This is a genomic window from Nonomuraea spiralis (assembly GCF_014648435.1).
Lineage (GTDB): Bacteria > Actinomycetota > Actinomycetes > Streptosporangiales > Streptosporangiaceae > Nonomuraea > Nonomuraea spiralis.
On the sequence record NZ_BMRC01000001.1, the window covers coordinates 626,648 to 740,525 of the forward strand.

At 72.9% G+C, this 113,878-nt stretch carries 99 protein-coding genes and 3 pseudogenes (2 of these 102 cut by a window edge); 55 read left to right on the top strand and 47 right to left on the bottom strand.

The annotated features are described in order from the left end of the window. Positions 1-73, bottom strand: the 5' end (the start) of a protein-coding gene (locus IEZ27_RS02950) for a glycosyltransferase (RefSeq protein ID WP_189645735.1). The gene continues 1,142 nt to the left of window position 1, outside the view; 73 of the gene's 1,215 nt are visible here — the first part of the coding sequence; the start codon lies at positions 71-73; the stop codon falls past the left edge of the window. Positions 74-170: 97 nt separating this feature from the next. Here IEZ27_RS02950 and IEZ27_RS02955 point away from each other — a divergent pair, with 97 nt between their 5' ends. The 3 genes from IEZ27_RS02955 to IEZ27_RS02965 all read left to right on the top strand — a co-directional run bounded on the left by IEZ27_RS02955 (position 171) and on the right by IEZ27_RS02965 (position 2,439). Beyond that, complete coding sequence (locus IEZ27_RS02955; protein ID WP_189645736.1) at positions 171-761, top strand: TetR family transcriptional regulator C-terminal domain-containing protein; 591 nt, start codon at positions 171-173, stop codon at positions 759-761. 198 nt (positions 762-959) lie between these two features. Continuing rightward, positions 960-1,970, top strand: a complete 1,011-nt coding sequence (locus tag IEZ27_RS02960) for an aldo/keto reductase (protein WP_189645737.1) — start codon at positions 960-962, stop codon at positions 1,968-1,970. A 49-nt stretch (positions 1,971-2,019) separates the two neighbouring features. Continuing rightward, positions 2,020-2,439 carry an SRPBCC family protein gene (locus IEZ27_RS02965; RefSeq protein ID WP_189645738.1) on the top strand — a complete coding sequence of 140 codons (420 nt, stop codon included), beginning with the start codon at positions 2,020-2,022 and terminating at the stop codon, positions 2,437-2,439. A gap of 210 nt (positions 2,440-2,649) precedes the next feature. On the opposite strand, the gene IEZ27_RS02970 is transcribed toward IEZ27_RS02965, so the two are convergent. Further along, the gene (locus IEZ27_RS02970; RefSeq protein WP_189645739.1) at positions 2,650-3,963 is read right to left on the bottom strand and encodes a S28 family serine protease; all 1,314 of its coding nucleotides are present in this window, start codon (positions 3,961-3,963) and stop codon (positions 2,650-2,652) included. A 172-nt stretch (positions 3,964-4,135) separates the two neighbouring features. Beyond that, entirely contained in the window at positions 4,136-5,743 is a 1,608-nt protein-coding gene (locus IEZ27_RS02975; RefSeq protein WP_229823149.1) for a sensor histidine kinase, read from the bottom strand. A 171-nt stretch (positions 5,744-5,914) separates the two neighbouring features. Here IEZ27_RS02975 and IEZ27_RS02980 point away from each other — a divergent pair, with 171 nt between their 5' ends. Beyond that, positions 5,915-6,652 carry a hypothetical protein gene (locus IEZ27_RS02980; RefSeq protein WP_189645740.1) on the top strand — a complete coding sequence of 246 codons (738 nt, stop codon included), beginning with the start codon at positions 5,915-5,917 and terminating at the stop codon, positions 6,650-6,652. 153 nt (positions 6,653-6,805) lie between these two features. Here IEZ27_RS02980 and IEZ27_RS02985 read toward each other — a convergent pair whose 3' ends face one another. The 4 genes from IEZ27_RS02985 to IEZ27_RS03000 all read right to left on the bottom strand — a co-directional run bounded on the left by IEZ27_RS02985 (position 6,806) and on the right by IEZ27_RS03000 (position 13,524). Continuing rightward, positions 6,806-7,168, bottom strand: coding sequence for a hypothetical protein (locus IEZ27_RS02985; RefSeq protein ID WP_189645741.1), 363 nt, complete (start codon positions 7,166-7,168; stop codon positions 6,806-6,808). A gap of 99 nt (positions 7,169-7,267) precedes the next feature. Beyond that, on the bottom strand, positions 7,268-9,346 hold the full coding sequence (gene ligA / locus IEZ27_RS02990; protein WP_189645742.1) for an NAD-dependent DNA ligase LigA: 2,079 nt from the start codon (positions 9,344-9,346) through the stop codon (positions 7,268-7,270). A 126-nt stretch (positions 9,347-9,472) separates the two neighbouring features. Further along, positions 9,473-12,616 (bottom strand): BTAD domain-containing putative transcriptional regulator, encoded by a 3,144-nt coding sequence (locus IEZ27_RS02995; protein ID WP_189645743.1) that lies wholly within the window; start codon positions 12,614-12,616, stop codon positions 9,473-9,475. Between the two features lie 95 nt (positions 12,617-12,711). Beyond that, positions 12,712-13,524: an SDR family NAD(P)-dependent oxidoreductase gene (locus tag IEZ27_RS03000; RefSeq protein WP_189645744.1), complete on the bottom strand. Its 813-nt coding sequence runs from the start codon at positions 13,522-13,524 to the stop codon at positions 12,712-12,714. A gap of 120 nt (positions 13,525-13,644) precedes the next feature. On the opposite strand from IEZ27_RS03000, the gene IEZ27_RS03005 reads away from it, so the two are divergent. Further along, positions 13,645-14,259, top strand: a complete 615-nt coding sequence (locus tag IEZ27_RS03005; protein WP_189645745.1) for a TetR/AcrR family transcriptional regulator — start codon at positions 13,645-13,647, stop codon at positions 14,257-14,259. A 13-nt stretch (positions 14,260-14,272) separates the two neighbouring features. Here IEZ27_RS03005 and IEZ27_RS03010 read toward each other — a convergent pair whose 3' ends face one another. The 8 genes from IEZ27_RS03010 to IEZ27_RS03045 form a co-directional block, all read right to left on the bottom strand. After that, the gene (locus tag IEZ27_RS03010; protein WP_189645746.1) at positions 14,273-15,292 is read right to left on the bottom strand and encodes a carboxymuconolactone decarboxylase family protein; all 1,020 of its coding nucleotides are present in this window, start codon (positions 15,290-15,292) and stop codon (positions 14,273-14,275) included. A 149-nt stretch (positions 15,293-15,441) separates the two neighbouring features. Continuing rightward, positions 15,442-16,365, bottom strand: coding sequence for a BadF/BadG/BcrA/BcrD ATPase family protein (locus tag IEZ27_RS03015; protein WP_189645747.1), 924 nt, complete (start codon positions 16,363-16,365; stop codon positions 15,442-15,444). After that, positions 16,365-17,390: a hypothetical protein gene (locus IEZ27_RS03020; protein ID WP_189645748.1), complete on the bottom strand. Its 1,026-nt coding sequence runs from the start codon at positions 17,388-17,390 to the stop codon at positions 16,365-16,367. Before IEZ27_RS03020 ends, IEZ27_RS03015 begins: the two co-directional genes overlap by 1 nt. Beyond that, positions 17,387-18,133: a sugar isomerase domain-containing protein gene (locus IEZ27_RS03025; protein WP_125646670.1), complete on the bottom strand. Its 747-nt coding sequence runs from the start codon at positions 18,131-18,133 to the stop codon at positions 17,387-17,389. The genes IEZ27_RS03020 and IEZ27_RS03025 overlap by 4 nt, the downstream gene beginning before the upstream one ends. A gap of 10 nt (positions 18,134-18,143) precedes the next feature. Next, on the bottom strand, positions 18,144-18,947 hold the full coding sequence (locus tag IEZ27_RS03030; protein WP_229823153.1) for a carbohydrate ABC transporter permease: 804 nt from the start codon (positions 18,945-18,947) through the stop codon (positions 18,144-18,146). After that, positions 18,944-19,828 carry a carbohydrate ABC transporter permease gene (locus tag IEZ27_RS03035; protein ID WP_125646673.1) on the bottom strand — a complete coding sequence of 295 codons (885 nt, stop codon included), beginning with the start codon at positions 19,826-19,828 and terminating at the stop codon, positions 18,944-18,946. The genes IEZ27_RS03030 and IEZ27_RS03035 overlap by 4 nt, the downstream gene beginning before the upstream one ends. Then, positions 19,819-21,054: an extracellular solute-binding protein gene (locus IEZ27_RS03040; protein WP_189645749.1), complete on the bottom strand. Its 1,236-nt coding sequence runs from the start codon at positions 21,052-21,054 to the stop codon at positions 19,819-19,821. Before IEZ27_RS03040 ends, IEZ27_RS03035 begins: the two co-directional genes overlap by 10 nt. Before the next feature lie 8 nt (positions 21,055-21,062). Further along, positions 21,063-21,926: a MurR/RpiR family transcriptional regulator gene (locus IEZ27_RS03045; RefSeq protein WP_189645750.1), complete on the bottom strand. Its 864-nt coding sequence runs from the start codon at positions 21,924-21,926 to the stop codon at positions 21,063-21,065. 112 nt (positions 21,927-22,038) lie between these two features. On the opposite strand from IEZ27_RS03045, the gene IEZ27_RS03050 reads away from it, so the two are divergent. From IEZ27_RS03050 to IEZ27_RS03065, 4 genes are all read left to right on the top strand, one after another. Further along, complete coding sequence (locus tag IEZ27_RS03050) at positions 22,039-23,679, top strand: bifunctional metallophosphatase/5'-nucleotidase (protein WP_189645751.1); 1,641 nt, start codon at positions 22,039-22,041, stop codon at positions 23,677-23,679. A gap of 117 nt (positions 23,680-23,796) precedes the next feature. After that, positions 23,797-24,990, top strand: a complete 1,194-nt coding sequence (locus IEZ27_RS03055; RefSeq protein WP_189645752.1) for an RCC1 domain-containing protein — start codon at positions 23,797-23,799, stop codon at positions 24,988-24,990. Positions 24,991-25,052: 62 nt separating this feature from the next. Further along, positions 25,053-26,078 carry a sensor histidine kinase gene (locus IEZ27_RS03060; protein ID WP_194521929.1) on the top strand — a complete coding sequence of 342 codons (1,026 nt, stop codon included), beginning with the start codon at positions 25,053-25,055 and terminating at the stop codon, positions 26,076-26,078. A 34-nt stretch (positions 26,079-26,112) separates the two neighbouring features. Next, a complete protein-coding gene (locus IEZ27_RS03065) occupies positions 26,113-26,718 on the top strand; it encodes a response regulator transcription factor (RefSeq protein ID WP_189645754.1) in 606 nt (201 codons plus the stop codon). Positions 26,719-26,753: 35 nt separating this feature from the next. On the opposite strand, the gene IEZ27_RS03070 is transcribed toward IEZ27_RS03065, so the two are convergent. Continuing rightward, on the bottom strand, positions 26,754-27,857 hold the full coding sequence (locus tag IEZ27_RS03070; RefSeq protein ID WP_189645755.1) for an FAD-dependent monooxygenase: 1,104 nt from the start codon (positions 27,855-27,857) through the stop codon (positions 26,754-26,756). A 99-nt stretch (positions 27,858-27,956) separates the two neighbouring features. Here IEZ27_RS03070 and IEZ27_RS03075 point away from each other — a divergent pair, with 99 nt between their 5' ends. Further along, positions 27,957-28,544 carry a TetR/AcrR family transcriptional regulator gene (locus IEZ27_RS03075; protein ID WP_189645756.1) on the top strand — a complete coding sequence of 196 codons (588 nt, stop codon included), beginning with the start codon at positions 27,957-27,959 and terminating at the stop codon, positions 28,542-28,544. 18 nt (positions 28,545-28,562) lie between these two features. Here the strand turns inward: IEZ27_RS03075 and IEZ27_RS03080 are convergent. Next, a pseudogene (locus IEZ27_RS03080) lies at positions 28,563-28,982 on the bottom strand (serine hydrolase); the annotation flags it as partial. 382 nt (positions 28,983-29,364) lie between these two features. On the opposite strand from IEZ27_RS03080, the gene IEZ27_RS03085 reads away from it, so the two are divergent. The 5 genes from IEZ27_RS03085 to IEZ27_RS03105 all read left to right on the top strand — a co-directional run bounded on the left by IEZ27_RS03085 (position 29,365) and on the right by IEZ27_RS03105 (position 33,786). Next, the gene (locus IEZ27_RS03085) at positions 29,365-30,522 is read left to right on the top strand and encodes a Cmx/CmrA family chloramphenicol efflux MFS transporter (RefSeq protein ID WP_189645758.1); all 1,158 of its coding nucleotides are present in this window, start codon (positions 29,365-29,367) and stop codon (positions 30,520-30,522) included. Between the two features lie 150 nt (positions 30,523-30,672). Continuing rightward, complete coding sequence (locus IEZ27_RS03090; protein WP_189645759.1) at positions 30,673-31,086, top strand: TOBE domain-containing protein; 414 nt, start codon at positions 30,673-30,675, stop codon at positions 31,084-31,086. Between the two features lie 10 nt (positions 31,087-31,096). Then, positions 31,097-31,894 (top strand): molybdate ABC transporter substrate-binding protein, encoded by a 798-nt coding sequence (modA, locus tag IEZ27_RS03095; protein ID WP_229823155.1) that lies wholly within the window; start codon positions 31,097-31,099, stop codon positions 31,892-31,894. A gap of 6 nt (positions 31,895-31,900) precedes the next feature. Next, on the top strand, positions 31,901-32,758 hold the full coding sequence (locus IEZ27_RS03100) for an ABC transporter permease (RefSeq protein ID WP_379478542.1): 858 nt from the start codon (positions 31,901-31,903) through the stop codon (positions 32,756-32,758). After that, positions 32,755-33,786, top strand: a complete 1,032-nt coding sequence (locus IEZ27_RS03105; protein WP_189645761.1) for an ABC transporter ATP-binding protein — start codon at positions 32,755-32,757, stop codon at positions 33,784-33,786. Before IEZ27_RS03100 ends, IEZ27_RS03105 begins: the two co-directional genes overlap by 4 nt. Before the next feature lie 16 nt (positions 33,787-33,802). On the opposite strand, the gene IEZ27_RS03110 is transcribed toward IEZ27_RS03105, so the two are convergent. From IEZ27_RS03110 to IEZ27_RS03120, 3 genes are all read right to left on the bottom strand, one after another. Then, positions 33,803-34,267, bottom strand: coding sequence for a molybdopterin-binding protein (locus IEZ27_RS03110; protein WP_125646718.1), 465 nt, complete (start codon positions 34,265-34,267; stop codon positions 33,803-33,805). Positions 34,268-34,398: 131 nt separating this feature from the next. Beyond that, positions 34,399-34,698 carry an STAS domain-containing protein gene (locus IEZ27_RS03115; protein ID WP_189645762.1) on the bottom strand — a complete coding sequence of 100 codons (300 nt, stop codon included), beginning with the start codon at positions 34,696-34,698 and terminating at the stop codon, positions 34,399-34,401. Next, positions 34,695-38,861 carry a SpoIIE family protein phosphatase gene (locus tag IEZ27_RS03120; protein ID WP_189645763.1) on the bottom strand — a complete coding sequence of 1,389 codons (4,167 nt, stop codon included), beginning with the start codon at positions 38,859-38,861 and terminating at the stop codon, positions 34,695-34,697. The genes IEZ27_RS03115 and IEZ27_RS03120 overlap by 4 nt, the downstream gene beginning before the upstream one ends. A 215-nt stretch (positions 38,862-39,076) precedes the next feature. Here IEZ27_RS03120 and IEZ27_RS03125 point away from each other — a divergent pair, with 215 nt between their 5' ends. From IEZ27_RS03125 to IEZ27_RS54870, 3 genes are all read left to right on the top strand, one after another. Then, positions 39,077-39,235 carry a hypothetical protein gene (locus IEZ27_RS03125; protein ID WP_189645764.1) on the top strand — a complete coding sequence of 53 codons (159 nt, stop codon included), beginning with the start codon at positions 39,077-39,079 and terminating at the stop codon, positions 39,233-39,235. A gap of 122 nt (positions 39,236-39,357) precedes the next feature. Further along, positions 39,358-39,792: a hypothetical protein gene (locus IEZ27_RS03130; RefSeq protein WP_189645765.1), complete on the top strand. Its 435-nt coding sequence runs from the start codon at positions 39,358-39,360 to the stop codon at positions 39,790-39,792. Beyond that, positions 39,789-42,854: a tetratricopeptide repeat protein gene (locus IEZ27_RS54870; RefSeq protein ID WP_189645766.1), complete on the top strand. Its 3,066-nt coding sequence runs from the start codon at positions 39,789-39,791 to the stop codon at positions 42,852-42,854. Before IEZ27_RS03130 ends, IEZ27_RS54870 begins: the two co-directional genes overlap by 4 nt. Positions 42,855-42,870: 16 nt before the next feature. Here the strand turns inward: IEZ27_RS54870 and IEZ27_RS03140 are convergent, their stop codons facing one another. From IEZ27_RS03140 to IEZ27_RS03150, 3 genes are read right to left on the bottom strand one after another with little or no spacing between them, the layout of a single operon-like run. Next, positions 42,871-43,641: an IclR family transcriptional regulator gene (locus IEZ27_RS03140; protein ID WP_189645767.1), complete on the bottom strand. Its 771-nt coding sequence runs from the start codon at positions 43,639-43,641 to the stop codon at positions 42,871-42,873. Next, complete coding sequence (locus IEZ27_RS03145; protein ID WP_189645768.1) at positions 43,638-44,495, bottom strand: sugar phosphate isomerase/epimerase family protein; 858 nt, start codon at positions 44,493-44,495, stop codon at positions 43,638-43,640. Before IEZ27_RS03145 ends, IEZ27_RS03140 begins: the two co-directional genes overlap by 4 nt. Beyond that, positions 44,492-45,532: an alcohol dehydrogenase catalytic domain-containing protein gene (locus tag IEZ27_RS03150; protein WP_189645769.1), complete on the bottom strand. Its 1,041-nt coding sequence runs from the start codon at positions 45,530-45,532 to the stop codon at positions 44,492-44,494. Before IEZ27_RS03150 ends, IEZ27_RS03145 begins: the two co-directional genes overlap by 4 nt. Positions 45,533-45,924: 392 nt before the next feature. Between IEZ27_RS03150 and IEZ27_RS03155 the strand changes: the two genes are divergently transcribed. The 6 genes from IEZ27_RS03155 to IEZ27_RS03180 all read left to right on the top strand — a co-directional run bounded on the left by IEZ27_RS03155 (position 45,925) and on the right by IEZ27_RS03180 (position 52,199). Beyond that, positions 45,925-47,298 (top strand): ABC transporter substrate-binding protein, encoded by a 1,374-nt coding sequence (locus IEZ27_RS03155; RefSeq protein ID WP_189645770.1) that lies wholly within the window; start codon positions 45,925-45,927, stop codon positions 47,296-47,298. A 102-nt stretch (positions 47,299-47,400) separates the two neighbouring features. Beyond that, positions 47,401-48,321: a BKACE family enzyme gene (locus IEZ27_RS03160; RefSeq protein WP_189645771.1), complete on the top strand. Its 921-nt coding sequence runs from the start codon at positions 47,401-47,403 to the stop codon at positions 48,319-48,321. Between the two features lie 86 nt (positions 48,322-48,407). Next, positions 48,408-49,340 carry a carbohydrate ABC transporter permease gene (locus IEZ27_RS03165; RefSeq protein ID WP_125646750.1) on the top strand — a complete coding sequence of 311 codons (933 nt, stop codon included), beginning with the start codon at positions 48,408-48,410 and terminating at the stop codon, positions 49,338-49,340. A gap of 4 nt (positions 49,341-49,344) precedes the next feature. Continuing rightward, positions 49,345-50,175: a carbohydrate ABC transporter permease gene (locus IEZ27_RS03170; protein WP_185845236.1), complete on the top strand. Its 831-nt coding sequence runs from the start codon at positions 49,345-49,347 to the stop codon at positions 50,173-50,175. Positions 50,176-50,235: 60 nt separating this feature from the next. Beyond that, the gene (locus IEZ27_RS03175) at positions 50,236-51,282 is read left to right on the top strand and encodes a Gfo/Idh/MocA family protein (protein ID WP_189645772.1); all 1,047 of its coding nucleotides are present in this window, start codon (positions 50,236-50,238) and stop codon (positions 51,280-51,282) included. A 59-nt stretch (positions 51,283-51,341) separates the two neighbouring features. Then, entirely contained in the window at positions 51,342-52,199 is an 858-nt protein-coding gene (locus IEZ27_RS03180) for a fumarylacetoacetate hydrolase family protein (protein ID WP_189645773.1), read from the top strand. A gap of 12 nt (positions 52,200-52,211) precedes the next feature. Here the strand turns inward: IEZ27_RS03180 and IEZ27_RS03185 are convergent, their stop codons facing one another. Further along, the gene (locus IEZ27_RS03185; protein WP_189645774.1) at positions 52,212-53,162 is read right to left on the bottom strand and encodes a helix-turn-helix transcriptional regulator; all 951 of its coding nucleotides are present in this window, start codon (positions 53,160-53,162) and stop codon (positions 52,212-52,214) included. 52 nt (positions 53,163-53,214) lie between these two features. On the opposite strand from IEZ27_RS03185, the gene IEZ27_RS03190 reads away from it, so the two are divergent. Then, complete coding sequence (locus IEZ27_RS03190; protein WP_189645775.1) at positions 53,215-54,360, top strand: epoxide hydrolase family protein; 1,146 nt, start codon at positions 53,215-53,217, stop codon at positions 54,358-54,360. Positions 54,361-54,548: 188 nt separating this feature from the next. Here the strand turns inward: IEZ27_RS03190 and IEZ27_RS03195 are convergent, their stop codons facing one another. After that, positions 54,549-54,998: a GNAT family N-acetyltransferase gene (locus IEZ27_RS03195; protein ID WP_229823157.1), complete on the bottom strand. Its 450-nt coding sequence runs from the start codon at positions 54,996-54,998 to the stop codon at positions 54,549-54,551. Positions 54,999-55,140: 142 nt separating this feature from the next. On the opposite strand from IEZ27_RS03195, the gene IEZ27_RS03200 reads away from it, so the two are divergent. Further along, a complete protein-coding gene (locus tag IEZ27_RS03200) occupies positions 55,141-55,629 on the top strand; it encodes a MarR family winged helix-turn-helix transcriptional regulator (protein WP_189645777.1) in 489 nt (162 codons plus the stop codon). Between the two features lie 147 nt (positions 55,630-55,776). Here the strand turns inward: IEZ27_RS03200 and IEZ27_RS03205 are convergent, their stop codons facing one another. Next, positions 55,777-56,964 carry a coiled-coil domain-containing protein gene (locus tag IEZ27_RS03205; protein WP_229823158.1) on the bottom strand — a complete coding sequence of 396 codons (1,188 nt, stop codon included), beginning with the start codon at positions 56,962-56,964 and terminating at the stop codon, positions 55,777-55,779. Positions 56,965-57,108: 144 nt separating this feature from the next. On the opposite strand from IEZ27_RS03205, the gene IEZ27_RS03210 reads away from it, so the two are divergent. Next, entirely contained in the window at positions 57,109-57,852 is a 744-nt protein-coding gene (locus IEZ27_RS03210) for an SDR family NAD(P)-dependent oxidoreductase (protein WP_189645779.1), read from the top strand. Positions 57,853-58,092: 240 nt separating this feature from the next. Beyond that, positions 58,093-58,998 carry an RNA polymerase sigma-70 factor gene (locus IEZ27_RS03215; protein WP_229823160.1) on the top strand — a complete coding sequence of 302 codons (906 nt, stop codon included), beginning with the start codon at positions 58,093-58,095 and terminating at the stop codon, positions 58,996-58,998. Between the two features lie 54 nt (positions 58,999-59,052). Here IEZ27_RS03215 and IEZ27_RS03220 read toward each other — a convergent pair whose 3' ends face one another. Further along, positions 59,053-60,030, bottom strand: coding sequence for a helix-turn-helix transcriptional regulator (locus IEZ27_RS03220; protein WP_189645781.1), 978 nt, complete (start codon positions 60,028-60,030; stop codon positions 59,053-59,055). Positions 60,031-60,164: 134 nt separating this feature from the next. On the opposite strand from IEZ27_RS03220, the gene IEZ27_RS03225 reads away from it, so the two are divergent. Together IEZ27_RS03225 and IEZ27_RS03230 are read left to right on the top strand one after the other, a co-directional pair. Beyond that, positions 60,165-60,479 carry a VOC family protein gene (locus tag IEZ27_RS03225; protein ID WP_189645782.1) on the top strand — a complete coding sequence of 105 codons (315 nt, stop codon included), beginning with the start codon at positions 60,165-60,167 and terminating at the stop codon, positions 60,477-60,479. Between the two features lie 56 nt (positions 60,480-60,535). Further along, positions 60,536-61,627, top strand: coding sequence for a winged helix DNA-binding domain-containing protein (locus IEZ27_RS03230; protein ID WP_189645783.1), 1,092 nt, complete (start codon positions 60,536-60,538; stop codon positions 61,625-61,627). 22 nt (positions 61,628-61,649) lie between these two features. Here the strand turns inward: IEZ27_RS03230 and IEZ27_RS03235 are convergent, their stop codons facing one another. Beyond that, positions 61,650-62,156, bottom strand: a complete 507-nt coding sequence (locus IEZ27_RS03235; protein WP_189645784.1) for a hypothetical protein — start codon at positions 62,154-62,156, stop codon at positions 61,650-61,652. Positions 62,157-62,234: 78 nt separating this feature from the next. On the opposite strand from IEZ27_RS03235, the gene IEZ27_RS03240 reads away from it, so the two are divergent. Together IEZ27_RS03240 and IEZ27_RS03245 are read left to right on the top strand one after the other, a co-directional pair. Further along, a complete protein-coding gene (locus IEZ27_RS03240; protein WP_189645785.1) occupies positions 62,235-62,819 on the top strand; it encodes a GNAT family N-acetyltransferase in 585 nt (194 codons plus the stop codon). 117 nt (positions 62,820-62,936) lie between these two features. Further along, positions 62,937-64,709, top strand: a complete 1,773-nt coding sequence (locus IEZ27_RS03245) for a SpoIIE family protein phosphatase (RefSeq protein ID WP_189645786.1) — start codon at positions 62,937-62,939, stop codon at positions 64,707-64,709. Here the strand turns inward: IEZ27_RS03245 and IEZ27_RS03250 are convergent. Further along, the gene (locus IEZ27_RS03250; RefSeq protein ID WP_189645787.1) at positions 64,676-68,206 is read right to left on the bottom strand and encodes a WD40 repeat domain-containing serine/threonine protein kinase; all 3,531 of its coding nucleotides are present in this window, start codon (positions 68,204-68,206) and stop codon (positions 64,676-64,678) included. The genes IEZ27_RS03245 and IEZ27_RS03250 overlap by 34 nt on opposite strands. A gap of 6 nt (positions 68,207-68,212) precedes the next feature. After that, on the bottom strand, positions 68,213-68,941 hold the full coding sequence (locus IEZ27_RS03255) for a MerR family transcriptional regulator (protein ID WP_189645788.1): 729 nt from the start codon (positions 68,939-68,941) through the stop codon (positions 68,213-68,215). Between the two features lie 77 nt (positions 68,942-69,018). On the opposite strand from IEZ27_RS03255, the gene IEZ27_RS03260 reads away from it, so the two are divergent. Beyond that, positions 69,019-70,203 carry an erythromycin esterase family protein gene (locus IEZ27_RS03260; protein ID WP_189645789.1) on the top strand — a complete coding sequence of 395 codons (1,185 nt, stop codon included), beginning with the start codon at positions 69,019-69,021 and terminating at the stop codon, positions 70,201-70,203. 2 nt (positions 70,204-70,205) lie between these two features. Here the strand turns inward: IEZ27_RS03260 and IEZ27_RS03265 are convergent, their stop codons facing one another. Then, complete coding sequence (locus IEZ27_RS03265) at positions 70,206-71,285, bottom strand: ABC transporter substrate-binding protein (protein ID WP_189645790.1); 1,080 nt, start codon at positions 71,283-71,285, stop codon at positions 70,206-70,208. Beyond that, on the bottom strand, positions 71,282-71,815 hold the full coding sequence (locus tag IEZ27_RS03270) for a SigE family RNA polymerase sigma factor (protein WP_189645791.1): 534 nt from the start codon (positions 71,813-71,815) through the stop codon (positions 71,282-71,284). The genes IEZ27_RS03265 and IEZ27_RS03270 overlap by 4 nt, the downstream gene beginning before the upstream one ends. A gap of 364 nt (positions 71,816-72,179) precedes the next feature. On the opposite strand from IEZ27_RS03270, the gene IEZ27_RS03275 reads away from it, so the two are divergent. From IEZ27_RS03275 to IEZ27_RS03285, 3 genes are all read left to right on the top strand, one after another. Beyond that, the gene (locus IEZ27_RS03275; RefSeq protein WP_189645792.1) at positions 72,180-73,544 is read left to right on the top strand and encodes a hypothetical protein; all 1,365 of its coding nucleotides are present in this window, start codon (positions 72,180-72,182) and stop codon (positions 73,542-73,544) included. After that, positions 73,541-73,903, top strand: a complete 363-nt coding sequence (locus IEZ27_RS03280; protein WP_189645793.1) for a hypothetical protein — start codon at positions 73,541-73,543, stop codon at positions 73,901-73,903. The genes IEZ27_RS03275 and IEZ27_RS03280 overlap by 4 nt, the downstream gene beginning before the upstream one ends. A 115-nt stretch (positions 73,904-74,018) precedes the next feature. After that, the gene (locus IEZ27_RS03285) at positions 74,019-75,299 is read left to right on the top strand and encodes a hypothetical protein (RefSeq protein ID WP_189645794.1); all 1,281 of its coding nucleotides are present in this window, start codon (positions 74,019-74,021) and stop codon (positions 75,297-75,299) included. On the opposite strand, the gene IEZ27_RS03290 is transcribed toward IEZ27_RS03285, so the two are convergent. After that, positions 75,280-76,677 (bottom strand): cytochrome b, encoded by a 1,398-nt coding sequence (locus IEZ27_RS03290; RefSeq protein WP_189645795.1) that lies wholly within the window; start codon positions 76,675-76,677, stop codon positions 75,280-75,282. The genes IEZ27_RS03285 and IEZ27_RS03290 overlap by 20 nt on opposite strands. A gap of 109 nt (positions 76,678-76,786) precedes the next feature. Beyond that, a complete protein-coding gene (locus IEZ27_RS03295; protein ID WP_189645796.1) occupies positions 76,787-77,518 on the bottom strand; it encodes an alpha/beta fold hydrolase in 732 nt (243 codons plus the stop codon). Between the two features lie 81 nt (positions 77,519-77,599). On the opposite strand from IEZ27_RS03295, the gene IEZ27_RS03300 reads away from it, so the two are divergent. After that, positions 77,600-78,574, top strand: coding sequence for a helix-turn-helix transcriptional regulator (locus IEZ27_RS03300; RefSeq protein ID WP_189645797.1), 975 nt, complete (start codon positions 77,600-77,602; stop codon positions 78,572-78,574). 74 nt (positions 78,575-78,648) lie between these two features. On the opposite strand, the gene IEZ27_RS03305 is transcribed toward IEZ27_RS03300, so the two are convergent. The 3 genes from IEZ27_RS03305 to IEZ27_RS03315 are packed head-to-tail and all read right to left on the bottom strand — an operon-like array spanning position 78,649 to position 81,619. After that, positions 78,649-79,458: a carbohydrate ABC transporter permease gene (locus tag IEZ27_RS03305; protein ID WP_189645798.1), complete on the bottom strand. Its 810-nt coding sequence runs from the start codon at positions 79,456-79,458 to the stop codon at positions 78,649-78,651. After that, positions 79,455-80,306 carry a carbohydrate ABC transporter permease gene (locus tag IEZ27_RS03310; protein WP_221762679.1) on the bottom strand — a complete coding sequence of 284 codons (852 nt, stop codon included), beginning with the start codon at positions 80,304-80,306 and terminating at the stop codon, positions 79,455-79,457. Before IEZ27_RS03310 ends, IEZ27_RS03305 begins: the two co-directional genes overlap by 4 nt. Then, positions 80,303-81,619, bottom strand: a complete 1,317-nt coding sequence (locus IEZ27_RS03315) for an ABC transporter substrate-binding protein (RefSeq protein ID WP_229823162.1) — start codon at positions 81,617-81,619, stop codon at positions 80,303-80,305. The genes IEZ27_RS03310 and IEZ27_RS03315 overlap by 4 nt, the downstream gene beginning before the upstream one ends. Before the next feature lie 200 nt (positions 81,620-81,819). Here IEZ27_RS03315 and IEZ27_RS53600 point away from each other — a divergent pair. Then, a pseudogene (locus IEZ27_RS53600) lies at positions 81,820-82,143 on the top strand (SDR family NAD(P)-dependent oxidoreductase); the annotation flags it as partial. A 272-nt stretch (positions 82,144-82,415) separates the two neighbouring features. Here the strand turns inward: IEZ27_RS53600 and IEZ27_RS03325 are convergent. Beyond that, positions 82,416-83,459, bottom strand: a complete 1,044-nt coding sequence (locus IEZ27_RS03325; RefSeq protein ID WP_189645800.1) for a saccharopine dehydrogenase family protein — start codon at positions 83,457-83,459, stop codon at positions 82,416-82,418. A gap of 98 nt (positions 83,460-83,557) precedes the next feature. On the opposite strand from IEZ27_RS03325, the gene IEZ27_RS03330 reads away from it, so the two are divergent. The 5 genes and pseudogenes from IEZ27_RS03330 (at position 83,558) to IEZ27_RS03350 (ending at position 91,030) form a co-directional block, all read left to right on the top strand. After that, positions 83,558-84,505 carry a helix-turn-helix domain-containing protein gene (locus IEZ27_RS03330; protein WP_229823163.1) on the top strand — a complete coding sequence of 316 codons (948 nt, stop codon included), beginning with the start codon at positions 83,558-83,560 and terminating at the stop codon, positions 84,503-84,505. Between the two features lie 52 nt (positions 84,506-84,557). Beyond that, positions 84,558-85,091 carry a PadR family transcriptional regulator gene (locus IEZ27_RS03335; protein WP_189645802.1) on the top strand — a complete coding sequence of 178 codons (534 nt, stop codon included), beginning with the start codon at positions 84,558-84,560 and terminating at the stop codon, positions 85,089-85,091. Further along, a pseudogene (locus IEZ27_RS03340) lies at positions 85,088-85,814 on the top strand (ABC transporter ATP-binding protein). Before IEZ27_RS03335 ends, IEZ27_RS03340 begins: the two are co-directional and overlap by 4 nt. Positions 85,815-85,819: 5 nt before the next feature. Continuing rightward, positions 85,820-87,610 (top strand): FtsX-like permease family protein, encoded by a 1,791-nt coding sequence (locus tag IEZ27_RS03345; RefSeq protein ID WP_189645803.1) that lies wholly within the window; start codon positions 85,820-85,822, stop codon positions 87,608-87,610. 21 nt (positions 87,611-87,631) lie between these two features. Further along, on the top strand, positions 87,632-91,030 hold the full coding sequence (locus IEZ27_RS03350) for an AfsR/SARP family transcriptional regulator (protein ID WP_189645804.1): 3,399 nt from the start codon (positions 87,632-87,634) through the stop codon (positions 91,028-91,030). Here the strand turns inward: IEZ27_RS03350 and IEZ27_RS03355 are convergent. From IEZ27_RS03355 to IEZ27_RS03365, 3 genes are all read right to left on the bottom strand, one after another. Further along, positions 91,023-92,285 carry a serine hydrolase domain-containing protein gene (locus IEZ27_RS03355; RefSeq protein ID WP_189645805.1) on the bottom strand — a complete coding sequence of 421 codons (1,263 nt, stop codon included), beginning with the start codon at positions 92,283-92,285 and terminating at the stop codon, positions 91,023-91,025. The genes IEZ27_RS03350 and IEZ27_RS03355 overlap by 8 nt on opposite strands. Positions 92,286-92,366: 81 nt before the next feature. Next, positions 92,367-93,791 carry an MDR family MFS transporter gene (locus IEZ27_RS03360; RefSeq protein ID WP_189645806.1) on the bottom strand — a complete coding sequence of 475 codons (1,425 nt, stop codon included), beginning with the start codon at positions 93,789-93,791 and terminating at the stop codon, positions 92,367-92,369. Between the two features lie 5 nt (positions 93,792-93,796). Next, a complete protein-coding gene (locus IEZ27_RS03365; RefSeq protein WP_189645807.1) occupies positions 93,797-94,741 on the bottom strand; it encodes an NAD(P)/FAD-dependent oxidoreductase in 945 nt (314 codons plus the stop codon). A 74-nt stretch (positions 94,742-94,815) separates the two neighbouring features. On the opposite strand from IEZ27_RS03365, the gene IEZ27_RS03370 reads away from it, so the two are divergent. The 4 genes from IEZ27_RS03370 (at position 94,816) to IEZ27_RS03385 (ending at position 97,049) form a co-directional block, all read left to right on the top strand. Next, a complete protein-coding gene (locus IEZ27_RS03370) occupies positions 94,816-95,220 on the top strand; it encodes a MerR family transcriptional regulator (RefSeq protein WP_189645808.1) in 405 nt (134 codons plus the stop codon). Between the two features lie 81 nt (positions 95,221-95,301). Further along, positions 95,302-95,646, top strand: a complete 345-nt coding sequence (locus IEZ27_RS03375) for a VOC family protein (RefSeq protein ID WP_189645809.1) — start codon at positions 95,302-95,304, stop codon at positions 95,644-95,646. A 38-nt stretch (positions 95,647-95,684) separates the two neighbouring features. After that, positions 95,685-96,563, top strand: coding sequence for a helix-turn-helix domain-containing protein (locus tag IEZ27_RS03380; protein ID WP_189645810.1), 879 nt, complete (start codon positions 95,685-95,687; stop codon positions 96,561-96,563). 60 nt (positions 96,564-96,623) lie between these two features. Next, positions 96,624-97,049, top strand: a complete 426-nt coding sequence (locus tag IEZ27_RS03385) for an SRPBCC family protein (RefSeq protein ID WP_189645811.1) — start codon at positions 96,624-96,626, stop codon at positions 97,047-97,049. A gap of 22 nt (positions 97,050-97,071) precedes the next feature. Here the strand turns inward: IEZ27_RS03385 and IEZ27_RS03390 are convergent, their stop codons facing one another. Continuing rightward, on the bottom strand, positions 97,072-97,296 hold the full coding sequence (locus IEZ27_RS03390; protein ID WP_189645812.1) for a hypothetical protein: 225 nt from the start codon (positions 97,294-97,296) through the stop codon (positions 97,072-97,074). A 95-nt stretch (positions 97,297-97,391) separates the two neighbouring features. Here IEZ27_RS03390 and IEZ27_RS03395 point away from each other — a divergent pair, with 95 nt between their 5' ends. Next, a complete protein-coding gene (locus tag IEZ27_RS03395) occupies positions 97,392-97,547 on the top strand; it encodes a hypothetical protein (RefSeq protein ID WP_229823164.1) in 156 nt (51 codons plus the stop codon). An 18-nt stretch (positions 97,548-97,565) separates the two neighbouring features. Here the strand turns inward: IEZ27_RS03395 and IEZ27_RS03400 are convergent, their stop codons facing one another. After that, positions 97,566-98,177, bottom strand: a complete 612-nt coding sequence (locus tag IEZ27_RS03400; RefSeq protein WP_189645813.1) for a TetR family transcriptional regulator — start codon at positions 98,175-98,177, stop codon at positions 97,566-97,568. Between the two features lie 55 nt (positions 98,178-98,232). Here IEZ27_RS03400 and IEZ27_RS03405 point away from each other — a divergent pair, with 55 nt between their 5' ends. Further along, positions 98,233-98,574 carry a cupin domain-containing protein gene (locus IEZ27_RS03405; RefSeq protein WP_189645814.1) on the top strand — a complete coding sequence of 114 codons (342 nt, stop codon included), beginning with the start codon at positions 98,233-98,235 and terminating at the stop codon, positions 98,572-98,574. A 27-nt stretch (positions 98,575-98,601) separates the two neighbouring features. Here the strand turns inward: IEZ27_RS03405 and IEZ27_RS03410 are convergent, their stop codons facing one another. Beyond that, positions 98,602-102,021 (bottom strand): hypothetical protein, encoded by a 3,420-nt coding sequence (locus IEZ27_RS03410; protein WP_189645815.1) that lies wholly within the window; start codon positions 102,019-102,021, stop codon positions 98,602-98,604. A 104-nt stretch (positions 102,022-102,125) separates the two neighbouring features. Continuing rightward, on the bottom strand, positions 102,126-102,542 hold the full coding sequence (locus IEZ27_RS03415) for a VOC family protein (protein WP_229823166.1): 417 nt from the start codon (positions 102,540-102,542) through the stop codon (positions 102,126-102,128). 51 nt (positions 102,543-102,593) lie between these two features. Between IEZ27_RS03415 and IEZ27_RS03420 the strand changes: the two genes are divergently transcribed. Continuing rightward, positions 102,594-103,223, top strand: a complete 630-nt coding sequence (locus IEZ27_RS03420) for a TetR/AcrR family transcriptional regulator (RefSeq protein WP_189645816.1) — start codon at positions 102,594-102,596, stop codon at positions 103,221-103,223. Between the two features lie 265 nt (positions 103,224-103,488). On the opposite strand, the gene IEZ27_RS03425 is transcribed toward IEZ27_RS03420, so the two are convergent. Next, complete coding sequence (locus tag IEZ27_RS03425; RefSeq protein ID WP_189645817.1) at positions 103,489-104,334, bottom strand: helix-turn-helix transcriptional regulator; 846 nt, start codon at positions 104,332-104,334, stop codon at positions 103,489-103,491. A 104-nt stretch (positions 104,335-104,438) separates the two neighbouring features. On the opposite strand from IEZ27_RS03425, the gene IEZ27_RS03430 reads away from it, so the two are divergent. The 5 genes from IEZ27_RS03430 to IEZ27_RS03450 all read left to right on the top strand — a co-directional run bounded on the left by IEZ27_RS03430 (position 104,439) and on the right by IEZ27_RS03450 (position 113,053). Next, entirely contained in the window at positions 104,439-105,905 is a 1,467-nt protein-coding gene (locus tag IEZ27_RS03430; protein WP_189645818.1) for an MFS transporter, read from the top strand. Positions 105,906-106,014: 109 nt separating this feature from the next. Next, positions 106,015-108,267, top strand: a complete 2,253-nt coding sequence (locus IEZ27_RS03435) for a helix-turn-helix domain-containing protein (RefSeq protein ID WP_189645819.1) — start codon at positions 106,015-106,017, stop codon at positions 108,265-108,267. A gap of 199 nt (positions 108,268-108,466) precedes the next feature. Then, on the top strand, positions 108,467-111,238 hold the full coding sequence (locus tag IEZ27_RS03440) for a helix-turn-helix transcriptional regulator (protein ID WP_189645820.1): 2,772 nt from the start codon (positions 108,467-108,469) through the stop codon (positions 111,236-111,238). 58 nt (positions 111,239-111,296) lie between these two features. Further along, positions 111,297-111,866 carry a Chromate resistance protein ChrB gene (locus IEZ27_RS03445; RefSeq protein WP_189645958.1) on the top strand — a complete coding sequence of 190 codons (570 nt, stop codon included), beginning with the start codon at positions 111,297-111,299 and terminating at the stop codon, positions 111,864-111,866. After that, a complete protein-coding gene (locus IEZ27_RS03450; protein ID WP_189645821.1) occupies positions 111,863-113,053 on the top strand; it encodes an MFS transporter in 1,191 nt (396 codons plus the stop codon). The genes IEZ27_RS03445 and IEZ27_RS03450 overlap by 4 nt, the downstream gene beginning before the upstream one ends. Here the strand turns inward: IEZ27_RS03450 and IEZ27_RS03455 are convergent. Further along, positions 113,001-113,878, bottom strand: the 3' portion of a protein-coding gene (locus IEZ27_RS03455; protein ID WP_189645822.1) for an MFS transporter. Its footprint extends 472 nt past the window's final position; the window shows 878 of its 1,350 coding nt (coding positions 473-1,350); its start codon lies off the right edge, out of view; its stop codon occupies positions 113,001-113,003. The two genes, IEZ27_RS03450 and IEZ27_RS03455, sit on opposite strands and share 53 nt — an antisense overlap.

Sequence of the window (113,878 nt, forward strand, 5' to 3'; positions counted from 1 at the left end):
GTAACCGCGCCCCCAGCCCCGTGTACGGCGCCACGTCCCCGCGTGTGCCGACTCCGATGATCAGAACCCGCATTCGGATCTCCCCCTGTCATCGATTTTTGTCATACAGTCGCATGGTAAACGCAGGCGGCAGTTTTTACCATGCACTCGCATGAGAAAGCGGCGGGGGAATGCCGAAGATCGTCGATCACGAGGCCCGGCGGCGGCACATCGCCGAGGCCGTGCACCGCGTCATCCACGACAAGGGCATGGAGAGCGTCAGCCTGAGGGAGGTCGCGGCCGCGGCCGGGATGTCCATGGGGGCGGTGCAGTACTACGTCACGACGAAGGACCAGATGCTGCTGCTGGCGCTGGAACGCATCGGGATCTGGATCGGGGAACGGATCGCGGCCGTGGCCGCGCGGCAGTCCACACCGCTCGACGTGCTGAGGGCGACCGTGCTGGAGTTGTTGCCGCTGGACGAGGAGCGCTGCTACCTGAACCGCATCGGGCAGGCGTTCCAGGCGAGTTCGGTGGTGTGCGAGAACCAGGCGGTCGCGATGCGGACGGGGTACCCGCACCTGCTGTCCTTCCTCGCCGAGCAGATCAGGGCCGCCCAGGCCGCCGGGCAACTCGCCGCCCACCTGGACGCCGGGAAGGAGGCGAGCATCCTGTACGCCTTCGCGCAGGGCATCGTGAACGCCACCCTGGTCGGCCACTACACACCCGAGGACGTCACGGCACTGCTCGACCACCACCTGGCGCGCCTCCGCCCGGCGTGACGGCCCCGCTGACGCGGGCCGAAGCAGGGTAAAGAAGGCCGTTCGACCGGCGGGAACACTCTTTGCCCCCTCGACGTGCGACCTCCCGTGTGCGGGGGATTTGATCCCCGACGGTTCCCGCGGGACCTGCCCGGACAGGAACCCGTCCACTCGCGCAGGACCCTGGCACAGCGTCGGCACAGTGAAGGAAGAAACGACATGTCGCTCACCGCGATCCTTCCCGGCCGGCTCGGGTTCGGCACGGCTCCCCTCGGCAACATGTTCCGCGCGATCCCCGAGGAAGAGGTCCAGGCCACCTTGGAGGCCGCCTGGGACCAGGGCATCCGCTACTACGACACCGCCCCCTTCTACGGCGCCGGCCTGGCCGAGGCCCGGCTCGGCACGCTGCTGTCCGCCAAGCCCCGCGACTCCTACGTCCTGTCGACCAAGGTGGGCCGGGTCATCCTCGACGAGGTGGAGAGCGGCGACCGCGAGCTCGGGGAGAAGGGCGGGCTGTTCGAGCACGGCCGTCCGAACCGCATGCTCGACGAGTGGACCGCCGAGGCCACCGAACGCTCGATCAACGACAGCCTCAAGCGCCTGGGCGTCGACCGGCTGGACATCGTCTGGGTGCACGACATCGCCCAGGACTTCCACGGCGACCTGTGGCTGCAGAAGTTCGAGGAGGCGCGTACCGGTGCCTTCCGGGTGCTGGCCCGGCTGCGCGACGAAGGCGTGATCAAGGCTTGGGGGCTGGGTGTCAACCGCACCGAGCCGATCGAGCTGACCCTGGCCCTGGACGAACCCCGGCCGGACGGCTTCCTGCTCGCCGGCCGCTACACGCTCCTCGATCACGAGCACGCCCTCCAACGGCTGCTGCCCATCGCCCAGGAGCAGAACGTCAGCATGGTCGTCGGCGGCCCGTACAGTTCCGGCGTCCTGGCCGGTGGCAGCCATTTCGAGTACCAGCAGGCTCCGCCGGAGATCGTCGAGCGCGTCGAGAAGATCAAGGCCCTCGCCGATCGGTACGGCATCAGCATCAAGGCGGCCGCCCTGCAGTTCTCCCTCGCCCACCCGGTAGCAGCCGCCGCCATCCCCGGCGCCACCCGTCCCAGCCGGATCGCCGAGGACGTCGCCGCCCTGAACGAGACCATCCCCGCCGAATTCTGGACGGAACTGCGCGCCCTCGGCCTGGTCAGCCCCGCCGCCCCTCTCCCCGGCGGCGCCTGACCCCGTACGCCCATGCCGTCACGACCATCGACCACCAGGAGAAACGACCATGGCATCGACCTCGGTCAGCCGCGTCCTGCCCGCCTCTCCACAGCGGGTCTGGGAGCTCATCGGCGGGTTCCACGCCCTGCCCGACTGGCTCCCCTACATCCCCGAGAGCACCATGCTCGAAGGCGGCCGCGTCCGCCGGCTGGCGAACCCGGACGGCGAGGTGATCATCGAACGCATGATGGACTTCAGCGAGACGGAACGCCACTACACCTACGCGATCATCGAGGCGCCCTTCCCCGTCACCGGCTACCTCTCCACCCTGCGCGTCCACCCGGTCCCCGGCCGCGAGGACGCCGCCGAGGTGCAGTGGTCCGGATCCTTCACCCCAACGGGAGTGAGCGAGAGCGAGGCGGTCGACCTGTTCAACACCATCTACCGCGACGGCCTCGAAGCCCTTCACCACACGCTGGCGGGCTGACCAGGGGCAACCCACCCAGCATGCGTCACGGGTCCGTGCACGACCTCCTGCGGCAACCAGGAGGCCGAGGTGGCGCCGGGCGGCCCGGACGCGACCGCGGGCGTCGCGGCCTGGTCGATGGACCCGGCCGCCGCGGACCGCCTGTGGGACTACGCACGCGCAACGGCCCACTGAGCCTCTGATTTCAAGCCCCGGCCGCCACGGAACCCGCTACCGCGCCCAGCGCCGCAGGTCGGCGATGGCGCGTTCCTTCTGCCGCGACGGCAGCCTGCCGATCACCTCGCCGAGGAAGACGTGCTTGACGCCGGGCGCGGTGTAGACGGCCGAGTCGCGGCTGCCGGGCCCGAGCCGGTACGGCTCCGCGGTCATCGGGTCGTTCCCGCCGTTGACGAACATCAGCCTGGTGCCCCGGGTGCGTACCCACCGGTCGACGTCCCGCAGCACGCTCTGGTCCAGCGTCATGGGGATGTCGCGCGGCACGTACGAGCGGGGTCCGTAGTCGTCCGCGTAGCGCAGGAGCGGCCGCAGGTGCGGGTACGACGGCGTCGGCCAGCCCATCTCGGTGCCCGCCTGGTAGAACACGGACACGAACGGCGCGAGTGCCTGGTCGGTGAAGAACGGAAAGCCCAGAACCCGGTCGAAACTGGAGAAGAGCACCTCGTCGGAGGCGTCCGGTGAGGGCAGGCTGCCGCAGTCCGCCTCGTCGTTGTAGCTCCAGAACCCGGTCTCGTAGTCCATCACGGAGTACTCGAAGGCGCGGTCGATGCCGCCGACGACGTCGAACGTCCACCCATGGGCGGCCGCGGCGGCCTCCAGCAGCCGCAACATCGCCGGGCGCCGTTCGAGGATCTCCCTGGCCAGGCTCCTGACGCGGGCCCGGCACGCGGGATCGTCGCCCACCGTCGCCAGGAACCGGTCGTACGCGCTGTCGTCCTCGTCGTCGATGTCGTTGGGCGCCACGTAGGCGACGGTGCCGGCCACGTCGTCCGGGTAGTAACGCCGGTGGATCACGGAAGCCTGGCCGCCCTTGCTGCCGCCGGTGCCGATCCACTTACGGTCGTAGATCGACTTCAGTGCCGTCACGATCCGGTGCTGGTCGCTCGCCCCCTGCCAGAACGTGTCCTTCGTCCAGTCGGCCGGCACGGGCCTTGAGCCGGGGTAATAGCGGTACTCCATGGAGATCTGGTTCGCGCCGAGAATCTTCGTCGGCTCGGTCTCGAACATGGTCTCCGGCACGTTGTGCCCGGTGAGGTGGAAGACCATGGGCCGGTCGAGTGAGCGGTGCTGCAACATGACGCGCTGCTCGAACCAGGCCCCTTCCGGATGGCGGTGATCGACCGGCTGGCGGTAACGCAGCCAGAACCATCGCACGCCGTCCTCGGTGGACGGCCGTTCCTGCACGCTCATCCCCGGTACGGCGCGAAGCAGCGCCAGGATGTCGGCGGACCGGGCCAGGGCGGCCGGAGCCGGCCCGGTCAGCACCATGGTGAGGGTGATCGCCAGGGTCACGGCTCGGCGCATCATGCGTGACGTACCTGGATGAGGGCCAACCTTGGTCATGTCGGCGTCCTTTCACGGAGGAAGTCCGGCATTCACCGTAAGAACCGCCGACGAGATCACGAATGCGTGACCATCCACGCTTTATGCGCCGGCGTCTCACCGGCTCATGTCAGCGCTTCGGCCCCGACCACCTCGATCACGCCGCCTGCCTGGTGGGCAGCAGAACGGTCAGCAGCCAGCCGCCGTCACCGTCGGGACCGGCGCTCAGCGTGCCGCCGAGCGCGTGGGCGCGTTCGCGCATGCCCCGCAGCCCCTGCCCGGAGGAGGGCAGGCCGAGCACGGCGGCGGGCGGGCGGCCGTTGTGCACCTCGATGGCCAGTCCGTCGGGGGACGAGGTGAGACGTACCCGCACGTCGGTGCCCGGGCCCGCGTGTTTGAGCACGTTGGTGAGACCTTCCTGGACGATCCTGGCGGCCGTGGCGCGGGCGACGAGAGGGGCCTGCTCCACCTCGGGGCCGACGTCGAGCTCGACGATCAGCCCCGCCGCGCTCATACGCTCTGCCGACTGGCGCATCACGGCGGCCGGGTCGGTCAGCAGACCGGGCTGCTTGCCGGGGTCGCGCAGCAGGTCGAGCAGGCCGCGCAGGTCTTCGAGCACCTGGTGGCCGGTGTCGCGGATGTCGGTCAGCACCTGGGTGGAGGGGCCGTCGGGGTCGGCGTAGCGGGCGGCGCCGGCCCGCAGGACCATGGCGCCTACGTGGTGGGCGACGATGTCGTGCATCTCGCGGGCGATGCTCTCGCGCTCGGCCAGCTGGTCGGCGCGTACTTGGGCCAGGGCGAGCCGGCGCGACTCCCGCAGGCGCAGCCGTTCCGCCTCGCCGGCGGCCTGCCGGGCTTGCAGGTAGCGGCCGATCGCCACGGGAGCCACGACCAGCGTCATCAGCACCAGGACGCGCGTCGGCTGGACCGCCGCGGCCGGCCCGACGATGCCCATCGCGGCGGTGAAGACGGCGATGACGAGAACGGTGACCAGATAGACGACGAACGTCCAGAACCAGGAAGCCACGCGCATCGCGAACACGCCGACGGAGATGAGGACGAGCATGACACAGGTGCTCGTCGCGGCCTCGAAGTACTGGCCGGCCAGCAACATGAGGACGACCTGCAACACGAACACCAGCCCCGGCAGGCGCCGCGCGACGCCGAGTGACAGGCCCGCGAGCACTGCCAGCGACCCGATGGCCCAGACGGGCCCACCGGCGGCGGGCCAGTCCGTCCAGGTGTCCAGGACGGTCAGGGTGAGCCCGCCACCGGCCATCAGCACGTCGAGGGTGACGTCGCGCTCGGGGAGTCGTCCGGCCGGGCCGCGCAGGTAACCACCGATGAGAACGGGCAGCACGACGGCTCCGACGCAGTACAACCAGGCGTTGACGGTGAAGGGGTGGCCGGGATCGGCGAGGTTGACACCGGTGACCACCGCGCTGAGCACGGCCGTACCGAGCACGACGAGTGCACGCGCCCGGTGGGCGACGACCCCGAGGGCCGCGATGAGCAGCATCTGCACGGTGTTGACCGTGAACGCGCCGATCTGATCGGTGAGTATGAGCAGCCCCGACAGGTAACCGACCACCGGCACCGGCCACCGCCGTACGAACCCCATGGGAACCCCGGCGAGCACGGAGAACGCGGCACAGATCACCACAGGCGCGGAGGGGGTCCCCCAGGTGTGCCAGGTGGTCAGGACGTCGAAGCCGATGGCGGCCAAGATCAGCAGAGCATCCAGAACCGGACCGCGCCATCGCATGCGCCAACGCTATCCAGGCCCTCTCGAAGATCGATCCTCCCCAAGGAGGAACCCCTCTCCTCCTAATGGCCACCGAAGCGGATGCCGTGCCGACCAACCGGCCGGCTGGTCACCCCGTCGGACGGTCAAGCACTCCTTGACCATCCGTGCTCGTCAGGTGATTCTTGACGGATGATCGACAAGGGCACTGCCTGCTCCAGGGCCGCGCTGGCCCGGCTGGCCGTCACCTCCGAGGCAGCCGATGCCGCCAGGGGCTACCGCGCGCTGGCCGCCGACGGGGACCACAGCGACCACCAGCCCGGCGATCTGGTCGCCGCCGCCCATCGGCTGTTCGAGCAGGCCCGCGACATCCTGCGGGACGCCGTCGTCTGCGAGCGGCTGGCCGGCACCTCCTGGCAGACGATCGGCGAGGCGCACGGCGAGATCAGCAAGCAGGCCGCGCACGAACGTCACGGACCGGCCGACGCGGACTTCAGGCGCCGGGCCCTGCTGGCCTGGCTGATCCCTGACCGTGCCCACGCCTACCTCGGCCCCCTGGCCGACCCGGCGCAGGTCCTGGCCCTGCTGAGCCTACGGCTGCAGCCGCCCCAGACGGGCCTGCGACTGGCGGCGCACGAGTCCCAGCCCGTCCCTCCGGGCTATCCGGCCATGACCACCACCGAGCAGGCCGGGCTCATCGCCGAGGCCGCCGACCTGCTCACGAGAACCGGTCCCCGCAGGGGCGCCGAACTGACACCCGCCGAACAGCGCGACGCCGAGCTCGGTCTGGCCCGGCGCAGGGTGGAGATGTACGAGGTCCTGCACGCCGAACACCCCGACGACACCGACACGGCGGACATGCTTACCGGCGCCCGCACCCGCCTGGCCACCCTGGAGGACGCCGACCGCGCCACCCACCACAAACCATGACCGCAGAAGGACGAGCCTGCGCAATCCGTAACCCAGCGGCCGGAGGTCACCGAGCCCCACGCCGCCGCCCCTACCCCCGCCTCCGCAGAAGGTAGAGACCGCCGCCGAGGCGTCCGTCTTGCGGGCGTTCAGCACCCGTCCGCATGGCTCGATCTACATATCAGGTTTAATCATGACTCCGTCTGTCCGTATTCTTGGCAGAAGAGCGGCTATTTCTTCGGATTCGAGAATGTCTCGTATGACGTCGACCATCGACTCGACCCCCGCATCTCGTACGACGATCAGGTCGGGGGCGCACCAATACCTGCCTGCCAGGCTTTCGCCAGACTTTTCATGGCGGCTCAGGAGGCGGCCAACTTCTCCGTACGTCATCATGAGCGCGCTGTACCTCGCTCCGGACGGCAGCGTGATGATGGCGTCACCGACTTCCAGCAGCGACGGATCAGAATCGCCATCCAAGAGAATGTCTATCGTGAAGCCTGCTTCGGTTCGCGAGAAATAGGAACTGTCATCCATGGATTATCCTGTCGGCGGAGGCGTGACGGCAGCTCAGGTAAATTCAGAAAGCGGCCACGTGGTTATCCCGTGACCGCTCTCTATGATCGGAAATTCCGCCTACAAGTACGCGGTGATCTGGGCGGCGAAGTCGTCGCAGGTGAGGATGGGGACGCCGAGTGCCTCGGCCTTGGCTCGTTTGGAGCCTGCGCTTTCGCCCGTCACCAGGAAACTGGTCTTGGCCGAAACGCTGGAGGACGCCCGGCCGCCCGCTCGCTCGATGAGTTCGTTCATCTCGTTGCGGGTCAGGGCTTCGAGCTTTCCGGTCATCGAGCCGGAGACGACGATGGACAGGCCGGCGAGCGGTAGCAGGGTTTCGGTGGGGGCGGTGGCGGCTTCGTCGTCCGGGGCGCTGGGGGTGAAGCCGGGCTCGGTCATGTTGACCCCGGCCAGGACGAGCTTGTCGATGAGCGGGCCGACCTCGATCAGCTCGGCCACCACGACCGGCGCCTTCTCCGGGCCGATGCCCTCGACCGCCTGGATCGCCTCGGCGTCGGCCGCGCGGATGGCCTCCATCGTGCCGAAGTGGCGGGCGATGCGGCGACTCATCGACCGGCCGGTGCCGCGTACGCCGAGCGCGGCGAACACCCGGCTCAGCGGCCTGCCCTTGACCTGCTCGAACGCCGCCAGAAGATTGTCGGTGCTGGTCTCGCCCATGCGCTCCAGGCCGAGCAACTGCTCGCGGGTCAGGAAGAACAGGTCGGCGAAGTCGGCGATCAGGCCGCCGTCGAGCATCTGCTTGATGCGGTTCTCGGCCAGGCCCTCGATGTCGAGCTGGTCGCGGCCGGCGGCGTAGACGATGGAGGCGATCGCCTGGCAGTCGCGGCCGCGCACGCACCGCCACCGCTCCTGCGAGCGGTCGATGGCGTCGCCGCAGATCGGGCAGACCTGCGGGATCGGGATCGGTCGTTCCTCACCGGTGCGCAGGTGGACCACCGGGGACTCCACACGCGGGATCACGTCGCCCGCCTTGTAGACGACCACGCTGTCGCCCAGCATCAGGCCGCGCCGGGTGATGTCGGCGACGTTGTGGAGGGTGGCGTAGGTGACGACGCTGCCGTCGAGCTCGACCGGCTCCAGCACGGCGCGCGGGGCGATGACCCCGGTGCGGCCGGTGTTCCACTCGACGCCGATCAGCTTGGTGATCTTCTCGGTCGCGGGCAGCTTGTAGGCGATCGCCCAGCGCGGCGCGCGCGAGCTGAATCCGGCCTCGGCCTGGTCGGAGGCCAGGTCACATTTGATCACGATGCCGTCGATGCCGAACGGCAGCTCGGCGCGGGCCGCGGCGATCTCGCCGACGCGTTCCTGCACCCGCTCCAGCGTGTCGGTGACGATGCCGGCGACCGCGGTGACGGCGGTGGTCTGCACACCCTGCCCGGCCACCCATTCCATGACCTGGCTGTGCGGCAGCTCGCGCAGGCGCGTCGCGAGGTCGGAATCGTCGCCGGGGGCGGGCAGCGCGCCGTAGCCGAAGAACGTCAGCTCGCACACGTAGGGCCGGTCCTGGGCGCGCAGCGTGCCGGCGGCGGCGCTGCGCGGGTTGGCGAACGTGGTGCCGTCGTGCGCCGAACGCTTGGCGCACGCCTCCTCGAACTGCGACGTCGTCATCATGACCTCGCCGCGCAGCTCGACGGTGACCGGCTCGGCCAGCCGCTCGGGCAGGCCGACGATGGTGCCGACGGCATGGGAGACGTCCTCACCCGCCGTGCCGTCGCCGCGGGTGACGAGCTGGGCCAGCCGGCCGCCGCGGTAGCGGGCGGAGATGGCCAGGCCGTCGAGCTTGGGCTCGACGCTCCACGCGGTGACCGGGCGGCCGAGCCTGCGCTCGACCGAGGCGGCCCAGTCGGCGAGCTGCTCGGCGCCGAACACGTTGTCGAGGCTGAGCATCGGCACGGTGTGCGGCACGTCGCCCACGACCGCGCCGCCCGCCACCTTGCCCGTCGGCGAGGTCGGCAGCACCTGCTCGGGATGGGCCTCCTCGTACGCCTGGATGCCGCGAACGAGCCGGTCGTAGGCGTCGTCGTCGAGGGTGGAGGTGCCGTCGGCGTAGTAGGCGGCGGCGGAGTCCACGGCCAGTTGCACGGCCTCGGCGTAGGCCGTCTCGTCGGCGAGGGCGGTGTAGGGAGGGGCGTCGCTCATAGTCACATCATGCCGGGCGGCACCGACAGTTTCGGCCCTTGACCAGGGCTCGGGACCGTCGCCGCGGAGTCGCCGGAGGTGACGCTCCGCCATCCCCCCGGCCCGCCGCGGCGGGCCGGGGGGCGGTTACGAGGTGAGGGTGATCTCGGCCAGCTCGCGGAAGTCCCGGCGCTGCCCGTCGAGAGTCGCCTCGGCGTACCGGGTCTCGCCGAGGCGGTCGCGTGTCTCCGCGCGGATGCGCTCGGCGTCCGGCTGCGAACGGTCGGACGTGCCGCGTACGCCGTCGCTCGCCGCGACCAGCCGGGCGGCCTGCTCGTACTCGCCCTGGCGCAACGCGAGGTCGGCGACGCCGATCAGCACGTCGGCGATCATCGGCGGGAACATGTGCTCCATGGCCGCGTCCAACGCCTCGGCCCGGTAGGTACGGGACAAAGCGAGGTCGTCGGTGAGGTAACCCTTCAGGTCCATGACCCTGGCTTGGACGGAACCGGCCCGCTCCAGGTGGTCCATCTTCGCCCGCACCGTGGCCAGGTGCTCGTACGCCTGGGCCGGCTCACCGCGCCAGCGCGCGAGGTGGGCCTGCGCGAAGGCCAGCTCGGCGAGCGAGTCGGGCCAGACGATCCCGTCGGCGTGCCGCTGCGCCTCCGCCATGGCCGAGGCGCAGGACCGTTCGTCGCCGAGCACCCAGTAGAGCTGCGCCTGCCGCGCGCGGACGCCGACCACGTCCTCGGTCGCGCCCACCTCGGTGAGCACGACGGCCGCCTCCTCGTAGTGGTCGCAGGCGCGGGCGAACTCGCCGCGCATGGCGAGCCGGTCGGCCAGGAAGGTCAGCGCCAGGGAGATGCCCATCCGGTCGCCCAGCACGCGGAATTCGGCCAGGGCGGTCTCGCTGTCGGCGTCGACGCCGGTCTCGTCGGCGCTGAGCGTCAGCCGGAACCGGCCGCGGGTGAGCCTGGCCTGCGCGCGCACCCACGGGTCGCCGCTGGTGATCAGCGGCTCGACCGTGGGCAGGAACGCCGTCGGGCCCGCCAGCGTACGCTCCAGCAGCCCGGCGAAGCCGAGCAGGGGGTGGCGGGACCCGCTGCGCTCGGTCAGCCGATGGGCCTCCTGGATCCACTCCCGTGCCTGGTACTGGTCGCCGCCGACCCCCGACGTCACGAACATGGCCACCATCAGGCACGCCAGCGCTCGTACCTCGTCGGGCACCTCACCCTGGAGCGAGGCGGCCGCGATGCTCAGCTCCGCGCCCTCGGCGCGGTGGCCGCTGAGGAACCAGTAGTAGCCGGCGCCTCCGACCAGCCGCATCGCCTCGTGGGCCCGTCCTTCGGCGATCGCCCAGCGCACGGCCGAGATGACGTTGTCGTGCTCGGCGTCGAGCACGACAAGCCACTCGAGCTGCTCGGCCCGGCGCAGGTGCGGGTCGGCTGTCTCGGCCAGCTCGGTGAAGTACGCGAGATGCGCCCGCCGTGCCGCCTCGGCGTCCCCGGCCTCGTCGAGGCGGTGGGCGGCGTACTCCCTGATGGTGTTGAGCATGCGGTAGCGCGGCGTGCCCTCGCCGTCGGCGAGCAGCAGCGACTTCTCGGTCAACGCGGTCAGCACGTCGAAGACCTGCTCCCCGGCGGACGCCTCGTCGCCGCACACCCGTTCGGCCGCGTCGAGGCTCGCCCCGCCGGAGAACACCGACATCCGGCGCAACACGCCGCGTTCGGCCTCGCTCAGCAGGTCCCAGCTCCAGTCGACGACCGCGCGCAGCGTCTTGTGCCGGGCGAGGGCCGTACGGCTGCCGCTGGTCAGCAGCCGGAAGCGGTCGTCGAGCCGGCGCGCGAGCTGGTCGACGGACATCGTGCGCAGCCGGGCCGCGGCCAGTTCGATCGCCAGCGGGATCCCGTCGAGCGCCCGGCAGATGCGCGCCATAGCCGCCAGCGTGTGGGCGTCGGCGCCGATGTCCTTGCGCACCAGGTCGGCGCGGTCGCGCAGCAGCCGTACGGCGGGCGACGCCCCGACCTCGGCGGGGGTGGCGCCCGGCGCGGGCAGCGCGAGCGGCTCGACCTGCCAGAGAACCTCGCCGGTGATGCCGAGCGGTTCGCGGCTGGTGGCCAGGATGCGCAGGCCGCGGCATTCCCCCAGAAGCCGGTCGGCGAAGGCGGCGGCGGCCTCGATCACGTGCTCGCAGTTGTCGAGGATCAGCAGGATCGAGCGCTCGCGGACCGCGGCGACGAGCCGGTCCATCGGGTCGCCGCCGCGCCCGCTCCCGAGCAGCGCCTGGTCGCGCAGGCCGATCGTGGTGAGGGCGGCCTGGGCCAGCTCGCCGCCGGCTCCGACCGCGGCCAGCTCGATCAGCCACGCGCCGTCCGGCAGTTCGGCCAGCATCGTACGGGCGGTCTCGGCGGCCAGCCTCGTCTTGCCGGAGCCGCCCGCCCCCGTCAGGGTGACCAGCCGGTGCCTGGCGGCCAGGGCGGCGACCGCGGCGACGTCGTCGTGCTCGCCGACGAAGGTCGTCAGCTCGGCACGCAGGTTGGTCCTGCGGGTGTCGGCCCGCTCCCCCAGCTCGCCGCGCAGCAGGGCGGTGTGCAGCGCCGACAGCTCGGCCGACGGATCGGCGCCCAGCTCGTCGGCGAGCCGTTCGCGGGTGCGCTGGTAGACGGTCAGCGCCTCGTTGCCGCGTCCGGCCTCGGCCAGCGCCCGCATCAGCGCCGCCACGAGCCCCTCCCGCAGCGGGTACGTGGCCACCAGCCCGGTCAGCTCGCTGACCAGCTCCGCGCCGCGCCCGAGTCGGAGGTCGGCGTCGATGCGGTCGCCGAGGGCGGCGAGGTGGAGGTCGTCGAGGCGGGCGACCACGGCGTCGAACGTGTCGCTGTCCTGCAACGCGATGTCGGCCATGGGCGTGCCGCGCCACAGGGCCAGGGCCGAGTGCAGCAGGTCGGCCCTGGCGGCGGGCTCGGCGGCGCGGGCCTGGCCGACCAGGTGCTCGAACCGGCACACGTCGACGGCGTCGGACGGCACGGCCAGCCGGTATCCGCCGGAGTCGGCCTCGATCACGCCCTCGGGCAGCACCCTGCGCAGCCTGGACACCAGCGCCTGGAGGGCGTTGACCTCGTCGGCGGGCGGGCGCTGCCCCCAGATCCAGTCGACCAGCCTCGCACGCGTGACGATCCGGCCCGGTTCGAGGGCGAGGGCGGCCAGCAACGCGCGCAGCCGAACGCCGGGAACCTCGACCATGGCCCCTTGGGGGTTTCGGACCTCGAACGGCCCGAGCAATCCGACTCGCACACGGCAATTGTGCCGGAACTGCGGCGAAGCCCCGTCCATCTCCGCCGTCCGCCTGACGTCGCCGCAGGTCGGAAGGGGGGTCGGCGGGCGGGGGCTCAGCCCGCCGCCTTGCGGCTGAGGTGCTCCCATGCCTCGTACTCGGCGCGGCGGGCCTCGTCCATCTGCTTGACCAGGTCGTAGGACAGGCCGCCGACGATCAGCCGGCGCGGCGGGTCGGGCAGGTCGACCAGCTCCATAACGACGGGCGCGGCGTCGCTCGGCGGCGGTCCGGCGTCCTCGCCCCACATCGCGGCCAGCTCGGCCCGCAACCCGTCGTAGATCGGGTCGGGCTCGGTGGTCGTGGTGCCCAGCGTGAACAGGCCGGTGTCGTAGCCGCCCATCTGCAGGTTGGTGACCTTGATCCCGAACGGCTCGGCCTCCATGGCCAGCGCCTGGGTGATCGAGTCGAGCGCGGACTTGCCCGCCGCGTACAGGCCGACCGAGGCGACGCCGCCGCCCGCGCCCATCGAGGTGACCTGGAGGATGTGTCCCGACCCCTGGGCGCGCAGGTAGGGCAGCACGGCCTGGGTGACCCAGAGCGCGCCGAACAGGTTGACGTCGAAGTGGGCCCTGACCTGCTCCTCCGTGGCCTCCTCCAGCATGCCGAACAGCAGGCCGCCGGCGTTGTTGACCACGACGTCGAGCCGTCCGTACGCGGCCGCGGCCTTGTCCACGGCCTCCCGGACGGCGGCGCGGTCGGCGACGTCGAGTGGGAGCCGTACGAGGGCGCCCGGGTGCCGGGTCTCCAGCTCGGCCAGCGGCTCGACGTTCCGGGCGGCGGCGACGACGCGGTCGCCCCTGTCCAGGGCCGCCTCCGTGAACGCCCTGCCCAGACCCCGGGACGCACCCGTGATGAACCAAACGCGCATGCGTTCTCGCCTCCTCAGCCAGCCAAGACGAGACGGTTCGTCTCGCCGTGTGCCTACAGTGTGCCGGCACACCCGGTCGACTTGTCAAGACGAACCGTCTCGTCTCGCTTGTGGTGTATCATGGCCGGCGTGAACAAGCCCGATCCCGCGCGCCGCAGCGAGCGTTCCCGGCAGGCGATCCTCCAGGCGGCCAGGGAACTGGTCTCCGAGGTGGGATACGCCAAGGTGTCCATCGAGGCGATCGCCGCGCGGGCGGGCGTCGGCAAGCAGACGATCTACCGGTGGTGGCGTTCCAAGGGGGCCGTGGTCTTCGACTCCTTCCTCGCGCTGAGCGAGGGCGGCGACGCGAGCGACGGGGACGGCGGGAGCGTGGTGCTGCCCGACACGGGCGACATCGAGGCCGATCTGAAGACCGTCATGCGGGCCACCGTGGCGGAGTTCGCCGACCCGGGCTTCGAGGCGCCGATCAGGGCGCTCAACCTGGAGATCGTCAACGATCCCGAGCTGGCCGCCCAATACCGCGACAAGCTGGCGGCCCCGGTCGACGAGGCCAAGAAGGCCCGCCTGCGCAGCGCCCAGCGTGCCGGGCAGATCGCCGCCGACGCCGACCTCGACCTGGCGCTCGAACTGCTCTACGCCCCCCTCTACCAGCGCTGGCTGCTGCGCTCCGGCCCGCTCACCCCGCAGTACGCCGACGCGCTGGTCGACCTCGCGCTCAAGGCGCTGCGCCCCTGAGACCCGGCGGGGGTCAACGCCTGCCCGGAGCCGTACGGGTGAGGTCGGCCTCGATGTGAGTCACGGCGGTCATCGCGCCGTGGGCCAGCAGGTAGACGGTGCAGTGGTCGCTCAGCCGGCGGTCGGTGGCCCGCCAGTCCGCGACCTGCTCGTCGGTGACGGCCTCGGGGGCCAGGCCCGCCAGGATCGCCACCCGCGCCCCCGCCCGTTCCACCCCCGGCAGCGCCGCGAGCGGCTCCTCCAGCGGCCCGGTCTCCGGCAGGCGGCGGCCCCGGTGCTCGGCGATCACCCGGGACACCGTCTCGGCGGCGGCGGGCGTCAGCAGCCCCGCGCCCTGGGCCGCCGTGGCGGCCAGCGCCGCGTACGCCCGCCCGATAGGCGACCCGTCCGCCCACGCGGGCGGCTCCTGCGCGGGCAGCCCGTCCAGCAGCGGCAGCGTGGTTCCGGGGCGCAGGTCCTGACCCGGCTCCCGCAGGACGGGAGCCCCCTCGAACGGCGGCAGGTCGGCCGGGTCCAGCGTGCCCGGCGTCAGCCCCGCGGGCAGCATGGCGGCCGCCACCCGGTCGATGAAGTGCGTGAACAGCAGCGTGCCCAGGAACTCCGCGGCCCGCGCCCCGGCGAACGGCGCCTCCAGCGGCTCGCGCGCCGCCAGCCCGGTGGAGGCGGCCCACTCCAGCAGCGCCGCGCGGTCCGGGTCCGCCGGAGGCTCCCCGCGTCCGGCGGCCTCGGCCAGCTCGGCCTCCCCCAGCAGGCGCAGCACGGCCAGGAACGCCTCGACGTCGTAGTCCAGGCCGTTGGCCCGCGCCGCGCCCAGCGCCACCAGCGTCTTGTCCACCGCGGGCGCCTCGCCGGCCAGCTGGGACTCGCGCATGAGCGACCAGCCCGCCGCCATCAGCTCGGGCGCGGGCGACATCATCGCCACCGCCGGGCCGATGCTGCTGAACTCGGCGTCCACCTGGGCGTACACCTGCGCCAGCAGGCCCTTGGCGCGCTCCTGGGGGATCGGGGTGACATGACGGATGAGCGATGACATGACGCTTCCTTCCGGGCGGGGTTCGGCGGAGTCACGATCATCGCCGTACGGGCCGCGGCCGGTCGTCGTCCCGGAGGAGACACCTGGGACTACTCCCCCGGCAGCACGGTCGCGCCCGCGTACGACCGGAGGCGGAAGGCCAGGTCGCGTCAGCTTCCGTGGAGGGCCGTGAAGCGGTCGTGGGCGGCCCGGTCGCCCAGCCGGTCGAGGGCGGCCAGCCAGCACGCCCCGGCCGCGCCGTCGCGGGCGGTCGTCACCTCCCGCCCGCCCAGCCGGGCCAGGACCGCCGTGCGCACCGGGCCGTCCGCCGTCAGGACGCCGCCCGCCAGCACGAGCGGCCCCTCGCCGGACAGCCGGGCCGCCGTCGCGGTCAGCCGCCGCGCCGCCTCGGCGACGATGCCGGCCGCGTCCCCGTCCCCGGCCGCCGCCGCCCGCGTGACCAGCGGCGCGGCGGCGGCCAGCAGCATGCGGTCGGCCTGCGCCAGCCGTACGATGCCGTCGGCCCGCCGCCGGGGCTCGCCCGTCACGCCGAAGTGCCCGCTGACCAGCTCCACCAGCGGCCCGTACGGCAGGCCGGCGTCCAGGGCGCGGACGGCCGCGCGCACCCCGGCCCGGCCGATCCAGAACCCGCCGCCCTCGTCGCCGAGCAGCCAGCCGAGCCCGTCGGCGACCGCCGTGACCGCGCGGCCGGAGAACCGGGCCGCCGCCGCGCCCGTCCCGGCGAGCAGCAGCGTGCCGGTGGGCGCGGCGGTCCCGGCCGCGTACGAGACCTCCACGTCCCCGGCCGTGCGCGGCGGCTCGGCGATGCCGCACTCGGCCCACACCCGTGCCAGGACCTGGGCGAAGTCGTCGTCCCCGCCCGCGACCCCGGCCACGGAGGCGGCCACCAGGCGCGGGTCCAGGCCGTCGAGCGCGCGGCGCAGGGCCTGCCCGATCGCCGCGGCGGCGGCCGTGGCGCCGTGCGCGGCCGGGTTGCCCGGACCGGCGGTGCCGTGGCCCAGCCTGGTGCCGTCCGCGGCGTGGACGGCGGCGCGGGTGGTGGTGCCGCCGGCGTCCACACCGGCGAACAACATCACCGGACGAGCCGCGCCGCGCCGGGCGCGAGCGTGAGGACCGGGCCGCACGCCTGGTAGGAGCCGGACGCCGGGTCGAAGGACTCGGTGATCCCGTCGATCGTGACCTCGACCGGCCGGTCGAAGCGGGCGTTGCAGACGAACCGCTGCCGCTCGCCGTAGTGGCCGACCAGGACGTCGCCCGTGTGCTCGACCGACGTCCACTCCGTCAGCTCGGCCGCCACCGGGCGCAGCCAGCCGAGGTTGAGGTCGCGCACGATGCCGTAGCGCTCGGTCGGGACGCCGTCGCCGTCGATGAGCGCCGGGTGGAAGCCCTCGCCGCGCGCCGGGTCGGGCGTCCAGTAGGTGAAGTACTGGATGCCGGTGTACCCGTAGGCCAGGGCGGTGTTGACCTGCCAGGCCAGCTCGGCGGCCGACGGCTCGCGGTGGCCGTCGTAGGCCAGCGTCTGGACGTGCATCCAGGCGGGCAGCCCGGCCCGGCGGGCGTGCTCGCGGACGGTGGCCAGGTCGCCGAAGTAGCCCTCGTCGAAGCCGTCCGCCAGGAACGGGTAGCGGTCGAAGGAGAGCACGTCGGGGCGGACCAGCCGGGCGAACTCCCCCACGTACGCGTCGTAGGGCCCGGTGGCGTGGCTCGGCAGCAGGTTGCTGTAGGCGAACGCGCCCGCCGCGCGTACGGCGGCGACCCCCTCCGCCACCCGCGCGAACTGCCCGGCCTCCGGCTCGTCCATGAGGCTGACGCCCCGGAAGGAGCGGAAGGTTCGGTAGTCGTCGACGACCTGGGCGAGCAGCGGCGCGGGGTCCACGTCCAGGTCGCGCATGAGTACGTCCACGCGCGGGTCCGAGGCGACCAGCACGCCCAGCCCGGCCTCCTCGGCCAGGGCCAGTGTGTGCCGCAGGATGACGCGGTCGGCGAGGTAGTTGCCGGTGATGACCAGGTCGATCCCGGCCTCGGCGATCTGCCGGTAGCGGGCGCCCGTCGTCTCGTGGGGAGGGGGCGGCCAGAAGACGGCGATGGTCAGGTTCACAGTGCACCGGTCCTGATCCGGCCGGCGTAGCGGGCCACGAGGGCGTCGTTGTGCGCGTCGGCGCCGGGGATGTTGGCCGACAGGTAGACCGGCGGGACCGCGCCGTCCGACCGGAGCTCGCCGATCGCCTCGGCCACCATGAGCTGGACGATCAGCGCCGAGGTGATCGAGGAGATGCCGCAGACGGGGCCGTGCTCGGTCGGCAGGACGGCGTCGCCGTACGGGGCCAGGTTGTCGATCACGATGTCGGCCAGCTCGAACAGCCGCTCCCCCGACGGATGCCGCGAGGTGATGGCGGTCGAATGGGCCAGGGACGTGATCGCGATGAGCGGCAGGCCGCGCTCCTTGACCAGCCGGGCCATCTCCACGGTCGAGCCGTTGCCGCCCGAGTTGGAGGCGATCAGGAACGCGTCGGACGGCTCCACCGTGTGCAACGCCAGCACCTGGTGCGCGGTGAGCGGGTCACGCTCGGCCAGCGGGTCGAAGGCGCCGGGATCGGCCGAGCCCAGCACCACCGGGTCGCGCAGGGTGAGCCGGTTGGTCGGGATGAGCCCGCCCGCCCGGCCCGCGACCTCCAGCGCCACGGCCTCGGAATGTCCCGTGCCGTAGGCGTGCAGGACGCCGCCGGCGCGCACGGTGGCGGCGATCAGCGTGCCCGCGCGTCTGATGAGGGGCAACTGTTCGCCCGCCAACAGGTCCAATCGGGCGCGTGCCTCGTCGGCGAAAGCCATCACAAGATCCATAAAAGTGTCCTCAACGGTTCATGCCGGCGGTCAGCCCGGCGACGATCTGGCGCGTGGCCAGGACGAACAGCACGACCAGGGGGATCGTCGTCATCACCAGGCCGGCGAAGAGCGTGCCCCAGTCGTTCTGGAACTGGCCGAAGAAGTGGGTGAGGCCGACCGGCAGGGTCAGCTTGCTCTCGTCCCGCATCAGGACCAGGGGGTAGAAGAAGTCATTCCAGATCGGCACGAACTGGAAGACCACCACGGTGGCCAGCGCCGGCCGTACCAGCGGGAGCATCACGTGCCAGAAGGTCGCGAACGGCCCCGCGCCGTCCAGGGCGGCGGCCTCGTCCAGCTCGTGCGGGAGCTGGCGGAAGAACGCGGTCAGCACGAACACGTTGAACGGCACCGACCCGGCCGCGTAGACCAGGATCAGCCCGGTCAGCGAGTCGACCAGCCCCATGCTCTCCAGCAGGTAGAACAGCGGCAGCACGCCGAGATGGGCGGGCAACGTCATGCCGGAGATGAAGTAGGCGCCGAACAGCCCGCGCCCCTTGAACTCCCGGCGCCCCAGCGGGTACGCCGCCAGCAAGGACACGACGGCCCCCAGCAACACCGAGCAGACCACGACGATCGCCGAGTTGACCACGTACGTGGAGAAGGACGCCTCCGTCCACGCCTTGACGTAGTTGCCGAACCCGGTGGGCCAGCCGATCGGCCGGTCGAAGATCTCGCTGGTCGGCCGGAGCGAGCTGAGCAGCATGACGAGCAGCGGGGCCATGGAGAAGGCGGCGTAGCCCCAGAGCAGGATCCTGATGCCGAGGGCCCTCACGCCTTCCTCCTGAGGACCCGCTCCAGCAGCAGCGTCGAGCCGAAGATGAAGGTGAACATGAAGACCGCCAGCGCCGACGAGGTGCCCAGCGCGTTGACGTCGCCCGAGGCGAAGGCCGTCCGGTAGAACAGCAGGCCGAGCACGTCCGTGGCGCCGGCCGGGCTGCCGTTGGAGCCGCCGAGCGCGTACACCAGGGCGAAGGTGCCCATGCTGCCGATGAAGCTGAGGATGGTGATCGTGGCCATCGCCGGCTTGAGCAGCGGCAGCGTGATGCGCCAGAACACCTGTCCGGGGCCGGCGCCGTCGGTCCTGGCGGCCTCGGCGTACTCCTGGGGGATGCCGCCGAGGGCGGCGCTGAACAACAACATCGGGAAGCCCACCCACTGCCAGGAGGTGATCAGGATGACGGTCGGCAGCGCGGTGTCCGGGTCGCCCAGCCACGGCATCGCCAGGCCGAGCGGCTTGAGCAACATGTTGACCGGGCCGAAGGAGGGGCTGAGCAGCAGGGTCCACAGGTAGCCGATGACCAGGGGGTTGACCAGGTACGGCAGCGCGAACATGGTCTGCAGCGCCCGCTTGCCGCGCCGCGCCCGCGACAGCGCCAGCGCGAAGAGCAGGCCCAGCGTGTTCTGCACCAGCATGGAGCCGGCGAACAACAGGAAGTTGTGCCCGAGCGCCGGCAGGAGGTGGTCGAGGAATGCCTCCGACAGCAGGCCGGCGTAGTTGTCCAGCCCGGCGGGGCCGTCACGCAGGGTGCCCTTCCAGGAGAAGAAGCTGTAGCTCAGGCCGGTGAACAGCGGGTAGACCACGAAGATCGAGTACAGGAGGAAGGCGGGGATCAGGAACAGGTACGACGATCCCCGCCGCGAACCTAGAGCCATCCGGACACACTCTTGTCGAGCTGTTCGGCCGCCTGCCTGGGAGTGACGCGGCCCAGCAACATCTCCTGCAGCGCCTTGGAGAACACGGCGGCGGAGGAGGGGTTGCCGTAGGCGAACTCGTTCATGAAGTAGGTCGCGCCGTGCTGGCCGAAGGTGGTGGACACCTCACTGAGCAGCGGGTCCTTGGGGGTGACGCCGGGCACGGCGGAGAAGGTGCGCAGGGTGTCGGTGAAGAGCTGGCCGTACTCCTTGGAGGCCAGCCAGGCGGCGAACTTCAGGGCCTCGGCCTTGTGCTTGGTCTTGACGTTGACGCCGTACGAGCCGTCGGTGAAGCCGGGCATGAGCCCCGGTCCCTCGGGCGTGGGCGGGGTGAAGACGCCCAGCTCGACGCCCTTGGCGTTCTCGCCGAAGAAGTTCAGCTCCCACAGGCCGCCGGGGAACATGGCCGCCTTGCCGGAGGAGAACAGGATCTGCGCGTCGGTGTAGGAGACGCCGGCCATGTCCTCCGGGAAGTACGGCTTGAGCTTGTTGAGCCGGTCGATGCCCTCGACGAAGCGCGGGTCGGCGAACTTCTTCCTCTTGGCCTTCACATCGGCGAGGAACTCGTTGCCGCCCCAGGTGGCGGTGCCGAAGATGCTGGCCACGATCGGCAACATCCAGTCGTCCTTGCCGCCGAACGCGAACGGCACGATCCCCTTGGCCTTCAGCTTCTCGGCGGAGGAGATCATCTCGTCGTAGGTCTTCGGCGGGGTGATGCCGTTGTCCGCGAAGATCTTCTTGTTGTAGATCACCTGGAGGGTCTGCTGGGCGAACGGTACGCCGTACACCTTGCCGTCCTTGTCGCCCTTGGCGTAGCTCAGGACGTTCGGGTCGTAGGCGGCCAGGCCGGGCACGTCCTTGGTGTCGAGCGGGAGCAGCCGGCCGGCCTCGACCAGGGGTTGCAGGTTGGCGCCCGCGCGCAGCCAGGCCAGGTCGGGCCCCTGGTCGCCGGCCAGGCCGGTGGACAGGATCGTGTCGTACTCGGTCGCGGTGGTGAAGGCGCGGGCATCGACGTCGATCCCGGGGTGGGACTTCTCGTACTCGGCGAACATCTTGTCGTAGTTCGCGTCGGGACCCCATCCCCAGACGGAGAGGGTGATCTTGCCTTCCTCGGTACGGGGGGTGGCCGAGGGGGCACAGGCGGTGACCGCCATCGCCAAGGCGACAGCGGCGGCGGCAAGGCGCATGGGGGCTCCTAGCGTGGGGGCAGGCGGTGCTTGGCGACCGCCTCGGTGGCGGCGGTCAGCAATTGGTTGCTGGTCTCGAGGGTGCGCTGGACGACGCCGATGTAGAGGCAGTCCAGGACGAGCATCTGGGTGTGGCGGGCGGCCACCCCGCCGGCCCGGAAGGGGGTGTCCTGCGCGGCCGTGGTCAGGACGATGTCGGCGGCCTCGGCCAGCGGGCTGCGCGGGAAGTTGGTGACGGCGATGGTGGTGGCGCCGCGTTCCTTGGCGATGGTCATCGGTTCGACCACCTCGGCCGTGGTGCCCGTGTGGGAGATGCCGAGTGCCACGTCCTGGTGGTCGCGCGCGTTGGCGCTGCAGACGGCGCTGTGCACGTCGGTCCACAGCGCGCCGGGCCGGCCGATGGCGTGCAGCCGCAGGTGCAGGTCCATGGCCACACCGGCGCTGCCCGCCACCGCGAAGAAGTCGATGAACCGGGCGCCCACGAGGGCGGCTGCGGCCCGGTCCACCGAGTCGAGGTCGAGCTGGGCCGCGGTCTCCTCCATCGCGCGCATGTCGCTGGCCAGGAGGCTGCGCAGCACCAGGCTCGTGGGGTCGTCCGGGGAGAAGGCGATCAGGCCAGGCTCGCGCGGGGTGGCGTCGTTGCGTCCGAGCTCGGCCGCCAGCGCCAGCCTGAGTTCGGGGTAACCGGCCAGGCCCAGCTCGCGGCAGAAGCGCGTGACGGTGGTGAGCGAGGTGCCGCACCGCTCCGCCAGTTCGCTGATGGTCGAGGCGGCCACGGCGGCGGGCTCGGCGAAGATCACCTCGGCGATGCGCCGGTGGGTGGCCGTGAGGGTGGGCTCGACTCCTCGGATTCTGGCCAGGATCGGTGACATGGGAGGAACAATCTCGCTTTCCCGATGTGATGTCAATAGTTCACATTGAACGCCCAATGTTAGAAAATTTCCCCCTTGTGCGGAGTGTTGGGAGTATGTCACTTTCGACGCCATGCGGAACCTCCTCATGGCGCTGGTGCTCGGGAGCACCAGCCTGCTGCCCACCCAGGCCGACTCGGTGGACCTTCAGTTACTGGCCTTCAACGACTTCCACTCCGGCTTCCCGACCAGCTTCGCCATGACGCCGTCCGGGCCCGTCGAGGCGGGCGGCGCCGAGTACCTGGCCGCCCACATGGACCGGCTCCAGCGCGACAACCCCGACGGCACGCTGCGGCTCGCCGCCGGCGACAACTTCTCCTCCAGCACGATGAACGCCACCGCCCTGCACGACGAACCGGGCGTCCAGGCGCTCAACATGATGCGCCTGGACGCCTCCAGCGTCGGCAACCACGAGTTCGACGAGGGCATCGACGAGTTCCGCCGGATGGAGAACGGCGGCTGCCACCCGATCGACGGCTGCGCGCTGCCGAACTTCAAGGGCGCCGAGTTCCCGTACCTGGGCGCCAACATCGTCGACACCACCACCGGCAAACCCGCGCTGACGCCGTACATCGTCAAGGAGGTCAAGGGTGTCAAGGTCGGCATCATCGGCGTCGACTTCAAGAACGCGCTGAACGAGGCCCCCGGCCCCACCAAGCCGCTGGAGGGCCGCGACGAGGCCGAGGCGGTCAACAAGTACACGGCCGAGCTCAAGGCCAAGGGCGTGCGGACCATCGTGGTCCTGATCCACCAGGGTGGCGGACAGGCCGGCGGCGGCCTGCCCAACGAGTGCAACAACCTGACCGGGCCGATCAAGGACATCGTGCAGAAGTTCGACCCCGAGGTCGACGCGGTGATCTCCGGGCACACGCACAACCCGTACAACTGCGTCATCAACGGCATCCCGGTCACCCAGACCTCGGCGCACACGCGCGAGGTCACCAAGATCGTGCTGACCGTCGACCGGGCGACCGGCAACCCGACCTCGTCCAAGGCCGAGAACATCACGGTCACCCACGACATCAAGCCGGACGCCCGGATCGCGGCCCTGCGCCGCAAGACCGACGAGCAGGCGCAGAAGCTGCTCGACCGGCCCGTCGGCCTGCTCAGCCGCGACCTCACCGCACAGCGCAACACCGTCGGCGAGTCCACCATCGCCTACGCCCTGGCCGACGGCCGGCTGTTCGCCACCTCAGCCCCCGAGAACGGCGGCGCCCAGATCGCGATCCAGCCGCCCTACGGCGGCGGCATCGGCGGCGACCTGATCGTCAACCCCACGGGCAACGAGATGTCGAACCTGGTGACGCACGGCAAGGCGCTGCGCGTGGTGCCGTTCAGCAACATGCTCGTCACCATGACGCTCACCGGCGCCCAGCTCGAACGGCTGCTGGAGCAGCAGTGGTGCGGCCAGTCCGTCGCCCGCGTGCTCGGCGTCTCGCAGGGGCTCACCTACACCTACGACAACGCCAAGCCCGCTTGCGACAAGATCGACCCGGCGACCGTCAAGCTCAACGGGACCGTCGTCGACCCGGCCGCGAAGTACCGCCTGACCGCCAACTCCTTCATCGCGAGCGGCGGCGACGGCTTCTCGGTGCTGACCGAGGGCACCGAGCGGGTCGAGAAGGTGCGCGACATCGAGGCCTTCGAGTCCTACATCCGGGCCAAGAGCCCGCTGCCGGTCCCCGCCCTGGGCCGGGTCACCCGCGTGAACTAGCCGCTCCCCGGGCCCGCCCGCCGGGCGGGCCCGGATGGAACGGGATGGAACGGTCTGGAACGCCCATGGTCTGAGGCGCCGTCGTCCGATGGCGGCGCCCGACCATGAGGAGGTCAGATGCAGCTCTCCACCCCGAGGAGGCTCGGCAGACGATTAGGCGCCCTGCTGGCGGCCGTCGCGGCGGTCGCCGCCCTGTCGGCACCCGTACCGGCCCAGGCGGCGGCCCCGCCCGCCACGCACGCCATCGCCTGGGGGAAGGGCGGTTTCGGGCAGCTCGGCGACGGCGGGTACGCCGACCAGCAGCTCCCCGTCAAGGTACGCGCCGAGGAGCAGGGCTTCACCGAGGTCGCCGGCAGCCTCACCCACTCGCTGGCCATCGCCGCCGACGGCTCGGTCTGGGCCTGGGGGCAGAACAACAACGGCCAGCTCGGCGACGGCGGCCACACCGACAGCGACGTCCCGGTCAAGGTGCAGGGGCTGAGCGGCATCGTCGAGGTCGCCGCGGGATGGGGGTTCAGCCTGGCCCGTACCGGCGACGGCCACGTCTGGGCCTGGGGGACCAACTACGCCGGGCAGCTCGGCCTCGGCTCGTTCGGCGGCTCGTACGCCACCCCGCAGCAGGTCGGCGAGCTGCGTGGCATCACCCACATCGAGGCCGGCTGGTTCCACAGCATGGCGTTGCGCGACAACTTCACCGTGCTGGTCTGGGGGGACAACTCGCGCGGCCAGCTCGGCGACGGCACCGGCGTGGCCAAGGCCGCTCCTACCGTGCTGCCCGGCCTTGGCGGGGAGAGCGGGCCGGTCTACGACATCGCCGCCGGCTTCTACCACTCGCTGGCCGTACGCGCCGACGGCACGCTGCTGGCCTGGGGGGCCAACAACTCGGGCCAGCTCGGCAACGGCACCACCTCCGTCACCGCGGCCTACAGCCCGGTGCACGTCGTCGGCCGGTACGGCCAGGTGCGGGCGGTGGCGGCCGGATGTCGGCACAGCTACCTGGTCGACGGATCGGGCAACGTGTGGGGCTGGGGCGACAACACCGAGGCCCAGGTGGCCTTCACCGGAACCGTCGTCAAGCAGCCGCAGCTCGTCCCGGGCCTGTCGGACGTCAAGGACGTGGCCGCGGGCTGCGCCTTCGGCCTGGCCCTGACCGGCGGCGGCGAGGCGTACGGCTGGGGTCAGTACAACTCCGGCCAGACGGGGACCGGTGTCCCGGTGCCGATGCCGCCGTTCAAGAACGCCTGGGGGGCGGGGCTCACGTTCATCGCCGCGGGCGGCGACCACGGGCTGGCCGTACGCAAGGTGAGCTGACCACGGGCTGGTTGTGCGCGAGGTGAGCTGACGCCGCGCGATTCACCGCTCATCTGGTGACAATGGAGGGCCCGCCCGGTGACCCGGTCCTGGCGACGCCGGTGGTCCTCGTGGCGCTCGCGCTCCAGCTCCGCCACAGCCTGGCCGCCTCCCGGGGCGCGCGTCCGGCGGGCTGGCCCTGGACCCTGACGGCCCTCATACTGCTGGCGAACGTCCCCCTGTGGTGGCTCGGCTCCCAGTGGGAGGCCGTGGCGGTCTTCTCCCTGGCCTCGATCGTCATGCTGCTGCGCGGCCCGGTACGCACGGTCGCGGCGTGCGCCCAGATCCTGCACGTCCCGGTGATGGAGGTGACCAAGGTGTGGCACGCCCATACGATCCCGCAGGCCCTCCTCTCGGGCGTCTATCCCCTGCTCGGCCTCATGGTGTTCGGCGGGGCCCTGGTCGCCGGGGCCCGGCTGGTGCTGCTGCTCGACGAGCTGGAGGCCACCCGGGCCGAGCTGGCCGCCGCCGCGGTCGGCGAGGAGCGGATCCGGGTCTCGCGCGACCTGCACGACCTGCTCGGCCAGAGCCTGTCGGCGATCTCCCTCAAGGGTGACCTGGCCCTGCGGCTGCTGGCCAGGGACGCCGGCGCGGCCCGTGCCGAGATCGAGAGCCTGACCGGCGTGGCCCGCGACGCCCTGAGGGACGTACGCGCGATCACCCGCGACGAGCTGGCGGTGTCGCTGCGTACCGAGATCGACGGCGCGGCGGCCCTGCTCGGCGCGGCCGGGGTCGACACCCGGCTCGACGTGGCCGCCCTGCCGTCGTTGTCCGGGCCCGCACACGACGCGCTGGCCTGGGCGATCCGCGAGGGCGCCACCAACCTGCTGCGCCACAGCGAGGCCAGGACCTGCGCCATCACCGTGGCCCGCGACCGCGGCACGGTACGGTTGGAGATCGTCAACGACGGCGTGCGCGGCGTCGCGGGCCCGGGGACGGGGCTCGCCGGGGTGGCCGAACGCGCCCGCGCGGCGTCCGGTTCGTCGGCCGCCGCCGTCCACGACGGTCGTTTCCGGTTGTCGGTCGAGGTTCCCGAGGAAGGCACGTGATCCGCGTACTGGTCGAGGTTCCCGAGGAAGGCACGTGATCCGCGTACTGATCGCCGAGGACATGCACATGATCCGCTCGGCCCTGGTCGCCCTGCTGTCGCTGGAGGACGACATGGAGGTCGTCGCCGAGATCGAGCGCGGCGACGAGGTGCTGCCCACCGCCCTGCGGGTACGCCCGGACGTCGCGGTGCTCGACATCGACCTGCCCGGCCTGGACGGCCTGTCGGCGGCCGAGCAACTGTCGCAACGGCTGCCCGCCTGCCGCACGCTCGTGCTGACCGGCCTCAGCCAGCCGGGCAACCTGCTGCGCGCGCTGAAGGCGCACGCGAGGGGCTTCATCGTCAAGGACGCCCCCGCCCAGACGCTGACCGACGGCATCCGGCGCATCGCCCGCGGCGAGCGGGTGATCGACCCCGAGCTGGTCGCCGCCGCGCTGGAGACCGGCAGCAGCCCGCTCACCACCCGCGAGACCGAGGTGCTGCGCGCCGCCGCGTCCGGCATCCGCACCGCGCAGATCGCCACCCAGCTCTCGTTGTCGCAGGCCACCGTCCGCAACTACCTGTCGAACGCGATCAGCAAGGTCGGCGGGCGCAACCGTATCGACGCGATCCGCATCTGCCGCGACGCCGGCTGGCTCTGAGCCGCCGAGGACGCCGCGAGGCCCGACGGCCGGGCTCAGCCCGCGTAGTCCTTGAGCGCGACCGTGTCGTCGGCCTCGTCGGGCAGGGGCTCGTCCGGCGCGCCGAAGAACCAGCGGGCCGCGGCCCGGCCGTGCCGCTGGTTGCGCTCGACGTAGTCGCGCATGCGGTGCTCGTAGGCGGCCAGGCCCGTGACGTGGTCGGGGGCCTCGGCCAGCTCGCCGGCCAGCACGTACGCGCCGATCAGGGCTTGTGAGGTGCCGCGGCCGGAGGTCGGCGCCGCGCAGTAGGCGGCGTCGCCCAGCAGCGTGACCCGGCCGTTCGTCCAGGTGTCCATCACCACCTGGCCCGAGGAGTCGAAGAAGAACTCCTCCGCCTCCCGCATGGCCGCCAGCAGCCGGGGCACCTCCCAGCCCACGCCCGCGTAGTGCTCGGCCACCAGGCGCTCCTGCTGGGCGCGGTCGCGCCGGTCGTAGACCAGGTCGTCGGCGGCGAAGGACAGGCCGACCCGCAGCTCGCTGTTGCCGGCGGCGGTGAAGGCGAGGGCGCTGCGGCCGGGCGGGTTGTGCATCAGGCCGGCGTCCCGTAGGTCCAGGATGTTGCCGGTGGTGAACAGCGCGCCGTAGATGCCGAGGTTGCGCACGTAGCGCGACTCGGGGCCGAAGGCGAGCGCGCGCACCTTGGAGTGCAGCCCGTCGGCGCCGACGACCAGGTCGAACGTACGCGGCGCGGCCTTCTCGAACCGCACCCGCACCTCCGTCGCGTCCTGGTCGAGCGCGGTGACGGTGTCGTCGAACAGGTACTCGGCGGTGTCGCGGGTGGCCTCGTACAGCACGCTCGTGACGTCGGACTTGAGCACCTCCAGCTCGCCGGAGATCGCGCTGGCGGGCAGCACGGCGATCGTGCCGCCGGTCTCGTCGACCATCGTCATGGAGGTCATCGTGGTCTCGTGCCGCCGCATCTCCGCCAGCAGGCCCATGCGCTCCAGCACGTCCAGGGCCGAGCCGCGGAAGTCGATGGCCGCGCCGCCGCCGCGCGGGGCCGGGGCGCGCTCGACGACGGTGACCTGGTGGCCGTGACGGTGCAGCCAGTAGGCCAGGGCGGGGCCGGCGACGCTGCCGCCGGAGATCAGGATTCGCATTGGAATGTCCTCTTTCGTCGGTGAACGCTCCACACCGTACGCAGAGTTGGGCAAATGCGCAAGACGCTTGTCTAGGGCGTACGTGCTAGGCTGCGGGCCATGGGAAATCGGGAAGACCTGCTGGCCGGGGCGCGGCGTTGCCTGGAGGAGAAGGGCTGGGGGCGCACCACCGTCCGCGACATCGCCACGGCCTCCGGCGTGAGCATGGCCGCCATCGGCTACCACTTCGGCTCGCGCGAGGCGCTGCTCAACGCGGCCCTGATCGAGGCCATGGACGAGTGGGGCCACCAGGTCGGCGGCGCGCTGTCCGCCCTGGACGACGCCGGCCAACAACCCGCCGACCGTTTCGCGGCGATGTGGGCGCAACTGATCGCCTCCATCAACGAGCACCGCACACTGTGGCTGGCCAACCTGGAGGCCCTGGTCCAGGCAGAGCACTCGCCGGAGCTGCGCGAGCAACTCGTGGCCGGTCAGCGCGAGGGGCGGCGCGGCATGGCGGCGCAGCTCACCGGCGTACCGGAGGAGGAGATCACCGAGGGCGAGGTGCGCGCGGTCGGCTCGGTGAACCTCGCGCTGCTGCTGGGGGTGATGGCCCAATGGCTCAACGACCCGGAGGCCGCGCCCTCGGCCGCCGATGTGGTCGAGGGGCTGCGGGCCATCACCACCGGGTTCGGGCTGGTCAGGTGAGGGCGGCGACGATCACCCGGGCGGCCACACCACGGCGATGTCGTTGGCCCGGCCGTGGTCGCCGGTGCCGGTCTTGTGCGCCGGCTTCCAGCCCTTCGGCAGCCCGGCCCTGATGCGCGCCGTTCCGGTGGTCGTGCGTACGAGCCGGCCTTCGAGCAGCGCGCGCTTGGCCGGGTCCAGTACGTCGCCGAGCACGGGCGCCCGGTAGTCGGCGGCGATCGCGCGAGGGGTGGTGGTGTCGCGCATCAGCAGGTTGCCCGCGGTGCCGTCGCTGTAGCGGATGGCGGCGTCGCACAGCTCCCGTACGGTCATCCCCGTCGCCACGCGGTGCTGGGTGATCGGTGAGATGGAGCCGACGTCGGCCCGGGTGAAGGTGACGCGGTCGTCCAGGTGGGACAGCGGGTTGCGGTGCAGGACCGCCGCGGCGGCCAGCGCCTTGGACATTCGGTGCAACCTGCTTCCCCCGACCGGCCGATCTTCCCGCCCCACCCAAGGCCGACGCCCCCCGCCGAGGCCGGACGCGGCCCGAATGGACGCGACCGATGATCGTTGACTAAGGTAGGCGCGTGTCCAGTCCCGAGGCGTCAAGACGCTAGCCACCGGTCGTCGGTGGCTTCTCGTGATGTCATGCGGCAGCGCCGTCCCTGAGACCGCGCGCCTTCCCGTCACCGGATCACCCTCGTTCGGACTGGTTCCGCCCGTGAGTTCCGCCACCGTCGTGGCGTCGAACCCGGGTCCTTCCCTCACGCGGTAGCGCCGCGCGCCCTCCGGCGTGCCCGGCGCGTCGCGTTCCTTCGCGTTGCGTCTTGGAGTCTCGCTCGTGCCATTCGCCATCTATGTTCTCGGGCTGGCCGTGTTCGCCCAGGGAACATCGGAATTCATGTTGTCCGGCCTGGTTCCGGACATCGCCGCCGACCTGAACGTGTCCGTCCCCGCAGCCGGCGCGCTGACGTCCGCGTTCGCCGCCGGCATGATCGTCGGGGCGCCGCTCATGGCGCTGCTCAGCCTGCGCTGGCCGCGCCGCCGGGCGCTGCTCGTCTTCCTCGTCGCGTTCGTGCTCGTGCACGTCGCGGGCGCGGTCACCACCGACTTCGCCGTACTGCTCGTGACCCGCGTGCTCGGCGCGCTGGCCAACGCCGGGTTCCTGGCCGTCGGCATCGCGACGGCGGCCGGCATGGTCCCGCCGGACGCCAAGGGGCGGGCCACGTCCGTCCTGCTCGGCGGCATCACGCTGGCGTGCGTGGCGGGGGTGCCCGCGGGCGCCGTGCTCGGCCAGGCGTTCGGCTGGCGGTCGGCGTTCTGGGCGGTGGCCCTGATCTCGCTGCCGGCCGTCCTCGCCGTCGTACGGTCGGTGCCGGAAGGCGGGCGGGAGACGGCCGTTCCCCGTGCCCGGCGGGAACTGCGCACGCTGCGCGACCCCCGGCTGCTGGTCGCCCTGGCGCTGGGCGCGCTGGTGAACGCCGCCACCTTCTGCACCTTCACGTACCTGTCGCCGCTGGTCACCGAGGTGAGCGGGTTGTCCGAGGGGTGGGTGCCGGTGATTCTGGCGCTGTTCGGGCTGGGGTCGTTCGCCGGGGTGAGCGCCGCCGGGCGGCTGTCCGACACCCGGCCGATGCCGGTCCTGCTCGCGGGCGGGCTCGCCCTGCCGGTCGGCTGGGCGCTCTTCGCGTACGCGGCGGCCGTGCCGGTCGCGGTGTTCGTGCTCGCCTTCGTCCAGGGAGCGTTGTCGTTCGCGGTCGGCTCGACCCTGATCGCCCGCGTCCTGTACGCGGCGGCCGGGGCGCCCTCGCTCGGCGGCTCCTTCGCGACCGCCGCGCTCAACGTGGGCGCGGCCGCGGGCCCGGCGCTCGGCGGCGCCGTCATCGCCGCCGGGCTCGGCTACCGTTCCTCGCTGTGGGTCAGCGCCCTGCTGGTGGTCGTGGCGCTCGCCGTGGCGGGCCTGGCGTACCGGTCGCCGGCGAGCGTCGCGCCCCGCTGACCGAGGGGTGCAGGATGGTCCGGCGGCGGCGGCGCGGCCGACCCCGGTTCCCGCTCGCGTGAATGCGAGGGCGGAGCCGGTGATCGTGCCGCTGCTGCGGACCAAGACCGGGCTTCAGGGTGGATTATGCGGAAGGTAAGGTGTGGGTTTGTGACGACGTTTCGGATCAGCGAGGCCGCGGCGCTGCTCGGGGTCAGCTCCGACACCGTCCGCCGGTGGGTGGACGCGGGCCGGCTGTCGGCCGAGCGCGACGAGCACGGCCACCGGCGGGTCGACGGCGCCGATCTGGCGGCCTTCGCCCGTTCGCAGATCGAGACCGACGACGAAGGCGGGCGCTCCTCGGCCCGCAACCGCTTCCGCGGGATCGTGACCGAGGTGATCCGCGACGCGGTGATGGCGCAGGTGGAGATCGCCGCCGGGCCGTTCCGGGTGGTGTCGCTGATGAGCCGCCAGGCAGCCGACGAGCTGGGCCTGGAGGTGGGGGTGGTGGCGGTCGCCGTGATCAAGTCCACCAACGTCGTCGTGGAGATCCCCGGCCACGAGCGCGTGGCCAGTCATGTGTGAGGAGTCCCCCTTGGTGTTCAGGCGTCTGTCCCGCTGGGCGATCGCCCTGCCCGCGGCGTTCGCGCTGGCGGGCCTGGCCGGTTGCGGCTCCGCCGAGCCGGCCACGTCCGCCTCCTCCGCCCCGGCCCAGGCCGCCGCGAAGGAGGTGACGGTGTTCGCCGCGGCGTCGCTGACCGGTACGTTCACCGAACTCGGCAAGAGCTTCGAGAGCGCCCATCCGGGCACGACGGTGAAGTTCAACTTCGGCTCCAGCGCCACCCTGGCCCAGCAGATCGTCCAGGGCGCCCCGGCCGACGTGTTCGCCGCGGCCAGCCCGGCCACCATGAAGACGGTCACCGACGCCTCCCTGGTGGGCGCGCCGGTCACGTTCGTCCGCAACAAGCTGCAGATCGCGGTGCCCGCCGACAACCCGGCCAAGGTGGACGCGCTGAAGGACCTGACCGACCCCAAGGTCAAGGTGGCGCTCTGCGCCGAGCAGGTGCCGTGCGGCGCCGCCGCGGTCAAGGCCCTGGCCGCGGCCGGCCTCACGGTCAAGCCGGTGACGCTGGAGCAGGACGTCAAGGCCACGCTGACCAAGGTGCAACTGGGCGAGGTGGACGCGGCCCTGGTCTACCGGACGGACGTGATCGCCTCGGGCGGCAAGGTGACCGGCATCGCCTTCCCCGAGGCCGACCAGGCGATCAACGACTACCCGATCGCGACCCTGTCCAAGGCTCCGGCCGGTGACCTGGCCAAGCAGTTCGTCGACCTGGTGCTGTCGCAGCAGGGCAAGGACGTGCTGGCCAAGGCCGGTTTCGAGGCTCCCTGACCGTCCATGAGCCGTTCCACTAGGCCCGGCCCGGCGGACCCGCGCGGCGGGCCCGCCGGACCTGCGGCCACGGGCCGCGAGGTCTCCGGGCGGCCGCCGTGGATGCTGGTCGTGCCCGCGCTGGCGGGGCTGGCGTTCCTGGTGTTGCCGCTGGCCGGGCTGCTGGTCCGGGCCCCCTGGTCCACGCTGCTCCAGCGGCTGGCCGAGCCGCAGGTGCTGGAGGCGCTGCGGTTGTCGTTGTTGTGCGCCACTGTCGCCACGGCCTTCTGCCTGCTGCTCGGGGTGCCGCTGGCCTGGTTGCTGGCCCGGGTGTCGTTCCCGGGGCGGCGGCTGGTGCGCGCGCTGGTCACCGTGCCGCTGGTGTTGCCGCCGGTGGTCGGCGGCGTGGCGCTGCTGCTGGTGCTGGGCCGGCGCGGTCTGGCCGGGCAGTGGCTGGAGGCCACCTTCGGCGTCACGTTGCCGTTCACGACGGCTGGTGTGATCGCCGCGGAGGCGTTCGTGGCGATGCCGTTCCTGGTGATCAGCGTGGAGGGCGCGTTGCGCGGCGCCGACCAGCGCTTCGAGGAGGCCGCCGCGACGCTCGGGGCCTCGCGCTGGACGGTGTTCCGGCGGGTGACGTTGCCCATGGTCATGCCGGGCGTGGTCGCCGGGGCCGTGTTGTGCTGGGCGCGGGCGCTCGGTGAGTTCGGGGCGACGATCACGTTCGCCGGCAACTTCCCCGGCACGACCCGTACGATGCCGCTGGCCGTCTACCTGGCGCTGGAGACCGAGCCGGAGGCGGCGATCGTGCTCAGCCTGGTGCTGCTGGCCGTCTCGGTGGTCATCCTGGCCAGCCTGCGCGACCGGTGGGTGAGCGCGCCATGACCCTCGACGCCCACGTGGTGGTCACCCGGCCCGCGTTCACCCTCGACGTCCCCCTGAGCGTGGCCGCCGGGGAGGTGGTGGCGCTGCTCGGCCCCAACGGCGCCGGCAAGACCACCGCCCTGCGCGCCCTGGCCGGGCTCACCCCGATGAGCGGCGGCCGGATCACCCTGCGCGGCACGCCGTTGCACCCGCTGCCCGCCGAGGCCCGCCCGATCGGCATGGTCTTCCAGGACTACCTGCTCTTCCCGCACCTGACCGCCCTCGACAACGTCGCCTTCGGGCCGCGCTGCCAGGGTGTGCCCAAGGCCGAGGCCCGCCGGATGGCCGCCGCGCTGCTGGACCGCGTCGGCCTGGCCGCGTACGCCGCAGCCAAACCGCGCCGGTTGTCGGGCGGCCAGGCGCAGCGGGTCGCGCTCGCCCGCGCGCTGGCCGTACGGCCAGGGCTGCTGCTGCTGGACGAGCCGCTGGCCGCGCTCGACGCCCACACCCGGCTGGAGATCCGCTCCCAGCTCCGCCGCCACCTGGCCGACTTCGACGGCGCGACCGTGCTGGTCACCCACGACCCCCTCGACGCGATGGTGCTGGCCGACCGGCTGATCGTCATCGAGCACGGCACGGTCGTCCAGCAGGGCCCGCCGGCCGAGGTGGCCCGCCATCCGCGCACCGACTACGTGGCCCGCCTGGTCGGGCTCAACCTCTACCGCGGTGTGGCCGGCGGCACCGGGGTCAAGGTCGGCGAGGTGCTGCTGCACGCGTCCGAGGAGCTCGACGGGCCCGCGTTCGTGGCCTTCCCGCCCGCTGCCGTGGCGCTCTACCGCAGCCGGCCCGACGGCAGCCCGCGCAACCTCTGGCACGCCCGCATCGAAGGCATCGAACGCCACGGCGACAACGTACGCGTGCACCTCGACGGCCCGCTCACCGCCTTCGCCGACATCACCCCCGCCGCCGTCGCCGACCTCGACCTGACCCCCGGCCAGCGGATCTGGGCCTCGGTCAAGGCCACCGAGACCCACGCCTACCCGGCGTGACCGACCTCCCGGCCGCTCATCCCCATAACCGGTCGTCCACGCAGACCCTGATGCCGGTGACGCCGCTGACGTGCCGGCCGCCGCACCGGTCGCCCGGCATCACCAGGTGCGGCCCCTGCTCGTCGAGGGCCTGGCAGTCCATGCCGACGGCCAGCATCGCCGGGGTGTTGCCGAACTCCGGGTCGATCTCGCCCCACGACAACACCGCGCGATGGCCGTCGCGGCCGAGCACGGAGATCAGGAAGCGCAGGCGGCCCTTGCGCTCGTCGGGGTCGAACCGCGGCCCGGCCGTCCGGAGCACGTCGATGAGCAGCGGCCCGGCGAAGTAGTGGCGGCGCGGGCCGGAGGTGCGGCACTCGAAGCTCACCGTGGTCTCCCGCTGCGGCATCGACCGGAGCGCGGCCATGCTCAGCAGGGACGGCCGGTGGACCTCACCGGTCAGCAGGACCTGGCTCTGCGTCTCCAGCGACGTGGGCTCCACCGGCCGCCTCCTTGCCCGTAGGACCGACTGCCCGGCCCATGCCCAGCATAGGCCGACGCACACTTGCCTGCGAGGCGTAAGCTCCGTATCCCTCGCAGATGCGATGCTGTACGGCCACAAGCCCTCGAATCTCAGGAGGGTGACTCGTCCTCCACGGTCGCGACGTCGGCGAGACCGGAGATCGTCAGGACCGGTTCGAGCAGGGGGTTGGCGACGAGCCGGATGCGCGAGGCGTACGTGAACAGGACGGTCAGACCGGCGCTGTCGAGGTACTCCACCCCGCTCAGGTCGACCAGCACCGTCCCCTCGCTGGTGCTGCTCAGCGCCTCCTCCAGAGCGGCGGCGTTGCTCATGTCGATCTCACCGGTGACGGCGAGGACCGCGGTGCCGTCGGGCCGCGTCGAGGCCGACAGCGTCAGAGGGGTGCTCATGAGCTGATCCTCGCATGCATGTCGACGGTGGTCCCGGCCGCGCCGGGATGGATGGTGACCTCGTTCATCAGGGCGCGCATGAGCGCGACGCCCCGGCCGCGGTGCTGGTTCGCCTCGGGCTCCGGCGGCTTCCAGCGGCCGGAGTCGACGACGGTCAGGCGCAGATCGCCGCCGGTCGCCACCGCCCGCAGGCGGATCGTCCGGCCGGGGGTGTCGCGGTGCCCGTGCTCGATCGCGTTGGCGCACGCCTCCCCCGCCGCCACCAGCACGTTCTGCACCAGCGTGGGGGTGAGCTGACAGCGGGCCAGCCACTCCCGCAGGGCCGAGCGCACGGGGGCGAGCTGGCTCGACTCGGCCGGGAAGGCCACCTCCAGCGGGGCGGGCTGACGGTAGAGCAGCAGCGCCACGTCGTCGTTGAAACCCCCGTCGGGGGTGAGGGAGGACATGACGTCGCCGGCCAGCTCCTCGATCGGCGTGGAACGCCCGACCTGGACGGCGGCGCTGGCCTCGTCGATGCCGGCCGTCAGCGGACGCCGCCGCCGCTCGACCAGCCCGTCGGTGTAGAGCAGCAGGGTGGAGCGGGCCGGCATGGTGCACCTGGCCTCCGTCCGTCCGCGGCCCGACCGTACGGCCAGCGGGGTCGAACGGCCGCCCTCCAGCAACTCGGTGGTGCCGTCGGCGTGGGCCAGGATGCCGGGAGGATGGCCGGCGCTGGAGTAGACGAGGTCGCCGGTGGCGGTGTCCAGGACGCCGCAGAAGGCGGTGGTGCACTTGGCGCCCGGGATGAGGGCGGCGAACCGGTCGAGCGCGGCGAACACCTGGGCCGGCCCGGCGTCCTGGAGCAGCAGGGCCCGGCAGGCGCTGCGCAGCTGTCCCATGACGGCCGCGGCCTCCAGCCCGCGTCCCACGCAGTCGCCGACGACGATCCCGATGCGCTCGCCGGTCAGGGGCACGATGTCGTACCAGTCGCCGCCGACCTCCAGCGGGCGGGTGGCCGGCTCGTAGCGCACGGCGAAGCCGCTGGGCAGCCGGGACGGGCCCAGGATGGCACGCTGGAGCGCCACGGCCGCCTCGCGCTGCCGGTCGAGCTGGCGTACCCGGTGCAGGCCCTGGCCGAGGTGGCCGGCCAGCAACGCCAGCAGGGTCTGGTCCTCGCGGGTGAACGGCCGGTTCTGGCCCAGGTCGATCCACACGGCGAGCAGGCCGTCGGGATGTTCCAGGGTGATGCCGGCGCCGTCCGTCCCGGAGGCGACCGCCCGCAGGGGCGGCTGCCCGCGCAGGGCCGTCAGCTCCGCGCGTACCTGCTCCGGCAGGTCCTGCCAGCCACCGGACGGCGCGCGGACCAGGGCGCGCGAGCCGTCGCCGGCCCAGACGACGGCCGCCACCTGCCGGGCGTGCCAGACCTCCTGAAGCGCCTCCAGCCCGCCGGCCAGGGCGTCGTCCAGATTGTCGGCCTGGGAGACGCGCACGCTGAGCGCGGCCAGCGCGCTCTCGCGCTGCACGAGGTAGTGCTCGGCGGTGACGTCGCGCAACGTGCCCACGACGCGGCGCCGCCGGGTGTCGGGATCGGTGACCGCGTTGAAGGTGACCGCGATCCAGACCTGGTCCCCGTCGCGGTGGGTGACGGGGATGACCGCGCTGCCCCTGCCCTCCCCGACGATCTGGCCGAACGCCTCGGCGACCAGGCCGTGGCCGTGGGGATCGCCCTCCTCGTCCGGCCACCACGGGTGCCGTGGCGTGTACGGCAGCCCCTCGGGACCGTAGCCGAGGATGTCGGTGAACGCGGAGTTGATCTCGATCACCGCGCCGTCCTCGTCGGTGACGAAGAACGCCTCCTGCAAGGAGTCGATCATGGCGTTGCGCCAGCGGGCGTGATGGTTGCGCATCCGCGCCAGCTCCACGTTCGCCCGCGCCCGCGCCAGCAGTTCGGCGGCGGAGAACGGCTTGACCAGGTAGTCGTCCGCGCCCGCCGCCAGGCCCTCGATCGAGGACTCCTGCCCGGCGCGGGCCGACAGCAGCAGCACCGGCACCCCCGCCGTACGCGGATCGGCCCGCAGCGCCGCGACCAGGGCCAGGCCGTCCAGGCGCGGCATCATCACGTCGCTGACCACGAGGTCCGGCGCGTCGGCGTGCACGGCGTCGAGGGCCGCGAGCCCGTCGCCGACGGCGGTCACCTGATAGCCGGCCCCCCTGAGCAGCCGGACGAGGTATTCGCGCATGTCCCGGTTGTCGTCGGCGATCAGTACCCGGGCGGGCGCGCCGTCGCCCGGCGCCGGGGAGCCGCCCGCGGCCGGGACGTCGGAGGCGGCCGTCCCCTCGGTGGTGTCGTCCTCGGGGAGCCAGCGCAACGCCTCCTGGACGAACGGCTCGGCGCAGGCCGTGATCGCCTCCGCGTCCCTGGCCGGTACGAGGCTGCCGGCCGGCAGATGGTCGGCGCCGAAGGGCAGCCGGAGGGTGAAGACCGTGCCTCTGCCCTCGGCGCTGTCGGCGGTGATGGTGCCGCCGTGCAGGCCGACGAGCTCCTGGACGAGCGCCAGGCCGATGCCGCTGCCCTCGTCGGAGCGCGAGCGGGCGCTCTCGATGCGGTGGAACCGTTCGAACAGGCGGGGCACCTCGTCGGCGGGGACGCCGATGCCCGTGTCGGCGACGGTCACCACGGCGTGGCCGTCCCGCTCGCCGACCGTGACGGTGATCGAGCCCTCGAAGGTGAACTTCAGCGCGTTGCTCAGCAGGTTGAGCACGACCTTCTCCCACATGCCCCGGTCGATGCAGACGGGCCGGGCCAGCGGCGGGCAGTCCACCCGGAAGTCCAGGCCGGCCTTGTCGATCGCCGAACGGAAGACGCTGGCCAGGTCGGCGGTCATCGCGGCCAGGTCCACCGGCTCGTACCGGGCCTGCATGCGGCCGGCCTCGATGCGGGAGAAGTCCAGCAGGGTGTTGACGAGCCTGCCCAGGCGCAGGGCGTTGCGGTGGACGACCTCCAGGTCCTGGCGCACCTCCGGGGCGGCCTCGGCCAGCGTGTTCCGCAGCTCCTGCACCGGGCCCATGATCAGGGTGAGGGGCGTGCGGAACTCGTGGCTGATGTTGGAGAAGAAGACCGTCTTCGCCCGGTCGAGCTCGGCCAGCTCCTCGGCCCGCCGCTGCTGTGACTGGTAGCTGCGCGCGGCGGAGATGCCGGTGGCGACGTGCCCGGCGGCCAGCTCGACGAACCCGCGGTAGCCGTCGTCCAGGGGCCGGTAGCGGTTGAGCGCGGCCACCAGGAACCCGTACGGCATGCCTCCCTGCTGGAGCAGCGGCACCACCAGGGCCCGCGTGGGCGGCTGTGGCCAGTCCCCGGCCGGCAGCCCGGCGTAGGCGGCCGCGTCGAGCGGTACGAGCACGGTCTCCCCGCGCGCGGGGGCCGCAGCGGGCCACACCGCGTCCGGGTCGCCGGGCGCGACGACGGCGGGGGCGGCCGGATGCCCGGCGGGGATCCCGGTCGCCGCGGCCAGGCGGGCCCGGCCGTCGCCGTCGAACAGGTAGGTCAGGGTGAAGGGGAGGTCATTCGGGTTCCGGTCGAGCTGGCGGCAGGCGAAGGCGAGCATCTCCTGCTCGGTGCGGACCACGCTGGGGTCGGAGCCGAGATCGCGCAGGGTGGCCATGCGCCGCTCGCCGATGACCCGGTCGGTCTCCTCGCTGACCACGCAGAGCATGCCGACGACCGAGCCGTGATCGTCGCGCAGCGGGCTGTAGGAGAAGGTGTGGTAGGTCTCCTCCGGATAGCCGGCCCGCTCCAGGAACAGCAGCAGCGCCTCGTCCCAGGTCGCCTTCCCGGTGGCGAGGACGGCGTCGATCCGCGGGCCGATGTCCTCCCAGATCTCCGCCCACACCTCGCCGGCCGGCCGGCCCAGCGCCCAGGGGTACTTCTGGCCCAGAGTGTCGCGGCGGTAGGCGGCGTTGCAGAAGAACGTCAGCTCCGGCCCCCACGCCATCCACATGGAGAACCGGGACGACAGCAGGATGCTCACCGCCGTCTGGAGGCTCTGCGGCCAGTGCTCGGGCGGGCCCAGCGGGGTCGCCTGCCAGTCGACCTCGGCCAGGTCACGGCCGACCTCGTCGTCCACGGTGAAGATCCCGGCGCCGGCCGCCGCGGGGGTGCGCTCGCCGTCGTCGTCGCGTGCCATCTGGAACCCCTTCGTTCACTGCGCTCGCGGGCCGGTCGCGCCGGGCTCGCGATGGTGCCGTCGTGGGCGTGGATCAGCAGGTCAGGTATCAGCTTGACCGTAGGTAGAATAGGGCAAACCACTCCGAGGGCCGGGCCCGCGCGCCTGCCCGGCTCGTGTTCCGGGCGCCCTGTCCGTCCCCGCCCCCTCGGCGGGCGTCCCTCCGAGGAGCCTCCGTGCAGCACGACCAGGGCCTGACCATCACCTGCCGGCCGCATTCGGAACGTGTCCGCGTCCTCGCGGTGGGCGGCGACCTCGACCACCACACCTCCCCCGCCTGCACGCGGCCCTGGACGAACTCGCCCTCACGCACGCCTTCAAGATCATGGGGCTGACCCGGCTGCTCTCCTTCCACGACTCCACCGACAAGGCCGTCGCCGCGCTGGGATGAACCGCGACGGGTAACGTCTTGGTCGCTTCCGGTCCCGATCGGCCGGTGCGGGAGCAGTCTGGAGACATGTCCAACACGGACCCGGATTCCGGACGCGGGCGGGGACGGCGTGGCGCGGTCGTCGCGGTCGTCGTGGCGATGACGGTGTTGCTGGTGGCCGGGCTGGTCGGCTTCCTCGCCGACCCGCTGGGGCTGCCGCCCGACGTCCTTTCGGTGCTGGACCAGCGGGCCAGCGTGGTGAGCATGTTCGTCGGCGCGGCCGGGCTGGTGGTCGCGGTGGCCGCGCTGGTGTCGCAGTCGCGGTCCGGGCGGGTGGACGTGGGACCGCCGCACGTACCGGAGGCCGGGGCCGCCGCTCCGGCGCCGGTCACGCAGACGCAGCTCAACCTGCCGTCGGCGGGCGGGATCGTCAACGCCGCCCAGGGCGGCACCCTGAACATCCACAACCCCGCCGCCCCCGCGACCCCGCCGCCCGAAGACGGCCGGGAGCCGTCCTCGTGACCGAGCCGCCGGTCGCGGCGCAGACCCAGGTCAACGCGCCCCGCGCGGGCGGGGTGGTCAATGCCGTCCAGGACGGCGTGCTGAACGTCCACCAGTGGAAACCCGCCTACCGCCTGGAGGACTTCCCGGCCGCGCCCCGACCGGTACAGGCCGCCCGCGTACAACGGCAGCCCTCGCTGCTGCTGCGCGCCGGGTACCGCGCGGTGCCCTTCAGCGGACGGGAGGACGACCTGCGCCGGTTGTCCGCCTGGCGCGACGGCGACGAGGGCCCCGGCCTGGGAGTGCGGCTGCTGCACGGGCCGGGCGGGCAGGGCAAGACCCGGCTGGCCGCCCGGTTCGCCGAGTTGTCCCGCGCGGCCGGCTGGCAGGTGTGGCAGGCCACCGCCAACGCCCCCGGCACCGCCGAAGCGCAGGCCACAGCCGACGCCCAGGTCCCGGCCGACGGGCCCGGGGTGCTGGTCGTGGTGGACTACGCCGAACGCTGGCCGGTCCCGGCCTTGTACGAACTCCTCCAGGAGCCCGCCCTGAGCACCGGCCGGGTACGGGTGCTGCTGCTGGCCCGCCCGGCCGGGGTGTGGTGGGACAGCATCGCCGCCTGGATCGACCGCGTGCTCGACACCGACGCCGACGCCCAGCCGCTGTCACCGCTGGTCGCCGGGCCGGACCTGCGGCAGCGCCTGTTCGCCGACGCCCGCGACCACTTCGCGACCCACCTCCGCCTGCCGCCCGGCCAGGCGGCCACGATCGCCCCTCCCGCCGGGCTGGCCGACGACGAGGCGTACGCGCAGGTGCTGACCGTGCACATCGCGGCGCTGGCCGCGGTCGACGCCCTGCGCCACGGTGAGGAGGAGCCGGCCGGGCCGGCGCGCGCGTCGGCATACCTGTTGCGGCGCGAGCGCGAGCACTGGGCCGAACTGCACCGCCGTACCCCGGAACCGATGGCCAGCGACCCGACGGCGCTCGGGCGGGCGGTGTTCACCGCCACGTTCACCCGGCCGCTGGCCCGTCCGCACGCCCGTGCCGTCCTGCGGCTGGCCGCCCTGGCCGAGACCGTCGAACAGGCCAACACCCTGCTCGACGACCACGGCTACTGCTATCCCCCGGCGCAGCCGGGCACGGTCCTGGAACCGTTGTACCCGGACCGTCTGGCCGAGGACTTCGCCGCCCTCTCCCTGCCCGGCGCCGAGCCCGCCGTCCTCCAGGCGGGTGCCGACGACTGGGCCGGTCACGCCCTGGCCGGGCTGCTGGCCGTGCCCGCCGGACCGGCGGGCGAGCAGGGGCAGGCGCCGCCGTGGGTCCGTCCGGCGCTGACCATGCTGATCGAGACCGCCCGCCGCTGGCCGCACGTCGCCACCACCCAGCTCTACCCGCTGCTCGCCGCCCGTCCGGAGCTGATGCCGCACGCCGGCGGCGCGGCGCTCGCCCGCCTGGCCAACCTGCCCGGCGTGGATCCCGACCTGCTGGGGCACGTCGAGGACCATCTGCCCGCCGGCCGGCACATCGACCTGGACATCGGCATGGCCGCGCTGTCCACCCGCCTGACCGGCCACTACCTGGCCGCCACCACCGACCCTGACGCGCACGCCGCCCTGCACGTCAACCACGCCATCCGGCTCGTCCACGCCGGTCAGCACCACGCCGCCCTGGAATCCTGTCAGCGGGCCGTCGACCTGTACCGCCGGCTCAGCGAGCACGACGAGGAGGATCGCCGTCCCGAACTGGCCGGAGCCCTGAACAACCTCGCCAACCTGCTGTCCACGGTGGGCCGCCGCGCGGAGGCCCTGCCGATCTCCGAGCACGCCGTCCGGCTCTGCGACGACCTGGCCGCCCACGACCGTGATACCTACCTGCCCGACCTGGCGATGTCCCTGACGAACCATGCGGCCAGGCTCGCGGAGACGGGCCGGCTGGAGGAGGCGCTGCCGGTCTCCGAGCAGGCCGTCCAGCTCTACGACGAGCTGGCCGCCCGTGACCGCGACGTCTACCTGCCCGATCTGGCGATGGCGCTGAACAACCACGCCAACCGGCTGCGCGCGGCCTGGCGCCTCGACGAGGCCCTGCTGATCTCCGAGCAGGCCGTCCAGCTCTACGACGAGCTGGCCACCCGTGACCGCGAGGCCCACCTGCCCGACCTGGCCTCGTCGCTGGACAACCGCGCGACCGTGCTGGCGGAGACCGGACGGGTGGCCGAGGCGCTGCCGATCTCCGAACGGGCCCTCCGGCTCCGCCGCCACCTGGCCGGCGTCAACCAGGACGCCTATCTGCCCGCCCTGGCCTTGTCGCTGAACAACCACGCCCTGCTGCTCGCGGACTTGGGACGGCTGGAGGAGGCGCTGCCGATGTCCGAGCAGGCCGTCCGGCTCTGCGGCGAGCTGGCCGCGCTCGACCGGGTGGCCCGCCTGCCCGACCTGGCCATGGCCCTGACCAACCACGCCACGCGGCTGACGGAGGCGGGGCGGCTGCTGGACGCGCTGCCGTACTCCGAGCAGGCCGCGCTGGCGTACGGCGAGCTGGCCGAGCTCGACCGGGAGGCCGTCCTGCCCGGTCTGGCCAGGTCGCTGAGCACCCACGCCGCCCGCCTGGCGGAGGCGGGACGGCGGGACGAGGCGCTCCCGGTCGCCGAGCTGGGCATCGGCCTCTACGACGAGCTGATCGGGGCCGACCGGCACGCCCACCTGCCCGCGCTGGCCACCTCGCTGGACAACTACGCCACCCTGCTCACCGAGACGGGACGGCCGCGGGACGCGCTGCCCGTCACCGAACGGGCCGTCCTGCTGCACGGCGAGCTGGCCGACCTCAACCCTGACGTCTACCTGCCGGACCGGGTACGCAGCCTCGGCATCCGGGGATGGACGCTGACCCGGGCGCACCGGTACGGCGAGGCCGTCGTCCCCCTCGTCGAGGCGCTGACCGCCTGGGAGGAGCCGCCGGGGTTCGCCAACGACCTCCTCGCCACCGTCGTCGACCTCCTGCGCACGGCACACCGGGCCGGCCCGGACGAGGTGGACACCGTCTTCGAGGCCCTGACGGGCGACACGCTGACGGAGTGGCTCGGCCCGTGACCCGGATCGGGTCGGGTCACAGGTCCGACATGCACGTGGCCAGATACTGTCCGAGCTGCGGGATACGCGCGTCGGTCAGGCGGCTGGACGGGCCGGAGATCCCGGCCGCGCCGATCAGGGATCCGCGGATCCGCACCGGCACCGCGACGCACCTGACGCCGTCGAAGGTCTCGTCCCTGTCGATCGCGTAGCGGACCTCGCGCGACTCCTCCACGCGACGCCGCAACTCGATGGGCCCCTTGGCGGCGTGCTCCGTGCCGCCCGCGTAGGACAGGCGGGCCAGGTGCGTGTCGAGGGACTCCGGATCGAGGGCGGACAGGTAGGCCTTCCCCAGCGCCGAGCAGTGCATCGGCCGGATCGTCCCTAACTGCTCGGAGACGGCCACGACGTGCCGGGTGGGGAAGAAGGCGAGGTAGACCATCGTGTCCTTCGCCGGCACCGCGAGCATCGTCGCGTCGCCGGTCTCGTCCCGTATCGAGGCGAGGACGGGGTCGATGATCTGGCTCCAGTCGGTCTCCGGCGCCTGGATCAGCCCGTAGAACTTGGCCGGGACGATCGTGTACCGCTTCGTCGCCTCGTTGCGGGCCACGTAGCCCGTGGCGACCAGTTCCCCGAGGAGCCGCAGGGCGGTGCTGCGGTTGACGTCCAGCTCGCGGGCGAGCTCGGCGGCCGTGAGCGGGTCCGCGGAAAGCAGCTCCAGCGCACGCAGCGCACGCTGGATGGGGGAGGCGGTACGGCCCTCTCCGTCGGAGAGGTCGTTCGTACCGGGGCTCTGGTTCGTCGTCATGACAAGGATTGTCCGCCGTTCAGGCCGAAGAGTTGATCGACTGCTTCGCGGTTCGTTCTGAAGGACTTCTCGGCCTCGTCCTCCCAGCCGAAGACCTGCACGGTGAGGATGCCGTCGAACTCGACCGCCTCCAGCGCCCGGCGCACCTCGGCCCAGTCGATCTCGCCGCGGCCGAGGTCGAAGTGCTGGTGGATCCGGCACTCGACCCCGGGCGGGTTGACGATGGTGCGTCCGGGCCGGAAGGTGTCGGCGACGTGGACGTGGTCGAACTTGCCGCGGGCGAGCTCCACCTGCTCGGTGACGGTGCCCTCCAGATGGTAGGCGTGGGGCACGCAGTGGAGGTAGCGCAGGCGCGGGCTGCCGACCTCCTTGATCAGGTCGAGGGCGCCGGCGGTCGTCTCGATGAAGTCCCAGGGGTGCGGCTCGACGACGAGCTCGACGTCCTCGCGTTCGAGCACCGGCAGGAGGTCCTCCATCGAGCGCAGGAACGCCGCCCGGCAGGCCTCGGGCTGATCCGGATGGCCGGACAGCTCGGTGTTGACGCGCCGGCAGCCCAGCTCCACGGCGGCGGCGATGCCGTCCCGCCACCACGCGACGGCCTGCTTGCGGACGTCCTCGTCGGGGCTGGACCACGCCTGGATCACGGCGACCGAGACGATGTCGACGCCGGAGCCGTTGGCCGCGTCACGGAAACCGCGCAGCTGCTCCGCCGTGGCGTACATGGGGCCGTTCGCCGGGATGAAGTCGTCGCGGTTGCCCATCTCCAGATAGCGGTAGCCGGCCTCGGCGGTCGCGCGGGCGGCGTACTCGACCGGTTTTCCATGGAGCATCGCCGGGTCCAGAGCGATCTTCATGCCACTTCATCCTTCCAGACGCTGTCGGGGACGATGACCGCCTTGCCCGGGACCCTCTGGGCGCGCAGCGCGTCGAGCGCGTCGTTCGCCTGCGAGAGCCGCCATCGGGCGGTCTGAGGAAGTCGTATTTTCTCGGCCGCGGCCAGCGCGATGATCGACTCCAGATCCTCGCGGCGGCCCGAGCGGATGCCCCGGATGTCGGCCTCCTTACGGGCCACGACGGCGAAGTCCACCTCCGGGACCCGCGCGTACCCGGCGAGCAGGTACGTGCCGTGCGGGTTCAGCGCGTCCAGCCCCGGCGCCATGACGGCGGGCACGCCCGTGCAGTCGATGACGGCGTCCACGGGCGCGGCGGCCTCCTCGACCGAGGCGACGACGTCGTGACCGAGGTCCCGGAGCGCCTGGCGGCGCAGCGGGTTGGGCTCGACCGCCTGGACGGGGACGCCGTGCACACGCAGCAGTTCGGCGCACAGGTGACCGATGGGGCCCGCGCCGAGGACGAGCACGCGGCGCGGATCGCGGCCCAGCGCGACCCGGACGCTGTTCGCGGCGGTCGCCCCGCCGTCGACCAGCGAGGAGGCGTCCTCCCACGACAGGCTCTGCGGCACCTCCACGAGCTGCCCCGCCCGTACGCGCAGGTAGTCGGCGTAGCCGCCCCAGACGCCGAGCACGCCGGTGATCGACACCAGGTCGGGGCACAGCCGTTCGTCGCCCGCCCGGCAGGCCGCGCACGAGCCCTCGCCGGTGAACAGGGTGATGGTGGCCCGGCGTCCCAGCCACTCCCGCGCCCCGGCTCCGGCCTCCACGACGACCCCGACCGGTTCGTGGCCGAGCACGAAAGGCGTCTCGGGCCGGTACGAGTGCCCGGCGAGGACGTGCAGGTCGGTGCCGCAGATGCCGCAGGCGTGCACGCGCAGGACGACGTCCTGGTCGGTCTCGGGCGCCGGGCGTGGCACGCGCGTGACGGCGAGCCGTTCGCTCGGGATCGAGGTGGCCACGGCGGCCTGCATGGTGGCCGTGGCTGGCGTTGCTCCCACTGGTCGCCTTCCTCCGGGGGGCAGGTTCGGTGTGCACACAGCATCCACAAGTGTTGCGAAATATGCAACCACTTGTCGCCACATGCAACACATAGACTTGGTTCAGCACACAGGAGACATGGAGGAAATATGCGGAAGACTGGGGTTGACATGCCCTTAAGGTCCGCCATAGCGTCGGGCACCACTAACGTCCCTTGGTGCAACACAGTTCGTCTGACGCAACACTTCGCTGCTGATCACAGCGAGAAGTCGAGCCGGCCACGGCCGCTCGCGGGTGCCCGTCGTCGCCGACCTTGTGGATGAGACTTCAGGACGCGAGGAGTCACCGCCATCGAACCCCCTCCGGCGACGCAAGACGCGGAGGCTTCGTGGCTCATTTCAAGGAGGACAGGATGCTCCGACACCATCGCTCCGCAAGAGCTCTGACCGCTGTAGCCGCGGCCGCCGCCATCGGCGCCTCGGGTTGCGCGGGCTCCTCGGTCAGTACGAAGCCGGCCGCCGCGCCCACCGACGTGGGCACGTCGTGCGGCAAGTACGGCACCGTCAAGCTCACCGTCGGCATGTCGGAGGCGGGCGAGGCGATCGCCAACGGCTTCAAGGAGCAGGTGAAGTCCTTCCAGGCCGCCAACAAGAACGTCACCATCGACCTGCAGATCAAGGATTGGGCCTCCTCCGCCAGCACGATCAAGCTGGTGATGTCCGGCAACAACCCGCCCGACGTCATGCAGGGCAACTCCGGCTGGGCGATCAACGGCGCGTTGTGGAAGGCGGGCCTGCTGCTGAACCTCGACCCGTACGCGAAGGCGTTCGGGTGGGGTGAGAAGTTCCCTGAGTCCGCGTTGACGGTCAACAAGTTCACCGCCGACGGCAAGGCGCTGGGCGAGGGCAACCTCGTCGCCGTGCCGCCCGCCATCCAGTACGTCGGCGTGTTCTACAACAAGGCCGTCCTGAGCAAGCTGGGCATCGACCCCGCGACCCTCGACGACAAGGCGGCCTTCGTCCAGGCGCTCGACAAGGCCAAGGCGGGCGGTGTCACCCCCGTCATGCTCGGCGACTCGGAGAAGTGGCCCGCGCTGCACAACCTGTCGCTGTTCAACGGCTGGTACGTCGCCCCCGACGCGATCAACAACTGGGTCTACAACAAGCCCGGCAGCACGTACGACGACGACGGGCACCTGAAGGGCTCGACCGACTTCCGTACCTGGATGGAGAAGGGCTACTTCAACTCCGACGCGCTGGCGTCCAGCTTCACCGACGCCACCAACCGGTTCGGCAAGGGGCAGTCCGCCTTCTTCGTCACCGGTTCCTGGGCGCTGGGCGACGTCAGCAAGGCCCTGGGCGACAATGCCGGCTTCATGCTCTTCCCCGCCGGTGACAGCGGCAAGCACGCCGCCGTCGGCGGCTACAGCCTGCCCTTCAGCATCTCCGCCAAGACCAAGTACCCCGACTGCGCGGCGGCGTTCATCGACTACGTGACCGCCGGCGACGAGGCCATCGCGGCCCAGATCGCGGCCGGCCGTCCCTCGGCGACCAAGGCGGGCGTCAACGCCAAGATCGACGACCCGCTGCTCAAGCAGATGGTCACCGAATACGAGCGGCTCTCGTCCGAGAACGGCCTGTTCACGTGGGAGGACTGGCCCACCCCGACGATGCTGACGTTCCAGGGCGCCGAGGCCCAGCGGCTGCTGTCGGGCGAGATCACGCCGAAGCAGTACAACGAGTCGGTCCAGAAGAACTGGGCCGACTACATGAAGACCCGTTCCTGACTCCTCGGGCGGCTCGCCGGCCCTCACCGGCGGGCGAGGCGCCCGACCCGTTCCCCCTCCCGACGGTGCCCGGGGGGCACCGCCATGCGAGAAAGGCCATTTGTGGACAAGGTCATCATCACCGTAACCGTCGACAGTTCGATGTCGTATCCCGGTTTCAAGGGCATGCCGAAGATCGACGACGTGCCCGCCGTCGCCGGCGAGTACGTACGGGCCATCGACTCCGGCGCCTCGCTCGTCCACCACCATGGCGTGCACTACCTGGAGGACTCGATCCAGGAGGACGGCCGGCAGCTCTCCCGTACCGACTACGACGGCTGGGCCGACCTCACCGACCGCATCCGCGCCGAGCGCGACGCCATCATCCAGTTCGGCATCGCCAGCGCCCGGCTGGAGGAGAAGGTCGCGCTGATGAAGCTGCGCCCGGACATGATGTCCTACGCCTTCAACGTGCACGACGAGTACTTCCGCCCCGACCCCGCCTACCCGGCCAACGAGCAGTACGCGATCCACACCCGCCCCGAGCTGGAGGCGTTCTGCAAGGCGGCCAAGGAGCACGGCGTCAAGCCCGAGGTCGAGTCCTTCTACACCGGCGCGTTCTGGAACCTGGAGTTCATCCGCGACCAGGGCCTGCTCGACGACCCGGTCTGGACGACGCTGTTCCTCGGCTGGCCCGGCGGCGCCTGGACGCCCCCCACCGAGGACTCGCTGCTGTACCTGGTCAGGCACCTGCCGCCCAGGGTCAACTGGAACGTCAGCGTGATGAACCCGAAGATGCAGTGGCGCCTGCTGGCCATGGCCATGAGCCTCGGCGGCCACGTCCGGGTCGGCTGGGAGGACAACCCGTACCTGCCGGACGGGTCGGAGTCGCGTTCGAACGCCGAGCTCGTGGACGAGATCGTCAAGATCGCCCACCTCATGGGCCGCGAAGTGGCGACCCCCGACGAGGCTCGCGAGATCATCGGCCTTCCCGCACGGTCGGAAGGGACCCAGCCGGCGGCCACCGCCGGGCAGAGCGCCTAAGACTCCTCAGGACACGCCGCGACGCGGCGGTGCGGTGCGGGTCACCGCACCGCACCGGTCGCGCAACGTAGGGAAGTAGATCGCACATGGCCGTCACGGTCACCACAGACGCCGGCCCGGCGACGCCGTCGCGCAGGCGACCCCGCCGGGGGCTCCGGCGGGGCGAGGTCCGCGGGATGCCGTACCTGCTCATCCTGCCCGGCTTCATCTTCTACGCGCTGTTCGTCCTCGTTCCCATCGCCGACACGGTTCGCCTGTCGTTCCTCGAATGGGACGGGCTCTCCCCCCAGACGTGGGTGGGCCTGGACAACTACCTCCAGGTGCTGACCGATCCGAACACCTGGACGTCGTTGCGGGTCTCGCTCGTCTTCGTCGTCTTCAGCTGTGTGCTGCCGGTGGTGATCGCCCTGCTGCTCGTGGGCATCATCGCCCGGACCCGGATCCGGGGGCTCAGCTTCTTCCGGTTCGTGTTCTTCCTGCCGTACACGATCGCCCTCGCGGTGGTCGCGATCGCCTGGCGCTGGCTCTACTCGCTGGACGGCTCCCTGAACGCGATCATCGAGGCCGTCTTCGGCCCCGATTTCGTCCGGCCGTTCCTCGGCGACGCCGGCCTGGCGCTGCCCGCGCTGGGGATCGTCGGGTTGTGGGCGACGTTCGGCTTCGTCGTGGTCATGCTGCTCTCCGGTACGCAGCACATCCCGAAGGAGCTGTACGAGGCGGCGCGCATCGACGGCGCGGGACCGGTGCGGGAGTTCTTCACCGTGACCCTGCCCGGCATCCGCCACGAGCTGCGCGTGTCGCTGGTGATGACCCTCACCCTGTCGCTGCGCATCTTCGACCTGCCCCTCATGGCGACGCAGGGCGGCCCCGGCTACGCCACGACCACGCCGTCCCTGATGATGTACCGCGACGTGTTCGTCAACGGCCAGATCGGTCCGGGAGCGGCCATCGCCGTGCTCCTCACCCTGGTCATCTTCATCGGCGTCGGCCTGGTCAACCGGCTCGTCAGATCGGAATAACACGATGATCTCACGCCGCAGCAACACCATGTCGTACGTGGTCCTGCTCCTGTTCGCGGCCTTCGCGATCTACCCCTTCATCTCCACGACGCTCGTCGCCTTCAACCCGCCGGACGCCTCCGTCAGCGGGCTGGCCTGGCCGAGCCAGTGGTCGCTGGACAGCTTCATCAGCGCGTGGAACAACCCGGACGCGGGCATCGGGCGCTCGCTGCTCAACAGCATCCTGCTGTCCGGCGTCGTCGTGAGCGTGTCGGTCTTCTTCTCGATCCTGACCGGCTACGCGTTCGGCACGATGAAGTTCCGCGGCTCGTCGCTGCTGTTCCCGCTGTTCGTCCTCGGGCTGATCGTGCCCTACGAGGCGACCGTCATCCCGCTGTACTACCAGTTCAGGTCCTTCGACCTCATCGACACCTACTGGTCGATGATGTTGCCGTGCATCGGCGGCTCGATGGCCTTCGGCACGTACTGGATGACGTCGTTCTTCAAGTCCTTCCCCCGCGAACTGCTGGAGGCGGCGCGGACGGACGGGTCGAACCGGTGGCAGACGCTCTGGCGGGTGATCGTGCCCACGGCCAGCTCGCCGATCTTCGCCCTGGCCACCATCCTGTTCATCTGGACCTGGAACAACCTGCTGCTCGCGGTCGTGATGATCTCGCAGCCGGAGCTGCGGATGGTTCCCGCCGCGCTCAACTTCTTCGTCGGCCTGCAGTACGGCAGCAACTACCAGATCACCTGCGCGGCGGCGATCATGGTCGCGCTGCCGGTCATGATCGTGTACTACCTCCTCCAGCGCCGGTACGGCGCCGACGTCCTCGCCGGCTCGCTCAAGGGCTGAGGCCCGCTGCACCGGTCGCCACCAACCATCCATTCGTCACATCCTTTACTGGAGAATCACATGACAGTGTCGAAGCCGGGCGTCGGCATCGCGGGTCTCGGACTGATCTCGAAGACCCACGCGGCGGCCTACAAGCGGATGTCCGACGTGGTCGACCTCGTGGCCGGCTGCGACGTCAACCCCGAGGCGACGGCGGCCTTCACGGCCGAGTTCGGCGCCAAGACGTACACCGACCTCCAGGACCTGATCGACGACCCGCGGGTCGACGTGGTGGACCTGATCCTGCCGCACCACCTGCACTACGACGCCGCGATGGCGGTGCTGGACGCCGGCAAGCACCTGATCCTCGAAAAGCCCGTCGCGCCCACGTACGAGCAGTCGGTGGCCATCCAGCGGCGGGCGGCCGAGGCCGGCGTGCACTTCATGGTCGCGGAGAACAGCCGTTACATCGCCGCCTACCAGGCCGTGCACCGGCTCCTGCGCGAGGGCGCCATCGGCGAGGTCATCCACGCCAGGACGTACCTGCGTTCCAACGAGAAGGCCCACCTGTCGATGCCCGGCTACTGGAGGACCCAGTTCAAGCTCGGCGGCGGCCTGGTCATGGACACCGGCGCCCACTCGTTCTACCTGCTCAAGTGGCTGCTCGGCGAGTTCGACGAGCTGACCGGCGTCTCCAAGAAGGTGTTCCCGCTCGACAACGAGATCGAGGACACCGCCGAGGTGTACGGCCGCATGCGCAGCGGCGCCCACTTCTCGTGCGGCTTCACCTCGGTGTCGGAGGTGCCCCACAGCGAGCGCCTGGAGCTGTTCGGCACCGAAGGCGGCATCCTCGTCGACCAGATGTCCGACCCGGTGGTCAAGGTCTTCCGCGGCCAGCACGACTTCCTGGGCGAGGCGATCACCGAGGTCCCCTTCGGCCCCGACGCCTGGCACCCCGGCGGCTGGCACTACGAGTCCGTGATCACCGAGGTCACCGACTACGTGCGGTCGCTGGTGGAGGGACGGCCCCCGCTGATCGACTCCGGCGACACCGTGTACGCCATGCGCGTCGTCGAGGCCGCCTACGAGTCCATCCAGTCCGGGAAGACCGTCACCCTCCCGGCCTGACGCCCCTCCGGCGGCACCGCTCCCCCGATCGACCTCCACACCAGAAGCTGGACCTGTTCATGAGACTCATGCGTATCGGCGCCCCCGGCGCCGAACGTCCGGTCGTCGCGATCGACGACGAGACCTACGTCGACGTGTCCGACGTGGTCACCGACTTCGACGGCGCCTTCTTCGCCGCCGGCCTGGACACGCTCGCGGCGACCGTCGCCGAGCGCGTGGCCGCGGGCGCGGCCCGCCGTTTCGCCGGTGAGCGCGTCGGCGCGCCGATCGCCCGCCCCCACCAGATCCTGTGCGTCGGCCTGAACTACGCCGACCACGCCGCCGAGTCGGGCCAGGAGCCGCCGGCCGAGCCGATCGTGTTCACCAAGGCGCCGAACACGCTGGTCGGGCCGGACGACGACGTGCACATCCCGCGCGGGTCCTCGGCCACCGACTGGGAGGTGGAGCTCGGCGTCGTGATCGGCACCCGGGCCCACAACCTGGACAGCGACGAGGAGGCGCGCGCCGCGATCGCGGGATACGTGCTGGTCAACGACGTCAGCGAGCGCGACTTCCAATTCCGCCACGGCGGTCAGTGGGTCAAGGGCAAGTCGGCCCCGACGTTCAACCCGTGCGGACCCTGGCTGGTCACGCCGGACGAAGCGGGCGACGTCACCAGCCTCGGCATGTGGCTCGACGTCAACGGCGAGCGCCGCCAGACCGGCTCGACGGCCCACATGTTGTTCGACCCCGTCTTCATCGTGCGCTACCTGAGCCGGTTCATGGTCCTCGAACCCGGCGACCTGATCAACACGGGCACGCCCGCGGGCGTCGGCATGGGCTTCGACCCGCCGGTCTACCTGAAGCCGGGCGACCGGATGGAGCTCGGCATCGACGGGCTGGGCCGCCAGACCCAGACCGCCGTAGCCGCCCCCTGACCGGCGGCCCTCTCACCGCACTGAGCCGAGCAGGCGGTCGGCGAGCTCCCGTACGTGCCGGACGAGTTCGGGCGGGTCGTGCACCTCGAACGGCACGCCGAGTTGCGCGACCCACATGGCCAGCTCGTCGAGGGAGTTCGAGCCGGCGCTGAGGACGCAGGCGCCGTCGTCCGCCGGCTCGACCACCGCCATCGTCGGCGGCATCCGGGCCGCGACGACGTCGGCCGGGGCGTGCACCGTGAACCGTCCGCGGTAGCGGTAGGGGTCGACGGAGATCCGCTCGGAGACGTAGCGGACCAGGTCGTCGCCGGGCGGTTCGCGGGGGGTGAAGCGCGGCCCGTTCGGGGTGTGCAGGCGCAGCCGGTCGACGCGGAACGTACGCCAGTCCTCCCGGCCGGTGTCCCAGGCCACCAAATACCAGCGCCGGCCCGAGTTGACCAGCCGGTACGGCTCGGCGGCGCGCCGGTCGGCGGTGCCGTCGTGGGAACGGTAGTCGAACCGCAGGCTCTCCCGGTGGTGGACGGCCGCGGCGATCGCCGTGAGCACCGCCGGGTCCACGGCCGCGGCCGGCCCGGTCAGCGGGACCGTCACCGTACGCAGGTCGCCGACGCGGTTCCGCAGCCGCGACGGGAGGACCTGCTCCAGCTTGGCCAGGGCTCGTACCGAGGTCTCCTGGATGCCGGTCACGCCGGACACGGCCGCCGTGCCGAGCCCGATGGCGACCGCGACCGCCTCCTCGTCGTCGAGCAGCAGCGGCGGGAGCCCCGCGCCGGCGCCGAGCCGGTAGCCGGGCGTGCCCGCGACGGCGTGCACGACGTAGCCGAGCTCGCGCAGTCGGTCGACGTCGCGCCGGACCGTACGGCCGGAGACGCCGAGCCGTTCGGCCAGTTCCGCGCCCGACCAGTCCTTCGGTGTCTGCAGCAGCGACAACAGGCGCAACAACCGCGCCGAGGTCTCCAGCATGCCGTCCATCCTAGGACCGGAACTGTCCTAACCGCTGCCTAACGTGGGTGGCATGAACGACGACCTGCGCATTCACCCGTTCCGCATCGATGTCCCGCAAGCGCGGCTGGACGACCTTCGCCGTCGGCTGGCGGCGACCCGCTGGCCGGACGAGCTGCCCGGCGTGGGCTGGTCGTACGGCGTCCCCGTCGGCTACGCGCGCCGGCTGGCCGAGTACTGGCGCACCACGTTCGACTGGCGGGCCGCCGAGGCGCGGCTGAACGCGTTCCCGCAGTTCACCACCCACATCGACGGACAGAACGTGCACTTCCTGCACGTCCGTTCCCCCGAGCCCGGCGCGCTGCCGCTGATCGTCACGCACGGCTGGCCCGGCTCGGTCGCCGAGTTCATGCACGTCATCGGCCCGCTCACCGACCCGGCGGCGCACGGCGGCGACCCCTCCGACGCCTTCCACGTCGTCGCCCCCTCGATCCCCGGGTTCGGCTTCTCCGGCCCGACCACCGAGACCGGCTGGGACCTGGAGCGGGTGGCACGCGCGTGGGCCGTGCTGATGGACCGGCTCGGCTACCGGCGGTACGGCGCGCAGGGCGGCGACAGCGGCTCGGTGATCTCGCCGATGCTCGGCCGCGCCGCGCCGGGAAATGTCGCCGGCGTGCACGTCAACGGCGCGCTCGGCTTCCCCAGCGGCGACCCGGCCGAGTTCGAGGGGCTCGCCCCCGCCGAGCTGGCCCGCCTCGGCCAGTACCAGGACCAGGACCGGGCCGGTTACGCGATCATCCAGGCGACCCGGCCGCAGACCCTCGCGTTCGGGCTGCACGACTCGCCGGCGGCGCAGCTGGCGTGGATCGTGGAGAAGTTCAAGGAATGGACCGACCCGGCCCGCGAGCTGCCCGAGGACGCCGTGGACCTCGACCAGCTGCTCACCGACGTGAGCGTCTACTGGTTCACCGAGACCGCCGCCTCGGCCGCCCGCCTCTACAAGGAGGGGCAGAAGGGGTGGGGCGCCGCGGCCGAGTACTCAGGGGTGCCGCACGGCGTCGCCGTCTTCCCCGGCGACGCGGGGGTCCGGCGGATCGCCGAGCGCGAGCACAACGTCGTGCACTGGTCGGAGTTCGACCGCGGCGGCCACTTCGCCGCGATGGAGGCCCCTGACCTGCTGATCGAGGACATCAGAACCTTCTTCCGCCCCCTCCGCTGACCGCCTTGCGATCGGAGGGGACTGGCACGCCGGTGACGTGATCGCGGCCAGGGCGGCGTACGGCGGGCGCGCCGGTGAAGTGATCGCGGCCACGACGGCGTACGGCGGGCGCGCCAGGGAGCTGGTCGCGCCCGTGTGACGGGCACCGGCGCAGGTGCCGCGCCTCCGTCGCGAGCACGTCCGGCCGATCAGTTCACCGGCCAGGCGTACTCGAACTCGGGCAGTTCGAATCCCTGCTCGAAGCGGCACATGCGTTCGTCGGTGCGGTGTGCGCCGTGTCGTTCGTAGAAGGCGATGGCGCGGGTGTTCGCGCTGAGCACCTCCAGATAGACCTCCCGGCCGGGATGCTCGTCGGCCACCCACGCCAGCCCTCGCCGCAGCAGGTGCGTTCCGACGCCTGAGCCGGTGCTGCCCGGCCGTACGTGGAGGTTGTCGAGCAGGATCCGCCCGCCGTCGGCCGGAAGCAGGTAGACGAAGCCGGCCAGTTCCCCGTCACCGTCATGGGCGACGAACAACCCCGATCCCGGCACGGGCGAGGCCAGCCGTTCCCGCCACAACGCCAGCCGGTCGTCGTCCAGCGGGCCGTTCAGGAAGGTGTCGGGCATGATCCCCGCGTACGCCGTACGCCAACTGCTCACGTGCAGGGCAACAATGGGGACAATGTCGTCAATTCGCCCGTTCCTTATTTTCATGGCCTGAAGCATCCCATACGGGAACGAGCAGACCGGCCGCGCTGACGGCAGTGCTCGAATAGGTTCAAGCTTGAAGTATGGTGGGGGTGTGGGAGACCCCGGGGAGCCGAACTGGCTCGACGACGAGGAGCGGCAGAGCTGGTACGCGCTGGCGCTGCTGCTCAACCGGCTGCCCGCCGCACTGGACACCCAGATGCAACGGGACACCGGGATCAGCCAGTTCGAGTACATGGTGCTGTCGGCGTTGTCGATGGCGCCGGACCGGACGATGCGGATGAGCCTGCTCGCCGAGTACGCGGGCGCGTCGCTGTCCCGGCTGTCGAACGTGGTCGCCCGGCTGGAGAAACGCGGCTGGGTGACCCGTTCCCCCGATCCCGCCAGCGGCCGTACGACCCTGGCCGCCCTCACCGAGGAGGGCATGGCCGTCGTCACCGAGGCCGCGCCCATGCACGTCGCCGAGGTCCGCCGCCTGGTCATCGACCCGCTGACCAAGACCCAGCAACAACAGCTCGGCGCGATCGCCACGCGCATCCTGCGAGCCCTCGACCCCACCCAAGAACGTTCCGCCCACCCCTGACCGCCACGTGCCGGGGGGCGCGCGCTGAGGCCATCCGCCGCCGAAAACGCGTCTCGCCGCCCAGCCGGATCACGCCGAGGCAGGCCGTACCCACCGAGGCAGGCCGCCGGATCGACACATGCCCGGCGCTTACCTGCCCGGCAGGTGTCAGCCTCCTTGGGCCGACCGCAGTTCGGCCGCGACGGCTCGTTCCCGCAGCCGGGCGGCCTCCGTACGGGCTGCTTCCAGCTCGGCCCGTACGTCGGCCAGCCGCATCCGCTCCAGCCGCAACTCCCCCAGCAGCTGATCGCGTTCCTTGACCGCCGCGGCGGCCCGCGCCTTCTCCCGCGTGTACTGCTTGTGCTCCTTGGCCAGCGCCGCGGCGGCCTCCCGCTCCGACGCCGCCAGCTTCGCGGCCAGGTCGCCCGCCTCGCCCGCCGCCTGTGCGGCCTCCCGCTGCGTGACCGCCCGATCCCGCTCCGCCTCGGCGGCGGCCCGCTCGGCGCGTTCGGCGCGTTCCACAGCGCGCTCCCGCTCCCGCGTGGCCGCCTCCTCCCGGGCATCGGCGGCGATCACCGCACGTTCGGCCAGTTCACGCGCCCGCGTGGCCGCCGCCGTCTCCTCCCGGGCCCGGTCTCTCTCCTCCCGTGCCCGGCCGGCCTCCGACCCGGCCTGTACGGCCCGCGCCCGTTCCTCCTCAGCCCGCCCCTCGGCCGACTCCACCTGTTCGGCCAGCTCCTGAACGACCTGATCCCTGGTCTGCTCGGTCAGCTCGGCCTGTCGCGAGGTCTCCTTCACCCGCCGTTCGGCCAGCTCGGCCCGCCGGACCGCCTTCTCCGCGGTCTGCAACGCCTGCCGTTCGGTGCTCGCGGCCTCGCGCAACGCGGCCAGCGCCTGCTCGCGGGCGCGTTCGGCGTCCTGCAGCGCGGTCTCCCGTTCGTGCTCGGCCTCCTCCAGCCGCGTACGCATCTCGGCGGTCTGCCGCCGGGCGTGCTCGGTGGCCTCGCGGGCCAGGCGTACCTGCTCGAAGGCCTGCTCGCGCTCGGTCCTGGCGATCGCCACGCGGGTGTGCGCCTCGGCCTGGATGGAGCTGATCTTGGCCTCGACCCCGGCCGGGCTCAGCTCGTCGGCCAGGGCCTTGGCCAGCGGCTCGATGGCGGCGACGAGGCCGCTCTCCATCCGGTCGTACAGCTGCTCGGCCCTGGCCAGCGCCCCTTCCAGCCCGGGGGTGGCCCGCCGCAGCTCGCGCTCGCGCTTGGCGGCGGCCTGGCAACCCTTCTCCGGACAGTACGACCTGGGCCGCCCTCTCCCCGCCCGTTGTTCGACGGGAGCTCCGCAATGCTTACAAGGCGTCACCGCGCCCGCCTCCGCAGTCACGGCGACACTCTAACATTTTCTAATTTCTGGAAATTCAAATCCGAAAATTGAAGGTCACGTGGACGGCGTGTGAGGTCGGTCACAAGCTGTCACGGGTGGGCGGGGTCCTCCGTCTTAGAGCGCATGACGAACACGGAACCCACCACAGCGCTGATCACCGGAGCCAACAAGGGCCTCGGCCTCGAAGCCGCCCGGCGGCTCGGCGAACTCGGCTGGACGATCTTCCTCGGCTCGCGCGGCGAGGCCCGAGGGCGCGTGGCAGCGGCCGAACTGACCGAGGGCGGCGCCAACGTGATCATGATCCCTCTGGACGTGACCTCCGACGAGTCGGTGACCCGAGCCGTACGGCTCGTCCGCGAGCACACCGGCCGCCTGGACGTACTGATCAACAACGCCGGGGCGCCGGGCAACATCGTCCCACCCGCCGAGGCGACGGCCGACGAGATCCACGCGGTCTACGACACCAACGTCTACGGGCCGATCAGGGTCACGCACGCGTTCCTGCCCCTGCTGGAGGCGGCGGAGAATCCGCGAGTGGTGATGGTGTCCAGCGGCGGCGGCTCGTTCGCCGTCGTGACGGACCCGGACCAGCCCGTCTCGAAGATGCACGAGCTCGCCTACAGTTCCTCGAAGGCCGCCCTGAACATGATCACCGTCCGGTACGCCCAGGCGCTCCCCCACATCAAGTTCAACGCCGTCACGCCCGGCGAGACCGCCAACCACAAGTTCACCGCCACCGACATGAACCACCACACCGGCCAGCTGACGGTCACCGAGGGCACCGACCCGATCATCGAACTCGCGACCCTCACCCCCTCCGGCCCCACCGGAACCTTCATCGACCGCCTGGGCCGAGTCGCATGGTGACGGCCTCACCCCCACCCCGCCCGCTCCCCACCGATGGGCCGGCCCGTGGCGGGCACACCCGGTCCGGGAGGTGGATGCCCGAGGGGCGGCCCGTCGCGCCGGGCGGGACGACCGGCTGGGCTGCTCGATCAGCCTGCTGGACGTCGTACGGAAGAAGCCCCGAGCGAGAAGGCCGAGAAGATGAGCCGCGGTACGCGAGCCGATGAGACAGCTTCCCCGAACGCGACGGAGGAACAGGGCGTGACCGGGTACCGGCCGCTGCTGTTCTCCATCGCCTACGGGATGACCGGATCCGTGGGCGACGCCGAGGACATCGTCCAGGACGCCTTCCTCGGCATGACCCGGGCGCGCAACGCGGGCACCGCGATCACCGACCCGAAGGCGTACCTGACGACCACGGTGACGCGGCTCGGCATCGACCACCTGCGCTCGGCGCGGGTGCGACGGGAGACGTACGTGGGAGATTGGTTGCCCGAGCCGGTCGTCGCGCACGCCGGCGAGCCGGGGCCGGCCGAGCACGCCGAGCTGGCCGACTCGCTGTCGATGGCGTTCCTCGTGCTGCTGGAGTCGCTCTCGCCGGTGGAGCGGGCGGTGCTCATGCTGCGCGAGGTGTTCGGGTACGGCTACCAGGACGTCGCGAGGATCACCGGCAAGTCCGAGGTGAACTGCAGGCAGATCCTCGCCCGCGCCAGGCAGCGGATCGCGACGGGGAGGCAGGCACGCGGCGGCGCGCCGTCCTCGGCGCGGCGGGCGGAGGGCGAGGAGCTGGCCCGCAGGTTCTTCGAGGCCGCCGAGGGCGGTGACATGGACGCGCTGCTCGGCATGCTCGCGCCCGACGTGGTGCTGCGCGGGGACGGCGGCGGCAAGGCGCAGGCGATCGGGCGACCGGCGGCCGGGGCGCCGCGCGTGGGCAAGCTGCTCGTCGCGGGGTTGCGCCGGGTTCTGAAGCTGGGCGTCTCGGTCCGGACCGCCTGGGTCAACGGAGGGCCGGGCGCCGTCATGTACGACGCCGAAGGGCGGGTGGCGGCCGTCGTCGAGCTCGACGTCGCCGACGGCGTGGTCCAGGCGGTCCACTCGGTGGTCAACCCCGACAAGCTCCGCCACCTCGGGCCGGTCTCCGACGTCGCACGCCTCCCGAACACCTGACCCACCCCGCACGGCCCGGGACGACCAGAAAGCCCCGGGCCCGCGAGGGGGTGGTCATGAGGAGGCGGCGGTGGTGCAGCGGGTGGCCAGGTGCGCGAAGGCGGTTCTGAGTTCGGGAGGGCCGATGACCTCGATGTCGGCGTCGTACCTGCCGAGCGCGGACGCCAGTCCCAGCCACGACCACGACCCCATGACCACCCGGCACCGCCCCGGCCCCGCCTCCTCCACGACCGCGTCGCGCGCGTACCGGGACACGACCGCGGCGGGCAGGCCGAGGAGCACCTCTCCGCGGCAGGGCCAGCCGCCCGCGTCGTCCGAGCCGCGGAAGCGGGCGGTCACGAAGGCGGCCACGTCGCCGCCGGGCAGGTCGCGCGGGGTGAAGCGGGGGCCCGTGGGGGTGCGCGGGGTGACGCGGTCGGCGCGGAAGGTGCGCCAGTCGGCGCGGTCGAGGTCCCAGGCGACGAGGTACCAGCGGCCGCCCCAGGTGACGAGGTGGTGGGGCTCCACCCGGCGCGGCGGGGCGGGCGTGCCGACGTCGTCCGTCTCTGAGGGGTAGTCGAGGCGCAGCACCTCCCGGGCGTGGACGGCGGCGCTGAGCGCCATGAGCACCCCGCTGCCGACCTGCGGCTCCGGCCGTACGCCCGCCCGTTCTACGGCGGTGATCCGGAGGGTGTCGATGCGGTGGCGCAGGCGTGCGGGCATGACCTGGCGGACTGTGGTGAGCGCGCGTGCCGCGGCCTCCTCGATGCCGGCGCCGGCGGTGGTGGCGAGCTGGAGCGCGATGGCCAGCGCGACGGCCTGCTCGTCGTCGAACAGCAGCGGCGGCAGCTCGGTGCCGGCGTCGAGCCGGTAGCCGCCGTCGGGGCCCTTGATCGCCGTGATGGGGTAGCCGAGCTCGCGCAGGCGGTCGACGTCCCGGCGTACGGTGCGCGGGCTGACCTCCAGCCGCTCGGCCAGCAGCGCCCCCGGCCAGTCGCGGCGCATCTGGAGCAGCGAGAGCAGGGCCAGCAGGCGTGCCGAGGTCTTCTGCATGTTCTCCATGGTGCCGTAAGAAGAGGCCACAACCTGACCGCTTCCCTTGCCACCATGGGCACCGGCGCCGGGGGGCGGGACGAAACCGCCAAACCCGGCCGGACCACCATGAACGCGATCAGCAAGGAGCTGTCATGTCCGTCGATGTTGTGATGGCCTATGACGTGTCCGCCCGCCTGCCGTGGGACCGGGGTGAGAACGCGTTCTTCGTGTCGCTCACGGCGGGCACGGCCGAGGAGGTCACCACGTACTGGAACAACCTGTGCGAGGGCGCGAGCGTGGTGCGGGCGCTGGGGCCCGCGCAGTGGGCGCCGCTCCACGGCACGGTGACGGACCGGTTCGGCGTGACCTGGATCGTGGAACTCGCCGCCACCACCGCCGACGACGACGCGGCCAACGCCAACGACGACAACGCCAACGACGCCGACACGACCACCGACGCGGCCTGACGGCCCGGCAGAAGGACCGCGGAGGTGAACATGTGCTCGTCCGGAGGCGTGCGCCGATGACCGTACTCGGTGTCAGGGCGCTCAACCGCGCCACGCTCGCCCGCCAGCTGCTGCTCGACCGGGCGGAGATGCCGGTCCTGGACGCCGTCGCGCACCTGTGCGGCCTTCAGGCGCAGGAGCCGCAGGAACCGTTCGCCGGGTTGTGGTCGCGGTTGCGCGGCTTCGATCCGGCGGCGCTGTCGGACCTGCTGGTCGGCCGGGGCGTGGTGCGCACCCATCTGATGCGCCGTACCGTGCACCTGGTCGCCGCCGCCGACGTCCTGGCCTGGCGGGCCCGCCACGACGCGATGTTGCGCCAGCGGGTGCTCGGCGTCTACCGCCGCGAGCTGGCCGGGGTGGACCTGGACGAGCTCGCGGCGGCGGGCCGGGCGGTGCTGGCCGACGGCGAGCCGCGTTCGATGTCGCAGCTCGCGCGGGAGGTGGCCGGGCGCTGGCCCGCGCCGGGGCCGCGGGCGCTGGGCGAGATGCTGGTCGCGGCGCTCGTCCCGATGGCGCAGTTGCCGCCGCGCGGGTTGTGGCGGACGAAGGCGGGGGTGCGCAACGTCCCGCTGTCGTCCTGGCTGGGGCGCGAGATCGACCCGCCGGCCGCCGACGGCCGCGATCCCGTGGGGCAGACTCTCGTACGGCGTTACCTGGCGGCGTTCGGCCCCGCCGCCACCGCCGACCTGCGCGCCTGGAGCGGGCTGGCCGGGCTGCCGGCGGCCGTGGCCGCGGTACGCGAGGAGCTGGTCGCCTTCCGCGACGAGCGCGGCCGGGAGCTGCTGGACCTGCCGGACGCGCCGCGTCCCGACCCCGGAACGCCCGCCCCGGTACGGTTCCTGCCGGCGTTCGACAACGCCATCCTCGGCTACCACGACCGCGGCCGGATCATCGACGACGCCCACCGCGGCCTGTCGGTAGCCGGCGCCCGGGTGGTCCTGGTCGACGGCCGCGTCTCGGCCACCTGGACCGTCGAGGACGACACCGTGCTTGTCACCCCGCTGCGCCGTCTGTCCGGGGCCGAGCGCGCAGCCGTGGCCGAGGAGGGAGGGGCGCTGGCGTCGTTCCTGTCGGACGGCGGCAGCGACCGCGCGCGGCTCTCGCCGTGAGGGCCGCCCGTGGACGCGACCACTACAGATCGCCCAGCGCGGACAGAAGCCGCCCGATCCAGGCGAAGAACCGCAGGACCCGGCGGAAGGGCCAGACCACCACCCAGAAGGCCGGTTCGAGCCACCGGAACGGGGCGAGCAGGCGCGCCAGGACCATGACGATCGTGTCCGGGTCCAGCGACCGCAGAACCCAGCACCGTCCCCGGTGTCCCCACCTCCGGTGCAGGACGAGGGACACCAGTACGGGCGGCAGCGTCAGAGCCGTCGCGATCGCGAGCGCGTACGGTCCCAGCAGCCAGATCCCGGCCGCCCACACCAGCCCGTACAGTCCCCACTCGACGGCCAGGCCACGCAGCAGCCGGCTCATCCCGCCCTCCGACCGGACGTGCCGAGCCAGGCAGGCCGGTCGGCTCGCGCACACGTCCGGCAACGAGGCGTCGAGGGGGATCAGCGGCCGCTCGGGCTCGGACGGCTCGTCCGCCTCGGTCGGGCCTTCCCGGCGGCTGAGCGGATGAAGATCGTCGTTCACCCGCCCTGGTCTACCGGGGAGGCCTTGTGATCCACTGGTGATCACCGGTCATGTCCGGACTGGCCGTAGGATCTGCCGGTGAACACCGACGCATCCCCAATCGTCCTGCGTACCGAACGGCTGACGCTCAGGCCCTGGCAGCCGTCCGACCTGGCGCCCTTCGCCGAGCTCAACGCCGACCCGCAGGTCATGGAGCACTTCCCCGCCACGCTCACCCGGCAGGAGAGCGACGCGTTCGCGGCGGCGAGCGACGAGCTGATCTCGCGGCAGGGGTGGGGCCGCTGGGCGCTGGAGGTCACGGCCACCGGCGAGTTCATCGGCTTCACCGGCCTGCACCGGCCGGTGTTCGAGGCGGCGTTCATGCCCGCGGTGGAGATCGCCTGGCGGCTGCGCCGCGCCGCCTGGGGCCACGGGTACGCGACCGAGGCCGCCGGGGCCGCGCTCGGCCACGCCTTCGACCGGCTGGGCCTGGACGAGGTGGTCTCCTTCACCGCGACGGTGAACCTGCGTTCCAGCGCGGTCATGCGCCGGCTCGGCATGACGCACGACGCGGCCGGCGACTTCGACCACCCCGTCCTGCCGCCGGGCCACCGGCTGCGCAGGCACGTGCTGTACCGGCTGTCGGCGTCCGACTGGCGCCGCCACGCCGATCAGGCGGTGTGACCGGACCGCTCACGCCGACCGGCCCCCGGAACGGTCGGCCGTACTGTCAGCACCCCAGCGGCTGAAAGGTGACCAAACAGGCCGACGGGTAGGAGGTGGACGGAAGGAGCGAACACCATGGACGTGCCCAAGCAAGACGCCGGGCCGCACCAGGCGGACGATGCAAGCCCCCGCCGGCTGCGCGACCTGACCCACGCGGGCGCGTACGTCGTGGACGACGGCGGCCGGATCGTCGAGGTCACCCCGCGCGCCGAGCAGTTGCTGCGCAGGACCGCCGCCGAACTTCTCGGCCAGGACGCCCACGACCTGCTCCACCGCGGCCGGTACGGCGAGACGCTGCCGCGCAGCCGGTGCGCGATGCGCCGGCCGCTGCTCACCGGCGGCACCTCCCAGGGTCACCGGGAGTGGCTGGCGCGCGGCGACGGCTCCCTGCTGCCGACCTCCTGGCTGGTCACCCCCTGCGACCTCGAAGACGGCAGGTCCGGGGCACTGGTGCTCTTCCACGACGGCGACGAGCCCGGCGCGCAGGCGGTCGAGCCGGGCGACGGCACGTCGTCGATGTCCCAGCTCGACCGGCTCGCCCTGCTGGCCGAGACCACCACGACACTCACCTCCAGCCTCGACGTGGACGAGACGCTGCGCCAGCTCGTCCGCCTGGTGGTGCCGCTGCTCGCCGACTGGGTGGTGGTGGACCTGCTCACCGAGCACGGCGGCGTGTCGCGCGCCGCCGTCGTGCACCACGAGAACGGCGTCCTGGTGCACCACGAGGAGCTGGAGGGGCCGATGCCGGCGGTGCCCGAGGAGTCGCCGATGCCGCTGTCGCGGGCCCTGCGCGGGGTCACGGCGACGCTGACCGGGCCGGAGACCTACCAGGGCGCCCCCGACTCCGGCATCGCGGTGTTCCAGCAGGAGTTGTTCCGCGAGACCGGCATGCACTCGGCCGGCATCGCCCCCATCCGCGGTGTGCGCGAGGTGCTCGGGGCGCTGACCTTGGGACGCGCCGAGCGGCCCGGCGCGTTCACCACGGCCGACCTGCTGCTGGTCGAGGACATCGCCCGCCGCGCCGGCCTCGCGCTGGACAACGCCCGCCTGTACGAGCGGCAGCGCCACGTCGCCGAGACCATGCAGCGCCACCTGCTGCCGCGCCTGCCCTCCGTGCCCGGCCTGGAGATGAGCGCCTGCTACGTGCCCGCGCCCCGGGCCTCCCAGGTCGGCGGCGACTGGTACGACGCCTTCACCCTGCCCGACGGCGCCACCGCCCTGGTGATCGGCGACGTGGTGGGCCACGACCTGGAGGCCGCCGCCGGGATGGCCCAGGTCTGCAACATGTTGCGCGCGTACGCCGGGGCCGAGCGGGAGCTGCCCAGCGCCGTACTCGACCGGCTGGACCGGGCGGTGGTGCGCATGGCGCAGGCCACCATGGCCACCGTCGTCCTCGCCCGGCTGGAGCACACCGAGGACGGCCGCTGGCTGCTGTGCTGGAGCAACGCGGGCCATCCGCCGCCGCTGCTGGTGGAGCGCGACGGGCGCACCCGCTTCCTGGACGGCGGGCAGGGCCTCCTGCTGGGCACCGGCATCCGCGCCGACCGTGCCGACGCCGTCGTCGAGCTGCCGCCGGGGTCCACCCTCGTGCTCTACACCGACGGCCTGATCGAGTCCCCCGGGCATTCCCTGGACGACGGGCTGGCCCGCCTGAGCCGGTACGCCGCCTCCCACACCCACCGGCCGCTGAACGCGCTCGGCGACCTGCTGCTGGAACGGGTGCGCCCGGCCGACAACGACGACGACGTCGCCATGCTGACGCTGCGCGTGCCGCTGAGGGTCGCGCCCCCGGACGACCGGCCGCGTCGTGAGCGTCAGGGCCGCGCGGCGGAGCAGACGTCGCGGTAGGCCACACCCTTGAGGTACTGGTCCCACTCGCGCGCGTCCATCGTCCGGCCCGCGCGCTCGCACACCAGCCGGGCCACGGCCTCGGCGCCGACCGGCACGCGGATGATCGCCGCCGAGGAGTTGCCCGCGACGTACAGGGTCTGGTCGTCGGCGCTGAAGGCGAGCTGGTCGAGGATGTCGATGGGGAAGGAGCCGATCCGCTCGCGTGAGCCGACGTCCCAGACCTGGACGGTGTAGACGTCGTTGAACGTCTCCCCGATGGACCTGCCGATCAGCGCGAGCAGGGAGCCGTCGTGGCTGAACAGCACGCTCTCCACCTGGGCCCGGCTCGCCACGCGCATCGCGGGCGGCAGCTCGGCGCCCTTGGCGACGTCCCACAGCTCGACCGTGCCGGAGCCGAGGGCGAGCAGCGGCGCGGCGGGGCTGACCGCGATGGCCTCGCCCGACCGGTTGAACCCGGAGCCGGCGGCCCGGCCGGTGGCCAGGTCGTAGATCGTGCCGGCGCTGGTGACCAGCCGTTTGCCGTCGCGGGTGGGGACGATGGTGCTGGTCGCCGTGGCGAGGGGGTGCCGGGCCAGCACCCGGCCGGTGTCGGCGGCGAGGACGACGAGCTCGTTGCGCGCGTCCCGCTCGCTCTGTTCCTTGAGCGAGAGCACCAGCCGCCCGCCGTCGGGGGTGAACGCCTTCGACAACACGAACTGCGTCCTCGGGAGGGGGTGGCGCCACAGCCGGCGGCCGGTGGCCACGTCCCAGAGGCCGACCGAGGAGTCCTGGGCGTCGGCGGTCAGCCGCGTGCCCGCGGGGTCGAACAGCTCCCCGACGGCGCCCTCGCTGCCGGTCATCGGGACACTCAGGCGGCGGGTGTCCCATACGCGGATCGGCGCGGCGTCCCGCGTCACGGCGGCCAGGCGGCCGTCCTGGCTGAACGCGCCGACGTCGTACCCCTGCGGAAGTTTCGCGGAGGTGAGGCGGGAGGCGAGATCGGCGGTGATGGTCGAGCTGTCGAGCAGGTAGCGGACGGTGTGGCCGTCGGGTTGCAGCCAGACCTCCTCTGGCTCGCCCTCCGCCTGGTAGACGGCCAGCTCGTCGCCGTCGGCGGCGTCCCACAGGTGCAGCGTACGGCCCTCGACGGCCAGCAGCCGGCGGCCGTCGGCACTGAGCCGCAGCCGCCCGCCGGGCAGGTCGCCCGTGGCCGACTCCTGCCAGAACGGCCGCTCCTCGTCGGGCGCCTTCCTGGCGGTGGCCAGGTCCCAGACCGTGACGTCGCCGTTCGCGCACAGCAGCCTCCTGCTGTCCGGCGTGAACGCCACCACCGACCCGCACGCCTTCGGCATCCGGGTGTCGACGGTGAGACCGGGAAGGCGGATCACCTTCAGCCCGCCCTGGTTGGGCCCGACGCCCGCGATGTAGGCGCCGGAGGGCGCGATCGCCGGAGCCTGGTCCGCCTCCAGCTCAGGGGTGTAGGACGCGCCGGTCCTGGTGTCCCACAGGAACTCCAGGGAGCTCTCCCGCATCACCGCGGCCAGGTTCTCGTTGCCGTCGAAGGCGACGTGCACGCCGGGGCTGCCCTCGCCGACGTGGTGCTCGCGCAGTTTCGTGCCGGTCTTGGTGTCCCAGGCGTAGGCCATGCTCCTGCTCACGACCACGAGGGTCTTCCCGCTCGGGCTGAGCGCCGCCGCGGTCGGCAGCGCGTCCAGGCCGTCGGGCCACCGCCAGAACGTGGTCTGCCGGTCGGCGCGCACGTCGTAGACGCGTACGCCGTCCTCGCCGGCGATCGCCCGGACCCGGCCGCCGGCCGCCGAGGCCGCGGCGGAGACGCCCTTGGCCCCGGGGTCGCGGAAGACCGCGCTCTCCGGCATCGTCAGCGAGGTCGTCAGGCTGCGCCGGGTGTCGGGGCCGGGCGCCAGCCGCCACCCGGCCACGCTGAGCAACATCGCCTTGGCCGGGTCGGTCGTACGCAGCCGGTCGGCCTCGGCCGCGACCTGCCGGCCGACCGCCTGGTCGCGTTGCAGGCCGACCAGGCGGCTCTGTTCGGCCACCTGCTGTCCGCGCAGCACGGCCAGGCCGCCGGCCGCCAGCGCCACCACCAGCAGCACGGCCAGCGCCGCCGTGGTCAGCCGCCGGCGGCGCACCCGCCGCCGGGCCAGGCCGGTGCCCGCAGCCAGGAAGTCGCGTTCGAGCGGGGTCAGGGTGATGTGCCTGCGGCCGGTGGCGGCCCAGGTGAGCGCCTGGTCCAGGCGGCTGCCCTGGAGCAGGTCGCCGTCCTTGTGGCCGTGGTCGGCCCACTGGCGGGCGGCGTCGCTGAGCTGGCTGAACACGGCGAGCCCGTCGCGGTCGTCGTCCACCCAGACCCGCAGCCGCGGCCAGGCGCGCAGCAGCGCGGGACGCGACAGCGCCACCGCGTCGTCCTTCTGCGTCACCAGGTAGGAGAACACCTGGAGGATGCGTTCGATGGCCCGGGTCTCCCGCTCCGAGCGGCCGGCCAGCAGGTCCTGCTTCAGCGCCCAGCGTGCGGTCTCGTGCCCGTCGTCGGTGACCGTCACCAGGCGCAGGAACACCTCTGCGGCCAGCTCCCGCTCCTCGGGGGCGAGCGCGCCGTAGGCGTCCTCGGCGATCGTGCCGAGCGCCGGGTCGGCCCGGTCGGGCACGTGCACGCCCCTGGCGGCGCGGCTGCCCGCCGTCAGCAGCCCGCGGAGGTCGGGGTCGTTGCCGCTGACCAGGGCGAGCAGCAGGTCGCGGGCGGTGGGACGGGCCGCCGGGTCCTTCTCCAGCGCGGCCGAGACCAGCGAGGCCAGGCGCGGCGGCAGCGCGCTCAGGTCGGGGTGCATCGACAACACCCGGTGCATGACCCCGCCGAGGTTGTCGGCGCGGAACGGGTCCTCGCCCGTGGCGGCGAACACCACGATCGCGCCCCAGGCGAACACGTCGGCGGGCGCGCCCGCCCGCTGCCCGGTGAACACCTCGGGCGCCATGTACGTCGGCGTGCCGGCCACCTCGCCGGTCCTGGTCAGCGACATGTCCTCGGTACGCGCGATGCCGAAGTCGATCACTCGCGGGCCGTCGGCGCCGAGCAGCACGTTGTCCGGCTTGAGGTCCCGGTGGATCACGCCCGCGTCGTGCACGGCGGTCAGCGCGGTGGCGATCGCCGTGGCCAGCCGGTGGAGGTCGTCCCCGGCGAACCTGCGCCCCTGCTCGACCGCCCGGCGCAGGCTGGGCCCCGGCACGTACTCGCTGACGATGTACGGCCGGCTGCCCGACAGGTCGCTGGCCAGCACCCGGGCGGTGCAGAACGAGGCCACCCGCCCGGCCGCCGTCGCCTCCTTGGCGAACCGTTCGCGGCTCGCCTGGTTGTCGGCCATGTGGAGGACCTTGAGCGCGACCCGGCGGCCTTCGCGGTCGTAGGCGTCGTACACCACGCCTTGGCCGCCTGAGCCGAGCCGGCCGGCCAGCCAGTATTCCCCGATGTGCTGCGGTTCTCCGGTGTTCGACGCGTCCACGGCGTGTTAGATGCCCGCCGGGCCGCGGAAGTTCCCGGGCATCGGGCCGCCGGGCGTCCGGAGGTAGGCGTCCAGCGCGGCGGCGCCCGCCAGCATGGCCAGGCCCCGCGCGGTGAGCCGGTCGTGCCATTCCTGGAGCGTCGCCTGCAGCGGCTCCGGGCCGCCCGCGGCGCGTACCTGCTCCAGCACCTGGCGGATGCGCTCCAGGCCGTAGCCGCCGCGCCTGAGCTGGTGGGCCAGCAGCACGTCGCGCACGTCGGCGGAGGTGTAGACGCGGTAGCCGGTACGCGGGTCGCGCCGGGGCACGGTGATCCCGGCCCGCTCCCATTTGCGCAGTGTCGCCGGCTTGATCCGGAGCCGCCGGGCCAGCGGCCCGATGAACGTCACCCCCGGCGCCGGCTCGCTCGGCGGCGCCAGGTCGCGCAGCGCCTCTTCCACGGCCTCCAGCGTGTGCCGGTCGCCGGCGAGCTGGGCGTGGCCGTCGTCGATCAGCCGCAGCGCCTCCTCGGTCGCGCCGCCGTTCACGGCCCGCATGATCGCGCCCGCCGTCGCGTGGCCGTGGGCCGGGAGCAGCGCCAGGAACGTGCGCAGCGCCGCCGCGTGGCGCGGGGAGTAGACGCGGTAGCCGTGCGGGGAACGCCCGGCCGGCGGCAGGATCTCCGCGTCCTCGTAGTTGCGCACGGCCTGCGTGGACAGGCCGTGCTCGCGCGCCAGATCGATGGGCCGCAACCGCATTTTGAAGGTACGTCCTCCGCAACCGACGAAAGGTCGGCCAAAGTTTACACGACTGGTTCAACGATACGGTTGAAGGCATGACGACCTCGATCCGGGACGCCGCCCGGGAGCTCACCGGCGGCTCCCTCACCGCGCTGTTGTCCCCCGGCGTCCGCGTGCTCGGCCTCGGCGAGCCCACCCACGGTGTCGAAGCCTTCCTCGAAGTGCGCAACGAGATCTTCCGCCACCTCGTCGAGCACGAGGGCTACCGTTCGATCGCCCTGGAGAGCGACTGCCTGGCGGGCCTGGCCGCCGACGCGTACGCCGGCGGCGGGGCCGGCGCCCTCGACGAGGCGATGAGCCGCGGCTTCAGCCACGGGTTCGGCGCCTCGGCGGCCAACCGCGAGCTCCTGAGCTGGATGCGCGCGTACAACGAGCGGAGTCCATCGCACGACCGGCTGCGTTTCTACGGCTTCGACGCGCCCTTGGAGCCGGCCGGCCCGGCCGGTCCCCGCCCGGTCCTGACCGCGCTGCACGACTACCTCTCCGCCCACCTCGACCTGCCCGTGACGCGCGAGACCCTCGACGGGCTGCTCGGCCCCGAAGAGCCCTGGACCGACCCGGCCGCGCTCACCGACCCCGCCCGGTCCGTCGGCGGCGGGCCCGAGGTCAAGGAGCTGCGCCTGATCGCCGACGACCTCGGCGCGCTGCTGACCGCGCACGCCCCCCACCTGACGGCCGCCACGTCCCCCGACGACTGGTGGCGTGCCGACCTGTACGCGCGGACCGCCGCCGGGCTGCTGCGCTACCACGCCGGCATGGCCGACCCCTCGTCCGCCCGCCTCGGCAGGCTCATGAGCCAACGTGACGCGATGATGGCCGGCAACCTCGACGCCGTCGTCCGCCGCGAGGCCCGGCGCGGCCCCACGCTCGCCTTCGCCCACAACCGCCACCTGCAACGCGACAAGAGCCACCTGTGGTTCGCGAACGTGCCCATCCAGTGGTGGAGCGCGGGCGCCATCCTCGCCACCCGCCTCGGCGACGCGTACGCCTTCGCCGCCGCCACGTTCGGCGCGCGCGGCGCCGACGTGCCCGCGCCCGGCACCCTCGAAGGGATCCTGTCGGCCCTTCCCCACGCCCGCGCCGTCGTCGATCCCGCCCGCCTGGTCGCGGCGCTCGGCGAGAAGCCGGCGCCCCGGGTGCCGGTGGACCACACCTACCTGGCCCTCGACCCCGCCACCGTCCACCAGGCGGACGCGATCGTCTTCCTCAAGGAGATCTGAGGTCAGCCGCCCTTCGCGACGGTGTCCGCGGGGTCCGCCGGGCGGCCCAGGAGCCCGTACGCCCGGGCCAGGTCGGCGACCCGCTGAAGTTGCGCCAGGTCCGGTTTGGCCGGATAGGAGCCGATCGCGACGTGTGCCGCCGACGCCTTGGTGATCTTCGTGTAGCGGGTCAGCGCGTCGCGTGCCTGCTGGGGGTCGGTCGCGATCAGGCGTTGTGCCTTGACCAGCGCGCGCCGGAAGGCCGCCAGCGTGCGGGGGTTCGCCCTGATCCACTCGTCGGTGGCCGACATGCCCGCGGTGTACACGTTCGCGAAGTCGCTGGTCATCGGGTCCTCCACGATCCGCGCGCGCCCGCTCTCGCGGCCGACGGTGACGTACGGTTCCGCCAGCAGCGCGGCGTCGACCTGCCCCTTGTCCATGGCGAGGAGCATCTCGGGGTAGGGCTTCTCGACCAGCAGGACGTCCCGGAAGGTCAGCCCGGCCCGCTTCAGCACGCCCGCCAGCGCCAGTTGCCCGAGCCCCGTGAGGTTCGGGACCGCGATCTTCTTCTTCCTGAGGTCGGCCGCGGTGCGGATCCCCGACCCGGGGTCCACCGCGATCGCGAAGCTCCCCGGCGCGGCCTGGTGCAGGCTGGAGACGATCCTGAAGGACTTGCCGAGCTCGTCGGTCTTGAAGAGGGTGGCGTAGTCGGTCTGCGCCAGATCCAACGTGCCCATCGCCAGCTCCGGTGCCGCGGCGGCGGCGCCGGTGACGATCCGCGGCTGGACCGTCAGCCCCTCCTCCGCGAAATAGCCCTTCTCCAGCGCCACGTACACGGGCGCCGACTCCACGCTCGGCACCACGCCGGCCTTGACGACGGACCGCTCGGGCGGTTGCGCCGGGCGTACGGCGGTGCGCGGCTCGCCGGACAGAGCCCGTACGCCGACGGTGGCGGCGAGCACGGTGACGACGACCACCGCGGCGGCGGCCAAGGTCATGACGTTGCGCCGACGGCGCTGATGGGCCTCGATCGCCCTGGTCGCCAGGTCGCGCTCCGGCATGTCGTCCGCGATGCGGCCGAGCTGATCTCCGAGCCAGGTCATCGGCGTGCCCCCTCACTGTGGGCCGGGTCGTCCAGGGCGGGCAGTCTCGGCGCCAGCTCGGGCGCCAGCGTCCGCAGGCGGGCCAGCGCGTGGTGCGCCTGGCTCTTGACGGTGCCGACCGAGCATCCCAGCAGGTCGGCGACCTCGCGCTCGGTCCGGTCCTCGTAGAAGCGCAGGACGAGCACGGCGCGCTGCTTGGGCGTCAGCCGCATGAGCGCTTGGCGCAGGACGATCCGCAGCACGGCGGAGTCCTCGCTCACGTACGCGCGGTCGGGCGGCTCGGCGGTCGGCACCTCGTCCGAACCGCGCCGCCGCCGCCACGAGATGTACTGGTTCACCATCACCTTGCGCGCGTAGGCGTCAAGGTTGCCGACGTGGCTCAACCTCGGCCAGCGCCCGAACATGCGGACCAGCACGCTCTGCACGAGGTCCTCCGCGAGGTGCTCCTCTCCGGTGAGCAGGTAGGCCAGGCGCGTCAACGCGCGTTGGTGAGCCTCCACGAACGCCCGGAAGGCGGTGTCGCGATCCAACGTCTCTCCTCAATCTCGATACCCTCCAGACGTTGTGGGCGTGGCGAAAGGTTGGCACCCCTGAGAACCGTGTGACGCGCCCGGACCGCCGCGGTTTATTTATCGGCATTTAACGAATAATGTCGGCAAGGCGTATTCTATTCGCGTGGCGACGCGGAACCCGCGCTCGTTAAAGTCGGGGTAACGTCAGGCTCCACGAATGCCCCGACCAGAGGACGAGCCGATGAACTGCGGTCACTGCGACAGCCCCAACCTCCCCGACTCCCAGGTCTGCGCGAATTGTGGCCGCCATTTCCAGGGTGATCGCCCGGCCGCGACAGAAGTGACCCGATATCTCTGCATAGCCATGCTGATGGATGCGAAAGTGCGTAATTCCACCATTCGCTCCATTCTTCATGACCGGTTCCGGGCCGTCGCCCAGTCCCCCGGCGTCGACCTGGCCACGATGCTGAAATACGCGCTGATGGCCCAGAGACGCCAGCACGTACGCGACGCCGTGCTGGCCGTGCTCGCCGTGGTCACCCTGCTGACGTTGTCCAGCTCGCTCGTCCTGCTGCCCCTGTTCCTGGCCTGGCTCGTCGTCTTCGTCGAGCTCTACGACGCCTACGAGTCGGTCATCCTGACCAAGCTGACCCGCGACTCCTTCGACCCGGCCGACGCGCCGCTCCCCAGCTCGCCCTCGATGCGCGACCACCTGGTCGACATCGCCGACCGCGGCGCCGGGAACGTCACGGTGTTCGCCGACTACTCCCCGTTCGTCGGCCACGGCAGCAGGATCAACAACTGGTCCTTCACCATGAACGTGGCCAAGGCCAGGTCGGGCGAGACGGTCGTGCCCTTCGCGGTCGGCGAGCTCTACGACCGGGTGGCGGCCGAGATCGGCGCCCTCGGCCTGCCCGGTCTCACCGTCGAGAACAAGTTGTTCGTCAACGGCCTCGACCTGCGTTACGAGACCGACCCCGAGCTCCAGGCGGCCGTGCTCCCCGATGCCCTCCTGCCGCCCGTGCCGATCGTGAGCGAACGGTTCATCCACGAGCTGCGCGACAACCCCCGCACCCGCGCCCGCCCCTACCTCACCGTGAGCGTCACCGGCTGGGAGGGCGAGGTGGTCATCTCGATCTTCCTGCGGTTCGTGTTGCTGGCCGAGAAGGGGATGATGTTCACCGAGGCTGGCTATTCGCTGCTGCCGCCGCTGCGCGAGGCGTACCGCGAGGTCGACCGGCTGGTCAACCACCCGCCGGCGCAGCGGATGGCCCGGCTGGCCGTGGCCGCGCTGGGACGCACGTTCGGCGGGCTGCTGCTGGCCGTCCCCAACACCGTCGCCGCCGTGTCGGAGCCGGGCAGGCGCAGGCGGCAGCACCGGGCCGGCATCAAGGCCATCCGCGGCCACACCTTCAACTACGGCGCCGCCCACAACCCCCGCGAACGCGCCACCGACAACCTCTACCACCGCTACTTCCAGCAGCTCGACAAGGAGATGTACGTCAAGGCCGCCGAGCAGCGCATCATGGACGCCGTCGCCGACTTCCTGGAGGAGCACAACGTCGACGTGAGCGACCTGCGCGACCGCCAGACGACCATCCTCAACAACGGCATCTTCGTCACCGGTCAGGCCCAGGTCACCACCAACAGCATGGCGGCCGGCACGGGCGCGGTCGCGCGGGCGGAGAGCCGCATCAGGCAGGGGCTCGGCCAGGCCGCCTCGGCGGCGCAGCGGAGCGCGGGATGAGCGACAACCACGGCATCCACATCAGCGGTCACGCCCATGTCCGGGCCGACGCCATGGCGGCGGGCCCGCATGCCCAGGCGCACTCCCACAAGATCGAGGACCACCGCCGTTTCGGCGACGTGCGCACCCGGCTCGACGCCCTCCTCGCCGACCTGCGCGCGGACGTCGAGCGCCACCCCGAGCTGCGGAAGGCGATCGAGGCCGCCGAGGAGGTCGGCCGCGAGCTGGACGGCGGCGAGCCGGAGCCCGGCCGGGTGCTGCGTTTCCTGGGCGTCCTCGGTTCTGGGGTCGAACGCTTCTCGGCCTTCGCCGCGGCGGCCGCCTCCATCGAGGAGAGCGTGCGCGCCCTGCTGCCGTAGCGCGGCCCGTACGCCCGGATCCCGGTGTCCGTGAGCGGGTGTCGCGGTGCTGGGCGGTTGCCGGGGGCTCGGGGTTGCGGGAAGGATGGCGTGATCGACAAGGGGGTGTCGCCGGTTGCCGTCCTTCGGCCGTTCGCTCGCGGTGGTGCTGGTGTCGGGGCTGGCCGCCTGTTCCGCGCCGGGCGCCGCGCCGCCCGCGGGTGTGACGGCCGCCGCCGCCCCCGTCGCGGCCGTGTCCCGTCCCCCGCTCGTACGCCCGGTGCGGAGCGACTGCTCGCGGGCGGGCGCCCGTGACTTCGACGGCGACGGCCGCGACGACATCGCCCTCGGCTACCTGGGCACCACCGGTCAGGTGGACGTCCTGGTGGCGGGCAAGGTCATCCGCGTCCCCACGCCGCCGGGGAACAGGATGAAGGGTTTCGGCTGGTCGGTGACCATGGCCCGGGTCAACGACGACCGCTGCGCCGATCTCGTCGTCGGCACCCGTACCCTCACCGTGGCCGGCAGGAAGGGGGCGGGCGCGGTCTACGTGCTGCACGGCGGGGCCGCCGCGCCGCCGCGCAGGCTCGTCTCGCCCAGGCCGCAGGAGGACGCGGCGTTCGGCGAGTCCGTCGCCGCCTACGGCGACCTCGTCGCGATCGGCGCGCCCGGTGAGCGGCCGGGCGGCGCGGTCTACCTGTTCAGGAAGGGCTCGTTCGTCCGGCGCATCACCCAGGACACCCCCGGCGTGCCGGGCAACTCGGAGGTCGCCGACCGTTTCGGCGACCGCCTCGCCCTCGGCCCGCTCGCCGGCGGCGGCGTGGGCCTCGCGGTCGTCGCCCCCGAGGATCACGACGACGGGCCCGGCCGCCAGGACGTCGGCTCCCGCGACGACGCGCCCCTCGGCGCGGTCACCGTCCTGCGCGACGTCACGGCCGCGCGGCTGGCCGGAGTGCGCCTCCCGCCGCCCGAGGACGAGGGCGGCAGGCCGTGCACCGGCTTCGGGGACAGCCTCGTGTACGTCCCGCGTACCGGTCTGGCCGTGTTCACGCCGCAGTGCGGCCGGTTGCGGTTCTACGACCTCACCCTCGACCCCATCCGCACGGTGACGACCCTCAGATCGCCGTGGGACGCCGACCTGGCCGCCTCCGCCGACGGCCGGGTGGCCGCCCTGGGCAGCGATCCCAACGACCCGGCCCTGTTGCTGCTGTCCCCGAAGGACCCGGCCGCCGACCGCAGGCTCGCGGGCGACTATCTGGCCCACACCGTCCAGAGGGGGATCGCGTTCAGCGGGGGCCGGATCGTGATCCCGCTGGAGGGAGCGGCCGACGTGGCCGTCGTCGATCCCGCCACCGGGAAGGCCGACCTGGTCAAGACCGCGACCGGCGACCTCTTCGTCAAGGCCGTCGCGGGCTGAGGGCGGCCGGCTGCCGCTCGTGCTCGACGGGCATCGGACGTTCGTGGAACCCGCCCTCCGCGCCGCGGACGATCACGCCGCTCTCCTGACCGTGCTCCAGGACGTGCCGGTCCTGGAGCCGGAGGCCCAGGCAGAGCCGGTACGTCAGCCAGAACGCGATGACCGGGCCGAGGAGCACGGCGTACCTGAAGAAGATCGTCACGGCCTCCACCGAGAGGTGGAACTGGTGGGCGAGCTGGTCGTTGGCCGCCGCGGCCCACAGCAGCCCGTAGAAACCGACGCCGGCCGCCGCGACGGCGGTCCGTACGGGCGCCTCGCGCGGCCGGTCCAGTACGGCGGGACCGGTGAGCTCGGCGGCCAGGCGGCTCCGGCTCTTGGGCCGGCCGAGCGCGTCCCGCCGGGTCAGGCGCCGCAGGACGAGCCGCTCGCCCAGCGGGTAGCCGGCCAGGACGGTGAAGAACACACCGGGCATCACCAGCGCGGGGACCAGGACCGCGAGGCTGAGCGTGTACCCCCCGATCGTCAGCTCCCATCCCGGCATGATCCGCAGGGCGCCGTCGAGGAAGCCCATGTACCAGTCGGGCACCGACCCGGCCGAGATCTGACCGGGGCCGGCGGGGCCGTACAGCCAGATCGGGGCGATCTGGAAGGCCAGCCCGAGGATGACGAGCACCCCGATCGTCGCGCCCGCCATCAGCGGGCGGGCGCCGGGGCGGCCCGGCGCCGACGCGCCGAACCGCGAGTGCCCGTGCCGCCGCACCAGCCGTTCGCGGGCGGCCAGCAGCACGGCGATGGCGGCCGGGACCACCAGCACGTGCGCCCAGTACATCGTGGGGATGATGGTGTCGCCGGGGAACTGCGCGCCGAAGAGCAGCTGGCTCGCGTACGAACCCACGACGGGGATGGACAGCAGGGCCGACTGGATCAGCCACAGGCTCCCGCCCGAGAGCATGTCGTCGGGCAGGACGTTGCCGGTCTCCCCCGCGGCCATCCCCAGCGGCAGCAGCGTCACCCAGATCAGCCATTGCGGCACGCGCGGCCGGCGGAACGCGGCGGTGACGAACATCCGCAACAACTGGAGCGCGACGGCCGCCACGAACACCAGCGCCGACCAGTGGTGCACCTGGCGGACGAAGAGGCCGCCGCGCACCTCCAGGCTCAGCCGCATCGCCGAGTCGAACGCCCGGCTGACCGGGACGCCGTTCAGCGGCGTGTAGACGCCCTGGTAGAGCACCGGGGACATGTCGGGGTCGAAGAACACCATGAGAAACACCCCGGTCACCAGCAGGACGGCGAAGGACCAGATCGCCACCTCGCCGAACATGAACGACCAATGACCGAGCCCTGACAACTGACGCTTCCGTACCGGCGAGCGCATGGGACCCTCCTCGTTTCCTCTTCGCCCTCTTGACGGCATCGGCCGCCGAGATGTGACGTGCGAGAGGATTTCGGCGAGGGTGAGTTACGTCATAGGCGACCCCGAGTGATCAGGAGACGGCCTTGCCGAGCAGGTCGGCGAGCTCGACGGGGGCCGACACCATCGGCCAGTGTCCCGTGGGCAGGTCGAAGCGCCGCCACGGAGACCGGCTCAGGTAGGCGAGCATGGGTAGTCCGGCGTCCAGCAGGCGCGTGAAGTCGTGGCAGGCGATCAGGACGCGGTCCACGTCGGCGCCGGGCTCGGCCGGCCCGGTCAGGGGCTGGGTGTAGGTGCCGAACGGCTGAGGGGTGGCACGCGCGCGCAGCGCGTCCAGTCGGTCCGCGTCGAGCCCGTCGGTGCTGCTGCTGGACAGGCCCAGGACCGCCTCGAACGACAGCCGCCAGCCGTCGCCGGAGGCGGCGACCTGCTCGCGTAGCCGCTCTGCCGCCTGGGGCGGTATGAGGTCCATCATGCTCATGCCGTCGGTGAACGGGGCGCCGTCCACGTAGACCACGCGCGCCAGCCGGTCGCCGAGGCGTCCGGCCGCTCCGGTGACCGGGGCGGCGGCGTAGCTGTGGGCGACCAGTGTGACGTCGCGCAGGTCGTCGCGTTCGACGAATGCGGTGATGTCCTCGATGTGCGTGTTCAGGTCCGTCTGCGGGCCGCCCCGGCCGGCCTGCTCGGCCAGGCCCGTCAGGGTCAGCGGCAACGCGGTGTGGCCCTGCTCCCGCAGCGCGAGGGCGGTGTCTTCCCAGGCCCATGCCCCGAGGCAGGCACCGGGGACGAGGACGAAGTTGGCCATGTGATCTCCCAGAAGTGAGGTACTGCCGGGGAGCGTATAGTCGATACAGGACAGAATCCGCCCTCAAATGCCGAGTGATCCATGTCGCATCCCCTCACCCGTGTGCTGACCCTGCTGGAGCTGCTCCAGTCCAACGCCCGGCTCACCGGGGCGGAGCTGGCCGAGCGGCTGGACACCGACGTCCGCACGGTCCGCCGATACACCGCCCACCTGCGGGAGCTGGGCATCCCGGTGGAGGCCGAGCGCGGCCGGTACGGCGGTTACCGGCTGGCCCGCGGTTACCGGATGCCGCCCCTGGTCCTCACCAACGACGAGGCACTGGCCGTCGTCCTCGGCCTGCTCGCGGCGGAACGTCTGGGCATGGGCACGGCCGCCCCCGCCAGCGCCGGCGCCCTGGTCAAGATCGAGCGGGTGCTTCCGCACGCCCTGCGCGAACCGCTCGCCGCCATGAGAGAGACGCTGTCGTTCACCGCCAACGCCGTGAGCGGGGAGGCGCCCGAGACCAGGGTCCTGCTGTCGCTGGCCCAGGCCTCCCGCTCCCGTACGACCGTCGGCATCGGCCACCGGTCCTGGCGCGAGGAGCACACCGAACGCGACCTCGACCCCTACGGCGTGGTCTTCCACACCGGCCGCTGGTACGTCGTCGGCCACGACCATCTCCGCGACGGCCTGCGGACGTTCCGCATCGACCGGATCGTCTCCCTCACTCCCCGGGACCGCCGCTTCACCGCCCCCGACGGCTTCGACCCGGTGGCCCATCTGACCTCGACCCTGGCCCAGGGCTCCTACCGCTGGCAGGTCGAGGTGACGGTCCACGGCCCGCTCGACACGATCGCCCGCCGGGTGCCGCGCTCGGCGGTGACCCTCACCACGCGGCCCGACGGCGTTCTCCTGCGCACGCGGGCGGAGCGGCTGGACGGCGTGGCACACCTGCTCGCCTCGCTGGAATGGCCCTTCACCGTCCACCAGCCGGACGAACTGCGAGGGGCGCTCAGGAGCCTCGCCGACCGGCTCGCGGCGATCGCCGCGCAGGGCCCGGCCGGACCACCGCGCTGATGGGCGCGCCGGCCGGAGTGGCGCTCGGGTACGGGCCACTCCGGCCGGCCGCGGTCAGGGACGCGGCCGGCGGCTCATCCCTTCACCGCTCCGCCGAGCAGCCCGGAGACGAACTGCTTCTGGAAGACGAAGAAGATCAGCATGAGCGGGAGCGTGGCGAGCAGCGCGCCCAGCATCAGCCCGGAGTAGTCGACGCGGGTCAGCCCGGTGAGGTGGCTGAGCGCGACCGGCAACACGTACTTCTCCTCGCTGGTGAGCATGAGCAGGGGCCAGATGAAGGAGTTCCACTGGCTCATGAAGGTGAAGATGACCAGCGCGCCGAGCTGCGGCCGTACGACGGGAAGCACGATCCGGTAGAAGATGCGCAGGTCGCCCGCGCCGTCGAGGCGTCCGCTCTCGATGAGCTGGTCGGGGAAGTCGAGGAAGGCCTGACGCATGAGGAAGATGCCGAAGGAGTTCGCCAGGAACGGGATGATGATCGACTCGTAGGAGTCGACCCAGCCGATGCTGGCCATCATCTGGAACAGCGGCACCAGCAGCACCTGGAACGGGATCATCATGGTCGCCAGGATCACCGCGAGCAGCAGGCCGCGCCCGCGGAACCGGTACTTGGCCAGGCCGTACCCGCCCATGGCGCTGACCAGCACGGACAGCGCCGTGTAGACGACGGCCGTGCCGAGACTGTTGAGCACCACGCGGGAGAAGCCGATCGTCTCCTCCAGCGACTTCAGGTTCGCCAGCAGGTCGTCGCCGGGCAGGAACGGCGGCGGGCTGCGGAACAACTCCGTCGTGTCGTGCGTGGAGGCGACGAACATCCAGTAGAACGGCGCGATGCTGATCACGGCGCCGACTGCCATCAAGAGCCAGAGCAGCAGGCGTTTCATGCCTTCTCCTTCCCGAACCACTTGAACTGGGCGTAGGAGAGCACCCCGATGAGCAGCACCACCACCCAGGCCATCGCGGCGGCGTAACCGAAGTCGAACTGCTTGAAGCCGACCTGGTAGAGCAGCAGGATCGGGGACGTGGTCGCGTCGTCGGGGCCGCCGTCGGTGAGCAGCTTGTTCTCGTCGAACAGTTGCAGCGTGCCGATCGTCGAGGTGATCGAGCAGAACAGGATCACCGGCTTGAGCTGCGGCACGATCACGCTGACGAACGTGCGCAGCGGCCCGGCCCCGTCGATCGCGGACGCCTCGTACTGCTCCTTGCCGATCGCCTGCAACCCGGCCAGCAGGATGATCATGTTGTAGCCGGTCCACCGCCAGGTGATGGACCCGATCAGCGCCACCCGCGCCCAGAGGGGGTCGTCCAGCCAGGCGATCTCGACGCCGAGCAACTGGTTGACCATGCCGCCGTCGGTACGCAGCAGCACCCGGAACACCACCGCGTACGCGACCAGCGTCGTCACGGCGGGCAGGAAGTACGCGATCCGCAACGTGGAACGGAACCGCAACCACGACTGGTTGAGCACGAACGCCAGGGCCAGCGCCAGCCCGATCATGATCGGCACCTGGATGACCAGGATCAGCCCGACGTTGATCAGGGACTGCAGGAACCTGTCGTCGTGCAGCAACCGCTGGTAGTTGTCCAGGCCCGCCCATTCGGTGACGCCGTCCTCGGTGCGTTGCAGGCTCTGCCAGAGGCTGGCGCCGAGCGGGTAGGCGAAGAAGAGCGCCAGCAGCGCAGCGGCGGGCCCCGCGAAAACCCAGGGGACCAGACGGCGCCGAACGATCACGCGATCTCCCGCTTCGTCGCGGACGCGAGCTGCTCGGCCGCCTCGTCGAGCACGGCCTTGGGGTCCTTCCCGCCCACCACGGCCCGCTGGAGCAGCTTCTTCAGCAGCTCGCTGGCCTCGGCGTCGTCATCGGTCGACTCCACGGCCGGGATGTCGCGCACCTGGTCGGCGAAGATCTTGTTGACCGGCTGCCCGCCGAAGTACTCGACCGGCTCGGAGAAGTACGGGTCGGCCAGCGCGGGCAGGTACGCGGGGAACAGCGACTCCTGCTTCATCATCGACAACTGGCTGTCCTTGTTCGCCGTGACGAACTCGACGAACGCCCACGCCGCCTGCTGGTTTTTGGTCTGGCCCGTGACCGCCAGCATCGAACCCCCGTTGGCCGAGGTACGGACCCCACCCGCCTCGAACGCGGGCAGCGGGATCACCCCGAACTTGCCCTTGAGCTCGGGCATCTCCGACGTCAGCGTGCCCGTCCACCAGACCGCGGTCGGGGCGACGGCGGCCTTGCCCTCCTTGGTCGCGGTGACCCGGCCGTCCCAGCCCTTCTCGTTCTGCAGCAGGCCCTTCTCGTTCAGGGTCTTGATCAACGTCAGCGCCTTGACCGCGGCGGGCGTGTTGACCGCGATCTTGCCGTCCACGAACATGCCCTGCTTCTGCTGCTGCAACAGCGTGGTGAAGAACGGCGCGCTGTTGCCCAGGTCGGAGACCATCAGCTTCTTGCCGGTCTTCGCCTTCAGCGTCTCGCCGGCCTTGACCAGGTCGTCCCAGGTCTGGATGTCGTCGGCCTTGATCCCGGCCTGCTCGAAGTAGTCACGCCGGTAGAACAGCCCGACCGGCGCGGAGTCCCACGGCATCGCGAACAGCTTGCCGCCCTCGCCGGAGGCGGTCCGCCACTTGGCCGGGTCGAAGTCCGCCTTGAGCTTGCCGGCGACCGGGACGAGGTCGGCCAGGCCGTTGGGGAAGTTCTTGGCGTAGCCGGCGACCCGCTCGTCCTCCAGGTGCACGACGTCGGGCAGGCCCGTACCCGACTGGAGGCCGACCGTGACCTTCTCGTAGATGTTGTCGTAGCCGACGTCGGTCACGTCGATCTTCACCTTCGGGTGGAGCTTGGTGAACTCGGGCGCGAGCCGCTTCAGCGCCGTGGCGCCGACGTCGAACGACCACACCTTGACCTCGCCGGACAGCTCGGCGGGGGTGGACGCGGCGATCGCGGGGGCAGGGCGCTGGCCCGCGCCCGTGCCGCCGGTGGCACACCCGGCAGCGAGAAGTCCGGTGGCGAGCAGCCCGGCCGCGATTCTGTGGATCTTCACGGTGACCTCTTGGATCTGTAGCATGTCACACTCTGAATACTGAGTGCTGAGTAAAGTACGCTGAATACGCGCGGTGCACCAGAGGTGAATGTGGAACAACCCTCCGGATCTCCGTCCGGCGAGAGTCCGGTCGCGGGTTGTGCGCCGCTCCCCCGGTGGCGATGATCAGTCATTCGCGCCGTGGAGAGAGGGGAGCCCGCATGGGGAACGTGCTGCTGACAGGGGCCACAGGAGGTATCGGAACAGCGCTGGTCAGCGCTCTGGAGGCGGCCGGGCACCGGGTGATCGCCGTGGGCCGCGGCGTCGGGCGGCTGGCCGTGCCCGGGATCGAGGCCGACCTCGCCGACCCCTTGTCCCTGGCCGCCGCCGTGGGAGAGCTGACGGACGTACGGGCGGTGGTGCACTGCGCCGGGATCTCGCCAGTCGAGGCCGTCGCCGAGTCCGGCCCCGACACCTGGCGGCGCACGATGGCGGTGAACGTGGCCTCCGCCGCCGAGCTGGTACGGCTCGCGCTGCCCGCGTTGCGGCGCGCCAAGGGGCACGTGATCTTCGTCAACGCCTCCCCCGGGCTGACCGGGGTCGCCCGCGGCCACGGCGACCGACCTGCTGGGCGAGGTCAGGAACGCCTTCGGGCGGCCGTACGACCCGCAGGCGTGCATCCGGCCGGAGTCGCTGGCCGCGATGGTCGTCTGGGCGCTGGCCGCGCCGGCCGACTCCTACGCCTGCGAGCTGTCCGTGCTGCCGTCGCCACGCTGAATCCGCCGCCTGACCGGGTGAGCCCGGCCCCGGCTGCGGGTCAGTGCTCGCCGGTGGTGCCGAACTCGACCTCGATGTGGGGTGACAGCGCCCGCAGGAAGTCCGGCGCGTCGAAGATCCTCCCCGCCGAGGCGACCCCGGCGGCCCTGGTCCGGCCGGTCAGGACGCGCCGCACGGCCTCCACGGCGAGCGGCGCGCTGACGGCGTAGATGTCCCGGCCCCGGGCCACCGCCCGGCGTTCTCCGGCGCCCGAACGCACGACGACGTCCACCACGAACGACTGCGCCGACCGCCCGTGCTCGTCGGCCGCGACCGGGGCCGGCGTGTCGGGCCTGGCGATGTCCCTGGCCGCCTCGACCGTCATGTACGTACGCACCTCGGGGATCGCCAGGTGGCTCGGGACGGTCACGATGTCGGCCATGGAGAACTCCGCGATGACGTCGCGGGCCCCCGTCGGCTCGGGGAAGAACCACTTCTCGGCCGGCGCCTCGTCGTCGCGGTACTCCAGCCGGCCGCCGGAGTGGCGGACGCGCCGGCCCTCGCGCCGTTCCCGGGAGACCCGGCCGGCGGCGCGGGTGCCGTTCGTGGGGTGCCAGCTGTCCAGGCCGTAGGCGATGTGGGCCTGGTCGGCCTCGGTCCAGTCGCCCATCGCCGCCGTGACCAGCAGGTCGCCGAGCCCGCCGTAGAAGGCCATCGCGGGCACGACCACGGTCCCCGCGGCCTCGGCGCGGGCGGCGTACAGCTCGAAGGTGTCGAGGTTGGCCTCGATCTCGGCGGCGACGTCCACGTAGGGGATGCCGGCGCGCAGGGCCGCCTCGATCACGGGACCGGCCGTGACGGCGAAGGGCCCGGCGCAGTTGATCACCGCGCCGGCCCCGTCCAGCGCGCGGTCCAGCGCGGCCGGATCGTCCACCGACGCATGCCTGGCCTCCACCCCGGGGTACGACTCCGCCAGCGCCCGCAGCGCCTCGGGGTCCCGGCCCACCAGGACGGGCACCAGTCCGCGCCGCGATGCCTCCGCCACCACGAAGCGGCCCGTGTGCCCGTACGCGCCGTAGACCGCCACCGTGGAACCCGTCGTCATGGTCTTTCTCCTGTCCGAATCAGTCACCCGGACATCGTGGCAACCAGCCCGATCCCGGCGCGAGCGTCCGGAACGACACGATGCGTACAATTCCGGACGTGAGCACAGTCGCTGTCGCCGTGGCCGACGGGATCCTGCACTTCGAACTGGCGCTGGCCTGCGAACTGCTCGGCTCGCCCCCGCCGGTCCCCGTGGACGGCTGGTACGAGGTCGTCATCTGCGGCGCGGGTCCCGTCCGGGCCGACGGGCGTTTCCTGCTCGAACCCGACGCCGGGCTCGACCGGCTCGTACGGGCCGACACCGTGATCGTCCCGGGCTGGGCCGAGGTCGACGTGGACCCGCCGGCGGACCTCGTCCAGGCGGTGCGGGCGGCGTACGAGGCCGGGGCGCGGGTGGCCTCGCTCTGCACGGGCGCCTTCGTCCTGGCCGCCGCCGGCCTGCTGGACGGGCGGCGCGCCACCACCCACTGGGCCCACACCGCGACGCTGGCCGCCCGCCATCCCCGCGTCGACGTCGATCCGGACGTGCTCTACGTGGACGAGGGCCGCGTGCTCACCGCCGCGGGCAAGGCCGCCGCCCTGGACCTGTGCCTGCACCTGGTCCGCCGCGACCACGGCTCGGCGGTGGCCAACGCGGTCGCGCGCCGCCTGGTCGTCGCGCCGCACCGGCCCGGCGGCCAGGCCCAGTTCGTCGCCACCCCGGTGCCGGAGCCGCGCGGCCACCCCCTCAGCGACCTGCTGGCCTGGACGGGCCGCCACCTGGACCAGTCGCTGACGGTCGAGGACCTGGCCCGCCGGGCGAACATGAGCTCCCGACACCTCGGCCGCCACTTCAGGTCCATGACGGGCACCACCTCGCTGCAATGGCTGCTGACCCAGCGCATCCGCCGCGCCCAGGAACTGCTGGAGACCACCGACGACAGCGTGGACGTCATCGCCGAGGCCACCGGCATGGGCACCGCGGCCACGCTGCGCCGGCACTTCAACCGCACCGTCGGCGTGCCGCCCGACGCCTACCGCCGCACCTTCCGCGCCCGCCGCCTTTGACACCCCGTACGGCTAACCGCTATCTATTGGCTAACCGTTAGGGGGTGGTGGCGTGCAGGACGCGGTGCTGGCGATGCTCGCCAAGGAGCCGGCGCACGGCTACCACCTGCGCGCCCGGCTGCGGCAGAGCCTCGGGCCGCTGGGCGAGTCGATGAACCCCGGCCAGATCTACGTGACCCTGACCCGGCTGGAGAAGGCCGGGCTCGTGGTCTGCGAACGCGCCGACGGCCTGCCCGAACGGCCGGAACGCAAGGTCTACGCGCTGACGCCGGCCGGTCAGCGTCGGGTCGCGGCCTGGCTGGCCGAGGTGGGCTGGCCGAAACCGGACCTGGCGGAGTTCCATCTCAAGCTCGTCGCCGCTGCGGCGGCCCGGCTCGCCGACCCGGTCGAGCTGGTGGCGGCGCAGCGCCGCGAGCTGATGCGCCGCCTGGGCGAGGCGCAGCGGGCGGCGCTGGCCGAACCGGCGGCATCGGGCGCCGGCCTGCTGCTGGAAGGCGTCGTACTGCGGTTGCAGGCGGACCTGCGCTGGCTGGACGCGTGCGAGCGGGCCTGGTCCGAGGCCGACGACGAAGTTGGGGACGCATGAACGTGTTACGGGCCCACGGCCTGGTGAAGACGCACGGCCAGGGGCAGAGCCGGGTCCGCGCGGTGGACGAGGTCGACCTGGAGGTGCCCGAAGGGCAGACCCTGGCGGTGATGGGCCCGAGCGGCTGCGGCAAGTCCACGCTGCTGCACCTGCTGAGCGGCCTGGAGCGGCCGACCGGCGGAGAGGTGTGGCTGGCCGGGCGGCGCATCGACACGCTGAGCGAGCGGGCCCTGGCCCGGCTGCGGCGCCGGTCCGTGGGGTTCGTCTTCCAGGCGTTCCACCTGGTGGGAGCTGTCGGCGGCCGAGAACGTCGAGCTGCCCGTACTGCTGGCCGGGCGTTCGCCGCGCGAGGCCAGGCGGCGCGCGGGCCTGCTGCTGGAACGGGTCGGGCTCGACGCGCGTGCCCGGCACCTGCCCTCGCAACTGTCGGGCGGGCAGCGGCAGCGGGTCGCCATCGCCCGCGCCCTCGCCAACGACCCGCTGGTCGTGCTGGCCGACGAGCCGACCGGCAACCTCGACTCCGCCGCGACGCTCGACGTGCTGCGGCTCTTCGAGGGCCTGCGGTCCGCGGGACAGACCCTCGTGATCGTCACGCACGACGAACGGGTCGCGGCCACCGCCGACCGGCTGGTCTCGATGCGCGACGGGATGTTCGTCGACGACACCCGGCTGGCCGGCTCCTCCACGGGCGGGCTCGGCGGGCTGATCGGGCTGGAGGGCTGACCGGCATGGGCTCCGTCGTGCTCGTCGTACGCCTGGTGCTGGCCGACGTGCGCCGGCACCGGGTCCAGGCCGCGATGCTGCTGCTCGCGGTCGCCGTGGCCACCGCCACGATGGCCCTCGGCCTGTCCCTGCGCGGCGCGAGCGACGCCCTGTACGAGCAGACCCGCGCGGCCACCGCCGGGCCCGACGTGGTGGCGCTCTCCGGTGACACGGGCCGGAGCGTGACCTCGGCGCTGGCCGCGCTGGCGAAGGCCCCCGAGGTGACCGCCCACCACGGCCCCTACCGCATCGTCTACGCCGACCTCACCACCCGCGAGGCCACGTCCTCCCCCGTCGTCGTGCACGGCTTCGCCGAGACGCCCGGCACGGTCAACCGGCCGCTGCTGACCTCGGGCCGTTGGGTGCGTCCCGGCGGCGCCGTCCTCGAACGCGGCTTCGCCACCGCGCTGGGCGTCGGGGTCGGCGACCGGGTCACCATCGCGGGCCGGTCGTACCCCGTGGTCGGGATCGCCGTCACCGCGGCCACCTCCATCTACCCCTGGGCGGCGCAGATCGGGCCGGGCGGCGGCCCCACCGACTACACCGGCCTGGCCTGGATGACCCGGTCGGACGCCCGGACACTGGCCGCGTCCCGGGATCTGCCGGTGAGCCTGGCCATCGACCTCAAGCTGCGTGACCCCGCCGCCGTCACGGCCTTCCGCGACGCCCACCGGGACTCCGGCGCGCGGATCAACTTCCACTCCTGGCAGTTCATGGCCCAGCAGGACACCGTCATCCTGCGGTCCAGCCGGCCGATCCTGGTCGTCGGCAGCTGGTTGCTCGGCTTCCTGGCCGTCACCGGGGTGGCCGCGCTGGCCGCGGGCCGCGCCGCCGAGCAGACGCGCCGGGCCGGGCTGCTCAAGGCCGTCGGCGCGACGCCGGGGCTGATCGCCACCGTCCTGCTCACCGAGTACCTGGCGCTGGCGCTGGCCGGTGACGCCCTGGGGCTGGCGATCGCCCGCCTGGCCGGGCCCGCCGCCGCCAGTCCCACCGCCAGCCGGATCGGCGACGCCGTCGTGCTGACCGGCGCGACCGTCGCCGCGGCGACCGTGCTCGCCGTGGCGGTGGCGGTGCTGTCCACGCTGCGTCCGACGTTGCGGGCCCTGCGTACGGCGACCGTCACGGCGCTGTCCGTCACCGCCCACCAGCCCCGTCACCGTCCCCGGCTCACCGCGCTGTCGGCGCTGCTGCCCACGTCGTTCCTGCTCGGGCTGCGGCTGACCGCCCGCCGGCCGGGACGGGCCGTGCTCCAGGCGTGCGCCACCGCGACCACGGTGATCGCGATCGTCGCCCTGCTGGCCCTGTACGCCCAGCCGGAGAGGGGCTACGGCCTGGACGGCTCCGCCGCCCTGCCCAACCTGCGGGGCGAGCACGACCGCCGGTTGATGCTCGCCGTCGCCCTCCTGCTGGTCGCGCTCGCCGTCGTGAACACCGTCACCTTCACCTGGACCACCGCCATGGAGGCGCGGGCGAACATGGCCGTCGCCCGTACGCTCGGGGCCACCCCGGGGCAGGTCACCGCCGGGCTGGCCGCGGCCCAGTTGCTTCCGGCGCTGCCGGGCGCGCTCGCCGGCGTTCCCCTGGGCGTCGTGTTGTGCTCGGTCCTCAGTCCCGGGAGGGTGGTCATGCCTGCGTCGTCCTGGCTGTTCGGGGCGGCACTGGCGATCCTGCCGGCGACGGCGGCGTTCACCGCCGTGCCCGCGCGCCTGGCGGCCCGGCGTCCGGTGGCGGCCGCCCTCGGCGCCGAGACGGCCTGATCGCGTGCCAGACTCCTGGCCATGGCGGAGGTGACCGGGGCGGGCGGGCGGGTGCGCGTGGGCGTGCTCGGTCCGGTGACGCTGGACACCGCCGCCGGTCCGGCGGGGGTCGGGGGCGTACGGCTGCGGGTGTTGCTGGCCCGGCTGGCGCTGGACGCCGGGCGGGCCGTACGGCCCGAGACCCTGGCCGAGGCGTTGTGGGGCGGGGAGCCGCCGGAGGCGCCCCTGCACGCGCTGCAGTCGCTGGTGTCGCGGCTGCGGCGCGTCCTCGGGGATCCCGGGCTGCTCGTCTCGGGGCCCGCCGGGTATCGGCTGGTGGTCGAGCCGGACGCGGTCGACGCCGTCCGGTTCGAGCGGCTGGCCCGGGAGGGGCGGCGTTCGTCCGCGCGGTCCCGGCCCGCCGAGGCGGCCGCGGTCCTGCGCGCGGCGCTGGGCCTGTGGCGCGGGCCGGCGCTGGCCGACGTACGCGCCGCGCCGTTCGCCGCCGCCGAGGCCGAACGGCTCGAACGGGCCCGCCTGTCCGCCCTGGAGGACCGCATCGAGGCCGACCTCGCCGTGGCGACTCTCGTACCGGGGGCGGACCCCGCACCGGGAACGGACCTGGCGGTAGGGGCCGACCTGGCAATGGGTACGGACCTGGCGGCAGGAACGGGCCTGGCGGTGGCGACGGGGCTCGACCTGGTCGGTGAGCTGGAGGCGCTGGCCGCCGCGCACCCGCTGCGCGAGCGCCTGCACGCCCAGCTCATCCGGGCCCTGGCCATGAGCGGCCGCGGCGCCGAGGCGCTGGCCGCCTACGAGCGTGTTCGCGCCCTGCTGGCCGACGACTTCGGCAGCGACCCCGGCCCCCACCTCCAGGAGGCCCACCTGGCGGTCCTGCGCGGCGCCCCACCCCGCCCCCGGACGGCGGACGCGGGCGCGGCTCGGCCAGGACCCTCGCGAGCGGACGGCGGCGCGGCTCCGCCAGGGCCCCGGCGGGCGGGCGGTGGCGCAGGGACGGTTCGTGAGCCGTTCCCGTCCCGGCGGGCGCACGGGAACCTGGACGTTCCGCTCACCAGCTTCGTGGGCCGGGACGGCGACGTGCGGCGCGTGGCCGGACTGCTCGAACGGGTCCGGCTGGTCACGCTGGTCGGCCCCGGAGGATCGGGCAAGACCCGGCTGGCCAACACGGTCGGCCGGCGGCTCGCACCGTCCGGCGGGGTGTGGTTCGTCCCGCTGGCCGCGGCCGGCGCGGACGACGTGCCCCGCGTGCTGCTCGACCTGCTGCGCTCCCGCGAGGAAGGCGCGCCGGCACGCCCGGTCACCCCGGAGGCGGTGCTGCACCACCTGGCCGAGACGATCGCGGACGACGACCTGGTCCTCGTGCTGGACAACTGCGAGCACGTGATCGACGCCGCCGCGAGCCTGTCCGGGGCTCTGCTGGGCCGCTGCCCGAAGTTGCGGGTGCTGGCCACCAGCCGCGAACCCCTGCGGATCGACGGCGAGACCCTGCACCCGGTGCTCCCGCTGGACCTGCCCGAACCGGGTTCGACGTCGGAACGGGCACGGGTCAGCGCGGCGGTCCGGCTGTTCCACGACCGCGCCGCCGCCGTACGGCCCGGCTTCGTCCTGGAAGGCGGCGCGCTGACCGCGGTCGCCGAGATCTGCCGCCGCCTGGACGGCCTGCCGCTGGCGATCGAGCTGGCCGCCGCCCGGCTGCGCACCCTGCCGGTCGAGGCGGTCGCGGCCCGGCTGGACGACCGGTTCCGGCTGCTCACCGGCGGCAGCCGTACGGCGCTGCCGCGCCACCGCACCCTGGCCGCCGCCGTCGCCTGGAGCTGGGACCTGCTCGACCCCGGCGAACGCGCCCTGCTGGAACGGCTGTCGGTCGTCCGCGGCAGCTTCACCGAGGACGCCGCGGCGGCGATCGGCGGGACCGGCGACGCGCCGGAGCTGCTGGCGGCGCTGGTGGACAAGTCCCTGCTGCACCCGGCCGAGTCCGCCGACCCGGCCGAGCCGCGCTACCGCCTGCTGGAGACCATCCGCGTGTACGGCCTTGAGCGGCTGGCCGGGCGCGACGAGGTCGCCGGTACGCGGGACCGGCACGCCCGGTTCTTCCTGAAGCTGGCCGAGGACGCCGATCCGGGCCTGCGCACGTCCGGTCAGCTCGGCCCGCTGGCCCGCCTGTCCGCCGAGCGGGACAACCTGTCGGCCGCGATCCGCTGGGCGGCCGAGTCCGGGGACGCCGCTCTGGCGGTCCGGTTCGGGGTCGCGCTGTGCTGGTTCTGGTTCCTGAAGGACTTCCCGCCGGACTCGCTCGACCTGCTCGGCCGGATGCTCCAGGTACGCGGACCGGCCGAGCCGCGGGCCCGCGCGCTGGTCGCCGCCGCCCACGCGCTGGCCACCACCGAGGCGGCCGGGCCGGAGGAGGCGGAGGCGGCCTTCGGCCGGATCAGGACGGCGCTGGCCGGCCTCGCCCCCGGCACGCATCCCATCGCCACGATGGCCCGGCTGGCGCTCGGCATCGTGTCCGAGGGCGATCGGGCCGTACCGGAGGAGGGGCACGATCCGTGGAGCCGGTCGCTGTCCCTGCTGGTCACGGGCGTGCTGGCGATGAACACCGGCCACGCCGCCGAGGCGAGGGACGTGTTGTCCCGCGCGCTGACCGGCTTCGAGGAGCTCGGCGAGCGGTGGGGCGTGGCGATCACGCTGAGCGCGCTCGGCTCGGCGCTGATCCGCTCCGGCGAGCCGGCCGGCGCGCCCGCCCTGTCCGAACGCGCCACCGGCTACTTCCGCGAGCTCGGCATGCCCGAGCACACCATGGAGAACGAGGTGGCCGCCGCGCTGCACCGGGCCGAGTCCGGCGACGTGGACGGCGGGCGGCGGCACCTGTCCGGCCTGCTCGACCAGGCCGAGCGGACCGGGTCGGCGGAATCGTGCACGCAGGTGCGCCTGGGCCTCGCCCGCCTGGAATGGACGGCCGGGCGAACGGAAGCGGCCCGCGCGCACGCCCTGGCCGGCCTCGCCGGGGCGCCGCCCGGCCGATCCACCACGCCGCCCCTGACGGCGTTGCTGCTCGGCGTGCTCGCGCAGTCGGACCTCGCGGAGGGTTTCCCCGACCGGGCGGCCCGCCGGCTCGACCACCCGGCGGTGCGCCTGACGCTGACCTGGCACACGCCGGTCGCCGCCGCGACCGCGGTCGTGGCCGCCGCGATCGAGCTGGGCCGCGACCGGCCCGAGCGGGCGGGGCGGCTGCTCGGGGCCGCCACCGTGCTGGGCGGCTGGGCCGGACCCGGCGAGACCGACGCGCGGCGGCTCACCCGGCGGGCCGAGGCCGTCCTGGGCGCCGCCGGGTTCGCGGCCGAGCACGCGGCGGGCGCGGCGATGTCGCGGTCCGGGGCCGAGGGCCTGGTGTCCGCGGTCATCACCGCGCCGGTCAGCTAGCGCCCGGTACGGGTTTGCCGAACATCGCGCAGGTCACGGCCGTCTGGAGCGCCTGGGCGGCCTTGGCGAGCTTGGGGTCGGCCTCGAACTCGGCCCAGAACTCCGCCGAGACGAGGACGGCCGCCGTACGGCCGCCGGTGCGGTCGGTGAGGCCGGTGGTCAGGTAGCCGGGCATGCCGCCGTCGTGTCCCCAGAACGTGCCGCACGGGTGGGCGGCGGTCTGGATGCCCAGGCCGTAGCCGGGGCCGTCCGGGTGTCGCGCGTCCATGGGGACGGTGGTGCGCAACTGGGCGAGCTGGGCGGCGGGCAGCAGCTTGCCGGACATCAGCGCGGCCTGGAAGCGGGCCCAGTCCCGCGTGGTGGACACCACCGCCCCGGCCGGGCCGCCCCACCCGGGGTCGTGGCCGGAGACATCGACGTGACCGTCGTGGCGTGGCCCGGCGAAGCGCCGGAACGCGGCGGGCACCGCGGGCGGCATGTGGGCGGCGTCCGGCTCGTAGCCGCGGGCGTACGGGCCGCGCCAGGCGCGACCGGTGGCGTAGTAGGTGTGGTCGAGGCCGAGCGGCCGGGCGATCCGGTCCCTGACCAGGTCGGCCAGGCTCGCGCCGGTGACCCGTTCCAGGACGGCGCCGATGGCGGCGTAGCCGGTGTTGCTGTAGGCCCATCGTGTGCCCGGCGCGAACAGCGGCTTGTGCTTCACCCCCACGGCGAGCAGCTTCTCCGGGGTCCACCGCCGGCGGTCCGTGCCCAGCATCGAGGGGCGGATCGCGGGGTCGCCGGTGTAGTCGTACAGGCCGCTGGTGTGGTTCAGCAGCATGCGCAGGGTGATCGAGGCGCCGCCCGGCACCTTGCCCGGCAGCCACTTGTCCACCGGGTCGGTCAGGGCGAGCCTGCCCTCGGCGGCCAGTCCCAGCACGAGCACGGCCATCATGGTCTTGGTGCTGGACCCCATCCGGAACTCGTCCCCTGCCTTGAGCACGTGGTCCCGTCTGGTCCAGGCGGCCTGCTCGGCGATCTCGACGGGCCGGCCGCGGCCGTCGTCGACCCGTACGAGCACGCCGGGCGCCCCGGCCGCCACCACCTCCCGGGCCAGTTGCCGCAGCCGGGCCTGCGTCTCGTTCCCGGCGGGCGCGGCCACGGCGCCCGCCGGGAACGCGGCGGCCAGGGCCAGGCCCACGGCCGGCACCGCGGCCACGAGCACGCGCGGCCACCGGGGCCGCACCGCACGGCGGGACGAGACATCACAACGGGACATGAACCGGTTCCTCCGGAAGTCGGGTGACGCGAACGCCCCCACCCTCCGGCCTCCCGCTCACAAACCGCACACAGCCCGCTGTCAGCCCTCCGCCGGGGTCCGGCGCGGCAGCAGGACCGTCAGCACCACCAGGACGGCGGCCGCCGGAACGCCCCAGAACAGGACGTCCGGGATGGCGGCCGCGGTCGCCGCCGGACCCGGGCCGCGGTCCTGGAGCTCGCGGGTGAGCAGGACGCCGAAGACCGCCACGCCGAGCGACAGCCCGAGCCCCCGGACGGACACCGTGGCCGAGGTGGTGGCGGCCAGGTCCGCGGGCGGCGCGGCGTTCTGGGCGACGACCACCAGGTTCTGCATCAGCAGCCCGAACCCGGCCCCCAGCACCGCGAGTTCCAGGGCCAGCACGGCGTACGGCGTGCCGGGCGTGATCCGGCTCAGCAGCGCGAACCCCAGCACCACGACCGCCGCCCCGGCGATCAGGTACGGCCTGAACCGCCCGCTCGCGCCGATGCGGGCGCCGGCCAGCGAGGAGACCGCCATGAACGTCAGCACGTACGGGTTGAGCGCCAGTCCCGCCTGGGTGGCCCCCATGCCGTACGCGGCCTGGAGGTAGGTGGGCAGGTAGACGATCGAGCCGCCGAGCAGCGCGCCGAGCAGCGCCGTGGCGGGCAGCGCGACCCGCAGGGCACGGCCGGCGAACAGCCGCGGCGGCAGCAGCGGGTTGGCCGCCCTGCGTTCCCACCACACGAACAGGGCCGCCAGCAGGACCGTCGCGCCGATCAGCGCAAGGATCACCCCGGACGTCCAGGCGTACATGCGGCCGCCCCATTCGGCCACCAGCAGCAGGCTCACCATCGTGCCGGCGAGCAGCGCGGCGCCGGCCAGGTCGACCCCACCGCGCCCGCCCTGCCTGGGCAGCCGCAGCGCGTACGCGGTGAGAGCCATGGCGAGCAGGCCGAGCGGCAGGTTGACGTAGAAGATCCAGCGCCAGCCCCAGGCGTCGGTGACGGCGCCGCCGGCCAGCGGGCCGCCCACGCTGGCCAGGGCGAAGACGCCGCCGGTGAAGCCCTGGACCCGGCTGCGCAGGCGCTGCGGGTACAGCTCCGACAACGTGATCGTGGGCAACACGAACAGCGCTCCGGCGCCGGCGCCCTGGAGGGTCCGGGCGGCGATGAGCTGGGGGACCGTCTGGGCCAGGCCGCACAGCGCCGATCCGGCGACGAACACCGCGACCGCCGTGACGAACACGGGACGCCGGCCGAACCGGTCGCTGACGCGGCCGTACAGCGCGCCGGTGGCGGTCGAGGCCAGCACGTAGGAGGTGACGATCCACCCGATCGCGTCCATGCCGCCCAGGTCGGCGGCGATGTCGGGCAGCGCGATGGCCACCACCGTCTGGTCCAGGACCGACAGCAACATGCCGACGAGCAGGCCGGCCGTGGCGAGCGCCACCTTGCCACCGCCCTCGGCCGGGTCGGCGGGCGCGGACTGGGTGAGGGATGCGGACACCGCCGTCAGCCCTTCGCCCGCGCGAGCGGGTCGGGCAGGCCGAAGTCGGCGGACAGCAGTTCCTGGTCGATGACCGCGGCGGCGACGGCGCCGCTGGCCGCCGCGGCGACGACAGCCGCCAACGGCATGGGCACACTGGCCCGGTGGGCCATGTCGCCGGCCGCGTACACGCCGGGCACGCTGGTCCTGCCGAACTCGTCCACCTCCACGCAGCCGTCGGCGAACGTGTCGCAGCCGAGGCGTCCGGCCAGGTCGGAACGCTGGCGTGGCACGTTGACGACGAACACCGCGTCCCGCGCGAGGGGCGGACCGGCCTCGAACACGATCTGCTCCAGCCGACCGTCCGCGCCCTCCAGGCGGGCGACGGCCTCGCAGCGTACGGCGACGCCGTTGGCCTCCAGCAGATCCCGTGTCCCCTGGTCGAGCGGCCGGCCGTCGGCGCAGAGGACGACGTGGGCGGCGAACCGGCTGAGCTGGAGCGCCAGCCGTACGCGGGCGGGTTCCGTGCCGAGCACGGCGACCTGCCTGCCGGTGCACTCGTAACCGTGGCAGTAGGGGCAGTGGAAGGCGGAACGGCCCCACAGCGCCTCCACCCCGCGCGGGCCGGGCAGCTCGTCGGCCAGGCCGGTGGCCAGCAGGAGCCGCCGCGCGTCCGCCGTGCCTCCGCCGGACAGGGCGAGGCGGAAGACGCCGTCGTCCAGGGTGCGGACGCCGGTGACGGCGCCCGTCGTGATCCGCACCGACGGATACGCGGCCAGCTCCCGGCGGCCGAGCTCGCGCAGCTCGGCGGGAGGCGTTCCGTCCCTGGTGAGGAAGTTGTGCACGTTGTCGGCGGGGGCGTTGCGCCCCTCCCCCGCGTCGATCAGCGACACCTGCCGGTGGACCCGGCCGAGTGTCAGCGCGGCGGCCATGCCGGCCGGTCCCCCGCCGACGATGACGACGTCGAACATTGTCCTTGCCTCCGAATCAGCTTGACGTGGTGGCAAGTCTGCAAGTTAATGTCAACATGAAGTCAAGTGCCGACATGCGCATCGGGGAGCTCGCCGACCGGTTCGGCCTCGCCCCGCACGTCCTGCGCCACTGGGAGGCCATGGGCCTGCTGGCCCCCGCCGCCAGGGTCAACGGCCGCCGCCGCTACACCCGCGACCACGTCGTCCGCGTCCTGACGATCATCCGCGCCAAGGCCGGGGGCATGAGCCTGGAGCAGATCCGCGAGATCCTCACCGTCTCCGGCCAGGCCGAGCGCCGGGCGCTGCTGCGGCGGCACCACGCCGAGCTGGAACGCCGGTTGCGGGAGATCGCCGCCTCCAAGACGCTCATCGAGCACGTGATGCAGTGCGCGGCCGACGACTTCACCCAGTGCCCCGACTACCGGCGGATCGCCGAGACGGCCGCCGGGCCCCTCCTCGACGACGAGTGCGTGATCTGAACCGGGCCCGGCCCGCGCGCCGATGAGTTCCGGCCACGGGTGAGGTCTTCCTCCAGAACCGATGGCGAAGGAGTGATTCCGGTGGATCTGTACAGCGTCGTGTGCGTGCGCGACCGGGCGCCGTCGCAGAAGTGGTACGAGGTGTTCTTCGGCCGCCCGGCGGACGAGATCGTCGGCGAGGAGTACCTGTGGCAGGTCGGCGAGAACGCGTGGGTCGTCATCGACGACCGGCACATGCGGGCCGCGCGGGTGGGCGGGACCATGATCACGTTCGGGGTGTCCGGTCTCGACGAGATCCTGGCCCGGCTGGCCGCGTACGGCGTCGAGCACGAGCCGGTGGAGACGTACGGCAACGGGGTGCGCCACGTGGAGGTCCTCGACCCCGACGGCAACAGCCTCTCGCTCGCCGAGCCGCCCGCGCGGTGAGCCGGTCCCGCGACGCCGCCGCCCGCTAGGGTCGGAATGTGTTCGACTCCGCCGACTTCGACCTGGCGCCCTACGCCGGCCTCGACACCTCGGCCTTTGTGCGGCACACGTACAACAGCTGGGACGACGCCGGTTGGCGGTCACTGCTGGTCCAGGGTTTCCGGCACGCGCCCGAGGCCGAGCACTTCCCGCTGCCCGCCGTGGCCGACCTGCATCTCGTCCTCTGCGTGGCGGGCAACGCCGACCTGCGGATACGTACCGGCGGCCGGCCCGTACGGCGGCGCTGGGTCCCGGGGCACCTGGAGCTCATGGTCCCGGGCCGCGCCGGGTCGATCGGCTACCGGGCGGCGGCGGGGCTGAGCACCGTCCAGGTGCACGTCCCGGCGCGGGCCGTCCGCGAGGCCGCCGCGGCGCTGGGCGGTCGCGAGCCCGACCTGGAGGCGCGGGCCGCCGCCCTGAGGGCCGGGGACCCGGTCGTCGAACAGCTCGTGCGCGCGCTGCCGGGCCGCGGCGCCGCCGGCGACCTGTACGCGGAGTCCGCCGCGGCCTTCCTGGTGACCCACCTGCTGACCCAGGGCGGGGAGGACCGCCTGCCCGGCCCCGAGCACGCCGCCGTCCGCGCGGGCGTGGCCATCATGACCGAGCGCCTGGCCGAGCCGCTGACGCTGGCCGCCGTCGCCGCCGAGGTGCACCTGAGCGTGTACCACTTCGTCCGGGTCTTCCGGGAGGGCACCGGTCAGACGCCTCACCGCTACCTCACCCGGCTGCGGATCGAGCGGGCGCGGCGGCTGCTGTCCGCCACCTCGCTCAGCGTCGAGCAGATCGCGCGGCGGTGCGGATTCGCCGGTCCGGGCGCGTTGTCGTCGGCCTTCCTGCGCGAGACCGGCGTACGGCCGTCGGCGTACCGCAAGAACTGACCGATCCCCGGCAATCGCGCGCATGGCCGCCATACGGCGCCGGTGCCTACGTTGGGGCCCATGCCGAACTCCTTCGCCGTGACCGCGCGCTCGCAGGCCGATCCCGACGCCGTGTTCGCGGCCCTCACGCACGCCGCCACCTGGCCGTCCTGGTCGCCGATCGACTCCGCCGACGTCGAGGACGGCGACCCCGGGCGGCAACAGCGGGTCGGCGACACCAGGATCTTCCGCACCGGTCGCAACGTCTCCAGGGAGCGCATCGTCGAGCTCGTCCCCGGCCGCAGGTTCGTCTACGACAACCTGGGCGGCCCGTTCCGCTCCTACCGGGGGACGGTCGAGCTCGCCCCTGCCGCCGGGGGCGGCACCGACATCACCTGGTCGGCCACCTTCGAGCCGAAGCTGCCGCTGTCGGGCGGTTTCTGGCGCTGGTACCTGACCCGTTTCATGCGCGGCATGGCCGACGGCCTCGCCGTGTACGCCGGATGACCCTCGTTCCTTCCGCGTCCGGTCAGTGGGCGAGGCTGATGGACGTGGGGGTGCTCCAGGGACCGCAGTCCGAGCCGAAGGCCGCCCGGTCGCAGCCCTGGACGATGAAGGCGAACTTGTTGACCTCGTGGCCGTTGGTCGTGGTGCCGACGCCGCCCTGTACGTAGGGGGCCATCACGTACTGGCCGCTCCACGGGGTCAGCCTGGCCTTCCGGACCTGGGTGCCGTCGCCGAGGTGTCGGTGCACCGCTCTGGTGCACCCACCCTCGTACGACCTCCATCGGGTCCTCGGCCGACTGCAGGGCGGCCGTCATCCTCGACCGCGTCGCCCCCATCCTGGCCGTGGTCCGCGACGCGGCGGCCGGCGACGCCGACATCACCGTCGGGCTGCTGTCACCCGACCTGTTCCTGGTGATGACCCGCGAATGCGGCTGGCCCCCCGCGCAGTGGGAGGACTGGAGCGCCGACCAGCTCTCCCACGCCCTGCTGCCGTCCTGACCGGGGCGGACGGCGCCGCTACGGCCGGGCCGCTCCGGCGGCCTGCCGGTCGAGGGCGGCGGTGAGCAGGGCCGTCGCCGACCCGCGCATGGTGTCGGCCGCCTCCTCGCGGGTGAGCCCGGCGACGTCCACCAGCCAGACCAGCGACTCGATGCCGGTCGCCGACCGGATGGCCACGGCCAGCCGGTGGACGTCGAGGCCGGGGTGGGTGTCGCGGAGCGGGGTCAGCGCGTCCTCGATCCAGCCGATCGCGCGCCCGCCGCGCAGCGGTTGCCGGCCGGATCCGGGCTGGAGGGACAGGCGCAGCGAGGCCCGCAGTTGCGGTTCCCAGTCGAGGGTGAGCCGGGTGAAGGCGGTCATGACCAGGTCGAGCCGGGCGGCGGGATCGGCGGGCGGAGCCGGGGGCAGCAGCGAGCTCCGCTCGATCTCGGGGTGGGCGGCGGCCAGCAGGGCGTGCTGGTTGGGGAAGTAGCGGTAGGCGGTGGTGCGGGAGATGCCCGCCGCGGCGGCGGCGTCCTCGACGGCGGGGTCGGCGCCGTCGGCCAGCAGGCGGCGGGCGGCCTCCACCAGGGCCTGGCGGGTGCGGGCCTTCTGCTGACGGCGGCCGGTCAGCTCATATGGTACTGACATGCCCATCATGGTACCGTCGTCCCATGTAGGCCGAGTCGCCTTTGTGAGGTGGTCCATGAGCGCCGATCCCGTGGTGACCAACCCGGAGCTGTACACCGTGGTCTTCGAGAACGATCGGGTCCGGGTGCTGCGCTACCGGGACCAGCCGGGCGACGCGACCAGCCCGCACGGCCATCCGGACAGCGTGATGGTGACGCTGTCGTCCTTCAGCCGCCGCCTCACCGCCGGCGGGCGGCAGGTCGAGCTCGCCCTGGAGGCGGGGCAGGCACGCTGGGTCGGCGCGCAGGAGCACGCCGGTCAGAACATCGGCGACACCGAGAGCCACGCGATCTTCGTCGAGCTCAAGGAGGCGCCGAGCGGCGTCCGGGACGGGACGCCGCTCGGCCCGGACCGGTGAACCGGTCGTGCCGCCGGGGCCCTCGGGCTAGTCGGTGAGCGGCTCGGGGCGGCTCTCGGAGGGGGCGTAGGAGACGGCGCCGAGGTAGTGGGCCTCGACCGTGGCCGCGTCCCGGCCCAGCGGGTTGCGGAGGTCGCCGCCGAAGGTGCCGTCCGGGCGCACCTCCATGGTGGTGGTGCAGAACTGGCCGGGGTCGCGGCCGCGTACCACGACGAGGACGAGCCCCTCCGGGACGGGGTCGCCGTGCGGGATCAGGCGGACGTCGCCCGACACGGCGGTCCTGCCGGCGTGCTCGACGACGACCGCGGTGGCGCGCCCGGCGTCCACACGTAAGGTGACGCCGCCGGTGAGCGTACGCGCGCCGCAGTCGGCCGGGAACGGGCGGGCCGCCCAGCCCGCCACGCTGACCAGGTTCGGCACCCGCCACAACTCCTCCAGGGCCTCCTGGCCGCCGACGGTCGCCAGCTCGGGGAACCCGGCCAGCGCCTCGTCGTGCACCTCCACCGCACGGCTGGACCCGGCCTCCACCCGCAGCCACTGGTGCTCCAGGAAGACCCGATGGTACGGATGCCGCTGCCGCACCACGGCGTGCACCAGCGTGGCGGCGTCGAACGGGTTGGCCAGCCGCACCCGCGTCCCGACCCGCGAGGACGGCGAGGAGGTGGCCGAGACGAACCTGGTGTAGTTCGAGCGGGCCTCGTTGTTGAAGATGTCGGTCTCCACGATCGAGGGCAGGACCGGGTCCTGGTAGAGCCTGAGCCGCACCACGACGCAGTAGTGCCGGTCCTCGCCGGGCGGCGGCACCCACATGGTGCTGAACTCCACCACGCCGCCGCCCGGAGGCACGTCGTGCCGGTCGTTGCCCAGCCACGTCATCGGCCCCTCGCCCGTGGAGCAGTCGAGGACGTAGAAGTCGCAGGTCACGTTCTTGGCGAGGATGTCGCCGTGGTTGCGGACCTTGGCCACGATGGTGTTCAGGTTGCCCGGCCACGGCGTGTCGGCCCAGCGGTCGGGATCCTCCGCGGTCTTGGCGTTGCGTACCTCGATGTCCGGGCTCTTCCACTCCGGCGGGCCGTTCCAGGTGCGCAGGCCGGGGTCGGGGCGGCCGTCGGAGCCGTACTCGACGCGGACCACGGCGTGGTCGGCGGCGGTGGAGACGACCGTCACGCGCAGGTTCATCTGGGTGCCGGGGTCGGTGTCCTCGAAGTCGGCCGACACGTCCAGGACCGGGCCGTCGCCGTCGGCGTCGGTGTGCACGAGGAGGACGGGCGGGCGGACGACGGGCGCGGCGAAGGTGTCGGAGACGACGTCGGTGACGAGGACCCGCCGGTCCTTCGGCAGGGTGTCGCCGCCCTGGCCCTGCTGGTGGGCCCGGTACTCGACGTAGTAGTTCCAGCCGTCGGCGAGCCGGATCTCGATCGTGCGCACCCGTCCGGGAGGTGGGGGGCCCAGCTCGGCGGCGTGCAGGGTGACGAGGTCGTTCACGCCGCCGGCGCCCTTGAAGTCGTAGAGCCTGACCTCGCCGGGGTCGAGCCAGCCCATGCGCATCCGGTTGGAGATCGAGTAGTGCGGCAGCGTGTTGCGGCTGCCGGCCATCAGGTCCCAGCCGCCGGTGATCCGGCCCGCGATGTCGGGGGTGTAGCCGGGGAAGGCGTACAGGTCGGGCAGGCCCAGCGTGTGGCCCAGCTCGTGGGAGAGCGTGGCGTGCACCCGCCGCCCGTCGTGCACGTCGAAGTCCGGCGGCACGAACGCGTACCCGAACCAGCGGGTGTCGGTGAGCAGGTTCGTGCCGGCCAGGAAAGGCAGCGCGTCGTGCGCGTGCGGCCAGACGAACCGCGCGGGCGGCCCGCCGGTGGCGTCCGGCGAGAACGGCACGATGAGCAGCACGTCGATCGCCGCGAAGTCGGCGGCCGTCATGACGCCGTCGCTGATCGCCCGGGTCACGATGGTCTGCACGGTGCCGCCGTTGGACGTCCAGCGGGAGTCGGTGACCATGCCCTGGGCGTCCTTGGCCTGGGCGAAGTACGATTCCCAGCCGCCCGGCAGGGTGAGCGGGCCGAAGACCTGGTGGTTGCGCGCCTGGACGGTCAGGCCCCTGCCGGTCGCCTGGTCGTAGCCGGAGACCTCCTCGTAGTAGTGGCGGGCCGAGCGGGTCGTGCCGTTGTAGGTGACGCCGTCCTGGACCTCGCCGAGCAGGTTCGCGCGCGCGGTGGCCAGGTCGGCGGCCGGGTAGGAGCCGGAGGCGGTGTCGACCATGAGCACGGCGGCGCGCCAGGTGCCGGTGCGCGCGAGCGTGCCGAGGTTCTGCGGCCGTCCCGGGCCGCCGCCCCAGTCGCCGGCGGCGGGGGTGGCGTCGGCGCCGACGTAGCAGCGCGAGGGGCCCGTGTCGTGGTCGTCCCAGTGGTCGGTCACCTCGAACTCGGCGCTGTCCAGGAGTGTTCCGGTGGCGCTCTCGACCAGGTCGACGCGGTGCCTGCCGGGCAGGCCGCCCGCGATCAGCAGCGGCACGGGCTCCTCCCCCGGGCTCGGGGCGGTGTGGGAGACCATGCCGGCGTCCGGGCCCTCGGGGATCTGGAACTCCACGTCGGCGGGGCCGAGGCCCGTACCGGACAGGTCGTGGCGCAGCCGCGTGTAGGAGGCGACGAACAGCGGCGCGGCGGGCGGCGCCAGCCGGGGCGCGGGCGCCAGGTCGGCGAGCGCGTCGGCGACCGCCAGGGCGTCGGAGGTCAGCAGGACGATCCGCCCGTCGCCGAGCCGGTACGCCTCCACCAGCCTCCCGCCCACCGCGGTCGTGGCCACGGTCCGGACGGCGCCGCCCGCCACCGGCACCACCGAGAGCCGCGCGTCGCCGGGATGGGCCAGCAGCGCGGTGGCCTGGTCCGGCGCGAACGTCACCCGCCCGGCCGAGAGCGGGGTCGTGGCCGCCGTACGCGTCAGCCCGCCTCGTACGAACGCCAGCTCTCCTTCGCCGGACGCGGCGGTGCGCGCGGCCCAGACGGCGCCCGGCGTGCACCCCACCCCGGTCAGCCCGCTGACCGGCGCCAGCAGGGTCGGCTCGCCGCCGGTCAGCGGCACGGCCACCGGGCCGTCCGGCGTGGCCACGAGCACGAGGTCCGCCCCGCCGGCCGGTCCCGGCGCCTTGGCGGGGCGTACGGCCACCTGTCCCGCGCCGCCGGGCAGCGTCGCGACCAGGCGCCCGGCGCCCTTCTCCGGGTCGTCGGCGGGGACGGCCAGCAGTGTCCCGTCGGCGAACGCGATCAGCAGCTCGCCCCCGGAGGTGAGGGCCAGCCCGGACGGCTCCCCGGCCGGCCCGGGGACCCTGCCGACCTCCCCCGTGCTCAGGTCCGCCCAGCCCAGCACGCCGGCCTCGGCGAACCAGACCCGCCCTCTGCCGGGGTCGGGTGTGGCGCAGCGGGCGTCGTTCAGCTCGGTGATCGTTGTGATCATGATTGCCCCCCTCGGGCACGTCGAACACCCCGTACGGCTCAGCACGGCCGTCCAACGGGGAGGAACGGCGCTCCGGCCGGTGGTGGCGGCCGGGCGCGGGCGCCTCAGTGAGGCGTGTCGTCCGGCTCTTCGCCGGTGGTGTAGAAGCGGACCTCGTGCCCGTCGGGGTCGTGCAGGCCCGGCAGGACCCAGCCGATGCTCGCCCGGTGCACGCCGGCGTGGACCTCGCCGAGCGCGGTCAGGTGGGCGGCCAGGTCTTCGACGGCCTGCCGGTCCGGGACGCCGATGGCGAAGAAGTCGAACCCGGCCGCGGCCCTGGCCCGTCCGGGATCCAGGCGCAGCGCGAGGCCGGGGCCGCCGGCCGGATGGGTGAGGGCGTAGCCCATCAGGACGCCCTGCTCGACGAACTCGATGGCGATCCGGTAGCCGAAGCGGGAGCCGTACCAGCGCATGGAACGTTCCAGGTCGGTGACGGGGAGCTTGAGGTGGTGCACGCCGTCCAGGCGCGGGATGTCCGACACGACAACCCCCTATTGCAGTCCCACTGCATTGATGCAGTTATAGTGCATTGCATGCCGGACCCCGTCAAGCGCGATCTGCGCGCCGCCCGCATCGCCGCCACCGAGGACAAGATCCTGGCCGCCGCCACCGAACTGTTCCTCCGGCACGGCTACGCCGCCACCACCCTGGCCGCCGTCGCGGAGCTGGCCCAGGTGGGCGACCGTACGGTCTACGTCCGCTTCGGCACCAAGGCCGCGCTGCTCAGACGCTGCGTCGATGTCGCCTTCGCCGGTGACAGCGCCGACGTCGACATCGCCGGCCGCGACTGGTACACCAGGGCCGGCACCGCCCCCACCGCCGAGCAGCGCATCGCCGCGCTGGCCGGCGGCAGCCGCGAGATGGCCGAACGCGCCGGCGACCTGCTGGCCGTCGCGCTGCAGGCCGCCGCCACCGAACCGGACCTGGCCGCCGCCTCCCACGCCGGCCGCCGGGCCACGCGCGACAACGTACGCGCCTTCTGGGACAAGATGGCCGCCGACGGGCTGCTGCCGCCCGGTCACGATCTTGACTGGCTGACCGACACCACCGCCGTACTCGTGCACGCCGAGACGTACCTGCTGGCCCGCGACATGATCGGCTGCGACCCCGGCCGCTACGAGGACTGGCTCACCACCACCCTCACCCGGCTGCTCACACCCTGACACCGGACGCCGACGTTTGGCGGGGCGCAGCCGGGAAGAGTGGGTGGGCATTCGTACTCGAGATCATCAGGAGGAGACACCTTGCCCCAGGACATGTGGAGCTACGGTTCCGACGTCTACGGCGACAAGACCCTGGACGTGGTCGGCTTCGACGTCGAGGCCACCGACGGCTCGATCGGGTCGGTGGACGAGGCCAGTCACGCCGTAGGCGACAAGGCCCCACGGCGTCCGCGACCGGCGGGCCCCGGCCTCCTTGTGGTCCTGCTCAGCGGTCGCGGAGGTGGTGGGTCAGGATCCGGAGGGCGTCGGCGGAGCTCGGGTCGGTCGGGGTGTAGAGCTCGACGCGATGGTCGGGGCTGTCGGGCTGGAGCCAGACCTGGTAGTCCACGCTCACGGCCCCCACGGTGGGATGCCGCAGGTGCATGGTGCCGACCGTGCAGTCGGCGACCTCGCCGACCGCCCACAACCTCGCGAACTCGTCGCTGCGCATCGTGAGCTCCCCGATCAGCTCCGCCAGGCGGGCGTCCGTGGGGAAGCGGCCCGCGGTGAGCCGGAGGTAGGCGACGTGGATGCGGGCTAGTTCGTCCCAGTTGTGGTGCAGGTCGCGGGAGAGCGGGTCGAGGAAGAACATCCTCGGTACGGACGGCCGGTCCGCCGGGTCCTCCGGCGCGTCGAAGGGGATGTGCTCGGCCATCAGCGCGTGACCCGTACGGTTCCACGCCAGCACGTCGCCCCTGCGGCCGAGCACGACCGCCGGCGTGGTGTCCCGCAGCGACTCCAGCAGCGCGAGAACCCTCGGATGGGGCTCCTCGACGGGCGGCCGGGAGAGCCGGGTGTTCGCGGACTGCCGGGCGAGGTTGTGCAGGTGGACGGTCTCGATCCGGTCGAGCAGCAACACCCGGGCGAGGGCGTCGAGCACCTGCTTGGACGCGGTCTCCGCCAGCCCCTGCTCCAGGCGCGTGTAGTAGCCCGCGCTCACCCCCGCGAGCTGGGCGAGCTCCTCGCGCCGCAGGCCGGGCACCCGGCGGGCGGTCCCGAAGGTACGCAGCCCGACCTCGACCGGCGTGACCCGATCGCGACGGCTCTTCAGAAACGCACCGAGACTTTCCATACCGTCGAGACTAGGCCCGCCGGACCGGTTCGTGGGTATACCTGCTGGGTGCACCCACAGCAGGGGGATGGCAGCCGGACGCGTACTGCCCGAGTGTCGGCCCCATGTCCCTACAGCACACGCACACTTCTCCGGGCCTGCGGGCCTGGCTCGGCCTTCTGGTGATCCTCGGACCCGTCCTGCTGGTCTCCATGGACGGGTCGATCCTGTTCCTGGCGATGCCCCGGATCAGCCAGGCGCTCACGCCGACCGCCGACCAGGCCCTGTGGACCCTCGACATCTACGGTTTCGCCGTCGGCTCCCTGCTGGTCGCGTTCGGCAACATCGGCGACCGGTACGGCCGCCTGCGGCTGCTCATGATCGGCGCCGCGGTCTTCGGCGTCGCATCGACGGCGGCGGCGTTCGCGCCCAGCGCCGAGCTGCTGATCGTCGCCCGCGCGGTGATGGGGGTGGCCGGGGCGACCCTGCTGCCGTCGGCGCTGGCCGTGCTGAGCGAGCTGTTCGCCGACCCGCGGCGGCGGGCGCAGGCCATCGGCGTCTTCGCGGCGGCGTTCGCGGCCGGGTTCGCGGCCGGACCGGTCGCCGGCGGCGTCCTGCTGGAACGGTTCTGGTGGGGTTCGGTCTTCCTGGTCAACCTGCCCGTCATCGCACTGTTCCTGATCTTCGCGCCGATCCTGCTGCGCGAGGTGCGCGTGACCCGGCCCGGCCGGATCGACGTGCCCAGCGTGGTGACCTCGGCGGCCGGTCTGCTGCTCGCGATCTACGGTCTCAAGCGCGCCGCCGCCGAAGGGTTGTCGGCCGTACCGGTCCTCGCGGGTCTGGCGGGGCTGGCGTTGCTGGCGTGGTTCGTACGCAGGCAGCGGGGGCTGGCGCAGCCGTTGATCGAGTTCTCGTTGTTCCGCGACCGCGTCTTCACGATGGCGATCGTCACCGGGCTGCTGCCGCTGGCGGCGTGGTCGGCGTCGGCGTACCTGGCGGGCGTCTACCTCCAGTCCGTCCTCGGCCTGCCCGTCCTGGGGGCGGCGCTGCTCGCGCTGCCCGGCGCGGTGGTGCTCACCGTCACCTGCGTCGTCACGCCCTTCGTGGTCGATCGTGTCGGCAAGCGGACCGCGCTCGTCGCCTGCCACCTCTTCATCGCGGCCGGCCTGCTGCTCCTGCTCCCGGTCGCGGTCACGGGCGGCGCCGGCTGGTACGTCGCCTCGACGGTCGTCGCGGGCGTCGGCTACGGCATCTCGTTCAGCGTGGTCGCCGACACCGCCGTCGGGGCCGTACCGGCGGAGCGGGCCGGGGCCGCCGGGGCGCTCGCGGAGACCAGCAACGAGATCGGCAACGCCCTCGGCATCGCGCTCCTCGGCTCGCTCGCCGCCCTGGTCTTCCGGCTCCAGGGGCCTGACCTGGCCCCCACCCTGGACGAGACCCTCCAGCTCCCCGGCCTCGCGCCCGCGATGGCCGCCGAGGCCAGGACCGCCTTCGTCGCCGGGCTGCGGGTGGTCGCCGCGGTGGCCGGCGTGCTGCACCTGGCGCTCGGCGTGCTCGCCCTGCGCCGGCTCCCCCGTTCGCGGGTGTCCTGAACAGAGAGACACGTCGCGCCGCGGGCCCGCCGGTGACGGGTCTCGTCGCAGCCGGTACGTTGGTCGCGCCGCCCTGCGGCCGGGGTGCGGGCGGCATGGAGGAGGACGGATGGCCGGTGCGTTCGGTCCGCTGCTACGCGACCTGCGGCAGTCCGCGGGGCTGACGATCGAGGAACTGTCCCACGCCTCCGGAGTGAGCGTACGAGCCATCGGCAACATGGAGCGCGGCAGGAGCCGCGGCCCGCAACAGCGCACGGTGGAGGCGCTGGCCGAGGCCCTGAGCCTCGGCGACGACCGGCGGACGGAGCTGGACGAGGCCGCGCGGGCCGGGCGACCGCGGCCGAGCGGCCCGCTGCCGGGCGCGTGCGAGCTGCCACGCGAGGCGGGTGACTTCACCGGCCGCGAGCCGGAGCTGGCGCTGCTGCGCCGGCTCGCCGGGCGGGCCGGGACCGGAGCCTCCGCGGTGGTGGCCACGATCTCCGGCACCGCCGGGATCGGGAAGACGGCCCTGGCCGTGCACGCGGCCGGCCTGCTGGCCGACCTGTTCCCGGACGGCCGCCTCTACGTGGACCTGCGCGGCATGGACAGCCTCCCGCCGGGCCCCGGGGCGGTGTTGTCGCGGCTGCTGAAAGCCCTGGGCGTGGCCGAGCAGCGGATCCCGGGCGACGAGGAGGAACGGGCCGGGTTCTACCGGGCGCTGCTGGCCGACCGGCGGTCCCTGGTCGTGCTGGACAACGCCGCCGACGAGGCGCAGGTGCGCCCGCTGCTGCCGGCGTCCGGCGCGGGCATGACGATCGTCACCAGCCGCCGTACGCTGGCCGGGCTCGAAGGGGTGCGGCAGATCCCGCTCGCGCAGTTGTCCGGCGAGGAGGCGGCCGGGCTGCTGCGCGCGATCGTCGGTGAGGAGCGCGGCCGGAGCGATCCCGGTGGCGTGGCCGAGCTGGCCAGGTTGTGCGGGAACCTGCCGCTGGCGGTGCGGATCACCGGCAACCGGCTGCAGAGCCGTCCGGCCTGGACGATCGGCCAGCTCGTTGAGCGGCTGGGCGACGAGGGGCGCCGGTTGGAGGCTCTGGCGGCCGGAGATCTCGCCGTGGCCGCCGCGTTCGCGTTGTCGTACCGGCAGTTGTCCGGCGCGGCGCGGGCCGCCTTCCGGCGGCTGGCGCTGGCGGCCGCGCCGGAGTTCGGGGTGCCGCTGGCCGCCGTGCTGGCCGAGGTGGACCTGGCCGAGGCCGAGGACACGCTGGAGGAGCTGGTCGAGCTGGGGCTGCTGCAGTCCCCGTACGCGGGTCGCCACCGCTTCCACGACCTGGTCCGCCTGTACGCCCGCGCCCGCCTGGAGCAGGAGGAATCCGCCGAGGCCCGGCAGAACGCACGGCTTCGCATGGAGACCTGGCTGCTGGAGATCGCGCTGATCGCAGGCCGCTGGTTCGAGCCCGACCATGGCGCCCCGCCCCCGGAGTGGCGCTCGCTGGTCCCGCTCGGCAGCCGCGAGGAGGCGAACGACTGGCTCCAGACGGAGGGTACGGCCTGGCTGGACGCCCTGCGCTCGGCGGCCCGGCGCGGCGAGCACGCCACGGTGGTCGAGGTGGCCGGGGCCATGTACTGGTACTCCGACCTGTGGAGGCGGTGGGAGCACTGGCGCGAGGTGTTCGAGTTGTCCTCCGGCGCGGCCCGGGCCATGGGCGACCGGGTCCAGGAGGCGGTGCAGCTCAACCAGCTGTCCTGGGCGCTGACCGTGTGCGAGGGCCGTACCGAGGAGGGGGAGCGTACCGCGCTGCGGGCGCTGGAGCTGGCCCGCGAGGCCGGTGACGTACGCAGGCAGGGATGGGCGCTGTTCTACGCCGGTTACGCCCTCCGGACCGACCCGGACAGCGTGGACCGCCTGCTCGACTACACCCGGCGTTCGGCCGACCTGCTCCTGGAGGCGGGTGACCTGGAGGGCTACCCCCAGGCCGTGACCAGCCACACCGGCGCGCTGCGACGGGCGGGTCTGGTGGCCGAGGCCGTCGAACGCAACCTCGCGCTGGTGGCCACGCTGCGCGACCCCGGCTACGGCGGCTCCACGGCCATCGTCAGCTACGCGCTCGGGGCCGCGCTGACCCATCTCGGCACCGACTACCTCGCCCTCGGACGCGGACCGGAGGCGGTGGACGCCTTCCGGCAGGCGCTGCCCGAGCTGCGCGCCTTCCCGATCGCCTCGACCCTGGCGCGTACCCAGCGCGGTCTCGGCGCGGCGCTGCGGCTGGCGGGGCGGCCCGAGGAGGCCCGGCAGGCACTGGCGGAGGCGCTGCGCCTGTTCGAGGAGTTCGGCGACACCGACCAGGCCGCCGAGGTACGCGAGGAACTCGACGGGATCGGCTGAAAGACCGGCGCCCGCCGCGTCCATGCGGTGTGCACGATCCGCCCGGCTATTTGTGCCTGCGGTTGTGCCTCGATCTCCGGTTTCCGGCTTGCTTTCATGGTCGTGCGTACCGACCCGTGCGCTGCTCCAGCTCTTCGTGGGAACGGTGACAGATGCGGAAGTCCTTGATCCCCTCCGGCCCGCCGGTGGGAACGGGCCGATGACCGGCGCGGACCCCCGGTGGCGGCTGCGCGGGCGGCAGATCGAGTGCGAGCTGCTCGACCGGTTCGTCGCGACCGTGCAGGACGGCCACAGCGCCGTACTGGTCCTGCGCGGCGAGGCCGGCATCGGCAGGACGGCCCTGCTGGAGTACGCCCGGGACAGCGCCTCCGGCTGCCGGGTCGCCTGGGCGGCCGGGGTGGAGTCGGAGACGGAGCTGGCCTTCGGCGGGCTGCACCAGCTCTGCGCCCCGTTCCTGGACCGCCTCCCCCGCCTGCCGGAGCCGCAGCGCGACGCGCTCGGCGTGGCGTTCGGGCTGAGCGCGGGCAGCGCGCCGGACCGCTTCCTGGTCGGGCTCGCGGTGCTCAACCTGCTGGCCGGCGCGGCCGAGAAGGAGCCGCTGGTCTGCCTCGTCGACGACGCCCAGTGGCTGGACGAGGTCTCCGCGCAGACCCTCGTCTTCGTGGCCCGCCGCCTGCTCGACGGCCCGGTCGGGCTGCTGATCGCGGTCCGCGAGCCCCACCTCGGACAGGAGCTGCGAGGGCTGCCGCAGCGTGAAGTCGCCCGCCTGAGCGACAACGACGCCCGCGCCCTGCTGGACTCGGCGACCCCCGGGCGCTTCGACGAGCCGGTACGGGACCGGATCGTCGCCGAGGCCCAGGGGAACCCGCTGGCCCTGCTCGACCTGCCACGCGGCCTGACCCCGGCCGAGCTGGCGGGCGGTTTCGGGCGGCCCGGCGCGGCGCCGCCGGCCGGCCGGACGGAGCTGGACTTCCTGCGGCGGCTCCAGGCGTTGCCGGCCGAGACGCGGCGGCTGCTGCTCATCGCGGCGGCCGAGCCGCTGGGCGACGTGAGCCTGCTGGCCCGCGCGGCGGAGCTGCTGAGCGTCGGCACGTCCGCCGCGGCCCCGGCGGAGGCCGCGGGGCTGATCGGCATCGGGACCCGGGTGCGCTTCCGCCACCCGCTGGTGCGCTCGGCGGCCTACCGCGCGGCCACCCCCGAGGAGCAGCAGAACGTCCACCGCGCGCTGGCCGAGGCGACCGATCCGCACGCCGATCCCGAGCGCCGGGTGTGGCACCTGGCCGCCGCGACGGCCGCCCCCGACGAGACGGTCGCCGCCGAGCTGGAACGCCGCGCCGGCCGGGCGCAGGCGCGCGGCGGCGTCGCGGCGGCGGCCGCGTTCCTGGAGCGGGCGGCCGAGCTGACCCCCGATCCGGCCCGTCGCGGCCCCAGGGCGCTGGCCGCCGCCCGCGCCAAGTACCGTGCCGGCGGCTACGACACCGCCCTCGAACTGCTGGACGCGGCCGAGCTCAGCCCCCTGGACGAACACGACCTGGCCCGGTCCGGCCTGCTGCGCGGCCAGATCGTGTTCGCCTCCACGAGCGCCGGCACGGCGTTGCCGCTGCTGCTCGAAGCCGCCAGGCGGCTCGAACCGCTGGACCCCGGGCCGGCCCGCGAGGGTTACCGCGACGCCATGCACGCCGCCGTGACCGCCGGCCGCCTGCCGGGCGTCCCCGCGCTGCCGGACATCGCGAGGGCCGCGCTCGCCGTACCGGCCGGCCCGCCGCCGCGGCGTAATGACCGGTTCCTGAACGCCGTGGCCATGGGGGTCGTCGAGGACGACCCGGCGGGGGCGCAGGAGGTGTTGCGGGCGCTGCGCGGCTTCCACACCGAGGAGCTCTCCGCGGAAGAGGGCCTGAGCTGGCTGCCGCTCGCGTGCCGCGTGGCGCACAACGTCTGGGACTTCGACGGCTGGACGGCGCTCTCGACCCGGCTGGTCGACCTGGCCCGCGAGACGGGGGCGCTGTCGGTGTTGCCGACGGCTCTGCACATGCTCGTGTCGAACCGGGCACTCGCCGGCGACCTTGTCGGCGCCGACGAGCTGCTGGCCGAGGCGGTGACGGTCGGCGAGGCGACGGGCAGCCGCTTCCTCGCCCAGTACGCGGCCCTGGTGCTGGAGCCCTGGAAGGGCCGCCCGGCCACGACGAACCGGGCGATCGAGGCGGTCACCCGCGAGGTGGCCCTGCGAGGCGAGGGCAAGGTCGTCACCGCCACCCACTGGGCGAGCGCGGTGCTCCACAACGGCCTGGGCCGCTACGAGGAGGCGTACGTGGCCGCCGAACGCGGCGCCGAGCATCCGAGGGAGCTGGGCGGGGCGTACATCAGGTCGCTGGTCGAGCTGGTCGAGGCCGCGGCCAGGAGCGGCCGGGCGGCCCGCGCCGCCGAGGCCGCGCGGCGGCTCGACGAGCTGGCGCAGGCCGGCGGCACCGACTGGGGCCTCGGCACCTCGGCGAGCGTACGCGCCCAGGTGAGCGAGGGACCGGCCGCCGAGGCACTGTACCGGGAGGCGGTCGAACGGCTCGAACGCACCGAGGCCCGCCTGGTCCAGGCCCGCGCCCGCCTGCTGTACGGCGAGTGGCTGCGCCGGGAGAACCGCCGCGTCGACGCCCGCGAGCAGCTCGGCGCCGCCTGCGAGATGTTCGGCCGGATGGGCGCCGAGGCGTTCGCCGAACGGGCCCGCCGCGAGCTCCAGGCCACCGGCGAGAAGATCCGCAGGCGGCCCGCCGAGGCGACCGGCACGCTCACCCCGCAGGAGGCGCAGATCGCGCGGCTGGCGGGCGACGGGCTGACCAATCCCGAGATCGGCGCCCAGCTCTTCATCAGCCCGCACACGGTCGAATGGCACCTGCGGAAGGTGTTCATGAAGCTCGGCATCGTCTCCCGCAAACAGATCCGGCCCTCGCTCCTGAAGAGCGCGGCCGCCATGGCCTGATCGCGACCGCCCCTCCCTGGCTGATGTAACACGTGCTACATTCGCCGATGTGGCTGACATGCAACAGGCCGGTCGCTGGCTCGTTCTGGTGATCAAGGTTCCCGCGGAGCCGTCCCGGCATCGGGTGGCGGTGTGGCGGGAGCTGCGCAAGATCGGCGCGCTCTCGCTCGGGCAGGGCGTGTGGGCCGTACCGGACGTACCGGTCTTCGCCGCCGGCGTCGCCCGCGCGACGACGCTCACCGAGCAGGCCGGCGGCCAGTTCATGACGCTGGTCGCGACCGGGCGCGGCACGCAGGACGCCGACCGCCTGCGGGCGCTGTTCGGCGCGGCCCGGTCCGCCGACTGGGTGGAGTTCCTGGCCGACTGCGGCGCGTTCGAGGAGGAGCTGGCCAAGGAGATCCGCATCGGCAAGCTCACCATGGCCGAGCTGGAGGAGGAGGAGCAGTCGCTGGAGCGGCTGCGCCGCTGGCACCGCGACCTGACGGCCCGGGACGTCTTCGGCGCCCCGGAGGCCGCCAAGGCGTCGGAACGGCTGCGCGAGTGCGCCGCGGCCTGCGAGGACTTCGCCGAACGGGTTTTCGCCGCCCTCCACGAGATGCCCCACCAGCCGCCGCAGGACGCCCGATGACCCGCCCGGCGCCCGCCGCCGCACCGGCCCGGCAGATGTGGCCCCTGTACGCGGCCGGGTTCACCACCGCGTTCGGCGCGCACGGCATCGCCGCCAACCTCGGCGGGTTCTCCGCCGACGCGGTCACCTCGCTGCTCGTCCTCGGCGGCCTGCTGGCCCTCTACGACGGCGTCGAGGTGCTGCTCAAGCCGCTGTTCGGCAGCCTGGCCGACCGGATCGGCGCCCGTCCGCTGCTGCTGGGCGGCCTGGTGGCCTTCGCGGTCGCCTCCGGCCTGTACGTCGTCGCCGACAGCCCCGGATGGTTGTGGGCCGCCCGCCTGGGCCAGGGCGCGGCGGCCTCGGCGTTCTCCCCGTCGGCCTCGGCGCTGGTGGCCAGGCTCAACCCGGCGGCCAAGCTCGGCCGGGCCTTCGGCGGCTACGGCTTCTGGAAGTCGATCGGCTACACCCTCGGCCCGCTGCTGGGCGGCGTGCTGGTGTGGGCCGGTGGGCTGCGGCTGCTGTTCGCGGTCCTGACGGTGCTGGGCGCGGCGGTCGCCGTATGGGCCGCGCTGGCCGTTCCCGTCGTGCCGCCGCTGCCCAAGGCCCGCCAGACGGTGCTGGACCTGGCGCGGCGCCTGGCCGACCCGGCCTTCCTCGTCCCGACCGCCGCGCTGGCCGCGGTCACCGCCGCGCTGTCGGTCGGCGTGGGCTTCCTGCCCGTGTCCGGCAGGGCCGCCGGTCTCGGCACGGTCGCGACCGGCGCGGCGGTCTCGGTCCTGGCGGCGTGCGCGGCGATCGTCCAGCCCAGGGCCGGACGGGCGCTCGACGCGGGGCGTCTGAGCATCCGTACCGGCCTGCCGGCCGGGCTGCTGATCACCGCGGCCGGGCTGGCCTGCGCCACGCTGCCCGGACTGGCCGGCATCCTGTCGGCCGCCGTGCTGATCGGCGCCGGGACCGGGCTCATCACGCCGCTCGGGTTCGCCGCCCTCGCCGCCCGTACGCCCGCCGAGCGTATGGGCCAGACCATGGGCGCGGCCGAGCTGGGCCGCGAGCTCGGCGACGCGGGCGGCCCGCTGCTCGTCGCCGGCGTCGCCACCCTGGCCTCGCTCGCCTACGGCTACGCCGTGCTCGCGGCCCTGGTCGCCGTGGGCCCCCTCATCGCCCTCGCGCTGCGCCGCCGTCCGGCCCAGGAGCCGCCCCGCGTCTGACGGCGAGGACCACCGGCACGATCGCCAGCGCCAGCACACCCCCGCCGACGGCCAGTACGGAGTAACCGGCGGCGGCGACCAGCAGGCCGGAGGCCAGGCCGCCCACCGCGCCCGCGACGGCCACGGCGACGTCCACCAGGCCCTGAACCCTGGCACGGCCGGCCAGCGGGACGGCGTCGGTGACGATCGCGGTGCCGCTGATGAGGCCGAGGTTCCAGCCCAGGCCCAGCAGCGCCAGGGCCACCGCGATCGCCGCGACGGAGTCGCCCGGCGCGTACGCCGCCATGATCCCGGCGGCCAGCAGGGTCAGCGCCGAGGCGACGGCGATCGTACGGCGGCCGTACCGGTCGACGAGCCAGCCGCTCAGGGGCGAGGGCAGGTACATCGCCGCGATGTGGACGCCGATGACGAGGCCGGAGGCGCCGGTCCCGTTGCCGTGATCGTGCATGTGGACGGGCGTCATCGTCATGATCGCGACCATGACCAGCTGGGTGCACACCATGACCAGCACGCCCGCGAGCACACCCGGGGACCGTTCTCCGGCCGTCGATCCAGGACGGGCCTCGCCCTTCCCATCGGCGCGTCCGGCCTCCAGGGCGCGGGCCAGCAGCAGCGGATCCGGGCGCAGCCAGACGGCCAGCACCAGGGCGGCCACCGCGTAGGCGGCCCCGGCCAGCAGGAACGGCCCGGCCAGGTACGGGATGCCGAGGCCGTGCGCGAGGTCGCCGGTGACGCCGGCCAGGCCGGGGCCGAGCACGCCGCCCATGGTGGTGGCCACCAGCACCGTGGACACCGCGCGGGCGCGGCCGGCGGAGGTCGCCAGGT

Coding starts and splice junctions, on each gene's coding strand:
- IEZ27_RS03190 (WP_189645775.1), top strand. CDS start 53,215: ATGAACGACGACCTGCGCATTCACCCGTTCCGCATCGATGTCCCGCAA.
- IEZ27_RS03245 (WP_189645786.1), top strand. CDS start 62,937: ATGGACGTGCCCAAGCAAGACGCCGGGCCGCACCAGGCGGACGATGCA.
- IEZ27_RS03440 (WP_189645820.1), top strand. CDS start 108,467: ATGACCGGCGCGGACCCCCGGTGGCGGCTGCGCGGGCGGCAGATCGAG.
- IEZ27_RS03130 (WP_189645765.1), top strand. CDS start 39,358: ATGTCCAACACGGACCCGGATTCCGGACGCGGGCGGGGACGGCGTGGC.
- IEZ27_RS03350 (WP_189645804.1), top strand. CDS start 87,632: ATGGCGGAGGTGACCGGGGCGGGCGGGCGGGTGCGCGTGGGCGTGCTC.
- IEZ27_RS03120 (WP_189645763.1), bottom strand. CDS start 38,861: ATGGCACGCGACGACGACGGCGAGCGCACCCCCGCGGCGGCCGGCGCC.
- IEZ27_RS03035 (WP_125646673.1), bottom strand. CDS start 19,828: ATGGCTCTAGGTTCGCGGCGGGGATCGTCGTACCTGTTCCTGATCCCC.
- IEZ27_RS03370 (WP_189645808.1), top strand. CDS start 94,816: ATGCGCATCGGGGAGCTCGCCGACCGGTTCGGCCTCGCCCCGCACGTC.
- IEZ27_RS03070 (WP_189645755.1), bottom strand. CDS start 27,857: ATGCGAATCCTGATCTCCGGCGGCAGCGTCGCCGGCCCCGCCCTGGCC.
- IEZ27_RS02955 (WP_189645736.1), top strand. CDS start 171: ATGCCGAAGATCGTCGATCACGAGGCCCGGCGGCGGCACATCGCCGAG.
- IEZ27_RS03425 (WP_189645817.1), bottom strand. CDS start 104,334: ATGGAAAGTCTCGGTGCGTTTCTGAAGAGCCGTCGCGATCGGGTCACG.
- IEZ27_RS03355 (WP_189645805.1), bottom strand. CDS start 92,285: ATGTCCCGTTGTGATGTCTCGTCCCGCCGTGCGGTGCGGCCCCGGTGG.
- IEZ27_RS03220 (WP_189645781.1), bottom strand. CDS start 60,030: ATGCAGAAGACCTCGGCACGCCTGCTGGCCCTGCTCTCGCTGCTCCAG.
- IEZ27_RS03405 (WP_189645814.1), top strand. CDS start 98,233: ATGAGCGCCGATCCCGTGGTGACCAACCCGGAGCTGTACACCGTGGTC.
- IEZ27_RS03000 (WP_189645744.1), bottom strand. CDS start 13,524: ATGCGCGTTTGGTTCATCACGGGTGCGTCCCGGGGTCTGGGCAGGGCG.
- IEZ27_RS02980 (WP_189645740.1), top strand. CDS start 5,915: ATGATCGACAAGGGCACTGCCTGCTCCAGGGCCGCGCTGGCCCGGCTG.
- IEZ27_RS02970 (WP_189645739.1), bottom strand. CDS start 3,963: ATGATGCGCCGAGCCGTGACCCTGGCGATCACCCTCACCATGGTGCTG.
- IEZ27_RS03170 (WP_185845236.1), top strand. CDS start 49,345: ATGATCTCACGCCGCAGCAACACCATGTCGTACGTGGTCCTGCTCCTG.
- ligA (WP_189645742.1), bottom strand. CDS start 9,346: ATGAGCGACGCCCCTCCCTACACCGCCCTCGCCGACGAGACGGCCTAC.
- IEZ27_RS03225 (WP_189645782.1), top strand. CDS start 60,165: ATGTCCGTCGATGTTGTGATGGCCTATGACGTGTCCGCCCGCCTGCCG.
- IEZ27_RS03105 (WP_189645761.1), top strand. CDS start 32,755: ATGACCCTCGACGCCCACGTGGTGGTCACCCGGCCCGCGTTCACCCTC.
- IEZ27_RS03115 (WP_189645762.1), bottom strand. CDS start 34,698: ATGAGCACCCCTCTGACGCTGTCGGCCTCGACGCGGCCCGACGGCACC.
- IEZ27_RS03050 (WP_189645751.1), top strand. CDS start 22,039: ATGCGGAACCTCCTCATGGCGCTGGTGCTCGGGAGCACCAGCCTGCTG.
- IEZ27_RS03325 (WP_189645800.1), bottom strand. CDS start 83,459: ATGACGACGGGTTCCACGGTGGCGGTCTACGGCGCGTACGGGCACACG.
- IEZ27_RS03015 (WP_189645747.1), bottom strand. CDS start 16,365: ATGTTGTTCGCCGGTGTGGACGCCGGCGGCACCACCACCCGCGCCGCC.
- IEZ27_RS03385 (WP_189645811.1), top strand. CDS start 96,624: ATGCCGAACTCCTTCGCCGTGACCGCGCGCTCGCAGGCCGATCCCGAC.
- IEZ27_RS03040 (WP_189645749.1), bottom strand. CDS start 21,054: ATGCGCCTTGCCGCCGCCGCTGTCGCCTTGGCGATGGCGGTCACCGCC.
- IEZ27_RS03045 (WP_189645750.1), bottom strand. CDS start 21,926: ATGTCACCGATCCTGGCCAGAATCCGAGGAGTCGAGCCCACCCTCACG.
- IEZ27_RS03180 (WP_189645773.1), top strand. CDS start 51,342: ATGAGACTCATGCGTATCGGCGCCCCCGGCGCCGAACGTCCGGTCGTC.
- IEZ27_RS03265 (WP_189645790.1), bottom strand. CDS start 71,285: ATGACCTGGCTCGGAGATCAGCTCGGCCGCATCGCGGACGACATGCCG.
- IEZ27_RS03410 (WP_189645815.1), bottom strand. CDS start 102,021: ATGATCACAACGATCACCGAGCTGAACGACGCCCGCTGCGCCACACCC.
- IEZ27_RS03345 (WP_189645803.1), top strand. CDS start 85,820: ATGGGCTCCGTCGTGCTCGTCGTACGCCTGGTGCTGGCCGACGTGCGC.
- IEZ27_RS03155 (WP_189645770.1), top strand. CDS start 45,925: ATGCTCCGACACCATCGCTCCGCAAGAGCTCTGACCGCTGTAGCCGCG.
- IEZ27_RS03260 (WP_189645789.1), top strand. CDS start 69,019: ATGACGACCTCGATCCGGGACGCCGCCCGGGAGCTCACCGGCGGCTCC.
- IEZ27_RS03060 (WP_194521929.1), top strand. CDS start 25,053: ATGGAGGGCCCGCCCGGTGACCCGGTCCTGGCGACGCCGGTGGTCCTC.
- IEZ27_RS03210 (WP_189645779.1), top strand. CDS start 57,109: ATGACGAACACGGAACCCACCACAGCGCTGATCACCGGAGCCAACAAG.
- IEZ27_RS03185 (WP_189645774.1), bottom strand. CDS start 53,162: ATGCTGGAGACCTCGGCGCGGTTGTTGCGCCTGTTGTCGCTGCTGCAG.
- IEZ27_RS03430 (WP_189645818.1), top strand. CDS start 104,439: ATGTCCCTACAGCACACGCACACTTCTCCGGGCCTGCGGGCCTGGCTC.
- IEZ27_RS03435 (WP_189645819.1), top strand. CDS start 106,015: ATGGCCGGTGCGTTCGGTCCGCTGCTACGCGACCTGCGGCAGTCCGCG.
- IEZ27_RS03145 (WP_189645768.1), bottom strand. CDS start 44,495: ATGAAGATCGCTCTGGACCCGGCGATGCTCCATGGAAAACCGGTCGAG.
- IEZ27_RS02960 (WP_189645737.1), top strand. CDS start 960: ATGTCGCTCACCGCGATCCTTCCCGGCCGGCTCGGGTTCGGCACGGCT.
- IEZ27_RS03300 (WP_189645797.1), top strand. CDS start 77,600: ATGTCGCATCCCCTCACCCGTGTGCTGACCCTGCTGGAGCTGCTCCAG.
- IEZ27_RS03450 (WP_189645821.1), top strand. CDS start 111,863: ATGACCCGCCCGGCGCCCGCCGCCGCACCGGCCCGGCAGATGTGGCCC.
- IEZ27_RS03255 (WP_189645788.1), bottom strand. CDS start 68,941: ATGCGGTTGCGGCCCATCGATCTGGCGCGCGAGCACGGCCTGTCCACG.
- IEZ27_RS03445 (WP_189645958.1), top strand. CDS start 111,297: ATGCAACAGGCCGGTCGCTGGCTCGTTCTGGTGATCAAGGTTCCCGCG.
- IEZ27_RS03165 (WP_125646750.1), top strand. CDS start 48,408: ATGGCCGTCACGGTCACCACAGACGCCGGCCCGGCGACGCCGTCGCGC.
- IEZ27_RS03055 (WP_189645752.1), top strand. CDS start 23,797: ATGCAGCTCTCCACCCCGAGGAGGCTCGGCAGACGATTAGGCGCCCTG.
- IEZ27_RS03420 (WP_189645816.1), top strand. CDS start 102,594: ATGCCGGACCCCGTCAAGCGCGATCTGCGCGCCGCCCGCATCGCCGCC.
- IEZ27_RS03140 (WP_189645767.1), bottom strand. CDS start 43,641: ATGACGACGAACCAGAGCCCCGGTACGAACGACCTCTCCGACGGAGAG.
- IEZ27_RS03075 (WP_189645756.1), top strand. CDS start 27,957: ATGGGAAATCGGGAAGACCTGCTGGCCGGGGCGCGGCGTTGCCTGGAG.
- IEZ27_RS03005 (WP_189645745.1), top strand. CDS start 13,645: ATGGCCGGCGTGAACAAGCCCGATCCCGCGCGCCGCAGCGAGCGTTCC.
- IEZ27_RS03010 (WP_189645746.1), bottom strand. CDS start 15,292: ATGTCATCGCTCATCCGTCATGTCACCCCGATCCCCCAGGAGCGCGCC.
- IEZ27_RS03280 (WP_189645793.1), top strand. CDS start 73,541: ATGAGCGACAACCACGGCATCCACATCAGCGGTCACGCCCATGTCCGG.
- IEZ27_RS02985 (WP_189645741.1), bottom strand. CDS start 7,168: ATGGATGACAGTTCCTATTTCTCGCGAACCGAAGCAGGCTTCACGATA.
- IEZ27_RS02975 (WP_229823149.1), bottom strand. CDS start 5,743: ATGCGATGGCGCGGTCCGGTTCTGGATGCTCTGCTGATCTTGGCCGCC.
- IEZ27_RS03100 (WP_379478542.1), top strand. CDS start 31,901: ATGAGCCGTTCCACTAGGCCCGGCCCGGCGGACCCGCGCGGCGGGCCC.
- IEZ27_RS02965 (WP_189645738.1), top strand. CDS start 2,020: ATGGCATCGACCTCGGTCAGCCGCGTCCTGCCCGCCTCTCCACAGCGG.
- IEZ27_RS03295 (WP_189645796.1), bottom strand. CDS start 77,518: ATGGCCAACTTCGTCCTCGTCCCCGGTGCCTGCCTCGGGGCATGGGCC.
- IEZ27_RS03305 (WP_189645798.1), bottom strand. CDS start 79,458: ATGAAACGCCTGCTGCTCTGGCTCTTGATGGCAGTCGGCGCCGTGATC.
- IEZ27_RS03025 (WP_125646670.1), bottom strand. CDS start 18,133: ATGGATCTTGTGATGGCTTTCGCCGACGAGGCACGCGCCCGATTGGAC.
- IEZ27_RS03400 (WP_189645813.1), bottom strand. CDS start 98,177: ATGTCAGTACCATATGAGCTGACCGGCCGCCGTCAGCAGAAGGCCCGC.
- IEZ27_RS03365 (WP_189645807.1), bottom strand. CDS start 94,741: ATGTTCGACGTCGTCATCGTCGGCGGGGGACCGGCCGGCATGGCCGCC.
- IEZ27_RS03230 (WP_189645783.1), top strand. CDS start 60,536: ATGACCGTACTCGGTGTCAGGGCGCTCAACCGCGCCACGCTCGCCCGC.
- IEZ27_RS03175 (WP_189645772.1), top strand. CDS start 50,236: ATGACAGTGTCGAAGCCGGGCGTCGGCATCGCGGGTCTCGGACTGATC.
- IEZ27_RS03290 (WP_189645795.1), bottom strand. CDS start 76,677: ATGCGCTCGCCGGTACGGAAGCGTCAGTTGTCAGGGCTCGGTCATTGG.